General features: G+C 33.2%; 96 protein-coding genes, 2 tRNA genes, 1 pseudogene and 1 riboswitch (2 of these 100 running past the window's edge). Of the genes and pseudogenes, 62 read left to right on the forward strand and 37 right to left on the reverse strand.

Features of this window, described 5'->3' with window-relative positions; genetic code table 11:
- From thiC to rplM, 8 genes are all read right to left on the reverse strand, one after another.
- Positions 1-1,112 carry the 5' portion of a phosphomethylpyrimidine synthase ThiC gene (thiC, locus tag ACVEGE_RS09500; protein ID WP_192501361.1) on the reverse strand. It extends 712 nt beyond the left edge of the window, so 1,112 of the gene's 1,824 nt are visible here — the first part of the coding sequence; the start codon lies at positions 1,110-1,112; its stop codon lies off the left edge, out of view.
- 317 nt (positions 1,113-1,429) lie between these two features.
- The gene (gene thiS / locus ACVEGE_RS09505; protein WP_173837645.1) at positions 1,430-1,636 is read right to left on the reverse strand and encodes a sulfur carrier protein ThiS; all 207 of its coding nucleotides are present in this window, start codon (positions 1,634-1,636) and stop codon (positions 1,430-1,432) included.
- Positions 1,637-1,723: 87 nt separating this feature from the next.
- A riboswitch (TPP riboswitch) is annotated at positions 1,724-1,820 on the reverse strand.
- 65 nt (positions 1,821-1,885) lie between these two features.
- On the reverse strand, positions 1,886-2,461 hold the full coding sequence (locus ACVEGE_RS09510) for a DNA-3-methyladenine glycosylase I (RefSeq protein WP_192501354.1): 576 nt from the start codon (positions 2,459-2,461) through the stop codon (positions 1,886-1,888).
- A 61-nt stretch (positions 2,462-2,522) separates the two neighbouring features.
- The gene (locus ACVEGE_RS09515) at positions 2,523-2,951 is read right to left on the reverse strand and encodes a lipocalin-like domain-containing protein (protein WP_173854862.1); all 429 of its coding nucleotides are present in this window, start codon (positions 2,949-2,951) and stop codon (positions 2,523-2,525) included.
- Between the two features lie 413 nt (positions 2,952-3,364).
- Entirely contained in the window at positions 3,365-4,189 is an 825-nt protein-coding gene (gene tsf / locus ACVEGE_RS09520) for a translation elongation factor Ts (protein ID WP_173850668.1), read from the reverse strand.
- Positions 4,190-4,301: 112 nt separating this feature from the next.
- On the reverse strand, positions 4,302-5,120 hold the full coding sequence (gene rpsB / locus ACVEGE_RS09525; RefSeq protein ID WP_173850666.1) for a 30S ribosomal protein S2: 819 nt from the start codon (positions 5,118-5,120) through the stop codon (positions 4,302-4,304).
- Between the two features lie 171 nt (positions 5,121-5,291).
- On the reverse strand, positions 5,292-5,678 hold the full coding sequence (gene rpsI, locus ACVEGE_RS09530; protein ID WP_173850664.1) for a 30S ribosomal protein S9: 387 nt from the start codon (positions 5,676-5,678) through the stop codon (positions 5,292-5,294).
- Positions 5,678-6,133 carry a 50S ribosomal protein L13 gene (gene rplM / locus ACVEGE_RS09535; protein WP_173850662.1) on the reverse strand — a complete coding sequence of 152 codons (456 nt, stop codon included), beginning with the start codon at positions 6,131-6,133 and terminating at the stop codon, positions 5,678-5,680. Before rplM ends, rpsI begins: the two co-directional genes overlap by 1 nt.
- Positions 6,134-6,478: 345 nt before the next feature.
- Here rplM and ACVEGE_RS09540 point away from each other — a divergent pair, with 345 nt between their 5' ends.
- Complete coding sequence (locus ACVEGE_RS09540) at positions 6,479-7,504, forward strand: LacI family DNA-binding transcriptional regulator (protein WP_173854863.1); 1,026 nt, start codon at positions 6,479-6,481, stop codon at positions 7,502-7,504.
- Positions 7,505-7,801: 297 nt separating this feature from the next.
- On the opposite strand, the gene ACVEGE_RS09545 is transcribed toward ACVEGE_RS09540, so the two are convergent.
- Both ACVEGE_RS09545 and polA read right to left on the reverse strand, forming a co-directional pair.
- On the reverse strand, positions 7,802-8,923 hold the full coding sequence (locus ACVEGE_RS09545) for a hypothetical protein (RefSeq protein ID WP_192501353.1): 1,122 nt from the start codon (positions 8,921-8,923) through the stop codon (positions 7,802-7,804).
- A gap of 44 nt (positions 8,924-8,967) precedes the next feature.
- On the reverse strand, positions 8,968-11,805 hold the full coding sequence (gene polA / locus ACVEGE_RS09550; RefSeq protein ID WP_192501352.1) for a DNA polymerase I: 2,838 nt from the start codon (positions 11,803-11,805) through the stop codon (positions 8,968-8,970).
- Positions 11,806-12,159: 354 nt separating this feature from the next.
- Between polA and ACVEGE_RS09555 the strand changes: the two genes are divergently transcribed.
- From ACVEGE_RS09555 to ACVEGE_RS09565, 3 genes are all read left to right on the forward strand, one after another.
- Positions 12,160-13,671, forward strand: a complete 1,512-nt coding sequence (locus ACVEGE_RS09555) for a hypothetical protein (protein ID WP_225738153.1) — start codon at positions 12,160-12,162, stop codon at positions 13,669-13,671.
- A 295-nt stretch (positions 13,672-13,966) separates the two neighbouring features.
- Positions 13,967-15,199, forward strand: coding sequence for a metallophosphoesterase (locus ACVEGE_RS09560; protein ID WP_192501351.1), 1,233 nt, complete (start codon positions 13,967-13,969; stop codon positions 15,197-15,199).
- 73 nt (positions 15,200-15,272) lie between these two features.
- The gene (locus ACVEGE_RS09565) at positions 15,273-15,569 is read left to right on the forward strand and encodes a thioredoxin family protein (protein ID WP_173850651.1); all 297 of its coding nucleotides are present in this window, start codon (positions 15,273-15,275) and stop codon (positions 15,567-15,569) included.
- Here the strand turns inward: ACVEGE_RS09565 and ACVEGE_RS09570 are convergent.
- Both ACVEGE_RS09570 and ACVEGE_RS09575 read right to left on the reverse strand, forming a co-directional pair.
- Positions 15,564-16,241, reverse strand: a complete 678-nt coding sequence (locus ACVEGE_RS09570) for a polysaccharide deacetylase family protein (RefSeq protein WP_192501350.1) — start codon at positions 16,239-16,241, stop codon at positions 15,564-15,566. The two genes, ACVEGE_RS09565 and ACVEGE_RS09570, sit on opposite strands and share 6 nt — an antisense overlap.
- Positions 16,242-16,334: 93 nt before the next feature.
- Positions 16,335-19,616: a glycosyltransferase family 117 protein gene (locus ACVEGE_RS09575; RefSeq protein ID WP_192501349.1), complete on the reverse strand. Its 3,282-nt coding sequence runs from the start codon at positions 19,614-19,616 to the stop codon at positions 16,335-16,337.
- 244 nt (positions 19,617-19,860) lie between these two features.
- Between ACVEGE_RS09575 and ACVEGE_RS09580 the strand changes: the two genes are divergently transcribed.
- The 4 genes from ACVEGE_RS09580 (at position 19,861) to infB (ending at position 24,974) form a co-directional block, all read left to right on the forward strand.
- Positions 19,861-19,931: transfer RNA gene (locus ACVEGE_RS09580), tRNA-Gln, on the forward strand.
- A gap of 326 nt (positions 19,932-20,257) precedes the next feature.
- Positions 20,258-20,722, forward strand: a complete 465-nt coding sequence (gene rimP, locus ACVEGE_RS09585) for a ribosome assembly cofactor RimP (RefSeq protein WP_173851020.1) — start codon at positions 20,258-20,260, stop codon at positions 20,720-20,722.
- A gap of 13 nt (positions 20,723-20,735) precedes the next feature.
- A complete protein-coding gene (nusA, locus tag ACVEGE_RS09590) occupies positions 20,736-21,989 on the forward strand; it encodes a transcription termination factor NusA (RefSeq protein WP_173850645.1) in 1,254 nt (417 codons plus the stop codon).
- A gap of 48 nt (positions 21,990-22,037) precedes the next feature.
- Positions 22,038-24,974: a translation initiation factor IF-2 gene (gene infB, locus ACVEGE_RS09595; RefSeq protein WP_173850643.1), complete on the forward strand. Its 2,937-nt coding sequence runs from the start codon at positions 22,038-22,040 to the stop codon at positions 24,972-24,974.
- Positions 24,975-26,280: 1,306 nt separating this feature from the next.
- Here the strand turns inward: infB and ACVEGE_RS09600 are convergent.
- The 3 genes from ACVEGE_RS09600 to ACVEGE_RS09610 all read right to left on the reverse strand — a co-directional run bounded on the left by ACVEGE_RS09600 (position 26,281) and on the right by ACVEGE_RS09610 (position 28,378).
- On the reverse strand, positions 26,281-26,817 hold the full coding sequence (locus ACVEGE_RS09600) for an IS630 family transposase (protein WP_458008641.1): 537 nt from the start codon (positions 26,815-26,817) through the stop codon (positions 26,281-26,283).
- Positions 26,818-26,828: 11 nt separating this feature from the next.
- Positions 26,829-27,344 carry a helix-turn-helix domain-containing protein gene (locus ACVEGE_RS09605; RefSeq protein ID WP_458008637.1) on the reverse strand — a complete coding sequence of 172 codons (516 nt, stop codon included), beginning with the start codon at positions 27,342-27,344 and terminating at the stop codon, positions 26,829-26,831.
- A 644-nt stretch (positions 27,345-27,988) separates the two neighbouring features.
- Positions 27,989-28,378, reverse strand: coding sequence for an SPOR domain-containing protein (locus ACVEGE_RS09610; protein ID WP_173850641.1), 390 nt, complete (start codon positions 28,376-28,378; stop codon positions 27,989-27,991).
- A 217-nt stretch (positions 28,379-28,595) separates the two neighbouring features.
- Here ACVEGE_RS09610 and ACVEGE_RS09615 point away from each other — a divergent pair, with 217 nt between their 5' ends.
- The 18 genes from ACVEGE_RS09615 (at position 28,596) to ACVEGE_RS09700 (ending at position 56,762) form a co-directional block, all read left to right on the forward strand.
- Positions 28,596-29,915, forward strand: a complete 1,320-nt coding sequence (locus ACVEGE_RS09615; RefSeq protein ID WP_173850639.1) for a cytochrome c3 family protein — start codon at positions 28,596-28,598, stop codon at positions 29,913-29,915.
- A 32-nt stretch (positions 29,916-29,947) separates the two neighbouring features.
- Entirely contained in the window at positions 29,948-33,001 is a 3,054-nt protein-coding gene (locus ACVEGE_RS09620) for a TAT-variant-translocated molybdopterin oxidoreductase (protein WP_192500542.1), read from the forward strand.
- A 37-nt stretch (positions 33,002-33,038) separates the two neighbouring features.
- Positions 33,039-34,442 (forward strand): NrfD/PsrC family molybdoenzyme membrane anchor subunit, encoded by a 1,404-nt coding sequence (nrfD, locus tag ACVEGE_RS09625; RefSeq protein ID WP_173850635.1) that lies wholly within the window; start codon positions 33,039-33,041, stop codon positions 34,440-34,442.
- Positions 34,435-34,959, forward strand: coding sequence for a DUF3341 domain-containing protein (locus ACVEGE_RS09630; RefSeq protein ID WP_173850633.1), 525 nt, complete (start codon positions 34,435-34,437; stop codon positions 34,957-34,959). Before nrfD ends, ACVEGE_RS09630 begins: the two co-directional genes overlap by 8 nt.
- A 7-nt stretch (positions 34,960-34,966) precedes the next feature.
- Positions 34,967-35,512 (forward strand): c-type cytochrome, encoded by a 546-nt coding sequence (locus tag ACVEGE_RS09635; protein WP_192500543.1) that lies wholly within the window; start codon positions 34,967-34,969, stop codon positions 35,510-35,512.
- A gap of 27 nt (positions 35,513-35,539) precedes the next feature.
- Entirely contained in the window at positions 35,540-36,910 is a 1,371-nt protein-coding gene (locus tag ACVEGE_RS09640) for a quinol:cytochrome C oxidoreductase (protein ID WP_173854871.1), read from the forward strand.
- Positions 36,911-36,929: 19 nt separating this feature from the next.
- A complete protein-coding gene (locus ACVEGE_RS09645; protein WP_173850627.1) occupies positions 36,930-38,090 on the forward strand; it encodes a cytochrome c oxidase subunit II in 1,161 nt (386 codons plus the stop codon).
- Between the two features lie 28 nt (positions 38,091-38,118).
- Positions 38,119-39,915: a cytochrome c oxidase subunit I gene (locus ACVEGE_RS09650; protein ID WP_192500544.1), complete on the forward strand. Its 1,797-nt coding sequence runs from the start codon at positions 38,119-38,121 to the stop codon at positions 39,913-39,915.
- Positions 39,916-39,995: 80 nt separating this feature from the next.
- Positions 39,996-41,018, forward strand: coding sequence for a Holliday junction branch migration DNA helicase RuvB (gene ruvB, locus ACVEGE_RS09655; protein ID WP_173854872.1), 1,023 nt, complete (start codon positions 39,996-39,998; stop codon positions 41,016-41,018).
- A gap of 107 nt (positions 41,019-41,125) precedes the next feature.
- Positions 41,126-42,052 carry a tRNA epoxyqueuosine(34) reductase QueG gene (gene queG / locus ACVEGE_RS09660; RefSeq protein ID WP_192500581.1) on the forward strand — a complete coding sequence of 309 codons (927 nt, stop codon included), beginning with the start codon at positions 41,126-41,128 and terminating at the stop codon, positions 42,050-42,052.
- A gap of 112 nt (positions 42,053-42,164) precedes the next feature.
- Positions 42,165-42,599 carry a CBS domain-containing protein gene (locus ACVEGE_RS09665; protein WP_192500545.1) on the forward strand — a complete coding sequence of 145 codons (435 nt, stop codon included), beginning with the start codon at positions 42,165-42,167 and terminating at the stop codon, positions 42,597-42,599.
- A 150-nt stretch (positions 42,600-42,749) separates the two neighbouring features.
- A complete protein-coding gene (locus tag ACVEGE_RS09670) occupies positions 42,750-45,035 on the forward strand; it encodes an NADP-dependent malic enzyme (RefSeq protein WP_173850619.1) in 2,286 nt (761 codons plus the stop codon).
- Between the two features lie 76 nt (positions 45,036-45,111).
- Positions 45,112-45,693 carry a Holliday junction branch migration protein RuvA gene (ruvA, locus tag ACVEGE_RS09675; RefSeq protein ID WP_173850616.1) on the forward strand — a complete coding sequence of 194 codons (582 nt, stop codon included), beginning with the start codon at positions 45,112-45,114 and terminating at the stop codon, positions 45,691-45,693.
- 24 nt (positions 45,694-45,717) lie between these two features.
- The gene (gene sov / locus ACVEGE_RS09680) at positions 45,718-52,881 is read left to right on the forward strand and encodes a T9SS outer membrane translocon Sov/SprA (protein WP_192500546.1); all 7,164 of its coding nucleotides are present in this window, start codon (positions 45,718-45,720) and stop codon (positions 52,879-52,881) included.
- A gap of 84 nt (positions 52,882-52,965) precedes the next feature.
- Positions 52,966-53,346: a glycine cleavage system protein GcvH gene (gcvH, locus tag ACVEGE_RS09685; protein ID WP_173850612.1), complete on the forward strand. Its 381-nt coding sequence runs from the start codon at positions 52,966-52,968 to the stop codon at positions 53,344-53,346.
- The gene (locus ACVEGE_RS09690) at positions 53,339-53,728 is read left to right on the forward strand and encodes a VanZ family protein (protein WP_370566965.1); all 390 of its coding nucleotides are present in this window, start codon (positions 53,339-53,341) and stop codon (positions 53,726-53,728) included. The genes gcvH and ACVEGE_RS09690 overlap by 8 nt, the downstream gene beginning before the upstream one ends.
- Before the next feature lie 153 nt (positions 53,729-53,881).
- Positions 53,882-54,625, forward strand: a complete 744-nt coding sequence (gene deoC / locus ACVEGE_RS09695; RefSeq protein WP_192500547.1) for a deoxyribose-phosphate aldolase — start codon at positions 53,882-53,884, stop codon at positions 54,623-54,625.
- A 19-nt stretch (positions 54,626-54,644) separates the two neighbouring features.
- Positions 54,645-56,762, forward strand: a complete 2,118-nt coding sequence (locus tag ACVEGE_RS09700; RefSeq protein ID WP_192500548.1) for a gliding motility protein RemB — start codon at positions 54,645-54,647, stop codon at positions 56,760-56,762.
- Between the two features lie 11 nt (positions 56,763-56,773).
- Here ACVEGE_RS09700 and ACVEGE_RS09705 read toward each other — a convergent pair whose 3' ends face one another.
- The 3 genes from ACVEGE_RS09705 to ACVEGE_RS09715 form a co-directional block, all read right to left on the reverse strand.
- Complete coding sequence (locus ACVEGE_RS09705; protein WP_458008642.1) at positions 56,774-57,241, reverse strand: hypothetical protein; 468 nt, start codon at positions 57,239-57,241, stop codon at positions 56,774-56,776.
- Positions 57,242-57,361: 120 nt separating this feature from the next.
- Positions 57,362-58,345, reverse strand: coding sequence for an IS30 family transposase (locus tag ACVEGE_RS09710; RefSeq protein WP_192500582.1), 984 nt, complete (start codon positions 58,343-58,345; stop codon positions 57,362-57,364).
- A 137-nt stretch (positions 58,346-58,482) separates the two neighbouring features.
- Positions 58,483-59,208, reverse strand: a complete 726-nt coding sequence (locus ACVEGE_RS09715) for a hypothetical protein (protein ID WP_458008643.1) — start codon at positions 59,206-59,208, stop codon at positions 58,483-58,485.
- Between the two features lie 246 nt (positions 59,209-59,454).
- Here ACVEGE_RS09715 and cyoE point away from each other — a divergent pair, with 246 nt between their 5' ends.
- The 8 genes from cyoE (at position 59,455) to ACVEGE_RS09755 (ending at position 64,572) form a co-directional block, all read left to right on the forward strand.
- Positions 59,455-60,357 (forward strand): heme o synthase, encoded by a 903-nt coding sequence (gene cyoE, locus ACVEGE_RS09720; protein ID WP_173850603.1) that lies wholly within the window; start codon positions 59,455-59,457, stop codon positions 60,355-60,357.
- A 2-nt stretch (positions 60,358-60,359) separates the two neighbouring features.
- On the forward strand, positions 60,360-60,947 hold the full coding sequence (locus tag ACVEGE_RS09725; protein WP_192500549.1) for a cytochrome c oxidase subunit 3: 588 nt from the start codon (positions 60,360-60,362) through the stop codon (positions 60,945-60,947).
- A gap of 42 nt (positions 60,948-60,989) precedes the next feature.
- A complete protein-coding gene (locus ACVEGE_RS09730; protein WP_173850598.1) occupies positions 60,990-62,018 on the forward strand; it encodes a cytochrome c oxidase subunit 3 in 1,029 nt (342 codons plus the stop codon).
- A gap of 18 nt (positions 62,019-62,036) precedes the next feature.
- Positions 62,037-62,387 (forward strand): cytochrome C oxidase subunit IV family protein, encoded by a 351-nt coding sequence (locus ACVEGE_RS09735; RefSeq protein ID WP_173850596.1) that lies wholly within the window; start codon positions 62,037-62,039, stop codon positions 62,385-62,387.
- A 75-nt stretch (positions 62,388-62,462) separates the two neighbouring features.
- The gene (locus tag ACVEGE_RS09740) at positions 62,463-63,113 is read left to right on the forward strand and encodes a hypothetical protein (protein WP_173850594.1); all 651 of its coding nucleotides are present in this window, start codon (positions 62,463-62,465) and stop codon (positions 63,111-63,113) included.
- Position 63,114: 1 nt separating this feature from the next.
- Positions 63,115-63,801: an SCO family protein gene (locus ACVEGE_RS09745; protein WP_173850592.1), complete on the forward strand. Its 687-nt coding sequence runs from the start codon at positions 63,115-63,117 to the stop codon at positions 63,799-63,801.
- Between the two features lie 5 nt (positions 63,802-63,806).
- Complete coding sequence (locus tag ACVEGE_RS09750; RefSeq protein ID WP_173850590.1) at positions 63,807-64,346, forward strand: DUF420 domain-containing protein; 540 nt, start codon at positions 63,807-63,809, stop codon at positions 64,344-64,346.
- Positions 64,339-64,572, forward strand: a complete 234-nt coding sequence (locus ACVEGE_RS09755; RefSeq protein ID WP_192500550.1) for a hypothetical protein — start codon at positions 64,339-64,341, stop codon at positions 64,570-64,572. The genes ACVEGE_RS09750 and ACVEGE_RS09755 overlap by 8 nt, the downstream gene beginning before the upstream one ends.
- A gap of 9 nt (positions 64,573-64,581) precedes the next feature.
- Here ACVEGE_RS09755 and ACVEGE_RS09760 read toward each other — a convergent pair whose 3' ends face one another.
- The gene (locus ACVEGE_RS09760) at positions 64,582-65,985 is read right to left on the reverse strand and encodes a DUF4403 family protein (RefSeq protein ID WP_192500551.1); all 1,404 of its coding nucleotides are present in this window, start codon (positions 65,983-65,985) and stop codon (positions 64,582-64,584) included.
- Positions 65,986-66,158: 173 nt separating this feature from the next.
- On the opposite strand from ACVEGE_RS09760, the gene ACVEGE_RS09765 reads away from it, so the two are divergent.
- The 7 genes from ACVEGE_RS09765 (at position 66,159) to tsaB (ending at position 74,153) form a co-directional block, all read left to right on the forward strand.
- Positions 66,159-66,860 (forward strand): ABC transporter ATP-binding protein, encoded by a 702-nt coding sequence (locus tag ACVEGE_RS09765; protein WP_192500552.1) that lies wholly within the window; start codon positions 66,159-66,161, stop codon positions 66,858-66,860.
- A complete protein-coding gene (locus ACVEGE_RS09770) occupies positions 66,853-68,097 on the forward strand; it encodes an ABC transporter permease (RefSeq protein ID WP_192500553.1) in 1,245 nt (414 codons plus the stop codon). Before ACVEGE_RS09765 ends, ACVEGE_RS09770 begins: the two co-directional genes overlap by 8 nt.
- A gap of 2 nt (positions 68,098-68,099) precedes the next feature.
- Positions 68,100-69,368 (forward strand): ABC transporter permease, encoded by a 1,269-nt coding sequence (locus ACVEGE_RS09775; protein WP_173850580.1) that lies wholly within the window; start codon positions 68,100-68,102, stop codon positions 69,366-69,368.
- Positions 69,369-69,406: 38 nt separating this feature from the next.
- Positions 69,407-70,522 (forward strand): efflux RND transporter periplasmic adaptor subunit, encoded by a 1,116-nt coding sequence (locus ACVEGE_RS09780; protein ID WP_192500554.1) that lies wholly within the window; start codon positions 69,407-69,409, stop codon positions 70,520-70,522.
- 79 nt (positions 70,523-70,601) lie between these two features.
- Entirely contained in the window at positions 70,602-72,038 is a 1,437-nt protein-coding gene (locus ACVEGE_RS09785) for a TolC family protein (RefSeq protein WP_173854885.1), read from the forward strand.
- 6 nt (positions 72,039-72,044) lie between these two features.
- Positions 72,045-73,340 carry an efflux RND transporter periplasmic adaptor subunit gene (locus tag ACVEGE_RS09790; protein WP_173850574.1) on the forward strand — a complete coding sequence of 432 codons (1,296 nt, stop codon included), beginning with the start codon at positions 72,045-72,047 and terminating at the stop codon, positions 73,338-73,340.
- Positions 73,341-73,484: 144 nt separating this feature from the next.
- Positions 73,485-74,153: a tRNA (adenosine(37)-N6)-threonylcarbamoyltransferase complex dimerization subunit type 1 TsaB gene (gene tsaB / locus ACVEGE_RS09795; RefSeq protein ID WP_192500555.1), complete on the forward strand. Its 669-nt coding sequence runs from the start codon at positions 73,485-73,487 to the stop codon at positions 74,151-74,153.
- A gap of 3 nt (positions 74,154-74,156) precedes the next feature.
- Here tsaB and ACVEGE_RS09800 read toward each other — a convergent pair whose 3' ends face one another.
- From ACVEGE_RS09800 to ACVEGE_RS09815, 4 genes are all read right to left on the reverse strand, one after another.
- Positions 74,157-74,972, reverse strand: a complete 816-nt coding sequence (locus ACVEGE_RS09800) for a mechanosensitive ion channel family protein (protein ID WP_225738095.1) — start codon at positions 74,970-74,972, stop codon at positions 74,157-74,159.
- Between the two features lie 119 nt (positions 74,973-75,091).
- Entirely contained in the window at positions 75,092-75,505 is a 414-nt protein-coding gene (locus ACVEGE_RS09805) for a YtxH domain-containing protein (RefSeq protein ID WP_192500557.1), read from the reverse strand.
- A 199-nt stretch (positions 75,506-75,704) separates the two neighbouring features.
- Entirely contained in the window at positions 75,705-75,905 is a 201-nt protein-coding gene (locus tag ACVEGE_RS09810; protein ID WP_173850566.1) for a dodecin family protein, read from the reverse strand.
- Positions 75,906-76,025: 120 nt separating this feature from the next.
- Positions 76,026-76,925, reverse strand: a complete 900-nt coding sequence (locus ACVEGE_RS09815) for a NifU family protein (protein WP_192500558.1) — start codon at positions 76,923-76,925, stop codon at positions 76,026-76,028.
- A gap of 161 nt (positions 76,926-77,086) precedes the next feature.
- On the opposite strand from ACVEGE_RS09815, the pseudogene ACVEGE_RS09820 reads away from it, so the two are divergent.
- Together ACVEGE_RS09820 and ACVEGE_RS09825 are read left to right on the forward strand one after the other, a co-directional pair.
- Positions 77,087-77,452: pseudogene (locus ACVEGE_RS09820) on the forward strand (PorP/SprF family type IX secretion system membrane protein); the annotation flags it as partial.
- A 56-nt stretch (positions 77,453-77,508) separates the two neighbouring features.
- The gene (locus ACVEGE_RS09825) at positions 77,509-78,027 is read left to right on the forward strand and encodes a gamma carbonic anhydrase family protein (RefSeq protein ID WP_192500559.1); all 519 of its coding nucleotides are present in this window, start codon (positions 77,509-77,511) and stop codon (positions 78,025-78,027) included.
- 15 nt (positions 78,028-78,042) lie between these two features.
- Here ACVEGE_RS09825 and ACVEGE_RS09830 read toward each other — a convergent pair whose 3' ends face one another.
- From ACVEGE_RS09830 to ACVEGE_RS09850, 5 genes are read right to left on the reverse strand one after another with little or no spacing between them, the layout of a single operon-like run.
- Positions 78,043-78,759 (reverse strand): LytR/AlgR family response regulator transcription factor, encoded by a 717-nt coding sequence (locus ACVEGE_RS09830; RefSeq protein WP_173850559.1) that lies wholly within the window; start codon positions 78,757-78,759, stop codon positions 78,043-78,045.
- A 39-nt stretch (positions 78,760-78,798) separates the two neighbouring features.
- Positions 78,799-79,887 carry a sensor histidine kinase gene (locus ACVEGE_RS09835; protein ID WP_192500560.1) on the reverse strand — a complete coding sequence of 363 codons (1,089 nt, stop codon included), beginning with the start codon at positions 79,885-79,887 and terminating at the stop codon, positions 78,799-78,801.
- Positions 79,888-80,250 (reverse strand): DUF4907 domain-containing protein, encoded by a 363-nt coding sequence (locus ACVEGE_RS09840; protein WP_225738092.1) that lies wholly within the window; start codon positions 80,248-80,250, stop codon positions 79,888-79,890. It lies immediately after the preceding gene.
- Positions 80,237-81,229: a Kelch repeat-containing protein gene (locus ACVEGE_RS09845; protein WP_192500561.1), complete on the reverse strand. Its 993-nt coding sequence runs from the start codon at positions 81,227-81,229 to the stop codon at positions 80,237-80,239. The genes ACVEGE_RS09840 and ACVEGE_RS09845 overlap by 14 nt, the downstream gene beginning before the upstream one ends.
- 14 nt (positions 81,230-81,243) lie before the next feature.
- Positions 81,244-82,092 (reverse strand): DUF6268 family outer membrane beta-barrel protein, encoded by an 849-nt coding sequence (locus tag ACVEGE_RS09850; RefSeq protein WP_192500562.1) that lies wholly within the window; start codon positions 82,090-82,092, stop codon positions 81,244-81,246.
- Between the two features lie 229 nt (positions 82,093-82,321).
- On the opposite strand from ACVEGE_RS09850, the gene ACVEGE_RS09855 reads away from it, so the two are divergent.
- The gene (locus ACVEGE_RS09855) at positions 82,322-83,644 is read left to right on the forward strand and encodes a DUF4270 family protein (RefSeq protein ID WP_173854894.1); all 1,323 of its coding nucleotides are present in this window, start codon (positions 82,322-82,324) and stop codon (positions 83,642-83,644) included.
- Positions 83,645-84,877 (forward strand): aromatic hydrocarbon degradation protein, encoded by a 1,233-nt coding sequence (locus ACVEGE_RS09860; protein WP_192500563.1) that lies wholly within the window; start codon positions 83,645-83,647, stop codon positions 84,875-84,877.
- 1 nt (position 84,878) lies between these two features.
- On the opposite strand, the gene murI is transcribed toward ACVEGE_RS09860, so the two are convergent.
- The 8 genes from murI to ACVEGE_RS09900 all read right to left on the reverse strand — a co-directional run bounded on the left by murI (position 84,879) and on the right by ACVEGE_RS09900 (position 93,183).
- Positions 84,879-85,655: a glutamate racemase gene (gene murI, locus ACVEGE_RS09865; RefSeq protein WP_173850546.1), complete on the reverse strand. Its 777-nt coding sequence runs from the start codon at positions 85,653-85,655 to the stop codon at positions 84,879-84,881.
- A gap of 115 nt (positions 85,656-85,770) precedes the next feature.
- Positions 85,771-86,271 (reverse strand): OmpH/Skp family outer membrane protein, encoded by a 501-nt coding sequence (locus tag ACVEGE_RS09870; RefSeq protein ID WP_173850544.1) that lies wholly within the window; start codon positions 86,269-86,271, stop codon positions 85,771-85,773.
- A 34-nt stretch (positions 86,272-86,305) separates the two neighbouring features.
- Complete coding sequence (locus tag ACVEGE_RS09875; RefSeq protein WP_192500564.1) at positions 86,306-87,274, reverse strand: OmpH/Skp family outer membrane protein; 969 nt, start codon at positions 87,272-87,274, stop codon at positions 86,306-86,308.
- A 34-nt stretch (positions 87,275-87,308) separates the two neighbouring features.
- Positions 87,309-90,035, reverse strand: coding sequence for a BamA/OMP85 family outer membrane protein (locus tag ACVEGE_RS09880; RefSeq protein WP_192500565.1), 2,727 nt, complete (start codon positions 90,033-90,035; stop codon positions 87,309-87,311).
- Positions 89,968-90,708, reverse strand: a complete 741-nt coding sequence (locus ACVEGE_RS09885; RefSeq protein ID WP_173854897.1) for an isoprenyl transferase — start codon at positions 90,706-90,708, stop codon at positions 89,968-89,970. The genes ACVEGE_RS09880 and ACVEGE_RS09885 overlap by 68 nt, the downstream gene beginning before the upstream one ends.
- Before the next feature lie 4 nt (positions 90,709-90,712).
- The gene (gene porG, locus ACVEGE_RS09890; protein WP_192500566.1) at positions 90,713-91,396 is read right to left on the reverse strand and encodes a type IX secretion system protein PorG; all 684 of its coding nucleotides are present in this window, start codon (positions 91,394-91,396) and stop codon (positions 90,713-90,715) included.
- Positions 91,397-91,569: 173 nt separating this feature from the next.
- Positions 91,570-92,454 (reverse strand): NAD kinase, encoded by an 885-nt coding sequence (locus ACVEGE_RS09895; protein WP_192500567.1) that lies wholly within the window; start codon positions 92,452-92,454, stop codon positions 91,570-91,572.
- A gap of 72 nt (positions 92,455-92,526) precedes the next feature.
- On the reverse strand, positions 92,527-93,183 hold the full coding sequence (locus ACVEGE_RS09900) for a CBS domain-containing protein (RefSeq protein WP_173850533.1): 657 nt from the start codon (positions 93,181-93,183) through the stop codon (positions 92,527-92,529).
- 115 nt (positions 93,184-93,298) lie between these two features.
- On the opposite strand from ACVEGE_RS09900, the gene ACVEGE_RS09905 reads away from it, so the two are divergent.
- The 3 genes from ACVEGE_RS09905 to ACVEGE_RS09915 all read left to right on the forward strand — a co-directional run bounded on the left by ACVEGE_RS09905 (position 93,299) and on the right by ACVEGE_RS09915 (position 97,418).
- Positions 93,299-94,012: a pyridoxine 5'-phosphate synthase gene (locus tag ACVEGE_RS09905; RefSeq protein ID WP_192500568.1), complete on the forward strand. Its 714-nt coding sequence runs from the start codon at positions 93,299-93,301 to the stop codon at positions 94,010-94,012.
- Between the two features lie 253 nt (positions 94,013-94,265).
- The gene (locus ACVEGE_RS09910; protein WP_225738093.1) at positions 94,266-96,557 is read left to right on the forward strand and encodes a TonB-dependent receptor; all 2,292 of its coding nucleotides are present in this window, start codon (positions 94,266-94,268) and stop codon (positions 96,555-96,557) included.
- Between the two features lie 6 nt (positions 96,558-96,563).
- Positions 96,564-97,418 (forward strand): DUF4249 domain-containing protein, encoded by an 855-nt coding sequence (locus tag ACVEGE_RS09915; protein ID WP_173854902.1) that lies wholly within the window; start codon positions 96,564-96,566, stop codon positions 97,416-97,418.
- Positions 97,419-97,470: 52 nt separating this feature from the next.
- On the opposite strand, the gene ACVEGE_RS09920 is transcribed toward ACVEGE_RS09915, so the two are convergent.
- Complete coding sequence (locus tag ACVEGE_RS09920; protein ID WP_192500569.1) at positions 97,471-98,835, reverse strand: hypothetical protein; 1,365 nt, start codon at positions 98,833-98,835, stop codon at positions 97,471-97,473.
- Positions 98,836-99,036: 201 nt separating this feature from the next.
- Between ACVEGE_RS09920 and ACVEGE_RS09925 the strand changes: the two genes are divergently transcribed.
- From ACVEGE_RS09925 to ACVEGE_RS09990, 14 genes are all read left to right on the forward strand, one after another.
- Positions 99,037-99,801, forward strand: coding sequence for an alpha/beta fold hydrolase (locus ACVEGE_RS09925; protein ID WP_192500570.1), 765 nt, complete (start codon positions 99,037-99,039; stop codon positions 99,799-99,801).
- A gap of 30 nt (positions 99,802-99,831) precedes the next feature.
- Positions 99,832-100,176, forward strand: a complete 345-nt coding sequence (locus ACVEGE_RS09930) for a phage holin family protein (RefSeq protein ID WP_192500571.1) — start codon at positions 99,832-99,834, stop codon at positions 100,174-100,176.
- Positions 100,177-100,272: 96 nt separating this feature from the next.
- Positions 100,273-100,638: a hypothetical protein gene (locus tag ACVEGE_RS09935; RefSeq protein WP_192500572.1), complete on the forward strand. Its 366-nt coding sequence runs from the start codon at positions 100,273-100,275 to the stop codon at positions 100,636-100,638.
- A 419-nt stretch (positions 100,639-101,057) separates the two neighbouring features.
- The gene (locus ACVEGE_RS09940; RefSeq protein ID WP_173854907.1) at positions 101,058-101,747 is read left to right on the forward strand and encodes a DUF3347 domain-containing protein; all 690 of its coding nucleotides are present in this window, start codon (positions 101,058-101,060) and stop codon (positions 101,745-101,747) included.
- Positions 101,748-101,798: 51 nt separating this feature from the next.
- Positions 101,799-103,079, forward strand: coding sequence for an efflux RND transporter permease subunit (locus ACVEGE_RS09945; protein ID WP_192500573.1), 1,281 nt, complete (start codon positions 101,799-101,801; stop codon positions 103,077-103,079).
- A gap of 7 nt (positions 103,080-103,086) precedes the next feature.
- On the forward strand, positions 103,087-105,024 hold the full coding sequence (locus ACVEGE_RS09950; RefSeq protein ID WP_192500574.1) for an efflux RND transporter permease subunit: 1,938 nt from the start codon (positions 103,087-103,089) through the stop codon (positions 105,022-105,024).
- Positions 105,011-106,264 (forward strand): TolC family protein, encoded by a 1,254-nt coding sequence (locus ACVEGE_RS09955; RefSeq protein WP_192500575.1) that lies wholly within the window; start codon positions 105,011-105,013, stop codon positions 106,262-106,264. Before ACVEGE_RS09950 ends, ACVEGE_RS09955 begins: the two co-directional genes overlap by 14 nt.
- The gene (locus ACVEGE_RS09960) at positions 106,264-107,508 is read left to right on the forward strand and encodes an efflux RND transporter periplasmic adaptor subunit (RefSeq protein ID WP_225738094.1); all 1,245 of its coding nucleotides are present in this window, start codon (positions 106,264-106,266) and stop codon (positions 107,506-107,508) included. Before ACVEGE_RS09955 ends, ACVEGE_RS09960 begins: the two co-directional genes overlap by 1 nt.
- 2 nt (positions 107,509-107,510) lie before the next feature.
- Positions 107,511-108,725, forward strand: coding sequence for an efflux RND transporter periplasmic adaptor subunit (locus ACVEGE_RS09965; RefSeq protein WP_192500576.1), 1,215 nt, complete (start codon positions 107,511-107,513; stop codon positions 108,723-108,725).
- A 55-nt stretch (positions 108,726-108,780) separates the two neighbouring features.
- Positions 108,781-109,341, forward strand: a complete 561-nt coding sequence (locus ACVEGE_RS09970; protein ID WP_192500577.1) for an AraC family transcriptional regulator — start codon at positions 108,781-108,783, stop codon at positions 109,339-109,341.
- Positions 109,342-109,425: 84 nt separating this feature from the next.
- Entirely contained in the window at positions 109,426-111,912 is a 2,487-nt protein-coding gene (locus tag ACVEGE_RS09975) for a heavy metal translocating P-type ATPase (protein ID WP_192500578.1), read from the forward strand.
- Between the two features lie 459 nt (positions 111,913-112,371).
- Positions 112,372-112,443 (forward strand) — tRNA-Glu (locus ACVEGE_RS09980).
- A gap of 151 nt (positions 112,444-112,594) precedes the next feature.
- Positions 112,595-113,407 (forward strand): MOSC domain-containing protein, encoded by an 813-nt coding sequence (locus ACVEGE_RS09985; protein ID WP_192500579.1) that lies wholly within the window; start codon positions 112,595-112,597, stop codon positions 113,405-113,407.
- A gap of 167 nt (positions 113,408-113,574) precedes the next feature.
- Positions 113,575-115,343, forward strand: the 5' portion of a protein-coding gene (locus ACVEGE_RS09990) for a cellulase family glycosylhydrolase (protein ID WP_458008535.1). 655 nt of this gene lie beyond the right edge of the window; the window shows 1,769 of its 2,424 coding nt (coding positions 1-1,769); the start codon lies at positions 113,575-113,577; its stop codon lies off the right edge, out of view.

Genomic DNA, 115,343 nt, shown 5'->3' on the forward strand with positions numbered 1-115,343 from the left:
TCGTATTGCTTCATGATTTCGCAAATGTCTTCGAAGTGCGTGTAAAGAAAGTTTTCTTTGTGGTGAAACAAGCACCATTTTGCCATTATCGAACCTCCACGAGATACAATTCCCGTAACACGCTCCGCAGTTAAATGAATGTAACGCAATAGTACGCCTGCGTGAATGGTAAAATAAGAAACACCTTGTTCTGCTTGTTCGATTAATGTATCTCTAAAAACCTCCCAAGTTAAATCCTCGGCAATTCCGTTTACTTTTTCTAAAGCTTGGTAGATAGGCACGGTTCCAATAGGCACGGGAGAGTTACGGATGATCCATTCTCTAGTTTCGTGAATGTTTTTTCCGGTCGATAAATCCATAATCGTATCGGCTCCCCAACGGCAAGCCCAAACTGATTTTTCTACTTCTTCTTCGATGGTTGAGGTTACAGCACTATTCCCAATATTGGCGTTTATTTTTACCAAGAAATTGCGCCCTACAATCATAGGTTCGCTTTCAGGGTGGTTGATGTTGTTTGGAATTATAGCGCGACCAATGGCTACTTCATTACGAACAAATTCGGGTGTGATTTTGCTTTTAGGTGTGTTGGCTCCCCAGCTGTGTCCAGGATGTTGACACTGCATCGCTTTAGTTTGGGTATCTAATTGCTCGATACGTTGATTTTCACGAATCGCAATGTATTCCATTTCTGGAGTGATGATACCTTGCTTAGCGTAATACAATTGTGAAACGTTAGCTCCTTTTTTGGCACGCATTGGTTTGTGTAAATACTCGAAACGAAGGTGATTTAATTTTTCATCGTGTAATCTTTGCTTTCCGTAATCAGAGCTAATTTCTGTTAGTTCTTCCACATCATTACGGTCTATAATCCATTGCTCACGAATGCGAGGCAATCCTTTTCGAATATCGATTTCGATATTGGGATCAGTGAAAGGTCCTGATGTATCGTATATAGTAACCGGTGGATTTTTTTCGATACGACCGTTCGACATTTTGGTATCAGCTAGTGTGATTTCGCGCATCGCCACTTTGATAGGGTGGATGTCACCGTCGATATATACTTTTCTTGAATTGGGAAATGGTGTTCTTGAAATTTTTTCTTCGTTTGTCATTTTAGTATGTCTTAAAGTTAGTTTAGGCGTAAATGGCATGCGGACTGATGCGAACTGCATCGTATACAATTTTTATATTTATTGGGCACAGATCGCACGCGGATTCAACGGATTTACAAAAGTAAAAACGCGGATTGACGCGGATTTTATTTTTATTACAGCTTAATAATTGGAATTTGTTCGTCAAAGTTTGATTGGATGCAAATAGCTCGCAGATTTTTAATTCTAGTAATTAATTCTTACTTAGCTGTTTTCAACTCTTTAATCTGTCCCTTAAACTATTAACTAATCACTAGTTACTAATCACTATTTACCAATTACCCTCCTTGGGTTGCGGAAATAATTAAAACGGTGTCGGTTTCTTTTAGGGGATGGGAATTCCAATTGGATTTAGGAATTACGGTGTCGTTGATGGCTATGGCAATTCCGTTTTGTTTTTCGGGAATTTCCAAGTCAAGAAGTGCCTGAACAGTTAAGTTACTGCTGGCAAAATGTTTGTTTTGATTGTTGATTTTAAGTTCCATTCCTTTTGAATTTAGTTGATTTAGCGCCGTATTAAAACGCGGCTCAACTTTAGGAATGGCTACAAGTTGTCCCAAAAAAGGGACCATGGAAGTCATCGTACTTTTCCCTACGCTAGTATGAACTAGATCAGGTTCAGAGGGTAATTCTCAGCCTACAAAGTTGTAGACACCCCTAAAGTGTGAAGCAAATGTAATAAAAAATTAGTTTGAAAGTTTATAATTTTAGATTTAAAGTTGTTGATTTTGCAACTACTTCTTCAAAGATTGGGGGAATTTCCAGCAACTTTCCACGTGATCATTGACCATTCCGGTGGCTTGCATAAAGGCGTAAATAACCGTAGAACCGACAAATTTAAAGCCTCTTTTTTTTAAATCTTTGCTAATTTTATCAGAAAGCGGGGTAGTAGCAGGAACGTCTTTTAGCGTTTTTGGGTTATTGATGAGTGGTTTTCCTTCTGTGAACTCCCAAATATATTTCGAAAAAGAACCAAATTCTTCTTGAATCTTAATGAAGTTTTGCGCGTTAATTACAGCCGAATATACTTTGAGTTTGTTGCGAATTATGCCGGCATCTTGTAATAAATCGAGGTTTTTGTCATCGTTGTATGCTGCTATTTTTTTATAATCAAATTGGTCAAAAGCAGCACGGAAATTTTCTCTTTTGTTGAGAATGGTAATCCAACTCAAGCCTGCTTGAAAAGTTTCGAGTAATAAAAATTCAAATAATGTAGCATCGTCATAAACAGGTGTTCCCCATTCTTGATCGTGGTAGTTTTTGTAAAGTTCGCTGGATAGACACCAAGTGCATCGTGGTTTGTCTTGCATTTTTTTTGATTAAAGATAAAAAAAAACCTCAAATTATTAGTTTGAGGTTAGTTTAAAGAAATTATTTACGTTTATAAAGTAAGATTTGATATTGTTCATCTTCATTAATTTCTTTAATCTTTAGTGTAGAGTTGGTTAACTCTAAAATATCATAATCTGCACCAAATTCACTTGCATATGTGATGTTTAATTTGTTATCAGTTTTTGTCCAAACACCTGTTTCGGTTGGTTTTGTACAATCTGAATCTGAATCTCCAAAAGAGAAATCATTCAATACGCCACCTTTCACAAATTCTAAATAGTCTTTTCCACAAGGAGTGACGTTTGAAGGGATTTCTACTAAGATTTCTTGGCCAGCGATAGTTCCACCTACTTTATAGAGCTCCCATTTTCCTTCAATTGATCCAGAATCATTATCATCATTACTACAACTTGAAACAGATAATCCTAGAGAAATTACTGATAAAAAAAGAATGCTTAATTTTTTCATTTTGTTTGTTTTTTATTTGTTAAAATTTTGGCAAATGTAAATTAAAATTTACAAATAAAAAATTTTAATTTAACTATTTAGTAGTCATTTCTAATAGTGAATAAATGCTATTTGCATGTGTTTTTTATTTGCTAATCATAGGCTATGTTTAGATGTAAATCTTTCTAATGTTTGTGGATGCTGGTTTTGTTTAGCAATTAGAAAAGCTGTTATGAAACTTATACTATAATTTAGTAAAATATAGTTTAGCCTAATTTTATAATATTGAGCACAGCCCAGATGTAATATTAGTTTATGGCCGCGCTAAACTGACAATTTGTATAATAATGAAACATATTTTTGAGATATATGGCACAAAAAAAGAGCGATTTGAATTTCAAATCGCTCTTTAATATTTTAGAACTTGTTTTAGATTAACCTAAAGCAGCTCTTTTAAATCCTGTAACAATAAGATCTTTATCTAAAGATTTAACATAAGCGGCAACGCTTAATTTGTTATCTTTAATGTAATCTTGGTTTACTAAAGTATTATCTTTAAAGAAACGAGCTAGTTTACCTTTAGCGATGTTATCTAACATAGCTTCTGGTTTTCCTTCTTGACGAAGTAAGTCTTTAGCGATTTCAATTTCTTTTTCGATAGTTGCAGCGTCTACACCTTCCTCGTTTAATGCGATAGGAGACATAGCAGCAGCTTGCATAGCAACGTTTCTAGAAACTTCTTCTGCACCAGCTGGAGCAGCAGATAAAGCTACTAAAGTAGCGATTTTGTTTCCAGAGTGAATGTAAGATCCTACAAATGCACCTTCTAATTTCTCAAAAGTTCTAATTTCTAATTTCTCACCGATAACTCCTGTTTGCTCGATTAATTTATCAGCAATAGTAATTCCGTTAAAATCAGAAGCTAAAAATGCTTCTTTAGAATCGTAGTTCAATGCTTGGTTAGCCATTTCAGTAGCCATTTTCACAAAGCTTTCGTTCATACCTACGAAGTCAGTTTCACAGTTTAGAGTGATTACTACACCAGCAGTTTTGTCAGCATTTACAACAGCAATTGCAGCTCCTTCAGTAGATTCTCTATCTGAACGATTTGCAGCTACTTTTTGTCCTTTTTTACGAAGGTTTTCGATCGCTAAATCAAAATCTCCTTCTGCTTCAACTAATGCTTTTTTGCAGTCCATCATCCCTGCACCAGTAGCTGTTCTTAATTTATTTACGTCTGCAGCAGTTATTGTTGCCATGTTTTTTTTATTTAAAGATTAAAAGATTGAAGAATTTAAAGATTAAAAATAGCGTTAATTTTACATTGACACTTTAAGTAATCTTTAAATCTTTCAATCTTCAAATTTATTTTTATTTTTCTTCAGTTGCTGGAGCAGCTGGTTCAGCAGCAGGAGCTACTGTTTCAGTTGCAGCCGGAGCTACTTTTTCTGTAGTTGCAGCAGGAGCCGCTTTTTCAGAAGTTTCAGCATCTTTGTCAGCCCCTCTATCAGAAAGACCTTCAGTGATTGCGTTAGTTACTAAAGTTAAAATTTTATCAATAGATTTAGAAGCATCATCATTTGATGGAATTACAAACTCTACTTCACGAGGATCAGAGTTAGTATCTACCATTGCAAAAACTGGAATGTTTAATTTTTGAGCTTCTTTTATTGCGATGTGTTCCGCTTTGATATCTACTACGAATAATGCAGCAGGTAATCTTGACATATCTGAAATGGAACCTAAATTTTTCTCTAATTTAGCACGAAGACGATCAACTTGTAGACGCTCTTTCTTTGAAAGGGTCATGAAAGTACCATCTTTCTTCATTTTATCAATAGTAGCCATTTTTTTAACAGCTTTACGGATAGTTACGAAGTTAGTTAGCATTCCACCAGGCCATCTTTCAGTGATGTAAGGCATGTTTGCAGCTTTTGCTTTTTCAGCAACGATGTCTTTTGCTTGTTTTTTGGTAGCAACAAATAATATTTTTCTACCTGATGCAGCAATTTTTTTCAAAGCTTCATTAGCTTCTTCAATTTTTGCTGCAGTTTTATATAGATTGATAATGTGTATACCATTACGCTCCATATAAATGTAAGGAGCCATGTTTGGATCCCATTTTCTAGTCATGTGTCCAAAGTGAACACCTGCTTCTAGTAATTCTTTTACTTCTACTTTGTTTGACATTTTTTTGTACTAGTTTACGTTCTGTTGATTAGCAATGTATAAATGGCGATTTCTCGGCTAAATACATTTAGATGCTAAACTAATTTCTCACCTCAATGAGACAACAACAACATTGTTTTAAATTCAATAAATTCAATAAGTCTTGAATAAAGGTACTCAAGACAGGCAATATTAACGTTTCGAGAATTGAAATTTCTTACGAGCTTTCTTCTGACCGAATTTCTTACGTTCAACCATTCTTGGATCTCTTGTCAATAAACCTTCTGGTTTCAAGATCAATCTGTTTTCAGCATTGATTTCACACATAACACGTGCTAATGCCATTCTTACAGCCTCTGCTTGTCCAGTTGAACCACCTCCGTAAACATTTACTTTTACATCATAGTTAGTTGCATTTTCTGTCATAGACATTGGTTGCATAACTTTGTACTGTAAAGTAGCTGTTGGGAAGTAAGTCGCGAATTCTTTTTTGTTTACAGTGATTACTCCTGTTCCTTCCGAAACATAAACACGTGCAACAGCGGTTTTTCTTCTACCGATTTTGTGAATAACTCCCATTACTTAAGATCGTTTAGGTTAACTGTTCTTGGTTTTTGAGCTCCTTGTTTGTGCTCAGATCCAACAACAACATTTAAATTTCTAAAAAGTTCAGCACCAATTTTGTTCTTTGGTAACATTCCTTTTATCGCTTTTTCTACTAGTAATGCAGGGTTTTTTGATTGCAATACTTTAGCAGTTAAAGTTCTTTGTCCTCCTGGGTAACCTGTATGACGCATGTAAATCTTTTCGTCCATTTTGTTACCTGTAAGGTTGATTTTTTCTGAGTTGATAACGATAACGTTATCTCCACAGTCCACGTGTGGTGTATAACTTGGCTTGTACTTACCTCTTAAAATCATAGCGACTTTTGAAGCAAGACGACCTAAGTTATGACCGTCAGCATCTACAACGATCCACTCTTTTGTAGAGTTGGCTTTTGTTGCTGAAATTGTCTTGTAGCTTAATGCGTTCACAATAATAAATTTTAATTAAACATTCCGTCCCCTATAAAGGGGATGCAAAAGTACAATTAATTATTTTAAATACAAATACCTTAAATGATTATTTTTATTGTCTGTTTTGCCTGATTATCAATTATATATTTAAGATTGCCATTATTACAACTGTTTTCTAAATGATGTTATCAGTGTGTTTCATTTTTTGACTTACATTTGTTATCAATAATAAAATTTTTATCTTGCAATCTTGGAATACAATTTTCAACTTAAAATGTTGTTTTTTATCGAAAGAAAAACTCTCGAAAGCAAAGGTGATTTTAGAAGCGCTATTGGATTACCAAATTTAATAAATATATAATTATGAAAGTTAAAGCAACCCTTAAGCAAATTGCAAAAGAACTTAACGTATCGGTTTCCACTGTTTCAAAGGCACTTAATGACAGTCCTGAAATAAGTGATCAAACTAAGATCAAGATTAAGGAGTATGCTAAACTTAAAAATTACAAGCCTAATGTTATTGGTTTAAACCTTAAGAATAGAAAAACAAAGACTATTGGTGTTATTATTCCAAATATCTTAAATTCTTTTTTTGCGAAAGTATTTAGCGGAATTGAAAAAGTTGCTGATGAAAAAGGTTACAATGTGATTACCTGTATCTCGAATGAATCGATCGTAAAAGAAATCAATACGCTTGAGATGTTGAGTAATGGTACTATTGATGGTTTTATATTATCAGTATCTGAGGAAGCGCAAAAACTTCAAGATTATTCTCATTTTACCGAAATCATTAATGACGGTACTCCTATAGTTATGTTTGACCGTATTGCTGATGAAGTCGAATGTGATAAGGTGGTAGTTGATGATTATAATTCAGCGCTACATGTTACACAACGTTTGATTGATTTGGGTTGTAAAAATATTGCGTTACTTTCATCTGTTGATAATTTGAGTGTTGGAAAATTAAGAGCTAACGGCTATTTGCAAGCTTTGGAGAACAATAACATTCCTATAAATGATAAGATAATTCTTCGTGCAGATTCTGAAGCTGACTTAAAAGAAAGAATAGATGCTGTTTTTGAAAATAATACCATAGATGCCGTTTTTGCTTTAGATGAAAACGATTCTGTTGCTGCTTTAAAAATGGGATTAAAAAAAGGATATAAAATACCTGAAGAACTTTCAATAATAGGTTTTGCAGATGGAATTCTTGCTTCACGCAGATTAACGCCTAGTTTGTCCACGGTAAGTCAACACGGTGTAGAAATAGGGGAGGTTGCTGCTAAGCTGCTTATTGATCGCTTAGAATCTACTGAAGAAAATATTCCTTATGAGACAGTTGTGATTAAAACAAAATTAAAAGAAAGAGAATCTTCTAGAAAAAAATAATGATTAAAGATATTTAAAATAAAAAACTCCATCTGCTAGTTGCAGATGGAGTTTTTTTATAGGTATTTTACTGATTAATAAACTCCTAGGCAGTCTTTAATCATTCCGAAATCAACAATTAGAGTAACCTCAAGTTTAAAGGACTTTTCTATTTCGTATTTAATCAACGGGTGAATTTTTCTGGTTTTCAGTATACATATCAAAAACACAAGTTCATCCTGAAGCTGTGCTGTTATTTTAATTGATCTACCTTTTAAGTTGTGAGTTTACTGTTAATTAGTTATGATTGTTAGGGAATTATTTTTTATTTTTAATGAGGTATAAGTTATGTTCATCGTCTGAAATAAAAGCAAATTTCAAATTAGCGTGAGTGTAAAAAGAATATTTTTTTTTGGCATCAGTTTCCATTTTTATTCTCTTGTCTTCTATCTTGTCATAAATCGATGGCTCTTTGGTATCATAATCATCTAATGATATATCTTCTTGTTTCACTTTAAGAGTTTCTCCATTAAATATAATATCTAAATAGGCATTTCCATTCCAGTAATAATAAGTATAGGGACTGTTAGATTGAGTTTTGCCTGCCATGTTAGAGCAATATTCTAATTTATGAAAGTACTTAAATACTATATTTTTACTAGGTATATCAGTAAATAAATTTTCATATTTTATTTTTTTATCATCGTCTACACTTCGTTTTCTGATAGCATCAGTTATTTCATTACTAACTCCATAAAGGATATACCATTTATTATCTAATAAAAATAAAACGGATTGTCTTTTAGTGTAATGAATTGTGCTATCTCTCCATACAGAAAAATGCTCTAGATACGCACTATTAGGTACTATTGTGTTGTAATAATATTTAGATATTTCCTCAGTGTTCCAGCTAAAATCTTTGTTTAACGGAATAAAATCTTTTTTAACTTTGTCACCATCAGTCGGCCAAGTTTGATAGTAAAGTAACTCTTTATTGACTATTTGTTTATTAAGCAAAACAGTATTTCCAAATTCAGATTGATTTGAAGAGGAGGTTTTGTAGTTAATAGTATCTAAAATATTTCCGAACGTATCAAATTTGAAAACAGTATTCGAAAAATTGTCACCACTATTACCTCCGCCATTATCAAAACGTTCTGTTTTCGTGATAGCTTTAAGTATTGTATTTTCTTTTGAGATTTCAATTATTTGAACATAGCGGGTCAGATAATCTTTTTCGTCTTTAGCAAATAGACTTATAGCATAATTACCTAAATCGTTAATTTCTGATAAATTTTTGTAATCATCAAATTCATGTGGTAGTTCTTTTCTAGGAAAAAGATTGATTGCATAAGTGTCAATGCCTAGAGCTAAATACACATTTATTTTATATATGAAATATAAAATTGCTGCAATTGCTAAGCAATAGATTAAAATCATTTTTCTCATTTTATTTAGTGATTAGATAAAAATATATGAATATTTTAATGCGCCTCTAACCAATCTTTACCCATTCCTAAATCAACAATTAAAGGAACGTCAAGTTTAAAGGCATTTTCCATTTCATATTTAATCATTGTTTGGATTTTTTCTAATTCACTGTTGTGAACATCAAACACCAATTCATCATGAACCTGAAGCAACATTTTGCTTTTCCAGTTTTCAGTACTTAATTTATTATGGATATTGATCATGGCGATTTTGATAATATCAGCAGCACTCCCTTGTATAGGTGCATTTACGGCATTACGTTCAGCGCCACCACGAACCATGGCGTTTTGTGAATTGATATCTTTTAAATAGCGACGGCGTCCTAAAACGGTTTGCACGTAGCCATTGTCCCTAGCAAAATCAATTTGTTCTTGAATGTAGGTTTTTAACCTTGGGTAGGTTTTGTAATAGGCCTCAATTAAAGCAGCACTTTCTGAACGGGAAAGTGACGTTTGATTGCTTAATCCAAAAGCTGAAACGCCATATATAATTCCAAAATTTACCGTTTTAGCATGACTACGTTGCTCTCTCGTTACTTCTTCTAGTGGAACTTCGAATACTTTTGAAGCGGTAGATTTATGAATATCTTCGTTGTTTAAAAACGCCTTAATCATGTTTTCTTCTCCACTTAAAGCTGCAATAATACGCAATTCAATTTGAGAATAATCGGCAGAGACTAAAGTGTAATTCTCGTCTCTTGCTACAAATGCTTTCCTGATTTGGCGTCCTCTTTCGGTACGAATAGGAATGTTTTGTAAGTTGGGATTATTTGAGCTTAGTCTTCCTGTTGCAGCCACGGTTTGCATATAATCAGTATGCACTCTTAAGGTTACTGGGTCTACTTGATTTGGCAAAGCATCTACATAAGTGGTTTTAAGTTTATTTAATTGGCGCCATTCCAGGATGTCTTTTACGATCTGGTTTTCATTAGCTAAATAACTTAAAACTTCCTCTCCAGTGGCGTATTGTCCTGTTTTGGTTTTCTTTTGTTTTGTACCTCCAATTTTTAATTTATCGAATAAAATATCGCCAAGCTGTTTGGGCGAAGCCAAGTTAAAATGTTCTCCAGCTACTTCATATATTGTTGCCTCTAATTTTATAATATCGTTATCTAGGTCGTGTGATAAGGAGTGGAGGAAGTCAGTGTCTAAACGGATTCCTTCTTTTTCCATATCAGCTAAAACCTTTACTAACGGAATCTCGATGTCTTCGAATAATTTTTTAGTTTCTGTTTTGTCAAGCTCGATAGCAAATAATTCTTTTAACTGAAATGTTATATCAGCATCTTCGGCGGCATATTCTTTGATTTCTTCTAAGGCTACATCACGCATTGATTTTTGGTTTTTACCTTTTTTACCAATAAGTGTTTCAATAGATTTTGGAGAATATTTTAAATAAGTTTCGGATAAAATATCCATATTGTGACGCATATCAGGATTGATTAGATAATGCGCTATCATGGTGTCAAATAGTTTTCCTTGGACGGTAATGTTGTAATTTGATAAAATTTTCAAATCGTATTTTAAATTCTGACCTATTTTTTCGATGGTTTCATTTTCGAAAAACGGAAGGAATTTTTGTGCAAGGATGTTAGCTTCTTCTTGGCTTTCTGGAAAAGGAACATAATACCCTTTCCCTTTTTCGTAAGAAAATGAGATTCCTACCAGTTCAGCATGCAAAGCGTCTAGTCCAGTGGTTTCGGTGTCAAAACAAACAGCATTTTGTTTTAGTAAATTTTGCAACAGCAATTTAATGCCTAGATCCCCTTGAACTATTTGGTACGAATGGGTTGTGTTTTCTAAAGTGTTGTAAAACTGCTGGTGTTCATTAGTGGTGTTATCAGTAGGAATTGCACTTGCAAAAAGGTCAAATTGATCTTCATTTTTTGGTTGCGGTTTTTTGTAAAGTTTTGCTTCATCGGTAGCTGCGCCTGCATCTGAATTTCCTTTTTTGAAAATGGCGTCAAATTGTTCGGCCATCCTTCTAAACTCTAATTCATTGAATAAAGCATCTGTTTTTTCTACATCAGGCTTAGATAATTCGTAATCACTTTCATTAAATGTTACGGGACAATCTAATAATATAGTAGCTAATCTTTTTGAGAGTAGTCCCAACTCTTTATTGGCTTCTATTTTAGTCTTTATCGCTCCTTTTAATTCATGGGTATTGGCTAAAAGATTTTCCATTGATCCATATTCAGCTAGAAATTTCTTTGCGGTTTTCTCACCCACACCAGGTAATCCAGGGATGTTATCGGCAGAATCGCCCATCATTCCTAGGTAATCAATTACTTGTTCAGGTCTTTCAATCTCAAACTTTGCTAATACTTCAGGAATTCCCCATATTTCGATTCCGTTACCCATGCGGGCAGGTTTGTACATGAAAATATTTTCTGAAACCAACTGAGCAAAATCCTTGTCAGGAGTTACCATAAAAACCTTGTAATTTTCTTTCTCAGCTTGTTTAGCAATGGTTCCTATTAAATCATCGGCTTCAAAACCTGCGACCTCTATAATAGGAATGTGCATGGCGTTTAATAAAGCTTGAATATAGGGAACGGCAATTTTTATGGCTTCAGGAGTGGCGTCTCGATTGGCTTTGTATTCAGGAAAAAGTTCATTTCTTAAAGCGCTACCTCCTTTATCAAAAGCGACTGCTAAGTGATCCGGTTTTTCTCTTTTAATAACATCCATCAAGGAATTCATGAATCCCATTATGGCAGAGGTGTCCATTCCTTTTGAATTTATTCGAGGATTTTTTATGAAGGCATAGTAGCCACGAAAAATTAAAGCGTAGGCATCTAATAGAAAAAGTCTTTTTTGTTGTGACATGGTTATAATTTTGTAAAGATTTCAAAAGTACAAAACTTAAAAGATAATGTGTTGTACGAAGTTAAATTTATAAGGAATTGGTTTTTGATCGTTTATTTCTTTTTTAGATCGTTTTATTTTACTCATAAACGGTTTTTATTAGTTTTTTTTTGATAAATTAGGTTAGTTATTTACTATAAAGCCTTTTGTTTTTTGTAGTAAATAAGCTATTTTAATAGCAAATAATATTGTAATAGTTAAAATAAGATGTATTTAATCGGAATAATACGCTTTTAATCGGATTAAGTTGTATGTTTGATCTAATATATTCTGCTGAGAGAGAAAATATTTTTTAATTTTTTAATATCAATTATTATGAATAAAACTACATTTTATAAGTCGCTGATTACTAGTTTGTTTTTATTTTTCTTGTTTTTTGCGAATTTGACTGTCGCACAAGTAGGAATAGGTACTGTTACACCTGATGCAACTGCTGTTCTTGATGTAAGCTCTACAACTAAGGGTATGCTGACACCTAGAATGACTACGACGCAAAGAAATGCTATTACGACTCCTGCAAACGGATTAATGGTTTATGATACTACGTTAAAATCATTTTATTATTATGACACTACAATTACAGCCTGGGTTAGTATGAGCGCTGCAACTAGTTATGGAAGACTGAACTTTAAACGTATTAAATCTACTGATGTTTTAGCAACTGTGCTTGCAGCGGAAAAAACAGCTGGTGGAGGTTCAGCATATAAGTTAGACACGAATACTTTATATGAAATAAACGGGACAATTAATGTTGATTTACCTATAGATCTTAATAATGCATATATTGCGGGTTTAGATACTAATGAGGATAAATTAATAGCAGCTGGGAACTTGTTTGAAGGGGCTAAAGGCGGTAGTATTAGAAGCCTTACTCTTCAGGCTGGAGGTTTAGTATTCAACTTATTATGTACTACCTCTGACTCATTTATATTTAGAGATTCACTTGTACTTTCATCTGGAAGTGTAGGTAAAATATCAGGTTTTGGTTTGGTTTTTTCTAGTATTGTTCAATATGCTGGTAATGGTGCAGGTGTTACTTACTCAAATATTAGTAAGTTGTTATTAAGTAATATAGGGTGGTTCGCTGGTAATTCAGGAACTTATGAGAAATTGACCGGAACTTTTGGTTTAGTGCAAAAGCAAGGTGGATTTACTGAAGTTAATGGTACGGCTATAGGTTTTGATGTATCTTCTAATCCAGTTATTTCAGGAGATGCAGTTATGGAAGCTGTTGTATTTACTGGATCTAATATTGCTGGATTTGTAAAAGCATATACGGGAACTGGTACATATAGTGGTTACAATTTTACTAATAAATGGACTGTAAATTGTCCTGGGATAGCTTTAGAAGGAGATAGGTTCGCTACTGGCACATTGTATCTAGACAGATCAACAACAACGCAAAATAGCGTGTCAAATTTAGCTGTGGGGACTGCTGTTAGACTGAATGGGACAACTATTTCATCAAGATTATTCCGAATGGCAGATGGTGATCCTACATCGGAAAATAATAAGTTAGTATATAAAGGAAGAGCGAAGCGAGTTTTTACAGTTTCAGCTTCAATTTCTATGCAAGCAAGTGGTACCAATGGAACACAAGATTATTTATTTTCATTTGTTAAATTTTCTGGTGGTAGTGGTAGTTTCATAAGCGATTCAGATACGTTTATTGATTCGAATTCAGGTTTTGTGCAAAGTTTTTCGGTTACTGGAACAGTTGAATTGTCAGATGGTGATTATGTTTCATTATACGTTCGTAAAGCTAGTGGTAATACTGCCAATGGTGGTATAATAACTTTTAATTCTTATAATATGTCATTGAGGTAATTAATGAAAGAAAAGGTTTTGAGTATGAGGTTTAAAATTAATATTAGCAATTGCCAACATTAATTTTGAATCTCATATATTTTTATCTTATTATCATTTTTATATTAATTTACTTTATGTCTTTTAGTGATTAAATATTGCTATGTCGTTAATGGTTGTTGAAATTAATTAAATCAAGAACTTATGTGTTTTTTAAGTTAGTCAATTTATATTCCATTTTTTTAGTTAAATATTGATTAATATCAATGCGTAGTCCCTTCATAATTTGTTATTTTGTCTCAAAAAAATAATTATAATGGTTTTTCGTGTTTTCTTGCTGAGTCTTTTTTTATTTATAGTAGAGCTTTATGCTTTTCAAGCGTTGAAAACTTTGATAAAGCTAAAGTGGGTTCTTACCGCTTATCAAATTCTTAGTGCTATTGCCTTGGTCTTTATTGTTTATTCTTTTACGCAATTTGATCGTTCTATTGGACAAACTAAGCAAACCATGTTTACCATGGGTATGTTGCTAGTGATTTATGTTCCAAAAATAATTTTATGCCTAATAATGTTAGGAGAAGATATTTTTAGGATTGGTTCAGGTTCAGCTCGCTATTTTATCAATAATGAAAACTTTGAATTCTTAAATTCTAGACGAAAATTTGTGAGCCAAATAGGGCTTGGATTGGCTGCCATTCCTTTTGCTTCTTTGATTTACGGTATCACCGTGGGGAAATACAATTATAAGGTAATTAAGCAACGCATTTATTTCCCGGATTTACCTGAGGAGTTTGATGGGTTTAAGATCACACAAATATCTGATGTGCATAGTGGGAGTTTTGATAATCCAGAAAAGATTAGTTATGCTATTGATTTGGTAAACGAACAAGACTCAGACATGATTCTTTTTACAGGAGATATTGTTAATACACACGCTAAAGAAATGTATCCTTGGATTGAAACTTTCAATAAAATTAAGGAGCATAAGTACGGTAAGTATGCAGTATTAGGGAACCACGATTATGGTGAGTATGTTACTTGGGCTACTGAAGCAGATAAAGAGGCTAATTTTAAAGCGATAAAAAGTTTATACGGTCAAATAGGATTTCAATTAATGCTAAATGAGCATACCTATATTGAAAAAGGGAAAGATAAGTTGGCATTAATTGGAGTAGAAAATTGGGGGCATAATTTTAAGAAGGCCGGAGACATAAACAAAGCTGCTGCCGGAGTAAATCAGGAAGATTTTAAAATCTTGATGAGTCACGATCCTAGCCATTGGGATTACGAAATTAAAAATCACGAAAAGCACTTTCATTTAACACTAGCAGGTCATACGCATGGCATGCAATTTGGTATTGAAATACCAGGTTATTTTAAATGGAGTTTAGCACAATATATTTACGCACAATGGGCAGGTTTATATGAAAATCTTGGCCGTTATGTATATGTAAATAGAGGTTTTGGTTTTCATGCGTACCCAGGTAGGGTAGGAATTATGCCTGAAATAACAGTGATTGAGCTAAAAAAAGGGGATAATGTAGCATAATGCGTTAAAATCGCTACATTTGTAAATTAATAGCTATTTATTAGGTAGATTTAAATATTAAATTTTTGGTTATATGTCAAAATTCGGAGAACTTATTAGTGCACAAGTGCCTGTCTTAATTGATTTTTACACAGATTGGAACGAATCCTCAGTTTCTATGGATCCTGTTATGAAAGACGTAGCTGCGGCTCTTGGTGACAAGGCTAAAGTAATAAAAATTGACGTGGATAAAAACCATGAACTTGCTATTGCTTTGCGTATAAAAGGATTACCTACTTTAATGATTTATAAAGCGGGAGAGATGATCTGGAGGCAATCAGGTGAGTTAGATGCAAATACTTTAATTAGTATTCTTCAAGGGAAATTATAATTTACTGTTTGTAAAACTCTCAGCAGTAATTCTTGCATAGCTAAAGTTATTGTTGTTTAAATAATCCAATACTTTTGGTAACGCATATTTAAGATTTTTAGACGCTTTAACGCTGTCATGAAAGACAATTATACTTCCAGGTTCAATATTTTGAATCAAATTATCTAAGCATTTTTCTTTTGCTATTTTTTGATCGAAATCGCCGCTTAAAACATCCCACATAATAATTTTATATCCCAAACTTTTTATTCTTTTTGTTTGTCCCGTTTTTATTTTGCCGTAAGGCGGACGGAAAAGTTGTGGAGTACTTCTTTTAAAATCACAAGCGGATTTAATTATTGTATTTTCGCATTTCTCAATGTCAGCTAGATAGTTTTCAGTGGATGTTTTCCATCCGTTTAAGTGGTTGTAGGTGTGGTTTCCTATGCTGTGTCCATCATTAATAATTTTCTTAAATATATCCGGATTCGCTTCGATATTTTTCCCAATACAAAAGAAACTTGCTTTAGCATTGTTTTTCTTTAATTCAGCTAAAACCCACTCAGTTACTTCTGGAATTGGGCCGTCATCAAATGTAAGATAGATTTTCTTCTCATTATTTGGCAATAGCCAAATGTAATTAGAGAATAGCTTTCTAATAATTGCGTTTGTTTTTACCCAGTAAAAGCTCATTTTGATCTTTATTTAGAGATTTAAAGTTAAAAAAAATGTAGCAATATCTAAGCGATATTGCTACATTTTTATAGTCTAAATTGGGATATTTACTTATTCTTTTTCTCTACCAAAACGATGAAACATTTCGATATATGTATTAAAGGTAGCTTTGTTTTTATTGTAATAATCTAAGTCTCCATTTTTACCCATTACCTGAATCAGTCCTCTATAGCGTTCAATATCAGTTATGATATCTATAGCAAGACTACTTTGATCAGATGCATCTAAAGTTTTGTAATAGTTTAGATTCTCTTTGTATTTTTGCGTCAATTTATTAAGTAACTCGTGCGCTTTTGCTTTTTCGCCTACTTTGTAATATCCATCAGCAAATGGCTCTAGTAATGAATAATAGTCAAATTTATCAACTGGCATTTTAGTCATCGCCATATTAATAACTTCTTTCGCTTTATCAATTTTACCTTCTTCGATTAATTTTTCCATTAATCGTGCTAGATTAGTTCTATAATTAATAGACTCTCTTCTTGTTTCAGGATCGTGGTAAATGTGGTCGCTATCACTATTTCCCCATTCCCATTTTCTAACAATCTGTAGCATTTTGTCAGTATCAATTCCGCCCAAATCAAGTGGACTTCCGTCTTTAGGTATTGGTGTTTTTACTGGAACTAATTTGTAAATTAATCCTTCAAGTTGTAAATAATTTTTCATCCACAAGTAATCTTCATCGTCAAATGAGCCTGGGCTGAAATAAATAGGTCTTTTCCAGTTGTTATTTGCAACAATATCTAACATCATTATTCTGTTTTTATACAATGCTCTTCCTTTGATATCGATATCAATGTAAGGAACAATAGAATCATTGTATTTTGCAGCAACAACTTTGTTTTTAATTATTTCATTTTTATCAACAGGAATTCTAATTTTATTTGTCGGGAAAAAATGTACCGTTTGTCCGTTTTGCATTCCTATCGTTGATTTAGGATTTTTTATAAAGGCCATAAGGTCTTTTGCATCCCATCTACTTTCTGTTTTAGGAACATAAACTACGTAGTCTAATTTGTCACCTACATATTCATCATGTGTAAAAGAAATAGGCAAGGCTTCTGATTGATAGCTTTTTCGTTTCATTTGGTCAATATACCAGTCGGTCATGAAAAGGCTGGTATTTACCAGTTTTACATCTGTACGTACACCTTCAATTTCTTGAGCATACCAGAGAGGGAAGGTGTCATTGTCACCTATGGTAAATAAGATTGCGTTAGGGTCACAAGATTCTAAATAGGCCTTTGCCATTGCAGTTGCAGTATATTTTCCAGAACGATCGTGGTCATCCCAGTTTTGATACCCCATTAATACGGGTGCAGCAAGTAAACTAGCAGTTATAATGACAGGTCCGGCAATTTTAGGAGCTAAATACTCTTTTAAGGTTTCATAAAGTGAATATACACCAAAACCAATCCATATTGCAAAAACATAAAAGGAACCTACAAGAGCATAATCTCTTTCTCTAGGCTCAAAGGGTCTTTCATTTAAGTATATTTTTAAGGCAATACCTGTGAATAAAAACAAGGATAATAAGACATAAAAGCTTTTTCTATCTCTACTTGCGTGAAACATTATTCCTATTAGTCCAAGAATAAAAGGTAAGAAAAAATAGACGTTACGACCTTTATTGTTTAAAACATCTGCAGGGAGGTTTTCTTGAGATCCAAGATGTAAATTATCTATATAGTTGATTCCGCTAAGCCAGTTTCCATCTTGGTTGCTGTACCTTCCTTGAATGTCATTTTGACGTCCCACAAAGTTCCACATTAAATACCTCCAGTACATGTATCCAAATTGGTATTCAACCATAAAACTTAAATTATCTGCAGTAGTAGGCTTTTCTATAATTAAATATTCATTATAGCTTTTTAGGAACTTCATGTAGCCTTCGTTGTCAATTTGTTTTTGAGCGTAAGCGGTTCTAAATTCATTAACCGTTTTTACGACTTCATTTTTTAATTGCGCAATGGCTTTGTTATAATCCTCTTCAGATAATGAATTAACATCAACTCCATATTGTCCAAGATCACTCTCGTAATCATGATTAGGATCAATTCTAAAAAGAGGTGCGTTAGTAAAATTCATATAGTTTTCTATATGATCAGCACTCCACATCCTAGGTAGAATTGTTTTTTGGTCATCGTCACTGTTTTGCTCCGCATTTTTAAAGTTGTTTACAATAACATATTTGCCTGTTTTGTAATCTCTCTCGAAATTAGGTGCTTTGTCTAAATAAGGATTATTTTTGTCTAAGCCTGCAAATGTTTCAGTGTATTGTGGTCCGTAAAAAAGCGGATTTACACCATATTGCTCTCTGTTATAATACGCAAGAACTTCGGCAGCATCTGATGGTTTATTTTCGTTAATTACTGTATTTGCATTGGCTCTAATAGGAAGCATCATCCAAGTCGAAAATCCTATTAAGATAAATAAAACACAAAGTAACAGTGTGTTGTATTGAATCATTCCCTTGCTACGAGTATACTTTAATCCAAAATAAAAGAAAGCAATTATTGCAATGGTAACAAAGATAGTTCCAGAGTTAAATGGCATTCCGAAGCTATTAACCATAAAGATTTCTGTCTTACCAAAGAAGGCCATCGTTAAAGGTAGTAATAGCTTGAATATAAATAATAATATAGAAACAACCACCACATTTGCGATGATAAAATTCTTTACAGTAACTGTTTTGTAGTTTTTGAAAAAATATAAAAACCCAATAGCAGGAATGGTAAGTAATGCCATAAAGTGAACTCCAAATGAAAGTCCCACAACTAAAGAAATGATTAGCAACCAGCGATCTCCTCTGGGTGTATTCATCTCTTGTTCCCATCTAAGACCCAGCCATAATAGTAAAGCAATAAGTAGAGAAGCCATAGCGTAAACTTCGGCTTCAACAGCATTAAACCAAAAGCTATCAGAATATGTAAATGCTAGTGCGCCAACAAATGAACTTCCTAAAACAACAATTTCGTTATTTTTATTAGGCTCAGAAATTCTAGCAGCTAGTTTTCTTAATATCATTGAGGAAGACCAAAATAAAAACAGAATGGTGAAGGCACTCGAAAAAACAGATGTCATATTAACCATTAAGGCAATATGCTGATTATCGGCAGCAAACATGGCAAAGAAAGCACCAATCATTTGGAATAAAGGAGCTCCAGGAGGATGGCCTACTTGTAATTTAGCTGCGGTTGCAATATATTCTCCACAGTCCCAGAAGCTCATTGTAGGTTCAACGGTGAGTGTGTAAGTTATTAATGCGATTCCAAATGTAATCCAGCCGAGGATAGTATTCCATTTATTGAAATTAAATGTCTCCTTGTTCATGTATAAAAATTTAGTTTTATTTTGAGATACAAAGAAAATGTTTTTTTTATTAATGCAAAGTGCATTAACAAAAAATTCTATCAAACAATCTTGTTTTAGTAACTTATTGGTTCTTAGTATTTTTCTAGTTTCAGAAAATTTTTTTTCATTTTTTTTGAATAAAAGTGCTAAAAAAGTTTGCGCAAACTAAAATTTAGTATAAATTTGCACTCGCTAAGCAACAATGCTGCTACAGTAATTAAGCTGGTCTATGGTGTAATGGTAACACAACTGTTTTTGGTGCAGTCGTTCAAGGTTCGAGTCCTTGTAGACCAACGAAAGCCTTTCAAGAAATTGAGAGGCTTTTTTTTGTTCGAAAGTTTTTGATGGAGTTGATTTTTTTTGAAAGCAACTCTTTTGATGCTATTTTTTTTAGAATAGTGACATTGAAGAGTTGTTAAAGTGGTATAAAAACAAAATAGAGCTGTATTTTTCTTGATTATTTTATAAGAAAAATCTTTGTTTTGTAGTTTTAGATAGCTCAGGGATTATTTTAACAACAATCAATTATTTCCGTTAATAAAAAAAACACTATATTTGCACCGTTATTTATTAAAAACTAGATAATGAGGGGACTAATTGTCCCCTCTTTTTATAAAAATATGACATTTAAAGAAAAAGTAAATACATTGTTGACAGAAGGTCTTTCAGATAAGCCATCGCTTTTCTTGATAGATCTTACTATAACAGAGGCTTTTAAAGTAATCGTAACAATAGACGGAGATAATGGCGTTGCCTTGCAGGACTGTATCGATCTTAGTCGCGTTGTTGAGAATAATTTAGATAGAGAAGAGCAAGATTTTTCTCTAGAAGTAGCTTCGGTAGGAGTAGGATCACCCTTAAAACTGGTCAGACAATACAAGAAAAATGTAGGTAGAACACTGATTGTGAAAACAGCTACAGAAAATTTAGAGGCAGAATTAGTAGAAGCTAATGATGATTTTGTAATTTTGTCATGGAAAGCTAGAGAACCGAAGAAGATTGGTAAAGGAAAAGAAACAGTTCAAAAGAGACTTGAAGTTCCTTACGCAGATATAAAAGAAGCAATTGTTACAGTAACATTTTAATTAAAGAATTCGCATGGAAAATTTAGCATTAATCGATTCATTCTCAGAGTTTAAAGATGATAAACTTATTGATCGTGTAACGCTTATGGCAATTTTGGAAGATGTATTTAGAAATGCATTGAAGAAAAAATACGGTTCAGACGATAATTTCGATATCATTATCAATCCTGATAAAGGGGATATGGAGATTTGGAGAAGAAGAGTAATTGTTGCGGACGAAGATTTAGATTTTGAAAACGAAGAAATTACGTTAACAGAGGCAAGAAAAATTGAAGCGGATTTTGAAATTGGTGAAGAAGTTTCTGAAGAAGTTAAATTAATTGATTTAGGAAGAAGAGCAATTTTGGCTTTACGCCAAAACCTTATTTCTAAAATTCATGAACATGATAATACAAATCTTTACAAACAATTTAAAGATTTAATTGGAGAGATATATACAGCCGAAGTGCATCACGTAAGACCAAGAGTGGTTATATTAGTTGATGACGAAGGAAATGAAATTGTTTTACCAAAAGAAAAACAAATACCTTCTGACTTTTTCCGTAAAGGAGATAATGTTAGAGGAATTATTGAAAGCGTTGAATTAAAAGGGAACAAACCTCAAATTATTATGTCTAGAACTTCTGAGAAGTTTTTAGAGAAATTATTTGAACAAGAAATTCCTGAAGTTTTTGACGGTTTAATTATGGTTAAAAATGTAGTAAGAATTCCAGGTGAAAAAGCAAAAGTAGCTGTAGAAACTTATGACGATAGAATTGATCCTGTAGGTGCTTGTGTAGGTATGAAAGGATCACGTATTCACGGTATTGTACGTGAATTAGGAAATGAAAATATAGATGTTATTAATTATACTAGTAACATTCAATTGTTTATCACAAGAGCTTTAAGCCCTGCAAAAGTTTCTTCGATTAAAATTAACGAAGAAGCAAAAAGAGCAGATGTTTTCTTGAAATTAGAAGAGGTTTCTAAAGCAATTGGTAGAGGAGGTCACAACATTAGATTAGCTGGTCTATTGACAGGTTATGAACTTGATGTAATTCGTGAAGGTGATGTTGCCGGTGCTACTGCAGATGAAGATGATGTTGAGTTGACAGAATTTTCAGATGAGATAGAAGAATGGGTTATAGATGAATTTGCAAAAATTGGTTTAGATACTGCAAAAAGTATCCTAAAACAAGATGTAGAAGATTTAGTAAGAAGAACGGACCTAGAAGAGGAAACTATTCTAGATGTAATGAGAATATTGAAGGAAGAATTTGATAGTTAATCTATGCTTCTAACAACACAACGAAAAAGGTAATAATAAAAAGGTTTTATGTCTGAAGAGAGAATTATTAGAATAAACAAAGTTTTAAGGGAATTGAATATTTCTTTGGAAAGAGCTGTGGATTATCTAAAAGATAAAGGAATTGCTATTGAAGCAAATCCAAACACAAAAATTTCTGATGATGTATACAATGTTCTGTGCGGTCAATTTGCAGGTGACAGAGGGAAAAAAGAAGCTTCAAAAGAAGTAGGAGAAGAGAAAAGAAAAGAGAAAGAAGCTTTGCGTGTGGAGCGAGAAAAAGAGATAGAGGATAAACGCAAGCATGATGAAGAGGTTCTTAAACAACAACAAGAAGTTATCAAAGCGAGAGCGGTAGTAACAGGTCCTGTTCAAGTTGGTAAGATTGATCTTAATCCAAAAAAAGCAGCGCCGGTAAAAGCTAATGTAGAGAAATCTGCAGAAGCTACTAAAGCGCCAGCTCCTGTTGAAAAACCAGCTCCAAAAGAGCCAGTACAAGACAAACCTGTTTCAGATAAAAAAGAAGTAAAACCTACTGTTGAAGTTAAAGAAGCTAAGAAAGAGGAAAAAGTAGCAACTCCAAAAGCAGCCCCTGTTGCAAAAGAGACTGTGAAAAAAGAAGCTCCTGAAGTTAAAGCAACTCCAAAAGCAGAGGTAACTGAAAAAGTAGTAGCAGCCCCAGCAGCAGATGCAACGCCAAAAGGTGAAGAAACTCCTGCAGAAGAAGCAATTGCTACACAGTATCAAAAATTATCAGGAACTAAACTTACTGGTCAAACTATTGACTTGTCTCAGTTTAATAAACCTAAAAAGAAAAAAGAAGAGCCTAAAATTACTCCTAATAAGCCAGGTGCTGCAGGAGCTAATAATGCTAATAAAAATAAACGTAAAAGAATTGCTCCTAAACCGGGCACGCCAAGACCTCCTGGAGTTCCTGGTGCACCTAATCCTAACAAGATTACTCCTAATACTGGAGGTGGTGGTTATAATGCTAATAGAAGTTCTAGACCTGGATTCGTTAAAGGAAACAGACCTGCTATTGTTGCAAAAGTAGAGCCAACGGAAGAGGAAGTTAAAAACCAAATTCGTGAGACTTTAGAAAAATTACAAGGTAAAAAAGGTGGTAAATCTAAAGCGGCAAAATACAGAAGAGACAAAAGAGATACGCACCGTCAAAAATCGGATGAGGAGCAAAGAGCAATAGACGAAGGAAGTAAAACTATTAAGGTTACTGAGTTTGTTACTGTTGGTGAAATAGCTATCATGATGGATGTGCCAATTACTAAAGTTATTGGAACTTGTATGTCTCTAGGAATCATGGTTACCATGAACCAACGTCTTGATGCAGAAACATTGACAATTGTTGCTGATGAGTTTGGTTATGAAGTTGAATTCATTACCGTAGATATTGAAGAAGCAATTACTGTTGTTGAAGATAAAGAAGAAGATTTAGTATTTAGAGCGCCTATTGTTACTGTGATGGGTCACGTTGATCACGGTAAAACATCTTTACTAGATTACATTCGTAAAGAAAATGTTATTGCAGGGGAATCTGGAGGAATTACACAACATATTGGTGCCTACGGAGTAACTTTAGATAACGGACAAAAAATTGCATTCCTTGATACACCTGGTCACGAGGCGTTTACCGCTATGCGTGCTCGTGGAGCTCAAGTTACAGATATCGCTATTATTGTGATTGCAGCTGATGATGACATCATGCCACAAACAAAAGAAGCTATCAGTCATGCGCAAGCAGCTGGAGTTCCTATTATTTTCGCAATCAATAAGGTAGATAAACCTAATGCAAATCCAGAGAAAATTAAAGAAAGGTTAGCAAGTATGAATTTACTTGTTGAAGACTGGGGTGGGAAATTCCAATCTCATGATATTTCTGCAAAAGTTGGAACTGGAGTAAAAGAATTATTAGAAAAAGTATTACTTGAAGCAGAGGTTTTAGATTTAAAATCTAATCCAGATAAATTTGCTCAAGGAACTGTAGTTGAAGCTTTCCTTGATAAAGGTAAAGGATACGTATCTACAATATTAGTACAACATGGTACGCTTAAAATTGGTGACTATATGTTAGCAGGTAAGCATCATGGTAAGATTAAAGCAATGCATGATGAAAGAGGGAATTCTGTTCTAGTAGCAGGTCCATCTACACCAGTATCAGTTTTAGGTCTTGATGGTGCAGCTACTGCAGGTGATAAGTTCAATATTTTTGAAGACGAAAAAGAGGCTAAACAAATTGCTGCTAAACGTTCTCAATTAATGCGTGAACAATCCGTACGTACACAACGTCATATTACACTAGATGAAATTGGTCGTCGTATTGCATTAGGTCAGTTTAAAGAATTAAATGTGATCCTTAAAGGAGATGTTGATGGTTCTGTTGAAGCATTATCTGATTCATTCTCTAAATTGTCTACTGAAGAAATCCAAATTAACATCATACATAAAGGTGTTGGAGCGATTACTGAAACTGACGTTATGTTGGCTTCTGCTTCTGATGCTATTATTATTGGATTTAATGTTCGTCCTGCTGGAAATGCGAGACAACTTGCTGATAAGGAAGAAATCGATATCCGTTACTATTCTATTATCTATGCAGCAATCGATGACTTGAAAGATGCAATGGAAGGAATGTTAGCTCCTGAAATGAAAGAAGAAATTCTTGGAACTGCAGAAATTAGAGAGATATTCAAAATCTCTAAAGTGGGTTCTATCGCAGGTTGTATGGTTACTGATGGTAAAATTACTCGTAACGCTAAGATCAGAGTTATTAGAGACGGTGTTGTTGTTCACGCAGGTGAGTTAGTAGCATTAAAACGTTTCAAAGACGATGTGAAAGAAGTTGCAAAAGGATATGATTGTGGTATCCAAATTAAAGGATACAACGACATCGAAGAAAGAGATGTTATTGAATCATACCATGAAGTTGCTATTAAAAAGAAATTGAAATAAAATTTAATTCTTTATATATTTGAAAAATCCCGATTCGTCGGGATTTTTTGCGTTTAAAGTGTAATTTGTAGCTTTTTTTTATCCTTTAAATGATTATGACGTATTGCTGGTATTTCAGTAATAAATAAAAAATAGTAAAACAGCAGATGAATTTATAAATATGCTTATTAATAACGTATGACAGTTTATCTAAGTTTTTTTTAAATTGAGTTTTTATAGCTTTTAAGTAAGAATTATAAAATGCTCTTGCTATTGTCCTTAATGTAACTATATTGCTATTTAAGATGGTTTGGGTTATCATGCATAGACTATTTATAATACAGTCTAATTATCAGTTTGAGTGGAGTAGAGTGTTTTTATTGTAAATCGACTGTATTATGTTTATGTATGTATAAAAGGTGCGTAGTCTTCAAAAATTTCAACTGAATAGTTATGACGAATCTATTTAAATCTTCAAATCTGTGTGCAAATTTTTCATTACTCAATGCGGACAATCATATGTTTCTATTCAATTAGAATATGAGGGCAAATTATTATTGCTTGTGGTTGCTGTTGTTTATCTTTTAATTGTTTAAAGAAATTGATTCCCCTGCTTTTATAGGAAAGAATAAAAATGATATTTTTTAAATATTATATCGATGTGATTAAAAAGGGGGTATTGAATAACAAAAGCACTTGTTTATTTCGAAATAATATTAGGAGTTAGTGATGGGAATATTATGTAATTGTAAAACACATAAACATTATTAATCATCTGTTAGTGTCTATAATAGGTCGTGAGGGACTAATTTAATTCGTTTTTAATAGTGTTCGTTATACAATTGTAGCGGTAATTTAAATTTGATACGCAAGCTGTTTACAAAGGAGACTAACTGCAAGGTTTAGTGTGTTTGATTTTAATTATTACTTCTTGACTGCACACAATGTTATAGCCTTAGTTTGTCAAAGATTGTGCTGCTTTTGTTGTAAATAAACTATAATTAATATCGTAGTTTTTAAGAATATTTTCTTAACCCGTTATTACGGCTAGATAGTTTTTGGGTGTATCTTTTGTATTTAAAATAGTTAATTAGATTCTTTATATACTTTCAGGATGTAGGTGAAAATATAGGAATATATTTATTTTATCGGAGCTCTAAATATGTGATGAAATTAGAATTTTGCTTCTGTGTTTAGTAGTTTATTTTCTTAACACGTTTGTAAAATAATCCTATTCAATTTTTTTATGATAAGTTAGCGTGTCTTCAGAGTAATGATTATTCATTGCTCCGATCTCCTAATGAGAGTGTTATACCAAACACACATATTATATAGTCCAAATTTTATCTAAACACACATAGCTATACCCGCAGATACTCATTACCTCTTTTTTAGTTGTATTTTTCACCACATCAGTAATAAAATCTTCAACATCCTCTAATGATTTGTAAAATTTATTAGAGAACTGTCGTTTATATTTTGCCCACATTTTTTCAGCGGGATTAAGTTCTGGACTATATGGTGGTAAAAAAACAAGAACAATATTTTCAGGAATGATTAATTTTTTAGCCTTATGAAATCTTCCATTATCCAGCACGACTATTTTAAGTTCCTTGGGTTTTTCTTTTGTGAAGTTATTTAGAAAAACTTGAAAATTATCAGCATTACAATGCGGGAGTATTAGTTGAAAATGGTCTCCTGTTATGGGAGAAAATGCTCCAGAAAGCCAAGTTGATTTGAAGACTTGTTGGAAAGTGCAAATTGGTTTCACACCAATAGCAGTAACTGATTTGCCATTGCGTGTAAATAAACCATAACGCGATTCGTCTTGAAAAAATAGATTTATAGATTCAAAATTCCCCACAGCATTCAGTGCTATTTCTTGGCAGATTCTTCCGAAGTCTTTTTAAAAGAGATTCCTTGGTTTTCATCTTTTTTAACGTGACTTTTTCGGGCTACTTTTACGCTTGATTTAAAATTTCTAATGCAGTAATAAAGTAAGGTGTTGTAATTGAAAGTTTTCCCTGTTTCTTTTTCAATCCAATCTTGAAGCTCAACATAACCTTGAAGGCCATTTTGAGAATCATTGAGTTTTGTTTCCAACATATTGTGTTCAGTAACAGAGAAAACCGAAGGTTTGAAGCCTGTTTTTTGATGTTTCATCAAACCCTCAATTCCTTCGTTAATATATAATGTTCTCCATTTATGAACGCTATTTGGATCGACCACAGCTAATTTGGCAACCTCTCGTTTGGAAATCCCTGTTTTTTCGTTTTGCTTTAAAATCAGTAGAACTCTTAAACGTTGTCCAATGAATGGGATAGATTGTTTAAGTAGACTTTTAATTTCTATTTCGGTTTCCTTGATAATCAAAATTTTTGAATATGCCATAATACCACTGTTATAATATAGTCCAAATATAACATTAAAAAACCAATTATAAAAATTGGTCTATAATATATTTTCGTTTGGTATTAGTTTTGAAATTTATTATATTGATTTTGTAAATAAAAAGATTAGTTTAAATATAATCAACTTTCTAGATTTGGATTAACACAAAAGGAAATAGGTCAATATTGCTCTAATGAAATAGGTAGCTTTTTCAATGCTAGAGAATATGAAAGTTAGTTACCTAATTTAGGCTGTTGAAATTATGATCAAGAGATACTCCCTTTTTATATCAGTGACGAATTAGTTGTTATTGGTGAATTCGATTTAATTGTAATTAGTTTTTTAAATAAACTTAAAGCCAATCGAAAAGATATATTTAAGGGTAAATCATTTAAATCAACGCTATTTATTTAAATGAAGAATGTTTAGTTTTTACAAATAGCAGTGCTTTCTATGTCATTCGTAAGTTTTTTCTTTTTTAAAGTAAAATCGAGATATCAATTTTAATGTTGTTTCTTTTAGTCGTAAGTAAAGGTTATAATTAATCGATATTTTGTTGATTTTAGAAATTTCAAATAATTTATAGACCAAAAAAAAGCCACTATCATGATGAAGTAGCTTTTTTTTGGATTTAAGTTATAAATTTATTTTTGTGGCTTAATTATAAAAGCATTAGAGTATTTGTCTTTAATTTCTTCTAGATTTCTTTCGGCTTCAATTCTAGTTCTAAAGTTACCAATCCATACTTTATAATTAGGTGTATTGAAAACAATTGTGCCGTCTAGCTCTTTAAATTGCTGTTTACAATCATATAAAGCTCTTTTAGACTTTTCACTATCACCGCTAAATACTTGGATTTTATAGCGATCATTGATAGAAACAGAGGAATTTATTTTTCTTTTTTCACTTAATAATTGTTCAAAGCGGGCATCTTGCTTAATGTTAATATTTTGGACCTGAGCTTGTAATGTTCCAGCGGTAATACAAATTAGAAAAGATACAAATAAGGTTGTTTTAATGGGTATGATTCTCATAACGTGATGGTTTTTAAGCAAAAATAGTATTTAATGAATGAATCTAAAAGCAAATTATTATTTAGAATTAATATAAATTGAAATTAAGACTATTTTAAGGTTTTGAGAATAGTTCATAAGTCGTATTTTTGTCGAAGTTTAAAATAAAGGAACGGTTTAACTGTAATTATTTATAGAGAAAACTGTGCCAATTTTTAGTAGATAATCATTATATTTTATGAAAAAGGTGGGTAACCATAATTCGATCTCAAGGAAACTATTGTTCAGCTTTACTTTAATGCTGGCATTTTCCTTTACTTCATTTGCACAAGATGCTGCTCCTGCAGCTGCAACTGAGGCTCCTGCGGCTGCGCCAAGTGCTGACCCTGTTAAAGGAAAGGAACTTTTTAATTCAAACTGTGCTGCATGTCACAAGTTAGACGCTAAGTCTACTGGACCGGCTCTTAGGGGTATTGCAGAGAAACATGAAATGGCATGGATCTATAAGTGGGTTCATAATAGCTCTGACATGATTAAGTCAGGTGATGCTGCTGCTGTTAAGGTTTTTGAAGAAAACAATAAAGCAGTAATGACTCCATTTCCTCAATTATCAGAAGGCGATATAGACAATATTATTGCTTACACATCAGAAGTAAAGGCTGAAGCTCCTGCTCCACTACCTGGAACTGCTGTTGCTGGTACTGCTGATCAAAGTGGTGTTTCTAATAGTATTATTTTAGGTGCTTTAGCTCTTGTTATGTTGATGTTAGTTGTTATGTTATTCCTTGTGAATAATGTCTTAACTAAAGTAGCAAAATCAAACGGAATTGAAGTAACTTCAAAAACACCAACAACACCAATATGGAAAGCTTTTGCTAAAAATCAATTTTTGGTTTTAGTTACTGCTATTTTCTTATTGCTTGCAAGTGCGTACTTCGTGTATGGCTTCTTAATGCAAGTAGGTGTAGATCAAAACTACGAGCCAATTCAGCCAATTCATTATTCTCACAGGATTCATGCTGGTGATAATGAAATCAACTGTAAGTATTGTCACTCTGCGGCTAGAGTTAGTAAAAACGCTGGTATTCCTTCTTTAAATGTTTGTATGAATTGTCATAAGAATATTGCTGAAGTTGCTGAAACAACTGCTACTCCTGAGTACAGTAAAGCTTTTTACGATGAACAAATCCAAAAATTATATACTGCTGTAGGTTGGGATAAAACTACACAGTCTTATACTGGAAAAACACAACCTGTAAAATGGGTTCGTATTCATAACTTGCCTGATTTTGTTTATTTCAATCACTCACAACACGTAACTGTTGCAGGAGTTGAATGTCAAACTTGTCACGGTCCTGTTGAAACTTACGAGATTCAAAAACAGTTTGCTCCTTTAACAATGGGATGGTGTATTAATTGCCATAGAAAAACCGATGTTAAAATGGAAGGAAACGAATATTATACTAAAATTCACGAAGAGCTTTCTAAGAAATACGGTGTAGACAAATTGACTGCAGCGCAAATGGGAGGTTTAGAATGCGGTAAATGCCACTATTAATCAAATTATTAAGATTTTAATATTTATATACAATGTCATCAAACAAAAAATACTGGAAAAGTGTTGAGGAACTTGAAAATGGTTCTATTGTTGAGGCGCTTAGAAATAACGAATTTGTTGAAGCAATTCCTACTGATGAGTTTTTAGGAAATGATGATGCTATGTCATCTTCTTCAACATCACGTCGTGATTTTTTAAAGTACGTAGGGTTTAGTACTGCTGCAGCTACACTTGCAGCATGCGAAGGTCCTGTGAACAAGTCGATACCTTATGTATTACAGCCAGAACAAATCATTCCTGGAGTAGCTGATTATTATGCTACTTCTGTTTTTGATGGTTTTGATTTTGCAAATCTTCTTGTTAAAACACGTGAAGGGCGTCCTATTAAAATAGATAATAATACTATTTCAGGAGCGAAATTTGCAGCTAATGCAAGAATTCATGCGTCTATATTATCATTATATGATAATATGCGTTTGAAGGAACCTAAAATTGACGGGAAAAATGCAACTTGGTCAGCAGTTGATGCTAAAGTTAAATCAAGTTTAGCAGATGCTAAGTCAAAAGGTGGTCAAGTTGTGTTATTAACAAATACATTAGCAAGTCCTTCTACTGAAAAATTAATTGGCGAATTTATAGCTTTGAATCCTACAGCTAAACATGTAGTTTATGATGCTGTTTCTTCTTCTGAAGCTTTAGATGCTTTTGAAACTGTTTACGGTGAAAGAGCTTTAGTTGATTACGATTTTTCAAAAGCTTCTTTAATCGTTTCTGTTGGTGCTGACTTCTTAGGAGACTGGCAAGGTGGTGGATATGATTCAGGATATGCTAAGGGTAGGATTCCACAAAACGGAAAGATGTCACGTCATTTTCAGTTAGAAGCAAACATGACTTTGTCAGGAGCTGCTGCTGATAAACGTTTAGCGATGTCTGTTGCCAATCAAAAGCAAGCTTTAGTTCAAATATATAATATAGTTATTGGAGCAGCTGTTCCAGTAACATTAGATGCTAAGTTTAAAACTGAAGTTGTAAAAGCGGCTCAACAGTTAAAAGCTGCTGGTGCAAATGGAGTTTTAGTCTCAGGTATTCAAGATAAAAATGCACAATTATTAGTTTTGGCTATTAATCAAGCATTAGGAAGTACTGCTTATAGCACTTCTGGTACAAGACAAATTAGAAAAGGATCTAACGAAAAAGTGGCTCAATTGATAAATGATATGAAAGCCGGAAGCGTTCATACATTAATTATGAGTGGTGTTAATCCTGTATATACTTTAGCTGATTCAGCATCATTTGTTGCAGGGCTTAAAAAAGTCAAAACATCAGTAGCTTTTTCTTTAAAAGAAGATGAAACTGCTTTAGTGAGTACAGTTGCTGCAGCTGTGCCACATTATTTAGAATCGTGGGGTGATTTAAGTCTTACTAGAGGTACTTATAGTTTAACACAACCTACAATTCGTCCATTGTTCGATACTAAGCAATTTCAAGACGTTTTAATGTCTTTGAATGGTATGTCGGGTACTTTTTATGACTATGTAAAAGCAAATGCTTCAGGAACGGTTACTGGTACTACATGGAATAAAGTATTACATGATGGTGTTTTTGTATCTGAATCTCAAGTTTTATCTGGAGGAAACGCTGATTATACTACTGCTGCAAATGCTTTAGCAAAATCAAAAGCTTCTCAAGGATTTGAATTAGTTTTATATACTAAAACAGGAATGGGTGATGGTCAACAAGCAAACAATCCTTGGTTGCAAGAGTTTCCAGATCCAATTACTAGAGTTTCATGGGATAATTATATAACTGTTTCTAATGCTGATGCAAAAGAGATGGGAATGACAAATGAAATTGTTGCTAATGGTGGTTTGAATGGTAGTTATGCTACAGTAACAACTGCTGATGGTATTAAGTTAGAAAACGTTCCGGTAATTGTTCAACCAGGACAAGCGGTAGGAACTGTTGGATTAGCTTTAGGGTATGGTCGCAAGGCTGCTCTTAAAGAAGAAATGATGGTAGGTATAAATGCTTACTCTTTATATAAAGATTTCAATGATGTACAAGCGATTACTTTAGAAAAAGCTTCTGGAGATCATGAATTTGCTTGTGTTCAAGGACAAAAAACATTAATGGGTAGAGGAGATATCATCAAAGAAACTACTTTGGAGATATTTAATACTAAAGATGCTAAAGTTTGGAATGAAGTTCCAATGGTATCTTTGAACCATGAAGAAGTAGAAGCTACTACAGTTGATTTATGGGATACATTTGATCGTTCAATAGGACATCATTTTAATCTTTCAATTGACTTAAATGCTTGTACAGGTTGTGGTGCTTGTGTTATCGCGTGTCACGCCGAAAATAATGTGCCTGTTGTAGGTAAGTCAGAGATTAGAAGAAGTCGCGATATGCACTGGTTGCGTATTGATAGATACTACTCTTCTGAAAGCACTTTTGCAGGAGATAATGAAAGAAAAGAGAATATTAAAGGATTGTCTAGTTCATTGTCTACTTTTAATGAAATGGAAAAAGCGGGAGATAATCCTCAAGTTTCTTTTCAACCAGTAATGTGTCAACATTGTAATCATGCTCCTTGTGAGACTGTTTGTCCTGTTGCAGCAACATCTCATAGTCGCCAAGGTCAAAACCACATGGCATACAATAGATGTGTTGGTACGCGTTACTGTGCAAATAACTGCCCTTACAAAGTGCGTCGTTTTAACTGGTTCTTGTATAACAAAAACAGTGAATTCGATTATCACATGAATGATGATTTAGGACGTATGGTATTAAATCCAGATGTAAACGTTCGTTCTCGTGGTGTTATGGAAAAATGTTCAATGTGTATTCAAATGACACAGGCAACTATTCTTAAGGCTAAAAGAGAAGGTAGATCAATTGTTGATGGAGAATTTCAAACTGCATGTTCAAATGCTTGTTCTACTGGAGCAATGGTTTTTGGAGATGTTAATGATACCAAAAGTCAAGTGACAAAATTGGCTGCAGATGATAGAATGTATCATTTGTTGGAACATGTTGGAACTAAGCCTAATGTGATTTATCATGTTAAAGTTAGAAATACCTAGTAAAAAAAATTATTAATAAGAAACAATATAAAGGATTATGTCGTCTCACTACGAAGCAACCATTAGAAAACCTTTAGTTATAGGTGATAAAACTTATCACGACGTAACAGTAGATATTGCTGCACCTGTTGAAGGTAAAGCAAATAAACATTGGTGGATTGTATTTTCAATTGCACTAACTGCTTTCCTTTGGGGAATAGGTTGTATTATTTACACAGTATCTACAGGTATTGGAACATGGGGATTAAATAAAACTGTTGGATGGGCCTGGGATATCACTAACTTCGTTTGGTGGGTAGGTATTGGTCACGCAGGAACACTGATTTCCGCCGTTCTATTATTATTCCGTCAGCGATGGAGAATGGCAATTAACCGTTCTGCAGAAGCAATGACAATTTTCTCTGTTGTGCAAGCGGGTTTATTCCCAATTATACATATGGGTCGTCCATGGTTAGCGTATTGGGTTCTCCCAATTCCAAATCAATTTGGATCCCTTTGGGTTAACTTTAACTCCCCATTACTTTGGGATGTATTTGCAATTTCAACTTATTTATCGGTATCATTAGTTTTCTGGTGGACTGGATTATTACCTGATTTCGCTATGCTTAGAGATAGAGCAATTACGCCTTTTAATAAGAGAGTTTACTCTATACTAAGTTTTGGATGGAGTGGTAGAGCTAAAGATTGGCAACGTTTTGAAGAAGTATCTTTGGTTCTTGCGGGTTTAGCAACACCTCTTGTACTTTCTGTACATACGATTGTATCGATGGATTTTGCTACTTCTGTTATACCAGGATGGCATACAACAATCTTCCCTCCATACTTTGTTGCTGGTGCAGTATTCTCTGGTTTTGCAATGGTAAATACTTTACTTATTATTATGAGAAAAGTGTCTAATCTTGAATCGTATATTACAGTACAGCATATTGAACTAATGAACATTGTAATTATGATTACAGGTTCTATTGTGGGAGTTGCTTATATCACTGAGTTGTTTGTAGCATGGTATTCTGGAGTTGAATATGAGCAATATGCTTTCTTAAATAGAGCGACTGGACCATACTGGTGGGCATATTTATTAATGATGTCATGTAATGTTTTGTCTCCACAATTTATGTGGTTCAAAAAACTTAGAACTAGTATAATCTTTTCTTTTGTATTATCTATTGTGGTAAACATCGGAATGTGGTTTGAGCGTTTTGTAATTATTGTTACTTCATTACATAGAGATTATTTACCGTCTTCTTGGACAATGTTTTCACCAACATTTGTTGATATTGGTATTTTTATTGGAACAATTGGTTTCTTCTTTGTGTTGTTTTTGTTATACTCTAGAACTTTCCCAGTGATTGCTCAAGCAGAGGTTAAAACAATTTTGAAAGGAACAGGAGATAATTACAAAAGAGAAAGAGAAGCAAATAAAGATAGACATCATGAATAATAAAGTAATATACGCCATTTATAATGACGATGATATATTGATGGATGCGGTTAAGAAAACTAGAGCAGCTCATCATCATATTGAAGAAGTTTTTACACCATTTCCAGTTCATGGGTTGGACAAAGCGATGGGACTTGCTCCTTCTAGATTGGCTATTTGTTCATTCATCTATGGATGTATTGGAATTACATTTGCTACATTGATGATGAATTTTATTATGATTCAAGACTGGCCACAAGATATTGGCGGAAAGCCGAGTTTCAGTTTTATTCAAAATATGCCAGCTTTCGTTCCAATTATGTTTGAAATGACTGTATTTTTTGCAGCGCATTTAATGGTACTTACTTTTTATATGAGAAGTAAATTATGGCCATTTAAGCAAGCAGAAAATCCTGATGTAAGAACTACAGATGATCACTTTTTAATGGAAATTTCCATTAATAATAATGAAGAAGAGTTAGTTTCTTTTTTCCAAAATACAGGAGCTGTAGAAGTTAAAGTAATAGAAAAGAATTAATTTAGATATGAAAACCGTATATAAAATAACACTATTATTTGGTATTACTATTTTAGTAGCATCATGCCACAATAATAAAGCGCCAAATTACCAATACTTTCCTAACATGTATGAGTCGATAGGTTACGAAACCTATTCAGAGTCAAGTGCATTTAAGAATGGAAAAGAAGGGCAACTTCCTGCTCCAGGTACGATAAATAGAGGTTTTGAACCTTTCGAATATGAAAACACTACTGCGGGTTATGAGTTAGCTAAAGCTAATCTTGTTTCTCCTTTAGATTCATTAGATAGAAATTCTGATAAAGGAAAAGAGCTATTTGATATTTATTGTATTAGTTGTCATGGTGCAGCTGGTAATGGAAAAGGAAAATTAGTAGAGAGAGAAAAATTTCTTGGAGTACCTAGTTATAAAGATAGGGTAATTACTGAAGGAAGTGTTTTCTTTGTAGTGACTTATGGTTTAAACTCAATGGGTTCACATGCAAATCAATTAAGTGCACATGAGCGTTGGTTAGTTGCTGACTATGTCCTTAAACTAAAAAGCCAATTATAATTGTTGAACAAACTGATCGTAATAGATATGTATACATTTTCAAGTAAATTAAAAACTCTTTCTTTCATCTTAATGGCCGTAGGTCTATTAGGTATAGGTTATGGTTTTTATAGTTCGCCAAAAGATATTCACGAAGTTGAAATTCTTTTAGCAGCAGAGAGTCATGGTGCTCATGGAGAAGCAGAGGCTCATGGAGAAACAGAAGCACATGGAGAAGCTAAGTCATCTGATGAAGCACACATGGAAACACCTACTCATGGTGGTACTGAAGCTAAGGCTTCGGCAGAACATGAGGAGCATTTAACACACGTTTTACACGAATTACAAAATAAACCTTGGGCTGCATTATATGTTGCTTGTATTTTCTTCTTGCTTATTGCAATGGGTGTACTTGCATTTTATGCAATTCAACAAGTAGCGCAAGCTGGTTGGTCTCCTGTATTGTTTAGAGTAATGCAAGGAATTACGGCTTATTTGCCATGGGGTTCTGTATTGTTCTTCATATTATTAATATTATGTGGATTGCATTTTAACCATTTATTTATTTGGTTGGATCCTGAAGTTGTCGCTCATGATAAACTTATTGCACAAAAATCAGGTTATTTAAATTTTCCTTTTTGGATAGTTAGAGCAGCTATATTTTTAATTGGTTGGAATCTTTACAGGTATTATTCAGCTAAAAACTGTTTAGCTCAAGATGCAGCTTCTGATGATCTTTACTACAAAAAGAATTTCAAAATGTCTGCAGGTTTTCTTGTATTCTTTATTGTAACTGAATCAATAATGTCTTGGGATTGGATTATGTCTGTAGATCCTCACTGGTTTAGTACACTTTTTGGATGGTATGTATTTGCAAGTTTCTTCGTAAGCGGAATCACAATGATTGCATTAGTAACGGTATATTTAAAATCGAGAGGTTTCTTAGAATATGTTAATACAAGTCACATACATGATTTAGCTAAATTTATGTTTGGTATCAGTGTTTTTTGGACTTATTTATGGTTCTCTCAATTCATGTTAATTTGGTATGCAAATATTCCTGAAGAGATTACTTATTTTATTACAAGAATTCAATTATATAACTTACCTTTCTTTGGAGCTGTAGTTATGAATTTTGTTTTCCCTTTATTGATTTTAATAAATACTGATTTCAAAAGAATTACTTGGGTAATTGTGATGGCTGGTGTTGTTATTTTGGCAGGACATTATATTGATTTTTTCAATATGATTATGCCAGGTACAGTAGGAGATAAATGGTTTATTGGAGTTCCAGAAATTGCATCAGTTCTTTTCTTCCTTGGATTGTTTATTTTTACAGTGTTTACTGCATTAACTAAAGCTCCTTTGTTGCCAAAAAGAAATCCATTTATAGAAGAGAGTAAACATTTTCATTATTAATATTTAAAGAAAAAAACAGATGACAAGTTTGTTGGTAATTATAGTTTTAGTTTTATTAGCCGTTGCATTATGGCAATTGACGAAGATATTTGATCTTACTCAGGTAGGATCTCATTCGGACAGTTCAGAAGTAGCGAATGATAATGATAATAATGTTCAGGGATATTTAATGTTTGGCTTTCTTGCTTTCATTTATATTTTCTCAATATATGGTCTATTTGCTTGGGGAGGTTTAGTTTTACATACTCCTGCATCTGCACATGGTGTACTTGTAGATAGTTTAATGAATATCTCTTGGGTTCTTTTATTTATTGTTCAAGCAATAACACAAGTTTTATTACACTATTTTGCTTTTAAATATAGAGGTAAAAAGGGTCAAAAAGCTTTATATTTTGCTGACAACAATAAGTTAGAAGCTGTTTGGAGTATTATTCCAGCGGTAGTATTAGCGGGTCTTATATTGTACGGTCTTTATGCTTGGACAAATATTATGTTCATCGATGAAGAAGATGATACAATTGTTGTTGAGTTATATGCTCAACAATTTAAATGGACTGCAAGATATGCTGGTGAAGACAATGTTTTAGGTAAAGCTAATGTTAGGTACATTGAAGGTATCAATACTTTAGGTGTAGATTTATCTGATCCTTATGCTCAAGATGATATTGTTGTTTCTGAGTTACACATACCTAAAGGAAAAAAGATACATTTCAAAATGAGATCTCAAGATGTTTTGCATTCAGCTTACATGCCTTACTTTAGAGCTCAAATGAACTGTGTTCCTGGAATGGTTACTGAATTTGCTTTTGAGCCTACTTATACAACTTCTGAATATAGAGAGTTGCCATATATGGTTGAAAAAGTAGCACATATTAATGAATTAAGAGCTAAGAAAAGTATTGATTTAGTTGCTAAAGGTGGAACTGCTTTAGACCCTTATACTTTTGATTATTTACTTCTTTGTAATAAAATATGTGGGGCTTCTCATTACAACATGCAAATGAAGATTATTGTTGATACACCAGAGGATTATAAAAAATGGGTTGCTGAACAAGCTATCTTAGTTCAACAAGTTAAAGAATCTAATACTCCAGCTCCTGCAATAGCAGCAGTAGTTGCAACTAATGATTCTGTGAAAATAAAAGATACGATTGCTGTTTCTGTAATAGCAAAAAAATAATTATTAAGAAAATTTAAAGTATACATATATGTCAGCAGAAGCTCACGATCACGAACACGATCACGAACACGAACACCATCATAAAGAAACGTTCATTACTAAGTATATCTTTAGTATTGATCATAAGATGATTGCAAAACAGTACCTTATTACAGGTATTATTATGGGAATCATTGGTGTTGGTATGTCTATGCTTTTTAGAATGCAATTGGCATGGCCTGAGGAATCTTTTAAAATATTCAATATTTTACTTGGTGATAAATGGGCTCCTAACGGAGTTATGGCTAATGATATTTATTTATCTTTAGTAACAATACATGGTACTATAATGGTATTCTTTGTGTTAACAGCCGGTTTAAGTGGTACTTTTAGTAACTTACTTATTCCACTTCAAATTGGTGCACGCGATATGGCATCTGGTTTTATGAACATGATTTCTTATTGGTTATTCTTTTTATCAAGTGTAATCATGGTTGCATCCTTGTTCGTTGAATCAGGACCTGCAAATTCAGGTTGGACAATATATCCTCCTTTAAGTGCATTACCACAAGCTATTTCTGGTTCTGGATTAGGAATGACTTTATGGTTAGTTTCATTAGCTATTTTTATTGCATCTTCTTTAATGGGATCATTAAATTATATTGTTACTGTTATTAACTTAAGAACAAAAGGAATGTCTATGACAAGATTGCCTCTTACAATTTGGGCTTTCTTCGTTACTGCGATTATTGGTGTTGTTTCTTTTCCAGTTTTATTATCTGCAGCTTTATTGTTGATATTTGATAGAAGTTTTGGAACATCATTTTTCCTTTCTGATATCTATATTGCTGGTGAAGTTTTACATTACCAAGGTGGTTCTCCAGTTTTGTTTGAACACTTATTTTGGTTCTTAGGACATCCTGAAGTTTATATTGTATTATTACCTGCATTAGGTATAACATCTGAAGTTATCGCAACAAACTCTCGTAAACCAATTTTTGGTTACAGAGCGATGATTATGTCAATTCTTGCAATTGCATTCTTATCTACAATTGTTTGGGGTCACCATATGTTTGTATCAGGTATGAATCCATTTTTAGGTTCTGTTTTTACATTCACAACATTATTAATTGCAATTCCTTCTGCAGTAAAAGCATTTAATTATATCACAACATTATGGAAAGGTAACCTACAGTTAAATCCTGCTATGTTGTTTTCAATAGGTTTAGTTTCTACTTTCATCACTGGAGGTTTAACAGGAATTATTCTTGGAGATAGTACACTAGATATTAACGTTCACGATACGTATTTCGTAGTTGCTCACTTCCACTTAGTAATGGGTATATCTGCTCTTTACGGAATGTTTGCTGGTATTTACCACTGGTTCCCAAAAATGTTTGGAAGAATGTTGAATAAAAACTTAGGTTATGTTCACTTTTGGGTAACTGCAGTATGTGCTTACGGAGTTTTCTTCCCAATGCACTTTATTGGATTAGCTGGTTTACCAAGACGTTATTATACAAATACAAACTTTCCATTATTTGATGATTTGCAAAATGTAAATGTATTAATTACAACATTTGCTTTAATTGGTGGAGCGTTCCAATTGGTTTTCTTGTACAACTTCTTTAGCAGTATTTTTTACGGTAAAAAAGCAGTTCAAAATCCATGGAGATCTAATACATTAGAGTGGACTACTCCAGTAGAACATATTCATGGTAACTGGCCAGGAGAAATTCCAGAAGTGCACAGATGGCCTTATGACTACAGTAATCCAGCACATGAAGAAGACTTTGTTCCTCAAACTGTGCCAATGAAACCTGGTGAAGAAGTATTACACCACTAGATTTTAAATATATTTAAAAATGCCTCTCTATTTTAGAGAGGCATTTTTATTTGCACACAACTTTATAGTATCTTTGTTATATGAATGAAAATTTAGACCCTACAACAAACGGATACAATTCGGAAGAATTAGATCTTGAAAAAAAACTAAGACCCTTATCATTTGATGATTTTGCGGGTCAAGATCAGATATTAGAAAATCTAAAAGTTTTTGTAGCCGCAGCAAATCAAAGAAATGAAGCGCTTGATCATACCCTTTTTCATGGTCCTCCAGGTTTAGGTAAGACTACTTTAGCTAATATTCTTGCTAACGAATTAAATGTAGGAATTAAGATAACTTCGGGTCCCGTTTTAGATAAGCCTGGCGATTTAGCTGGACTTTTGACAAATCTTGAAGAAAGAGATGTTTTGTTTATTGATGAAATTCATAGACTAAGCCCTATTGTAGAAGAGTATTTGTACTCTGCCATGGAAGATTTTAAAATCGATATCATGATAGAATCAGGTCCTAATGCACGTACGGTACAAATAAATTTAAATCCATTTACATTAATTGGAGCAACAACGCGTTCAGGTTTATTAACGGCTCCTATGAGGGCGCGTTTTGGAATCGCTTCTCGTTTACAATATTATACCACCGAATTATTAACATCTATCGTAGAGCGAAGCGCAAGTATTTTTAAAATGCCCATTTCTATGGAAGCAGCAGTAGAAATAGCTGGTAGAAGCCGAGGAACTCCACGTATTGCTAATGCTTTATTACGTCGTGTGCGTGATTTTGCTCAAATAAAAGGAAACGGGACCATCGATATTGAAATCGCAAGATACGCATTAAAAGCGCTTAATGTTGATGCGCATGGTTTAGATGAAATGGACAATAAAATCCTGAATACAATTATAGATAAATTCAAAGGAGGCCCTGTGGGTTTGACTACTTTAGCGACTGCAGTTTCTGAAAGTAGCGAAACTATCGAAGAGGTTTATGAGCCTTTCTTAATTCAAGAAGGTTTCCTTATGAGAACCCCAAGAGGTAGAGAAGTCACTGATAAAGCTTATCGTCACCTCGGTAAGATAAAAGCAAATGTTCAAGGCGGATTATTTTAATTAGAAGCTATTTCCTGCTGTACACTATATCTTTTATACTTCCCCAAAAAAAGGGTAAGTATAAAAGGATGCCGTTCCCATCAGGGCTAAAAACTGACAAACTAACGATGCAAAATTCGTCAGCCATAACATATTCACAATTAATCAAATCCGAAGCAAAACGTCTCGGATTTCTTTCTTGTGGTATATCGAAAGCTGGTTTCCTAGAACAAGAAGCGCCTAGATTAGAAAATTGGTTGAATAACAATCATAACGGTCAAATGTCTTATATGGAAAACCATTTTGACAAACGACTAGATCCTACCTTGTTAGTTGATGATGCTAAAAGCGTGGTGTCACTATTGCTGAATTATTACCCAGCTGATTTGCAAAGTTCGGATTCCTATAAAATTTCAAAATACGCCTACGGTCAAGATTACCACTTTGTAATCAAAGAAAAACTGAAAGAACTTTTATTTTCTATTCAAGAAAACATTGGAGACGTTTCTGGTCGTGCTTTTGTTGATTCGGCTCCTGTTTTAGACAAAGCATGGGCTGCTAAAAGTGGATTGGGGTGGATAGGAAAGAATAGCAATTTAATTACTCAAAAAGTAGGCTCTTTTTATTTTATAGCCGAATTAATTTTAGACTTAAACTTAGATTATGATAACGCTACCACGGATCATTGTGGTAGTTGTACCGCTTGCATAGATGCTTGTCCCACACAAGCAATTGCAGAACCGTATGTGGTTGATGGAAGTAAATGTATTTCTTATTATACCATTGAGCTTAAGGAAAATATTCCTTTTGAAATGAAAGGAAAGTTTGATGAATGGGCTTTTGGTTGTGATGTATGTCAGGATGTTTGTCCTTGGAATCGTTTTTCTAAATCGCACAACGAACCTTTATTTAATCCTAATCCAGAGCTGTTGTCTATGTCTAAAAAAGACTGGGAGGAAATCACCGAAGAAACTTTTAGAGTTGTTTTTAAAGACTCCCCTATAAAAAGAACTAAATTCAAGGGTTTGATGCGTAATATTGATTTCCTGAAATAACATTTCTCGCTTTTATGTGTTGATTTTTAAACAGTTAAATTTAGAATTATTGAAAAACACTTCTTTTTATTAAAAATATTTTTAACTTTATAGTCAACTTAAATTTTTGGATATGACTGTGAATCAAATATTAAACATCAAAGGAAATGACGTACATTCTATAATTTCAACTATTACAGTGTATGATGCGCTGAAAGTTTTGGGGGAGAAAAATGTAGGCGCAGTGTTAGTTATTGAAGATAATTTACTCAAAGGTATTTTATCTGAAAGAGATTATGCAAGAAAAATAGTATTGAAAAACAAAGCTTCTAAAGATACTTTTGTACATGAAATTATGGAGCGTAATCTAATTACTGTAAAATTAACTGATGATCTTGATTATTGCATGGAGCTTATGAGTACAAAACGTATTCGACACCTTCCAGTAGTAGAAAACGGTGCTGTTTTAGGTGTAATTTCTATAGGAGATGTTGTAAAATCGATTATCGAAGTGCAAAAAGAAACCATTCAGCATTTAGATTCCTACATCAGCGGCAGCAGTTCTTAAGCTTTGAATCATACTATTAATTGTCAACCCACTATTATAGTAGCTTTTTTAGGTTCTAAATAAGAGCCTTTTAAGAAAACAATGTGATTAAACCTTACTTTTTAACCCAAGTCTTCTATCTTTGTACGCTAGATAAAAATCTAAATTAAGATGAATAAAGATAGTAAAAGAAGAGAAGCATTATTATATCATGCTAAACCCACTCCAGGTAAGATTCAAGTAGTCCCTACTAAAAAATACGCAACCCAAAGAGATTTATCATTGGCTTATTCGCCAGGTGTTGCTGAACCTTGTTTAGAAATCGCAAAAGATGTAAATAACGTTTATAAGTATACAGCAAAAGGAAATTTAGTAGCAGTTATTACAAATGGTACTGCAGTTTTAGGACTTGGTGATATAGGACCTGAAGCTTCAAAACCAGTAATGGAAGGAAAAGGATTGTTATTCAAAATTTTTGCTGATATTGATGTTTTTGATATCGAAATTGGTACTAAAGATATTGAGGAGTTCATTCAAACGGTTAAAAATATTGCTCCTACTTTTGGAGGAATAAATTTAGAAGATATAAAAGCTCCAGAATCTTTTGAAATTGAACGTAGGTTGGTTGAAGAATTGAACATCCCGGTGATGCATGATGATCAACACGGTACGGCAATTATCTCGTCAGCAGCACTTTTAAATGCACTTGAGCTTGCGGGAAAACATATTGAAACAGCTAAAATTGTTGTTTCAGGTGCAGGATCGGCAGCTTTGGCTTGTGCTAATTTATATGTTTTATTGGGTATAAACCCAGAAAATATTATCATGTTTGATAAAGATGGTGTCCTTTCTAGTGAAAGAACTGATTTGTCAGCCTTGCAAAGAAAATATTCTAAAGCTAAACCTGGGATAAAATTAGGAGAAGCTCTTAAAGGAGCCGATGTGTTTTTAGGTGTCTCAGCTGGAAATATTCTTACTCCTGAAATGTTGTTAGGAATGGCAAATGATCCTATTGTTTTTGCTATGGCAAACCCTGATCCTGAGATTGATTATAACCTAGCTATTGGTACAAGATCTGACTTAATAATGGCTACTGGAAGATCTGATTATCCTAACCAAGTGAATAACGTGCTTGGTTTTCCTTATATTTTTAGAGGCGCACTAGATGTTAGAGCAACTAAAATTAATGAAGCTATGAAGATGGCTGCTGTTAAGGCGCTGGCTTCATTGGCAAAAGAATCTGTTCCGGAGCAAGTTAATATTGCATATGGAGAGGTTAAATTAAACTTTGGTAGAGAGTATATTATTCCTAAACCTTTTGATCCTAGATTGATTAGTATTGTTGCGCCTGCTGTTGCAAGAGCTGCAATGGAATCAGGAGTGGCTTTAAACCCGATAACAGACTGGGGTAAATATGAAGAGGAACTTTTAGATCGTTTAGGAAACGATAATAAAATGGTTCGTTTGATTACCAACAGAGCTAAAATAAACCCGAAACGAATTGTTTTTGCGGAAGCAGACCATTTAGACGTTTTAAAAGCAGCTCAAATTGCTTTAGAAGAAGGGATTTGCCATCCAATTTTATTAGGGAATAAAGAGATAATTTTAGAATTAAAACAGGAACTAGGTTTCTTTGCTGATCTTGAAATTATTGATCCTAAAATAAAAGAAGAAGATGCAAGACGAAATAAATTTGCAAATAGGTATTGGGAATCAAGAAAAAGGAAAGGGATTTCATTGTATGATGCTCAAAAATTAATGCGCGAAAGAAACTATTTTGCTGCCATGATGGTGAATGAAGGGGATGCTGACGGTTTAGTAACTGGACACTCTAGAAGCTATTCTTCGGTGGTTAAACCAATGTTGCAATTGGTAGATAAAGCGCCTGGAGCATCTATTATTGCAACAACAAATATGATGATGACGGCTCGTGGGCCAATGTTTTTGTCAGATACCGCTATTAACATCGATCCTTCGGCAGATGATTTAGCTAAAATTGCGATTATGACTGCCAAGACAGCTAGAATGTTTGGTGTTGAGCCTGTAATGGCAATGGTTTCATTCTCTAATTTTGGTTCATCACAAGATCCAGATGCAACAAAAGTAAGGCAAGCAGTTGCTTATTTGCATGAGCACCACCCAGATTTAATAATTGATGGAGAAGTACAAGCTGATTTTGCTCTAAATCAAGAAATGCTAAAAGAAAAATTCCCGTTTTCTAAGCTTGCAGGAAAGAAAGTAAATACGTTAATTTTTCCTAATCTTGACTCAGCAAATATTACTTATAAATTGTTAAAAGAGTTGAATAAAGTAGATTCTATTGGGCCTATTATGTTAGGTATGAGTAAGCCTATTCATATTCTTCAATTAGGAGCAAGTGTAGAGGAAATGGTAAATATGACGGCAATTGCTGTTATTGATGCTCAAGAAAAACAAAAGAAAAAACCGATTAAATAAAATAAAATACTATATTGCTTACTACGGTTTTTTAATTGTGGTAAGCAATTTTTTTTGGTATAAATTTAAGAAGACTATGATTGGACATTTGCAAGGTAAATTAGTAGAAAAAACACCAACTCAAGTAGTAATTGATTGTGGAGGTGTGGGTTATGAGGTGAATATTTCATTGCATACGTACTCTTTACTCCCTACAACTGATTTTATAAAACTTTTTACACATCTTCAAATTAAGGAAGATGCGCATACTTTGTTTGGTTTTGTAGAAAAATCAGAAAGAGAGATTTTTAAAATGCTTTTATCAGTTTCAGGGATTGGCGCGAGTATCGCTAGAACAATGCTTTCATCATTAGAACCAAAACAAATTATAAATGCGATAGGTTCTTCAGATGTGGTTACAATTCAATCCATAAAAGGCATTGGAAGTAAAACAGCGCAAAGAGTGATTCTAGATTTAAAAGAAAAAATGTTAAAGCTGTATGATTTAGATGAAGTTTCTATGTCTCAAAGCAATACAAATAGAGATGAAGCGTTATCAGCACTAGAGGTTTTAGGTTTTGTTCGCAAAGCTTCTGAAAAAATTATTGAAAGAATTGTCAAAGAAGATCCGGAAGCTTCTGTTGAGTCAATTATTAAAAAAGCATTAAAAGCCTTGTAAGAGGTTTGCAAAACGAATATTTATATGCAAAAAATTTGTATTTTTTTGTTGGTTTTATTTAGTAGTTTCATAGCTAATTCCCAAGTTAAAGATGAAGCTCAAGATACAACCAAAACGGGTTATTCTAAAGGTAAAATCCAAATAAAAGATCCCCAGAGCATTGTTGCTGCTTATACTTATGATCCCGTTACTGATAGCTATATTTATACTAATTCAGTAGACGGTTTTTCTATTAATAACCCTATAGTGTTGACGCCTAAAGAATATGAAAGGTTAGTCTTGAAAGAGTCTATGCGTGATTATTTTAAGAAAAAAGCAGATGCTATTGAAGGAAAGAAAGAAGGTAGTGAGGAAGCAAAAAAAGATTTATTACCTAAATATTATATTAATTCCGGACTTTTTGAATCTATTTTTGGTAGTAATACTATTGATGTAAAGCCTACAGGGTCTGTAGAGATGGATTTAGGTGCTCGTTTTACAAAACAAGACAATCCAGCATTTTCCCCACGTAACCGTTCTAATTTAGCGTTTGATTTTGATCAAAGAATTAGCATGAGCTTAACAGGGAAAGTTGGGACGCGTTTGAATGTAAATGCTAATTATGATACCCAATCTACATTTGCATTTCAAAATTTAATTAAATTAGAATATACACCAACCGAAGACGATATCATTCAAAAGATTGAAGTAGGTAATGTTAGTATGCCTTTGAATAGTTCATTAATAAGAGGTGCACAAAGTTTGTTTGGTGTAAAAGCACAATTACAATTTGGTAAAACTACAGTTACGGGAGTGTACTCTGAACAGAAATCACAAACAAAAAGTTTAGTTGCTGAAGGTGGTGGAACGGTTCAGGACTATGATATTTTCGCTTTGGATTATGATAATGATAGACACTTTTTCTTATCACAATATTTCAGAAACAAGTATGACGAGTCGCTTAAAAATTATCCATTTATAGATAGTAGAGTACAAATTACTAGAATTGAAGTTTGGGTGACAAATAAACAAACTAGAGTTAGCACTAACTCTAATAATTTGCGTAATGTTATTGCATTACAGGATTTAGGAGAAAGTCAGTTAACTGGTTTAGCAGATAATGAAGTTGTAGTTATAGACCCATCTACTGGGATTTTTAACAGTCCTTTCAATTCACCTACTGACAATAGTAATAATGATTATGATCCTGCGCAAATTGCAAACGGCACAGGGTTGTTAAATACTAATATTAGGGAAATTGTTACGGCAAGTTCGGGATTTAATGTAACAGTAAATGAAGGTCAAGATTATTCGAAATTAGAAAATGCAAGAAAATTAACCTCTAATGAGTTTACTTATAATGCACAATTAGGTTACATCTCTTTGCAACAAAGATTAAATAACGATGAAATCCTTGCAGTAGCTTACGAATATACTGTGGGTGATAAAGTTTATCAAGTAGGGGAGTTTGGTAATGACGGGATTGATGCTACAGTGGTGACGGGAACAAGTTCTTCTCAAGCAATTGTCACGCAAAGTTTGATCCTAAAAATGCTGAAAAGTAACTTAACAAATGTTAAGAATCCAGTTTGGAATTTAATGATGAAAAATATTTATCAAATTCCAGGTGCCTATCAAATTAAACAAGAGGATTTTAGATTTAATATTCTTTATAGTGATCCTTCACCATTAAATTATATCAAAGAGGCAAATGATATTGCTGGTAACCCTTATAGTTTTCCTTCAAATCCTTCAGCTGAGAATAAAGTAAAAGAAACCCCATTATTAAAAGTATTTAATTTAGATAAATTAAATTATAATAATGATCCACAAACAGGTGGTGATGGTTTTTTTGACTTTTTATCTGGAGTTACAATTGATTCGCAAAATGGTCGAATTATTTTTACAACTAAAGAACCTTTTGGAGAGTTATTGTTTTCGAAATTATCAAATTCGGGTTCAACAGAAAATTACGATGATGCTTCTACCTACAACACTAACCAGAAAAAATATGTGTTTAAAAGCATGTATAGCAACACACAGTCTGGCGCTTTGCAAGATAGTGATAAAAATAAATTCCTTTTAAGAGGAAAGTACAAATCTACTGGAGGGGACGGAATTCCTATTGGTGCTTTTAATGTGCCTCAAGGGTCTGTTGTGGTTACCGCTGCGGGTCGTGTGTTAATTGAAGGGGTTGATTATAGTGTGAACTATCAATTAGGGCGTGTGCAAATTCTTGATGCTTCTTTACAAGCTTCAAATACACCAATTGAAATTTCGCTTGAAAATAATTCAATTTTTGGACAACAAACCCGACGTTTTATGGGAGTGAATGTTGAGCATAAAATTTCAGATAAATTTTTAATTGGGGCCACTTTATTAAAAATGACCGAGAAGCCTTTTACCCAAAAATCGTCTTATGGTCAAGAATCAGTAAACAATACTATTTTTGGTTTCAATACGAATTTTGCTACTGAAGTACCTTTCTTTACTCGATTAGTAAATAAATTACCAAATGTTGATACCGATGTTCCTTCTAATCTTTCTGTAAGAGGAGAAGTAGCATTTTTGAAACCAGATTCGCCTAAAGCATCTGATTTTGAAGGGGAGTCTACAATTTATGTAGATGATTTTGAAGGGTCTCAATCTACCATTGATATGCGTTCAGCTTATGCGTGGAGTTTGTCCTCTACACCTGATAGAAATGTAAAAAGTAGTTATAACTTTAATGCTACAGCCACTGACTTAAGTTATGGTTTTAAAAGAGCAAAGTTAGCTTGGTACTCTATTGATCCAATATTTTATACTTCAAAACCTTCGGGCATAAGTAACGATGATTTATCGTTAAATACAACTAGAAGAATTTATAGTGAAGAGCTGTATCCTTTGACAGATATTGCTCAAGGGCAAACACAGGTTGTGAGCACATTGAATTTAAGTTACTATCCTTCTAATAGAGGACCTTATAATAATAATGCTGGTTTTGGAACTAGCCCTCAAGATAATTTTGGAGGGATTACTAGAGCAATTAACTCTACAAATTTTGAACAATCTAATGTTGAGTATATTCAGTTTTGGATATTAGATCCGTATGTAGGTGCTGGAAATGCACCCTCTACTAATACAGGGAAAATCTATTTCAATTTAGGAGAGGTTTCTGAGGATATTTTAAAAGATGGTAGGAAACAATATGAAAACGGATTAGGACCAGATCAAATATTAGTTAATCCAAGACCTTTATGGGGAGATGTTCCAGCATCACAATCTTTAATTTATGCTTTTGATACAAATGTAGATAATCGTAAAAACCAAGATATAGGATTAGATGGATTGAATAATAATGCCGAAGCTGCAGTGTATACTAACTATGCTTCAGAACTTGATCCTGCGGCAGATGATTATACCTATTATTTAAACACAACAGGTGGAGTTGTTGAAAGATATAAAAACTATAATGGTCTTGAAGGAAATTCAGCTGTAGATATTAATGATGCTAATAGAGCTGCAACTACTATTCCAGATGTAGAAGATATTAATAAAGACAATACCATGAATACAATTAATGCGTATTATGAATACAGTATTGATGTACAACCTAATATGGCTATTGGCCAAAATAATATTACTGATATAAGGAATACACAAGTTACTTTGCCTAACGGTCAAGTTACTGATGCGCGATGGCTGCAGTTTAAAATTCCAGTATCGCAACCGCAAAACACCATCGGAACCATATCTGACTTTAGGTCAATTAGATTCATGAGGATGTTTATGACTGGTTTTACTGATGAAGTAACTGTTCGTTTTGGTTCATTAGATTTAGTAAGAGGGGATTGGAGAAGGTACACAAATACTTTAGACTTTAACGATACAAATATTGCTGATGATGGAACGGATCTAGATGTTTTAACAGTAAATGTTCAAGAAAATAATGAGCGTTGTCCTGTAAATTACATTGTGCCTCCAGGAGTTGTTAGAGAGCAATTGTACAACAACAATACAATTATTAATCAAAATGAGCAATCACTTTCGTTGCGAGTTTCTGGTGATGGACTAGAGAAAAATGACTCTAGAGCGGTGTTTAAAAACGTAAGTATTGATATGCGTCAGTTCAAAAAACTGAAAATGTTTTTACATGCTGAATCATTGCAAAATGAAGTAACTTTAAGTGATGATCAAATGGTTGGTTTTATTCGTTTTGGAAATGACTTTACAGATAATTTTTACCAAATCGAAATACCATTAAAAGTAACTGTTCCGAATAGATCAGGTGCTGCTAATTGTTCTCCTTTGAGTGCAGAAAGTGTGTGGCCAGAAGCCAATCAAATTGATTTATCATTAGCCTTATTGACTCAGTTAAAAATACAGGCAATGAGTATCGATTTAAGTACTTTGCCATTAGACGGAATTTACTACCAAGATGAAGATCAACTAGACGGTTCTGCATCTAGTAAGAGTAATAAATTGAGAATAGGGATTAAGGGAAATCCTAATTTTGGAATGGTACGTACATTAATGGTTGGGGTTAAAAACGCTGATGATGTTCAAAAAATTAAAGGAGAGGTTTGGTTTAATGAGCTTCGATTAGCTGACATGGATAATCAAGGTGGTATGGCTGCCGTTTTAAATGTTGATACCAATTTTGCTGATTTTGCAACGGTATCTGCTACGGGAAGAAAAAGCACTATTGGCTTTGGAGCTTTAGAGCAAGGTCCTAATGAAAGAAGCCGTGAGGATATTCAGCAATATAATATTGTAACAAATATTAACCTTGGTAAACTATTACCTGTAAAATGGGGCGTTAACTTGCCTTTTAATTATGCTGTAGGTGAAGAGATAATTACACCGCAATATGATCCGTTTAATCAAGATATTAAACTGCAACAATTATTAGATGAAACTGCTGATGCTGATACTAGAGCTAATTTTAAAAATAGGGCGATTGATTATACAAAGAGAAGTAGTATTAACTTTATTGGAGTAAGAAAACAAAGAAATCCTGAAGCAAAACCTCATGTTTATGATGTAGAGAATTTTACTTTCTCTCAATCTTACAATGAAGTAGAGCGCCATGATTTTGAAATTGAAAACTATCAAGATCAACAAACAAATTCATCTGTGGATTATGCTTATACTTTTCAGTCAAAACCTGTTGAGCCATTCAAGAATACTAAATTCATGAAGAAAAGTTCGTATTGGAAGATGTTGAGTGATTTTAATTTTAACTATTTACCTTCTAATATTACTTTTAATTCAAATATTAATAGGCAGTTTAATAAGCAACAATTTAGACAAGTAGAAAATGTTGAAGGAATTGGTTTAGATCCTTTATATAGAAGAAACTTCTCGTTTAATTACCAATACGGATTTAATTTTAACTTAACTAAATCGCTTAAATTAGGTTACACTGCTTCTTCAAGCAATATTGTAAAAAATTATTTGAACGAAGATAATGAGCCTATTGATAGTTTTACTATTTGGGATAGCTATTGGAATATTGGAGATCCTAATCAGCACATGCAGCAGTTGGTTTTGAATTATGAAATTCCAATTAATAAAATTCCATTGTTAAGTTTTGTAAAAGCAAACTATAGTTATACAGGTGATTATAGCTGGCAACGTACTTCTAATGCTTTATCAGATATTAATATTGATGGTGTAGATTATGATTTGGGAAATACGATTCAAAATGCACGTTCAAATAATTTGAATGCTACTTTTAATATGGATATGTTGTATAAATATATCGGACTTTCAAAAAGTGACAAAAAACAAGGAAGCAAACCTAAAGTAGTAATACCTAAGCCAGGTGAGAAAATTGTGAATACTAACAATCAGCCAGCGCCAAGTAGTCCGTTTGTTGATGGTTTAAGAGGGATACTAACTAGTGTAAAAAACATTCAGTTAAATTACACTGAAAACAGTGGAACGGTATTGCCAGGGTATACACCTAGTGTAGGTTTCTTAGGTTCTTCTAGACCGTCATTAGGATTTATTTTTGGTAGTCAAGAGGATGTGCGTTATGAAGCTGCAAAAAAAGGATGGTTGACATTCTATGATAATTTCAATCAAAATTATACACAGGTAACTAATAAAGAGTTTAAAGCTACAGCAAATGTTGATTTGTTCCCAGATCTAAAAATTGATTTGAATGCAGATAGATCGTATTCTGAGAATTATTCTGAGCAGTACGATGTTTCGGCAAACGGAACTTACAACTCGCTTTCACCTTACACTTATGGTTTGTTTTCAATATCGACTGTTTTAATTAAAACTGCTTTTTCTGCAAGTGATGAAAATGCTTCAATAGCATTTAGCGATTTTAGAGAAAACAGGTTAATTGTAGCAAATAGATTAGCTACTGAAAGAGGGATAGATATCAATAACCCAGCTAATATAGACGAAGATGGGTACCCAAAAGGATATGGTAAAAGTAATCAAGCAGTTTTATTACCCGCTTTCTTAGCTGCTTACTCAGGAAGTGATGCGTCAAAGGCTTCTACGGGAATTTTTAGAAGTGTTCCAATACCTAACTGGTCTGTGAAATACAATGGATTGATGCGTTATGAAATGTTTAAACGTAATTTTAAACGTTTCTCTTTGCAGCATAGTTATAGAGCATCTTATACAATTAATCAATACCGATCTAATTTTAATTATGATAATGATCCAAATGGTTTTGATGATAATGGGAATTTTTATAACAAAACGATCCTTTCTAATATTAACTTAGTAGAACAATTTAGTCCATTAATTCGCATGGATTTCGAATTGAAGAGTTCTCTGAAAATTTTAACAGAAGTAAAGAAAGACAGAGCGCTATCTATGAGTTTTGATAATAACTTATTGACAGAGGTTAAGGGGATAGAGTACGTTGTAGGATTAGGATACCGTTTTAAAGATGTGATTTTCTCATCAAAATTAGCTGATAGTCCTACTGGGATAATCAAAGGAGATATCAACATGAAAGCTGATTTCTCTTATAGAAACAATCAAACGATCGTACGTTATTTAGATTATGATAACAATCAATTAGCAGGTGGGCAAAATATATGGTCTTTAAAAATAACAGCTGACTATTCTTTCAGTAAGAACTTGACTGCAATATTTTACTATGATCATTCTTTTTCTAAAGCTGTAATTTCAACCTCTTTCCCATTGACTAATATTCGTTCAGGATTTACGTTGCGTTATAATTTTGGAAATTAATTTAGGAAATCTAAACAAGATTTGAACATAAGATTGTTACATTTGCGTAACAAATAAATAATCAATCATTAATAGCATATTATTATGAGTATACCAGCAAATTTAAAGTACACTAAAGATCACGAATGGGTTAGTTTAGATGGCGATGTAGCTACTGTAGGAATTACACATTTTGCTCAAAAAGAATTAGGTGACATCGTTTATGTTGAAGTAGAAACTTTAGATCAAACTCTTGAAAAAGACGAGGTTTTTGGTACTGTTGAAGCAGTAAAAACGGTTTCGGATTTGTTTCTTCCTCTTGCGGGTGAAATTATCGAATTCAATGACGCTTTAGAGAGCACTCCAGAAACAGTAAATTCTGATCCATACGGAGCAGGATGGATGATCAAAATTAAAGTAGCAAATACTGCAGATTTTGACTCATTATTGTCTAGCGAAGCTTACAAAGATTTGATTGGTGCGTAAACTATTTTTTCTTTTTTCTGCACTATTATGGACGGTTATTGTTTTGTTTTTATGTTTAACTAAAGCAAATAATCTACCTGTAATTTCAATTGCAAACCTAGATAAATACATCCATGCATTTTTTCATTTTGTGTTTACGTTATTGTGGATTTTATTTTTTAGAACCCAAATAAACAATGCCAATAGATTCAAGCCGTTGTTTGTGTCGTTTATGCTTTCCGTATTTTTTGGGGTTTTAATCGAGTTTTTACAACAGCAGTTAACTACAACGAGAAGTGCTGATAAGTTTGATGTTCTAGCAAATATTGCTGGGGCTACAATCGCAACTTTTTTAGTGTTGTTTTATGATAAAGTAAAGTCGTCAAACACAAATAATAAATAAATTTAAATCCCGTTTCGACGGGATTTTTTTATGTTCTCTTTAATTTTATCTAGTGTCTCGTTTGTCAAAACTAATTGTGTATATCTAACTATTTTTGAATTTAAAACGTATTTTTGTGGCAGTCTTTAATAACCATTTTAGAAATCTCTTATTATGAATATCAAGAACTACTTAGATTCAACCTATTTGAAAACAGCGCATCAAGCTGGTCTTGACGAAAAGGAAAATAATAAAGTTGTAACCAAATTTATTGCCGAAGCTATTACTGAAAATTTCAAGTTAATAATGATTAGGCCTGAAATGGTTGCGCTTGCGCAAAAGATGATTACTGATGCTAAATCTACTGTTTTAGTAGGTACGGTAATTGATTTTCCAGAAGGAAGCTCAACAGTAGAAAATAAGCTTGAGGAAGCAAAACAAGCGATTGAAGATGGTGCCGATGATTTAGATTTTGTGTGTAATTATGAAGCTTTTAAAGAGGGTGATATTGACTTAGTGAAAAATGAAGTGCTTCAATGTACTCAGTTAGGATTAGATCATAATAAAGTAGTGAAATGGATTATTGAAGTTGCGGCTTTAAACGATAAAGAAATAATTCAGTTGTCTTCATTGATAAAAAATGTCGTGATTTCAAATTTTAAAGAAGAAGAGTATAATAACGTATTTGTGAAATCATCAACTGGTTTCTATAAAACAGAAGATGGTTTGCCAAATGGAGCTACCGTTGAAACTATTATTATGATGTTAGAAAATGCATCTCCATTGCCCATAAAAGCCGCAGGAGGAGTGCGTACTTACGACGAAGCGGTCAATATGATTCGTTTAGGTGTAAAAAGAATTGGAACTTCAGGTGCTAAAGCAATTGCAGATGACGAAGATTCGCAACAAGAATACTAAAAAAACAACCAAAACCAATATGAAAAAGGCGTTCTTAACTTTTTGTCTATCATTCATTTCTTTTTTTACTTTTTCTCAAAATACTATTTCTGAGTCTAATTTATCTGTAGATCGTTTTCCTGTTTTTCCAAATTGTAAAAACAGTGAAGGAACGGAGTTAGAGCGTTGCTTTTATGATAATGTACAAGACTTTGTTTTTGATAATTTTGTTGTACCTGAAAATCTTGTAAAAAATAATTTCAAGGGAATTATAAAAGTGCTTTTTGAGGTTGATGCAAATGGTATTTTTAAAGTGATTTACGTAAATGCGGTTGATGAGAATCTAATAGCCGAATCGAAGCGTGTTTTTGCAAAGTTTCCTAAAGTTATTCCGCCTACGCATAACGGAATTCCAGTCTATTCTAAATATAATATTACGTTATCTATTCCGCTAAAAAGTACTAAAGAAATAGCTTCTGAGGAAATGGCTTATGCCGCTATTTTACATGATACAGAAAATAAACAATTAACGGAGTTAGATAGCATTGTTTATTATAAATACACCAATCCTGAACTAGAAAGTCATTTGAATATTCCTTTTTCTCATAGTTACTATGCGCAGTTTGATGGCGCTTTAAATAAAGTAGGAAGCAATAATCACACTGCTTCTAAGCCGTATACTTATCAAGAGGTTTCTAAATATTATAATATTAAAGAAGCGAATAATAAATTAAAAAAAGAGGCGTCAGGATGGTGGGCAAGAAAACTTTGGAATGAAAATATGGTTCAAATTCAAGGAGAAGGATATTGGTTAACTTTAAATCCTATTGTCGATTTGCAATTGGGTAAAGCGTCAGATTCTGATGCGTCGTATACTTATGTGAATACACGTGCGGTAAATTTTAGAGGAGGTTTAGGTAAAAACTTAACTTTTACAACTACAGTTTTTGAGAGTCAGGGTAGGTTTGCAGCTTATTTCAATAATTATGCTGAGTCAATTAAACCTGATGGCGGCGATCCTGCAATTATCCCAGGAGTAGGAATTGCTAAAGAGTTTAAAACAGACTCGTATGATTTTCCTATGGCTGAAGCTAATATTACTTTTGCGCCAAGCAAACATATTGACTTGCAATTAGGATATGGAAGGAATTTTATTGGGGATGGTTACCGTTCTTTATTAGAAAGTGATGGTGCAAGTCCGTATCCTTATTTTAAAATAAATACCACTTTTTGGAAACTAAAATATACAAATACATACATGTGGCTTAAAGATGTGCGTCCAGAGGTTACGCTTGAAAGAACATATGCTACTAAATTTATTGCTAACCACTATTTGAGTTGGAATGTGTCTAACCGATTGAATTTAGGGTTCTTTGAATCTGTTGTTTGGACTAATACAAACGATAGGGGATTTGATGCTAGTTTTATAAACCCGATAATTTTTTATCGTGCCGTTGAATTTGAGTCTTCAGCTAGAACAGGAAATGCGCTTTTAGGACTTACTTTTAAATACAAATGGAGTAATCAGATTAATCTATACGGGCAGCTATTGATTGATGAGTTTTCACTTGGTGATGTACGTGGTGCAGATAACAGTTGGAAAAACAAATTTGCCTACCAGCTAGGTGTGAAGTATTATAATGCTTTTAATGTAGATAATTTATTATTACAATTAGAATATAATCAAGCGCGTCCTTATGTGTATTCGCACAGTAATCCTATTACTAATTATGCGCATAATAACCAGAGTTTAGGTCATCAATGGGGCGGTAACTTTAGAGAGTTTCTTGCTATTGCTAGGTATCATAAAGGAAGGTATTTTGCTGATGCAAAAATTACTATTGGAACCCGAGGTTTTGATTTTGACACTGTCGAAGATAGTTTTAACTACGGTGGGAATATATATAAAGACTATGACGTAGATAGGCCTTATGATACAGGTGTTAAAGTAGGTCAAGGGAATAAAATGGCTGTTTTTATAACTGATTTACAAATGGGATATTTGGTGAATCCAGCAACCAATCTAAAATTATTTGGTAGTTATATTTATAGAAGTTATGATCCTTCCAAAAATACAGCAACTACTTTTACTCAAAGTACAAATTGGTTTACATTAGGATTAAGAGCTGATATTTTTAACTGGTATTTTGATTATTAGTGCGTGTTGATTCAATATACTTGCTCTATAATTGCTAATATTATTCTTGCTCTTTCTAATTTAAGAGTAAAGATTAATTGATAAACTCTTTTGAGTATAATTTGTAATCTAGGATTGTTTTTATGTTTTTGCCTTAAGTTGTACAGTTTATAGGGGAGTTCTAAATCCTCTTTGGTGAAAGAGACCCCAGTGTAAATTTGTATTTTTTCTAATGGTGTAAAACCAAATTCTAATGTGGGTTCTACCATTGTTCCTTCGCCAAAATCGTTCCAAGTGATCAATTGTATGAAGGCTACGGGGTAACGATCTGTTAGGTCTAATGTTTCTTGTAATGTTTGGTTATTATTATGAGGGATTTTCCAGTCTAAAATTGTGTCAGTTCGCCATCCGCCTTCATAATAGTAATCATTGAAGCCAGGATATATTCCGCCAATGGTCGCAATGTTATTTTGTACTGTATAATCATAATAATTAGACAAAGTATTGGTGTGATTTTTATCTATCCAGCTAAATTCTCCGCTGGAGTGGCTTCCTAATCTATTGCTTGCTTTCCATAAAGTTATGAGTTTAGGTTTCGATTGTAATTTTAGGTGGCGGATTCAAGTCATAAATGCAACTTGACCGTTATTATTTAATGAATGTATAAAAACTTCGTTTGGGGTTTTATACCCAAATCTTTTCCTAGGTCTGTTGTTTAATTTGTCTTCCGCATTTTGTACTTGTTTGGCTGTTATGTTTTCGAAATTCATCCCCTTTGGGAAATACTGTCTTATCAATCCATTCATGTTTTCATTTGAACCTCTTTCCCAACTATGATATGGTTTTGCAAAATAATAATCTATTTCTAAGATTTCAGATACCTTTTGATGGTGTGCAAATTCTTTTCCATTGTCAGATGTAATTGTCTTTATAAATGGTGTCCAATCTTGGAGTGCATCTATTATTGCTTGATTTACTTCTGTTGCTTCTTTTGATTTTAATATACGTATTTTAGCAACTCCTGTTGCTCTGTCGTTGATTGTCAACAAAGCTCCTTTGTGCTCAGCTCCAATCATTAAGTCTATTTCTAAATCACCTATTGTCTTTCTGTCTTCTACGCTTTTGGGTCTTTGGTCAATATCAACACGACCCATTATCAGTCCTCGCTTATCTTTTGAGGCACCTCTTTTTCTATAAACCTTCCCTTGGGAACGCAAATAAAGATGTAAGTCGCCCCCTTGTTTTTTATCTTTCCAAATGTATTGATAAATTCTTTCATGAGATACACAATTGAGTCCTTGCTCTTTTGCTCTTCCCATTATTTGCTCTGGACTATATTCTTGCTTAATCCAGTGCTCAACAAAATCTTTAACTTCAGTGGTAAATCGAATTCTCTTCTTTTTATCGAAATGCCTTTCTTCACACCTACGGTGAGCTAAGACAGCTCTGTACTTGTTGTTTCGCTTATCGCAATTCCTTTTTATTTCTCTATAAATTGTGGAAACATCTTTTTTTAATCGCTCAGCTATTTCGAGTTTTGAATAATTCTCATTCAATAATGTTTCTATTATGTATCTTTGCTCTTGTGTAATTTGGCTCATAATTTGCAATTTTTGGTCGAGGAGCAAGTAAGGCAAAATTTACCATTCAGATAAAGAGGAAAAGAATTAATTTTCTTTTCTCTTTTCTGAAAAAATTTATCCAAACCGCAACTTCCAAATGTTGCATTTATTAATTGAATCTAAGGGTCTATTTGATCCCAGTCTAAAGAATCTTTGATATAATTAGGTCCAAAAAGAAACAACATCTCGGTATTGTCTTTTCTTAAGTAATTTGCACTTGTAAAATAGGCGTTTTCAATGTATTGTAAGTCAGCTATTGCTGCAGTAAGATTTACGGTTGGAATTCTTTGCGTTTTTAAATTTTCGGCTACTTTGTCTTCATACATAATAGAAAACTGCAGTCCCACATCTTCAATTTTTTCTATAAAGGATTCGGTGCTTTTTTTAATTGAATTGTAATCGTAAACATCTCTACTGCCGTACCAATCAAATATTACTCCATCAATACCTGATAATTTCATGAGTAGTAAATGATATTCCTGTAAATTTCGATCATTAGAAGAATATGGGCCTATTAACGGGTAATAGTGTGATGCTATTTCTCTTTTGCCTTGAGCGTTTATGTTGTTTGGGTTTTTGTTAGTCATTGTCCAATGTTGTCCCCAGTAACCATCTTGTTCGAGAGTATGGAACCAAGGCATGTAGTGGACATATATTTTTTTGGGATTTTTCTTTATTACTTCGGTAGGATTAGGGGTGTTTTTTTGAGTTAACATTTCTTGGTAGGCCTGTTCTAGAATGTCATTATGAACTGTTTTTTCTAATTCTATAGCTGTAGTTTCATTTGTGCAGCTTAGAAGAAGTGAGAATATGCTTAAGCAAATGATAGGAGTAATTATTTTCATTTTATTTGATTTTGCAAGTTGCTGTTAAATTTAAGTCAATGAACATTAGTTTTTCTTTCTTTTTCGCCTATTTGAGTAGTTTTATCCGATGAAATGATTGTTTTTGTCGTTGTAATACGTTTTTAATGATAAATTAATGATTTATTGCAGTTTGTATTTTAGATTTAAAAAATAAGATGCCTTATTATTAAATACCAATCTAATTTGTACCTTTGCAGAAGTTTTAAAAAACCTAATGAAATCCCATTGAGTACAACACAAAATACATTTTCCCTTAAAACGGTTTTTTTAGATTTTAAAGAAATCACTAAAGCAGGTCTTGCAATTAGTGTCTTATTTTCTTCTATTGCTGGATATTTTTTAGGAGTAGATGATGCAAATCCTTTTAAATGGTCTGTGTTGTTGATGCTTATTTTTGGTGGTTACTGCATGGTTGGAGCATCAAATGCTTACAATCAGGTTATTGAAAAAGACATTGATCTTTTAATGGATCGTACTAAAAATCGTCCCGTTCCTGCAGGAAGAATGTCGCCTAGAGTCGCTTTAATTGTAGCTAGTTTACTTACTATTATCGGTATCACATTGCTTTATATGATTAATCCTAAGTCGGCCATGTTTGGTGCGATTTCTATATTTTTATATACGAGTGTTTATACACCTTTAAAAACGGTGACCTCATTGTCTGTTTTTGTGGGTGCTTTTCCAGGAGCGATTCCGTTTATGTTAGGATGGGTAGCAGCTACAGGTAATTTTGGTATAGAAGCGGGTACTTTATTTTTGATTCAGTTTTTTTGGCAATTCCCTCATTTTTGGGCTATTGGTTGGTTTTTGTATGAAGACTATGAAAAAGCGGGGATCTTTATGTTGCCTACTAAGAAAAAAGACAAAGGAACTGCGTTGCAGATTATTTTATATACCGTTTGGTTAATTATAGCTTCTTTATTGCCTGCGTTAGGTTTTACAGGAAAGCTTTATTTAACTCCAGTAGCGGCAGTTTTAGTGTTTTTATTAGGGATTTGGATGCTTTTTTATGCGGTTAAATTGTATAAAACACGAACTCCAAAAGCGGCTAGGACATTAATGTTAGTTAGTGTTTCTTACATTACCTTACTTCAATTAGTGTATATATTTGATAAATTTTTAAGATAGTTATGGAAATGACAATGACAAAAGATGAGCATAAGTTAAGAACGGCAAGATCCTATAAGTTGATTTTGTTGTTTGCTATGGTCAGTATGATTATGATGTTTGCGGGACTTACTAGTGCTTTTGTAGTTAGTAAGGCAAGAGTAGATTGGTTGAAAGACTTTGAGCTACCTACAGCGTTTTATTACAGTACGATTGTGATAATAGCGAGTAGTGTTACGATCCATTTAGCAAAAAAAGCTATTCAAAAAGACAATAAAAGTAGGACTACTATCTTTCTTTTGTCTACTTTAGCGCTCGGAATATTATTTGTTGTTTTGCAGTTTGCAGGATTCAGACAAATAGTAGAAAACGGTTATTATTTTACAGGAAGTGAGAGTTCAATTACGACTACATTTCTATATATAGTGACAGTTGTGCACTTGATTCACCTTGCGGGAGGGTTGATTTCACTACTAATAATAATTTATAATCATTTTAAACAAAAATACAATTCGAGTCAAACTCTTGGAATAGAACTAGGTGCGATGTACTGGCACTTTTTAGATTTCTTGTGGATTTATTTATTTGTATTTTTATATTTCTTTAAATAAGAAAAAAACGTAAATTTGGGAACTTTTTAACGAATAACTTTTATGGAAGCGACAGTTACTACTGCAAATAGTGAAGAAAAAACTTGGGGAGGCGGCAATGAGCCAATGGGAGCAAGTTATGGTAAATTAATGATGTGGTTTTTTATCATGTCTGATGCCTTAACGTTCTCTGGATTTTTAGCAGCTTACGGTTTTTCTAGATTTAAATTTATTGAGACATGGCCATTGGCCGATGAAGTGTTTACACACTTTCCATTTATGCATGGTGTATCTGCACCTATGTATTATGTAGCATTAATGACTTTTATTTTGATTTTTTCATCTGTAACAATGGTTTTAGCCGTTGATGCAGGTCATCAAATGAAAAAAAACAAAGTCATTGTTTATATGTTTTTAACCATTGTTGGTGGTTTGATTTTCGTAGGATCTCAAGCTTGGGAATGGAAAAATTTCATAAAAGGGGAGTATGGTGCTGTTGAGACAAAAGGAGGTAGTTTACTTCAGTTTGTTGATAAAGACGGGAATCGTGTTGCTTTAGCTGATTTTGCAGCTAATTTACATGAAGAGCGTGTTCAGCATACAGGAAATACGGGAAGTTGGTTTGTTAGCGAAGGCGCTTTACCTACTTACTCTGTTGCCGAAGTACAAGCTGGATTTGAAGCACATCCTGATCTTTTAGTAAGAACAGAATCGATTTATGAAGCAACACCAGAAACGGTTAAAGATGCTAAGATAAATCATGATTTAAGTAAATTCAAGCACAAAACAGTTTTAACTAGAGAAGAATCTTTAGTAAGATTGTCTCAAGCACATTATGTGGTTGAAGGAGCTAACTTGATTAGAAATGAATACGGTAATAAATTATTTGCTGATTTCTTTTTCTTCATTACAGGATTTCACGGATTTCACGTATTCTCAGGTGTTATTATTAATATCATTATTTTCTTTAATGTACTTTTAGGTACTTATGAAAAAAGAAAAAACTACGAAATGGTAGAGAAAGTTGGTTTATACTGGCACTTTGTCGATTTAGTATGGGTATTTGTATTTACCGTTTTCTATCTAGTTTAATTTTAAAAAATTATTATTATGTCACACGAACATGTATCTAATACCAGCGGAATCTGGAAGGTTTTCGCAATATTATCTGCTGTAACTATTATAGAGGTGTTTTTAGGAATACTTAAACCAGATTTCTTGCACTTAAATCATTTCCTAGGAATGAACTTGCTTAACTGGGTATTTTATATTCTGACTGTTTTTAAAGCCTATTACATTGTATGGGAATTCATGCACTTAGGTGGTGAAAAAGGGAGTCTTAGATGGGCAGTGGTTATACCTACAGTTTTTCTAATTTTATATATACTTTTCATATTTTTAACTGAAGGGCATTATATTTATGGGGTTTTTAAAGATTCGACCATTAAATGGAATTTTTAACATATATTAATTCAAAAAAAGAGGTACGCATTGCGTACCTTTTTTTATTTTTGCAATTAAAATAGTAGTGTCGTAATGAAAAAAAATATTGTCCTTTTCGTTCTTTTCATTTTACCAATCGTTGCATATCTTTTTTTTGCATCTGGGGTAAATAGTTTTACAAAATTACCCACCGTTACACCTAAAATTCCTGATTTAGGAAATTGGGAGTCTTTGGATAAAGAAAAAGTATCTTTAGATAATAAAATTACCATTTTAGGCTTTTCAGGAACTGATGTTTTAAAAAACAGGGGTAACCTTTTTAATCTTAATGAAAAGATCTACCAGCGTTACCATACCTTCAAGGATTTACAATTTGTGATGGTTTGTCCATTAGGAACTGAGAATGATATTAAAAGTATTATGGATGCTCTAGATGAGTTTACTGATGTATCGCAATGGCATTTTGTGTTTACCACTCCAGAGAATATTAAAACCTATTACGAGCAATTGCACTTAAAAGGGAAACTAGATGAATTTACTGGAACGCCTAATGTTTACATAGTAGATAAAGAACGTAACTTGAGAGGTAGAAAAGATCAAGAAGAATATAAAGAGGGCTACAATACTTTTCATCCATCTGAATTGAGTAATGAGATGCTTGATGATTTTAAAATTATTCTTTATGAATATCGTGCTGCGCTTAAGAAAAATCACAATGCTACAAAACAACTTTTAAAAGAATAATATGTTTAAGAATAAATCATACATCGGTATATCATTCATTATTTTGGTATTTGGAATCTATGCAATTCCTAAAATTATTAGTCGCATTCAAAACGGTGATGTTGTTCAAGCAGATCGTTTAGACAATGTTGCTACTGCTTCTAAAAAAGATGAGAAACTAGTTGAAATTGGGCCTGCGCCAAAATTTGAATTAGTCAATCAAAACAACGAGAAGATTACTAATGAATCTTATAAAGGAAAAGTTTACGTTTTAGAATTTTTCTTTACAACATGTCCTTCAATTTGTCCTAAGATGAATCAAAGCATGTTGCTTATCGAAAAGAAATTCTTTGGGAATCCTAATTTCGGAATCGCATCTATAACCATAGATCCTAATCATGATACTTCAAAAGTTTTGAAAGAACATGCTGAACTATTAGGTGTAAAGTCTGCTAATTGGAATTTTTTAACGGGTGATCGTGATTATATATTTGGATTAGCGAATAAGGGATTTAATCTTTATGCTGCTGCCAATGATAAAGTTGCTGGTGGATTTGAACATTCTGGATTGTTTGCGTTGATTGATAAGGAAGGGAATATCCGTTGTAGAAAAGACAATTTTGGTAATCCGATTCTTTATTACGACGGTTTAGAGAAAAAAGGAGTTAGAGATATTCAACAAGACATTAGCATGTTATTAGAAGAATAGAAATTATGAGTGAGCAAAATTTAGAACAAAAATATAAAAAGTGGATTGTCCTTTTATCAGTGGCAATTCCGTTAGTTGTTGTGTTGCTTTTTAGTGTGAATTTAAGGAAATTAGGTTTTGATGTGGCTCCGCTCACGTTTTTACCACCTATTTATGCTACAATAAATGCAATTACAGCAGTTTTATTAGTTTCTGCAGTTGTTGCCATTAAAAATGGTAATAAAAAATTGCATGAAAATTTAATGAAAGGGGCAATTGGCTGTTCAATTGCTTTTTTAGGAATGTACGTTGCGTACCACATGACCTCTGATTCGACTAAATTTGGTGGAGAAGGAATCATTAAATATGTTTATTATTTTATCTTATTTACGCACATCGTTTTATCGGTTATAATTATTCCGCTTGTGTTAATTACTTACGTTAGAGCATTGGCTCAAGTATTTGATAAACATAAAAAAATTGCAAAAATCACATTTCCTATTTGGTTGTACGTTGCGGTAACTGGTGTTGTAGTTTATTTAATGATTTCTCCTTATTATGTTTAAAAAAATCAAATTTCAATTTATAGCTCTATCGTTTTTAATCCTTTCTTCAGCAGCAGTACAAGCACAATGTGCAATGTGTAGAGCCGCTTTAGGAGGTGAGTCTAATGTTGCTCAAGCACAAGCCGTCAATGACGGAATCGTTTATTTAATGGCTATACCGTATATTTTAGTAGGTGGTATAGGTTATGCGGTTTATAGGTTATATAAAAAGAAAAAAACAACTTAGCAGTAGCGATTATTTTAATCCGTCTACCGCTATGTTTATTTGTCCGTTGACTTTTATGAATGCAATAATTGCGTTTTTAGTCAACTGTATTTTGTCAAACTCAATGTCATCCATTTTACCATTTACATAAACACCCGGAATAGGCGAGTAATTTTTTAAGTAAGTCATCATAGTTTCTTTACCTTCATCTAGATTTGCTTGAATAGAGTAACGGCAGCTTTCCTGAATTTTTCTTAATACAATTCCTTGTGCTAGCCAGTTTGCGGTACGCATCAATTTACTTTTAGTATCCAAAACATAGTCCAAGTGATCAAAATAAATCTCTCTTGTTTTGTTATCATATTGAGGATAACCTGCAAGGTAAATTTTTCCGTTTACAGAACCTGTCATTTCTAAGGCAATAACCATTTTGCCATCTTTATGCCAGATAGCTACATCTTGAACTTTTACTTTTTTTGAACCAGATTCAAATTCTTGACCTGAAAAATTCTTTCGTATTATTTTAGAAGCATCTTGATACGTAGATACTGCAACAATATTTGCGGTGATTTGATTTGGGATTTTAATAACGGGTTTCAATACTATTTTATTTGCATCAAATTTACTTTCTGGCTTTTGGCCAATGAGTGTTTCCATAGTACATTTCATTCCCATTTGAAGGAGAAATGAATCATTTTTTAATTTAGCGGCTGTACTATAAATTTCGACAGGTACTATGCGAAGCCAACTCTCATAGGCTTCGTTCATTTGAAAAGGCATGCATACTTTTTCTAAAGCTGCTAGAACATTTGGTTTAAAATCCATTGATTTTTCTATAGCTGAGTCAATAGATTTTTCAAGTTTTGATTTAAAAATTTGTACGGCAGGATTCATTAAATAGGTTACAGGGACATTTTTCCCAAAAACAACCATCGTTGGGCTTTCGTTCCATTCTAAGGATTTCAATTGTGTTTTTGTAATTAGTTTCCAGTTATTCAATGCTACATCGCTACTCAGTGTAATGACACCATTTAAATTAAATTCCTGAGTATTGTATAAGGACACGCCCAATGTCTTTGTTCCTATTCTATATTTTACAGTAGCTTTTAAGGGTAAAATAGTTTTAATTCTTTCTCCTGAAGATGCGTTTTCATTTTGTATCGTAATTGGAGCAAGTTTCCATATTTTCATTTCAATATCATCATCTGTAATGTCATTATCTTCATAAATTAATCCATTTAACAAAGCATTGGTTTGATTCTCGATATCCTTGAGTTTTACGCTAATTGGTATGTTTATAAAGGAAGTCTTGTTTTCATATACCAGCGGAGTTGCGTCATCTGGTTCAGGTTTTAATGTATCTATTTTTTGAGTTGTTGAGCAACTAATTGCTAATAGACATAATAGACTTAAAGCGAAGATATGTTTCGGCATTATTTTAATTTTTAAGTCGTAAAATTACTAAAAGAAATATATTTTAAGATAAAACTGTAACATTTATATCATAATTAAGTCTTATGAATTAAGATGTTGATTAGCGCTTTTTAGATAATAAGCATTAGGAATTCTTTTATTAGATAAAAACTATTGTTTACAAAACGATACTTATGATAGAAATTAAAGATTTACATAAATCCTATAAAATGGGAAACTCAGAATTACATGTCTTAAAAGGCATTAATTTTAGTATCAAAGAAGGGGAGCTAGTTGCTATAATGGGTTCTTCAGGTTCTGGTAAATCTACATTGCTGAATATTTTGGGAATTTTAGATGAGGCAGATACAGGAAGTTATACTTTAGATAATGTGCCTATTAAAAAATTAAATGAAACGATTGCTTCACGTTACCGCAATAAATTTTTAGGTTTTGTTTTTCAATCATTTAATTTAATCAATTATAAAAGTGCTTTAGACAATGTAGCTATGCCTTTATATTATCAAGGTGTTAAAAGAAAAGAGCGTTATGAAATTGCGATGACTTATTTACAAAAAGTAGGTTTAGGAACGCATTCTCATCATTTACCATCAGAACTTTCTGGAGGACAAAAACAACGTGTAGCTATTGCAAGAGCATTGGCATCAAATCCTAAAGTTTTATTAGCCGATGAGCCTACGGGAGCATTAGATACCAAGACCTCTTATGAAGTAATGGAACTAATACAAGGGATTAATGATGAGGGGAAAACAATACTCATTGTAACGCACGAGCCAGATATTGCGGCAATGTGCAAGAGAAATGTAGTGCTGAAAGATGGACTAATCATAGACGATAAAATGGTAGAACAAGTAAGAGCTTCTGCATATGTTTAATACGGAACGCTGGCAGGAAATATTTGAGGCTATTGCCAAAAACAAACTGAGAACGTTTCTTACCGGAATCTCTGTGGCTTCGGGTATTTTTATTTTAGTGATATTGTTAGGAGTTGGGAAAGGACTTCAAAACGGAATAGAAAAGAAATTTGAGAATGATGCTTCGGGATTGATTTCCTTTTGGTCCGGAACAACAACTAAAGAATATAAAGGATTGAATCCAGGAAGGCAAATTCAATTTAGAAACAGCGATTATGATGTTGCTCTTCAAAAATACGGTGATCAATTAGTGATAAAATCAGCGAACTATATTTTTTGGAGTGGTATTATGTCTCACGGAAAAGAATCGGGTAACTATCGTTTCATTGGAGTAAATCCAGACTATTTAGCAGTTGAAAATGCCTCTATTGTTGAAGGAAGGTTCATCAATCAAAATGACCTGAACAATAGCGAGAAAGTTACTGTTATTGGACAAAAAGTAAAACTAGACATGTTCAAGGACAAAAGTCCGATAGGAGAATTGCTAGTTATTAACGGTATTAATTTTAAAATAGTAGGTGTTTTTACTGATCCTGCAGGGGAAAGAGAGGAAACACGTGTATATATTCCCATTACAACCACTCAGCAAGCTTATGGAGTAGGTGATAAAATAAGTAATCTTGATTTTACCTTACCCAAAAAAGATACTTATGAGGAAGCTTTAGCTGAATCTGAGAAATTTACAGAAGGCTTAGGGCAGCTATTGCGAAGTAAAAATAGTATTGCACCTGATGATGAAGGAGCGATTGGGGTAGGTAACACGGTTGAAGATGCCAAGCAATTTTATGACTTAAACCTTTACATTCGATTGTTTTTTTGGTGGGTTGGAATTTGTACTATAATTGCAGGAGTAGTTGGTGTGAGTAACATCATGCTGATTATTGTGAAAGAAAGGACTAAAGAAATTGGAATTAGAAAAGCTCTAGGTGCTTCGCCTTTTTCTATTGTAGTAATGATATTGCATGAATCTATTTTTATAACCACAATTTCTGGTTTTGTAGGGCTTTTATCTAGTCTTTTATTGCTAGAGATTGTAGGGCCTATGGTCAAAAGTGATTATTTTTTAAATCCAGAAGTAGATTTTAGTGTCGCTATGAGCACATTAATTTTACTAGTATTAGCAGGGGCAATAGCTGGATTTTTTCCAGCATATAGAGCAGCCAGCATTAAACCTATTGTAGCACTAAGAGACGAATAATTATGTTTGATAGAGATAAATGGATTGAAGTTTTAGAGGCGCTAACGGCAAATACGTTCCGAACTATCTTGACGGCTTTTGGGGTTTTCTGGGGAATATTTATTCTGGTGATTTTGCTTGCTGCCGGAAAAGGACTAGAAAACGGAGTGAAGAAAGGATTTGACGGGATAGCTACAAATACTATGTTTATGTGGAGTCAAACTACTTCAAAGCCATTTAAAGGGCTTCCTAAAGTAAGAAGGTATGATTTTAAAAATGGAGACATAACGGCTTTAAAAGAAAAGTTTCCGGATCTATTGTATGTTTCTCCTCGTAATCAACTAGGAGGTAATGATAGTGAATCTAGTAATGTGGTTAGAGGGACAAAAACAGGGTCGTACACTATTTTTGGCGATTATCCTGAGTTGGTAAAACAAGAACAAATGGAAATTGTTAATGGACGTTTTATTAACTATCAAGATATCAAATTAAAAAGAAAAGTAGCCATAATTGGTAGCGGTGTAATTACAGATTTATACGGTAGAACAGAAGATGTTATTGGAACTTATGTAAAAGTAAGCGGGATTAATTTTTTAGTCGTAGGGATTTACAAATCTAAATCTAGAGGTGGTGGTAATGCTGAAAGAGAACAGAAAAAGATATTTATTCCTTTTACCACATTTCAGCAAGCTTATAATTATGGAGATGTAGTAGGATGGATGGCTTTAACAGCAAATGATAACGCATCAATCACTACGCTAAAACCTCAGATTTTAGAATTTATGAAATCGCGACATTCTATAAATCCTACGGATGATAGAGCGATTGGAAATTTTGATTTATATGCCGAGTTCAGTAAAATTCAAGGGCTATTTTTAATATTGAAATTCATCGCTTATTTTGTAGGGACGCTAGTTTTACTTTCTGGAGTAATAGGTATTTCAAATATCATGCTAATTGTGGTAAAAGAACGAACCAAAGAAATTGGAATAAGAAGGGCTTTAGGAGCAACCCCAGGAGCGATACGTTCTCAAATATTGTTAGAGTCCATTTTTTTGACCATTGTCGCCGGTATGTTTGGTATTGCAATGGCCACGGGAGTAGTTGCTATTATTAATGTAATCCTCGATAGCATGCCTAGCGAAGGAATGATGTTTGCCAATCCAAGCGTAGATCTTACTGTTGTTTTTGTAGCGTTATTAATATTAGTAGGTTCTGGTCTATTGGCAGGATATATCCCAGCGCAAACAGCAATTAATGTTAAACCCGTAGACGCTTTAAGAGCCGAATAAATAATCAATCAAAAAATAATCGATTAAATCATAACACGATGAAAAAAGGAGTAACCATTACTATTTTAATTTTTATAGCTTTCGCTTTCTTTGGCGCCTTGTATTATTTATATGCTAAAAATCAGGAGTCGCCTATAGTTTACGCTACGGATAAAGCGGAGACTAAAACGATTGTGAAAAACACAATTGCCACAGGAAATATCGTTCCAGACGAAGAGGTGTTGATCAAGCCAAATATTTCAGGTATTATTGAAGCGGTTTACATCAAAGCAGGACAAAATATTAAAGCTGGAGATTTAATTGCTAAGATTAAAGTAGTTGCAAATGTATCTAATTTAAGTAGTTCTCAAAACCAATTGCAATCAGCTAAAATTGAACTTGATAATCAGGAGATTTTGCATAAAAGACAAAAAACATTATTTGATAAAGGTGTGATTTCAGCTAATGATTATGATGCTGCTCAGTTATCTTACAATTCAGCTAAACAAAATTATAATGCGGCTAGACGTGGTTTAGATATTGTTAAAACAGGAACAACATCTGGCTTAGGGAATTACGCGAACACCTTAATACGCTCTACTGTAAACGGAATGGTGCTTGATGTTCCTGTGAAAGTAGGGAATCAAGTGATTGAAAGTAATAATTTTAATGAAGGAACAACTATTGCGAGTGTTGCTGATGTAGGCAGAATGATTTTTGTAGGTAAAATTGATGAGTCGGAAGTAGGTAAGATAAAAGAGAAATTGCCTATCGAAATAACTGTTGGAGCTATCGAAAATAAAAAATTTGATGCTGTTTTACAATATATCGCACCTAAAGGTGTTGCAGAAAATGGGGCTATTCAATTCGAAATTAAAGCTTCTTTAGAAAATAAAGCGGATACTTTTATTCGAGCTGGTCTAAGTGCCAATGCTTCTATTATATTAGAAAAAGCCGATAAAGTTTTGGCTATAAAAGAAGGTTTAGTACAATTTGATAAAAAAACACAATTACCGTATGTAGAAATAGAAACGGAATCGCAAAAGTTTGCTAGAAAAGATCTTGTTCTAGGCGTTAGCGACGGAATTTATGTTGAAGTAAAAAGCGGAATAAAAGCATCGGATAAAATAAAAATTTGGAATCAAGGAGTTAAAGAACCAGATTCAGAAGAATAAAAACCTATTAAAAGAATTTTAGTTTAGAGATAAATGTTAAATTTGTGTAATACCTTTGTTACACTTCCATACAAAAAATATGAAAAAGAATCGTTGGATACCCTTAGTTTTGCTCTTTGCTTTTAGCTTAGCGTCAAACGCGCAAGATAAAAAATGGACACTTGAGGAATGTGTGAAATATGCTGTAGAGCATAATATTTCGATAAAACAAACTGCTCTAGATACGCAATCAGCTCAGATCGATAAAAAAGGAGCGCTTGGTAGTTTCTTACCCTCATTAAATGCTTCGGCATCGCATTCTTGGAACATTGGTTTGAACCAAGACATTACTACGGGTTTGTTACAAAATCAAACCACTCAATTTACCTCTGCAGGTGCTAATGTGGGTATTGATATTTATAAAGGTTTACAAAACCAAAACACCTATAGAAGAGCAAAATTATCGATTATAGCTGCACAATATAAATTGACAAAAATGCAAGAAGATGTTGCATTGAATGTTGCTAATGCTTTTTTGCAAGTACTTTTTAATAAAGAATTTTTAAAAGTACAACACGAACAAATGGGAATTAATGAAAAGCAGTTGGCTCGTTCGCAAGAACTCGTTAACGCAGGAACAATTCCTCGTGGAGATTTATTAGATGTTAAAGCAACGCTTGCCACTAATAATCAAAATGTAATTGCTGCCGAAAATGCTTTGTTGATTTCTAAATTAAGTTTAGCGCAATTATTGCAATTAGATGATTTTACAAAGTTTGATGTTGTTGATAATACTATTTTAGGGGATGATAATAATGTCTTAGCACAAGATGTGAATGTTATTTATGTTAAGGCTAAACAAGAAAGAACCGGGTTAAAAATAGCACAAACAAACTTAGAAATTGCTCAAAAAAGTCTTGCTATTGCTAAAGGAGGATTGATGCCTACTTTACAAGGTTTCTACAGTTTTAGTTCTAGGGTAGCTTATAGCGATAGAGTTACTGGAGTTGTGCCTGATGCATTAAATCCTACAACAAGTGTTGGGTTTGTAGAAGGGACAAATCAAAATGTATTGACACCTAATTTTACAAGAACATTAGGAGGGCCACTACCGTTTTTTGATCAGTTTAGTAATAATAAAGGACAGTCTTTTGGAGTGCAATTAAGTATTCCTATTTTTAATGGTTTCTCTGCACGAAATAATATTGAGCGATCTAAAGTAACTTTGGAGAAATCTAAAATAGCATTAGAACAAGAAAGTCTTGATTTACAAAGAAATGTTTATACCGCTTTCGCAGATGCTAAAGGTGCTTTGAAATCGTATGACTCAGCACTAAGCGCTTTAGAAGCAAGAAAAGGATCGTATGATTATGCTAAAGAAAAATTTGATGTAGGTTTGATGAATTCATTTGACTTGAACCAGTCACAAACTTTGCTTGCTAATGCTGAATCAGAAGTGTTAAGAACAAAATACGATTATATATTCAAAATTAAAATATTAGAATTCTATTTTGGAATTCCTATCATTAAAAACTAATTCATTATGTCAAAGAAAACAATTTATTATATTGTTGGAGGAGCAGTTCTTCTTATTGTTGTATTAATCGCACTTTCTAAAGCAGGAGTTATTGGAAATAAAGATAACGGAACTGAAGTAGAAATTGCTACGGTAAATACTGCTACTATTGTAGAAACAGTTTCGGCAACAGGAAAAATTCAACCAGAAATTGAGGTAAAAATAGCTTCTATGGTTTCTGGAGAAATTATTTCATTGCCTGTTAAAGAAGGACAAGTCGTTAAAAAAGGAGATTTATTGGTAAAAATAAACCCTGATTTATATACTTCAAGTTTAAATAGAACTATTGCAGGATTATCAGGATCAAAAGCAGGTTTAACACAAGCAGATGCGCAATTTAAAGAAGCGAAATCAAGCTATGATAGAAACAAAACGCTTTTTCAAAAAGGAATTATATCTAAATCTGATTGGGATAAAGCAGTAGCGTCATTTGAGGTAGCTCAAGCAACAAAACAAACGGCTTATTTTAATGTGCAAAGTGCTTCGGCATCTGTGAGTGAAGCTAAAGATAATTTAGGACGTACAGTTATTTACGCACCAGCAGATGGAACAATATCTATGTTAAATGTTGAGCTTGGAGAACGTGTGCTAGGTACGCAACAAATGACAGGAACTGAAATCTTAAGAGTAGCTAACTTGAATAACATGGAAGTAGAGGTTGATGTTAATGAAAATGATATCGTGAAAATCAAAGTTGGCGATGAGGCAAATGTTGAAGTAGATGCTTATCTAAAAAAGAAATTTAAAGGTGTAGTAACGAGTATTTCTAACTCAGCGAGCAGTACATTAACATCTGATCAAGTTACTAATTTTAAAGTAAAAGTTAGAATTGTAAAAGAATCATACCAAGATTTATTAGAAGGAAAACCTGCAGCTTACTCTCCTTTTAGACCAGGAATGACGGCTACAGTAGATATTATTACTAAGACAAAAGCTAATGTGGTGAATGTGCCTATTAGTTCAATCGTAATCAAATCAGATACAACATCTACTAAAGGAATCCAATTAGTGGAAACTGCAGAAGACAAGGAAGCAGTTGTGAAAAGCGATAAAAAATTTGAATGTGTATTTGTAAAAGTAGGAGATAAAGCTAAAATTCGTATTATCAAAACAGGAATTCAAGATGATACTAATATTGAAATTTTATCAGGACTTAAAAAAGGAGATGTAGTGGTTACAGGACCTTATACTACCGTAACAAAAGAATTAAATTCAGGAGATAAAATTAGCATCAAAAAAGAAGGTGTTGATGCTAAAAAGTAAAAGAATACATTAAATAGTTCTCAAAGTCGCTTAGTGTAAAACTAAGCGACTTTTTGTTTTAAGATTAGGATTGTTTTTTTACTACGTTTTAACGTCCTTTGTACAATAATAAATTGCACTAAATAAAAGATATACTAAACCATAATGGCTTACATTTTAAATATTGAAACGGCTACAAAAAACTGTTCTGTTGCTATTGCAAAAGATGGCGAAATGCTAATTTGTAATGAAATTGCAGAAGAAGGATATTCACACGCAGAACGTTTGCATGTTTTTATTGAAGAAAGCTTGGCAGAAGTAGGAATCACTTATAAAGATTTAACTGCTGTAGCGGTGAGTCAAGGCCCAGGATCATATACAGGGCTTCGAATAGGGGTTTCTGCAGCAAAAGGGCTTTGTTATGCGTTATCGATTCCGTTGATAGCTGTAGATACTTTGCAAGCATTAGCAGCGCAAGTAAAAATTACTGAGGGTTTAGTTGTACCTATGATTGATGCGCGTAGAATGGAAGTCTATAGTGCAATTTTTACTAAAGATTTAGTGTCTCAACGTACAACTCTGGCGGAGGTTTTAACTGAAGATTCTTTTAATGATTTACAACAGCCTATTTATTTTGTGGGCGATTGTGCCGATAAAGCTAAAACGGTACTAAATAAAGCTAATTTTAATTTCTTAGAAGGGGTAAAATACCCGTCAGCAAGAGAAATGTGCGCGCTTAGTTATGCTAAGTATAAAAAAAGCGACACTGTAGATGTCGCTTATTTTGAACCTTTTTATTTAAAAGATTTTATGATTACTGCACCTAAAAAGTAGTTGCTATGTTGCTGAATTACTTTGCGACACTTCTTTAACAAAAGGTTGGATGATAATTCCGGCTGCGTCAAAAGCATTTTTGCAATTTTCTAACGTGTCCGTAAATACTGCACCAAAATCTTCGTTGTTTGCCCATGGTCGTACCGCTAATTGAATAGCGCTATCTGTTAGGTTTTTGACAAAAACATCTGGTTTGGGTGTTTGCAATACTTTTGGGTTGTTATTTAATATTTCCATAATGAGATCTTTTGCCTTTTTAATGTCAGAATCATAAGATATTGAAAAGGTCAAATCAGCTCTTCTGCTTTTTTGTAGTGAATAATTTGTAATTGTACCATTAGACAAAATCCCATTCGGAATAAAAACGGTTTGATTGTTTGCCGTAATTAATTTAGTTACAAAAATTTGTATTTCGCTAACCGTTGCAATCACTCCTTGTGCTTCTATAGTATGGCCTACTTTAAAAGGTTTAAATAGTATTATAAGCATTCCTCCAGCAAAATTAGACAATGATCCTTGTAGTGATAAGCCTATTGCAAGTCCCATTGCTCCTAATATCGCTACAAATGAAGAGGTCTCAATACCTAACTTTGCTATAAAAGTCACGAATAGTAATATTCTAAGTCCCCATAATAAAATATCGGCTAGAAACTTAGTTAATGTAGGATCTAAATCCCTTTTAATCATGATTCTTCTAATGAATCTATTGATTAATCGGATAGCATATAGACCAATGAAAAGTACTACAAGAGCAGAGATCAATTTGGGAGTGTAAGCTAAAAACTCTTTAAAATAAATGTTGGCATAGTGTGTTGCCATATTAATATCTGTAGCCATTTTTTTTAATAAAAAACCCTCTCTAAAGAGAAGGTTTGTGTTTGCTTTGCAAAAATACAAATTAATATTTTTAGCACACTATTAAAAATGTTCTTTGGATCTTATTTAGTAGGTTTTGCTTTCTCTAGTTCGGTTTTTTTATCTGTAAGTGCATCAATTTTGTCTTCAATAGCTTCCTTTGCATTGTCAGTAAAATCTTCTAATTTGTCCATGGCAACTTTCGTTTTTTCTTTAACAGTATCCATTGTCTGTTCAAGAGTTTCAGCTGTTTTATCTGAGTATTCACTAAAGGTTTCTTTGGCCTTATCAGCATAGTCATTTGCTTTATCAAGCAAGGGAGCTGCAGATTCCTTGGCATCTTCAAATGCAGTTTCTGCTTTATCAGCAACTTCACTTATCGTTTCTTTTGCTCTAGCGATCGCGTCATCAGTAAAAGTTTCGGCTTTATCTGTTAGCGTTGCTGTAGTTTCTTTGGCTGAGCCAAATAAATTTGTAAAAAATGATGTAACTCCCATGTTGTTTTTTATTTGATTAGAGTACAATGATAAGCTTTTTTTAAATAAGTTGTTTTATTTTATTGTTAATCAGTATTTTATGATTTTTGATGTAAATTGTTGTTTTGAAAAGTTGGAAATGAAAAGTCAAGTTTTATAAAAAAAAACAGGCACAAAAAAAACGTTTCAATTGAAACGTTTTTTTTTATTTTGAATAAAATTACTCTAATTCAAATGTGATTTTTAGATTAACTCTAAACTCAGCAACTTTCCCATCTTTTACAGTTGCACTTTGCTCTTGCACATAAACTGATTTGATATTTTTTACAGATTTAGACGCTTTAGTTACGGCTTGCTGTGTAGCATCTTCCCAACTTGTACTTGAACCTGATAATACTTCGATAACTTTTAATACTGACATAATTTTTTAGTTTGTTTGGTTAAAAACTAAAATTAACAAATTTTTTCTTGTTTTCATAAAAAACAGCTCGTTATTTTTTGTTTAAAACAATATGAATCAGTAGTATGGGTATTTTATTGTTTATGCGTTTATTGCTTCAACATTAATTTTTTCATCATTAAGCATGCTTTTTAACATGTTTTCAATACCACTTTTTAAAGTGAATGTTGATGAAGGGCATCCGCTACAAGCACCTTGTAAAATTACTTTTACTGTTTTTGTACTTTCTTCGAATGAATCAAATGCAATATTACCACCATCTGCAGCAACAGCTGGCTTAACATATTCTTCAAGTATGTTGATGATTTTTTGAGAAGTTTCATCTAAAGAATCAAAGCTAGCATCTTTATTTTTTTCGTCTTTTTCGATAGTTTGAATTAAGCTTTCGTCAAGAACTGTCCCTCCGTTCTCAATGTATTGCTTGATAAAGCTTCTTAGTTCAAGAGTGATTTCTTCCCAGCTAATTACTTCGTATTTAGTAACAGAGATATAGTTCTCATCAATAAAGATTTCTTTTACATAAGAGAAATTAAAAAGCTCTCTCGCAAGTGGTGATGGGCCTGTTTGATCAATGTTTTTAAATTCTATAGCATTTTTAGTCAACATACGACTTACAACAAATTTTAATGCTGACGGGTTGGGTGTAGTCTCTCCATAAACAGTAATTGGTTGTTTTTTAGTTTTATTTTCCTGTACGGCAATAATTACTCCTCCGTCATTTACAAATGCTTCTATTTGTTCAGCAACTGCGTCTTTAACATCTTCCCATTCTACAATGCTGTATTTTTCAACGGCAACAAAATTACCAGAGATGTACACTGTTTTTACAAATGGTAAATGAAATAATTTTTGTGCCAATGGTGATGCTTTTGCGTCATCAATATTTTTAAATTCGTAACTTTCATTTTGGGCGATGAAATCTTCAAATTCAAATTTTAATATCGTTGGATTTTGAGTTTCTTTTATGGTGATCTTTGTCATGACTTTGTGTAAGTTTTTACAAATTTAGTGAAGTTATTTTCGATGAATAACTATATTTGAAATATAAATGAATAAATTAACTTTATTTTAAATTATTAAAGAGAATTTCACTTCATTATCCAGTTGTTTCAATACTATTTTCACCAGGTAAAAATGTTTTCATGTTTTTAAAGTTTAGCGTATCCATTTGTTTCTTGTTTGTTACCTGTTTCACTTACTCGCAGGAAGGTATTGCAGTATATTCTGACTATTTATCGGATAACTATTATCTAATCCACCCGTCTATGGCTGGTGCTGCAAATTGTGCTAAAGTAAGACTGACATCACGCAAACAATGGTTTAGTCAGGACGATGCGCCAGCAATGCAAACATTGAGTTTTAATGGAAAAATAGGAGATAAGTCGGGTGCAGGAATTATTCTTTTTAATGACAAAAATGGGTATCACTCGCAAAAAGGAGTTAAACTGACTTATGCCTATCATTTAATGTTTTCAAGGGATGAAGTTGATTTAAATCAATTGTATTTTGTAAAAAGGAGAAGTATAATTGCAATTGTCCAACAATTAATTAAAATAAAAAAAAGATGTTAATAAAAACAGTAAACGGAAAAACGCCAATTATACCAGATGATTGTTATGTTGCTGAAAATGCAACTATAATAGGAGAGGTGAGTTTTGGTAAATCTTGTAGTGTGTGGTTTAATGCCGTTATTAGAGGGGATGTTAATTTTATAAAATTTGGTGATAAAGTAAACATTCAAGATGGAGCAGTGATTCATTGTACGTATAAAAAACATCCTACAATTATAGGTAACAACGTTTCAATAGGGCATAATGCAATTGTTCATGGGTGTACAATTCAGGATAATGTATTGATAGGAATGGGAGCAATAGTTATGGATAATTGTGTTGTAGAAAGCAATTCTATTATTGCTGCAGGCGCGGTGATTACTCAAAATACAGTTGTTAGCTCAGGGACTATTTGGGCGGGTGTTCCTGCCACAAAAGTAAAAGATATTAACCAATCAGATTTTGCGGGTGAAATAGGACGTATAGCTAATAATTATGTAATGTATTCTAGTTGGTTTAAAGAAGAAGAGTAGTGTTTGTAATTCAAATTATAAATTAATTTTTTCAAAAAAGCTGTTCTTATAGCTTTCGCTAATTGGAATTCTTTTTTCAGCAATGATCACTTTGTTTTTTTGAATAGATTTCACATGTTTTATATTTATGATATAAGACCTGTGAATTCTAGCAAATCCTTTGTTACTCAATTGTGTCTCTAGTTTTATAAGACTAATTAATGTTAAAATGTATTTGTTGTCTACAGTGTATATTTTGACATAGTCTTTTAAGCCTTCAATATATAAAATATCAGCAAAATTTAATTTTACATTCTCATATTCGGCTCTAACAAACATAAAATCGTGTTCAATTTCTGGAGGTGTAAGTTTAGAATTATATGTTGCGGGAATATTTTGAGGATTTAATAGTTGTTGCGCGCGCGTTACCGACTTTAGAAATCGATTAAAAGGTATTGGTTTAACCAAATAATCAACGGCGCCTAAGTTAAATCCTTCAACTGCATAGTTTTCATAAGCAGTAGTAAAAATTATTAGTGGTTTTTTATCAATTGCATTTAAGAAATCAATTCCTGAAAAATGAGGCATTTCGATGTCTAAAAAAATCAAGTCAACATTTGATTGATTAACTACTGATATTGCGTCAATAGCGTTGTTGAAAGTATTTACTAGCTCAAGAGTTTCTACTTTGCTAACAAATTCTTTTATTAAATCAACTGCTAAAGGTTCGTCATCAATAATTACACATTTCATTTTTGGTTTCTTTAAGTTAGGACTAAAATACTGTTTTAATTAAGTGTTTGTTTTTTTTAATTGATCTAATTTTAATTTTAGATGTGCAGTGTAAGTACCGTCAGTTTCTAGAATAGTAAGTTGATGCGAGTTTGGATACAGTAAATCCAGTCTGTTTTCTATGTTATTCATCCCTATTCCGGAGTTATCTGGATCTTTAGTATAATCTTGGATTTTGTTTTCGATCCAGAAATCTAAATTATCATTCTCAATACTTATTTTTATTTTAACATAAGCAGCGCCTTTATAATCAGTTCCATATTTAAAAGCATTTTCTACAAATGAGATTAATAGTAAAGGCTCAATGTACTTTTCTCTAGTTTCGCCGTGAATATTGATGTAAATATTTTCAATGTTATTGAGTCTTAGTTTCTGTAATTCTAAGTAATTTTTAATGTAATTGATTTCTTTTTCAAGAAATACGGTTTGATTATCTGTTTCATAGAGCATGTAACGCATCATTTCTGATAAGGTAACAATAGCGTCAGGAACCAAATCGGATTTTTTATAAGCTAAAGAATAGATGCTATTAAGAGCATTAAATAAAAAATGTGGGTTAGTCTGTTTCCTTAAGTAATTTAGTTCGCTAGCAGTTCTATTAGATTCCATAATTAACTTGTTTTGCTCATTATTATGGTATTCTGTTAAGGTTCTTATAACCGTACTTGCAGCAATGATGAAAATGTAAAATAAAGTAGGGATTATTTTAAAAAACAAAGGAGGTTTTCCTTGATGTGGTCCTCTTTGTAGTTGATTATTCGCTGCAGTATTCATTAATCTAGTCACCATTGGATTTCTAACTTCAGGCATAAAATAAAGAAAGCGTATTGTCATTAATATCAAAAGAATAACAACAACAATAGTGATATAAAGTCCTGCTTTTTTGTGTAATAATAGATTAGGAACTAAGTAATAATAATTCAAGTAGAATAATGCTATTCCGGTTACCCATTGTACAAAGAAGTCAGCATTAATATCAGTACTGTTTTCATAAAATGGTATTAGTGCCATAGACATGAAAAGACCCCAGATAATCACATGGATTAATACGGTACTTGAAATGTTATTTTTTAGTTTTTCTATATTCATTTAAATTTTTATTGCTAATGAAGTCAAATCATTTTTTGATAGTGTAGGAGAGGTATTGTCTTTTAATTTTTGCAATACAACTGCGCCTACTTTTAAAGCATCTTCTTCAGTTTCAAAACTACGATTATTTGCAATAACAGGAATTATTGATTGCTTAATAATGATTTTGTCATTTTCTTTAATGGTGTATCCCCATCCATTAGTTGTTTTTATGGATTCAAGTTTTAGATTATTAGCTCGATTACATGAAGTATTTAAAAAAATAAAAAGTAATACTAAGCTAATTTTTAATAGATTCAGTAATGAAAAAAACTTCTGGCTTGAATACCAGAAGTTTTTTATGTTTTTATTAATTGTCATCATCGTTTTGTTCTTCTAAAGGTTTAAATTCCCATGAGTCATCATAGTAAGCTGATCCTGATCTTCCTAATACAATAAAGCCTCTTTGGTTTATAGCAAAACCAGTAGCATCTGTTCTAGCAGATCCTTCTAAAGCTGTTTTCTCATTCCACAGGTCAGTCGATGGATTGTATTCCCAAATTGATTTAGAATTTTCGCCACAAGCAATATAACCTAAACCGTTCATTGAGAAGCTCACTGCATTAGATCGAGTAATTAAGTATGTATCATGATCATCTTCATCGTCATCAAGATCTCTTTTCTTAGTCCATACATCAGTGCTTGGGTCAAATTCCCAAAAGTCAACTTGGTAACTACCATTATTAATTCCAGTTCCTAAATATGCCTTGTCATCTATAACAAACACAGTAGCATTTCTTCTTTTGTTTCCACCAAAACCAGTTACTAGTGTCCAGTTGTCTAGTGCATCATCATACTGATAAAAATCTTTAAGATAATTTCCGTCATAACCAGTTCCAAAATATGCTTTTCCGCTTACTTGAAATCCCACAGCCGAATATCTTCCTGTTCCAGCAAAATCTGTTTTTTGTGTCCATTGATTAGTAGCAGGGTCATATTGATAAAAATCACGTAATTTATTAGTACCATCATAACCTAAGCCTACGTAACCTTTGTCATTTAATTCAAATGCAGAACTAGCACTTCTTGCAACACCTATGAAATCAGCTTTTTGTTCCCAAGAATCCCCGTCAGAGTTGTAAGCCCAAAGGTCGGTTAAATATTCATCGCCTGTATATCCTGTAGCTATATAGGCAAAACTACCTATTACAAAACTGCTAGCACTTGATCTTGCAGGGCCATCAAAGGTGGATTTTTTTATCCAGTTTCCTAATACGTCTTCATCTTCATCTTTACTACAGCCTACAAAGGCGATGTTGATAATAAGTGTTGTAAACAGTAAACCTTTTTTTAATATATTCATAATTATTGTTTTTGTTAGTATTTGTATTTTATTCCAATAGTAAAAATGTATGCTTTATTATTATCGTCGCTAAATGTTGTATTGTTATTTGCGTCTTCTAAGGTGAATTTTTTATTGAATTCATATCCAGCTTTAAAATTTAAAAACCAGTTAGTGTCTACATTTCGATCATACTCAATTGATGAGGTCATGTTCGAAAAACGTGCTGTAGTGGCTAGAATTGTATTGTTAATGAGTACGGGCTTATCAAGATTATAATAGCTTCCGTTGAAATTATTTGTTAATTTAAATTCGTTTCTAATATTGTTTGTAAATGATACTGTAGTATTCGGAAATCCCAAATCAATAGCTAACTTTTCGTTTAATTTATGGTAGAAAGAAATTGTAGGTAATAGGGCAATTGACCCAAAATAGGTTTCTCTTGTTACTCCTATATTCAAACTTGTTTTTGTATTAAATTGGTACTCAATTCCCATTCCTCCTAAAAGTGCGATGTCTTTAAAGTCAATATTTTTTTCAAAAGTTGCTATAGGTTTTGCAGCTATAATTAACTTGGTTTTAGAATTTAATAAATGGGAAAATTCAAGGATGTTCTCTATTTTGTTAAATTGATTTAAACTTTCAGGAAGTTCATGACTTGTTAAGGAATAGTTGATGCTTTTGTTTTTGTAACCAACTGTATTTGTTAAGGCGCTTTTCTCGTTTAATTTTTTATAGAATGTCCCGTTAATTTCTGTTTCGTTTTGCGTATAATCATTAGTTGATAGCGTGTTTGTATTTAAGTCTACTACAACCTTATTTTGTGCAGATAAATTAAAGAGAGAAAACATAAATAGTAGGATTGTAAATTTCTTTTGGATCATTGCCTTAATTATTGGTTCAAAAGTAGGAGCATTATCTATTTTAAAAAAAGAAGATATATAGATGCTACTTTTTCATAGATAAATTAGCGTTTTAATTAGATGAATGCCTCAGTGATTATTGATGGTCAATTGTAGATTGTAAACAACTCTTTATAGATAGAAAGGGACAGTTGGTATAACTTATTATTCGTTTAGCATGACGCTCTTCTATATTTGTTCAAAAACATTTATGTACAAGCTATTCTTTTTGCTGTTTTTTGCGGCTTTAATAACTTCATGTAATACAGATACAGATACTGGTAATTTTGTCGTTGGTTCTGATTATTTAGCCCTTAACAATAATGTATTATTAATTGATACTTTAAGTGTTGATGTTGCCACAATACAATTAGACTCATTAGTCACCTCAGGTCAAAGTAGGGTTTTAGTAGGTTATTATGTAGATCCCATCTTTGGTAAAATACAATCGGATAGTTATTTTCAACTTTATGGTACGAGTTATTCGTTATACTCTGATTATTCTGACACTGAAAGTTTAAATTATGTTTTTGACTCCATTAGAATGGTCATGAAATTAGACAAGTACTATTATGGAGATACTACAAAATCATATTCTTTTAGTATTCACCGTTTAAACGAAAAAGTAAAAGCTACTCTTGAAGATGGTACTTTTCATAATGATTCTAAGTTAAGTTATGATAGTAATAGTTTAGGAAACATTGTTTTTAAACCAAAACCGAATAGTCAAGATTCTGTAAATGTTGTTTTAGATGATGTATTTGGTGAAGCGCTTTTTCAGAAAATTAAAAAGAAAGAAATAACAAGCTCAGATGAATTTACAGAATATTTAAAAGGTTTTGTGATTAAAGCCAGTACAGATAATTCTTCAAGCGTTATGGGATTCAACTTATCTAGTGAGTTGCGCATGTATTATTCTAAATATTTATCAACAAGTGAAACATCTTACGTGATGAATTTTGGAATTTTAAGCGCAAGCAATCAGTTTAATAATATTTTTTCGGATAAGTCCAATACGCTACTTCAAAACTTACCTACAGGTACAGCAAAGTTGTCCAGTACAAGTACCGCTAATAAAGCATTTATTCAATCAGGTAGTGGTGTTGCCTGCAGAATCGATTTTCCTAATATAAAACAGTTAAAATACTTGTACGATAAAAATGCAATTGTAGATGCTGAGTTAACGATTAAGCCTGTGAATACTACTTATTCAAATGCGTATCCGCTTCCTGATTCTTTGCAGGTTTACATTGGTGACAACTTAAATAGAATAAAAGGAACTTTAACTACGGCTGCTGGTACTCCTATTTACGCAATTTTAAATAATAGTAATGATGAGTTTAATGAAACTACAGCTTATAAAATATCGATTGGAGCTTTTTTACAGTCTGAAATGATTAAAGAATCCGACTCTAAATATTCTTTAATTCTGGCAATACCAAATGTTTCAAAAGCGGTGAATAGAGTTGTCCTAGCTGATCAAAAAACGAAAAGCAATACGCTTAAATTGAAAATTTATTATATTTCTTATTAAATGAAAAATAAAACACTTTTAGGATTTTTTTTCCTACTTACATTACAATCCTTTTCGCAAAGTATTTCAAGCTCTCCTTATTCCTTATATGGTTTAGGAAGTACTTATGATGCTGATTTTGGTTCCAACGCATCCATAGGTTCTTCTGGTATTGCTTTGCCGTCAAATCAGTATATTAATAATCTAAATCCAGCTTCATTGGGTTCAATGTATCTAAATCATTTTATGTTTGATATAGGAGGTAAAGCTATTTTGACTAGTTATGAAAATAGCGCCAATAAAGAAAACCGAAATAACGTACAGTTTTCGCATATAGCGGTTGCTTTTCCTGTGACTAAAAAGTCTGGTTTTAGTTTTGCTTTAAAACCCTATTCAAGTAGCACATATAAAATTTCTAATTTGGCTTTGCCAATATACAATAGTAGCGATTATTATACTTTAGACGCAACAGGAACAGGAGGTTTGAACGATGTAGATTTTTCTTATGGATATAAAATAAGTAAAAAGCTGTCATTAGGGGCTTCTATGTCTTATTTATTTGGTAGCACCAGTGATGATAAAACTTATACTATTGAGAACTCAATAACTAGTATCTATAAAAATACAACGTATAATGGAGCCCGATTTTCATTGGGTACGCAATTTGCTTTAGATTCTACCCTCACAATAGGTTCTACGATAAAATTACCAACTAGGATTAACGCCTCTAAGGTAGAATCAGTGACCGCAATTAACAATTCGGGAACAACAACAGTTGAGTCTGAGGAAGCTTCTGATGTAGATAATTATTACATGCCTTTAGAAGTTGGTTTTGGAGTAAGTAAACGCTTCAAAAACAATTTAAACTTAACGGTTGATTATGGAAGAAGTTTTTGGAACGGAACGAATCAATCTGATTTGTATGGTGATTTTACAAACCAGGATAAATTTGCTATAGGATTTTCATATAGTAAGCCAAAAACAATTAGAAGTTATTTTGATCGAATAAAATACTCAACAGGTTTTAATTACGATACAGGTTATCTAGAAGTAGATAATAATAAAGTAAAAAACATGTCTTTATCTTTAGGGGTTTCTTTACCACTTGAAAATACTTTTTCAGCTTTGAATATTTCGTATTCTTATGGTCAAAAAGGAAGTGTTGGTAACGGATTAATCAAGGAGAACTACCATAAAATTAGTTTAAATCTAAGTCTAGACGGAATATGGTTTATTAAACGAAAGATTGATTAGATTAAAAATCTTTTTTGATAATAGTATAATTGTGTCCTAATATTTCATTTAGAACAGTAGCGTCTGTATTCGTATAAAAAACAGCTTCGTTGTGATTTTCTGAAGTAAAACCTATACTGTCTTTTAAAAGGTTTTTGGTTTGTTTTGCAACAGCTTCTCCAGAATCAATTATCTCAATATTATCAGGAAGTATTGCTCTTATTTGCGGAATCAAATAGGGGTAATGACTACATCCTAGTACCAAGTAATCAATATTTGCAGCAATCATCGGAGTAAGGTAGGATAAGAGTAATTCTTTCATCTCAGGCGAATTAATAGCACCGCTTTCAATCAATTGTACCAGTCCGTGTCCCACTTGTTCTACAATTTTAGTGCTTTGAAATTTTTGGGCAGTAGTATAAAATAATTCGCTACTAAGTGTTCCTTGTGTTGCAAGTATTCCTATAGTTTGTGTTTTTGAGTTTGTTGCAGCTGGTTTTATAGCTGGTTCAATACCTATAAAAGGAACATCGTATTTATCCCGAAGTTCTTTAATTGCATTTGTTGTTGCTGTATTACAGGCAACAACAATAAGCTTACACTCCATTTCAAGTAATATTTCGGTATTTTTAATGCTCAGGGCAATAATCTCTTCTTTTGATTTTTGACCGTAAGGGGCATTTTTACTATCTGCTAGATAGATGGTTTTCTCATTTGGTAGTAAATGATTTATTTCCTTCCAAATTGAAGTGCCTCCTATTCCTGAATCGAAAATTCCTATGGGATGATTGTTGTTCATTAAAACAAAGTTAAGTGCTATGAAGTTAAAATCCTAAAAAAAATAATGGACTAAAAAAAGAAAACCACTCGATCAAATTATGAAAGAATGGTTTGCATTTGAGTTTTAGTATTTCTTAGAATCCTAAGTCTTTTTTAACATCTGCTGTTAAATTAGTACCGTCAGCAAGTAAAAGAGTAGAACCGTCTAATACATATTGGAAACCTTTAGCTTTTCCAACTTTTTGGATAGAAGCTCTTACTTTTTCCATTAAAGGTTTAACGATATCAGATTCTTTTTGTTGTAATTCTTTTTGAGCATTATCTCTAAAGTCAACAATTCTTTTTTGCATGTCTTGTACTTCTTTAGAACGATCTCCGTTCACAGCATCAGTAACAGTCGCAGATTCAGTTTCGTATTTTTTTAATTTTGCTTGGTATTCTTCTACCATTTTCTTGTAATCAGCATCATATGTAGAACTCAATTTTTCTAATTGTTTTTGCGCATCTAGCATTGCTGGCATTTTTGACATAATTTCACTTACATCAACATGAGCTGTTTTTGCTTGAGCGTTACTAGTTTGACTTGCTCCTAAAATGAATAATGCAGCAATTACTAAAGTTTTGATTTGTTTCATCGTTTTTAAAATATTAAGTATTAATTTTTGGTTTTTATTCTCTCGACTTTTTAATAGAGTCTCTCTCTTGAAGAATTTTCATTCTTCGTTCTTCTAAAGCTTTCTTACGATCTTCAAGAATTTTTTTACGTTCTTCTAGTTTTTGAGCTTTCGCTTCATCTAGTTTTTGTTGTGCAGCTTCGTCTGATAATTTTGTGGTGTCTTCTGCACTAGTACTAGTTGTGGTAGTGTTCGCAGAAACCGTGCCATTTTTTTTATCTTCTCGATCTGCTAGAATTTGAGCCTTACGATCTTCATATTCTTTCTTCTTAAGTTCTTGTGCTGCTCTTCTTTCTTCAAGAGCTTTATCACGTGCTGCTTTTTTCTCGTCTAATGCTTTTTGACGCTCTGATAAAAACTCATTATCGTCAATTGCATCTTCTTTATTGTCTTTTGCTTCTTGAGCTTCAAGTTGTTTTTTAGTCAATTGTTCTCTTTTATCAGCTCTATTAATAACACGTAAAACTTGATCGCTTATGTCAAACCTATTAGCTGCAAAAAGCATGGTTAAGTTTGAAGATTTATCAAATATAAAATCATATTTTTTAGCTTCTGCAATATCTTGTACTGCAGTAAAAACTTGATCTTGTATTGGTTTAGCCATTTGTGACTTCTGAATCATTAAATCGCCGTTTGTCCCAAAACGTTTTTGCTGATAATCTAGCATTTGTGTCTCCAGAAATTTAATCTCTGTTTCACGTTCTTCTATTAATGCTTTGGTTAATAAAACCTTTTCAGCATTTAGAGCATCTTTTACTTTGTTTATTTCAATTTTCTTAGCCTCAATTTCTTGTTTCCATTTTTGAGCTTTTATTTCTAATTGAGAGGTAGCCTCAGTGTAGTTAGGTACATTTTGTAAAATGTACTCCATATCTATATAGCCAACTCTTGTACCTCTCGACTGCGAATATATCGTATTACCTACAATTGTCGCTAAAAATAAAAATAAAATTTGTTTTCTCATAACTTTTTGACATTAGAAAATTGTTAATCCTTATCTAGAACTGTTGTCCAATTATAAAATGTGTTTCCCATGCTTTAGGCTGTGTTTGACCAGCTGGAAGCGCATCAAATGCATGTCCAAAATCAATTCCTAATAATCCAAATGCAGGCATAAATACACGTAAACCAACACCAGCTGAACGGCTTAATGCAAATGGGTTGTAACTTTTGAAATTTTCATATGAAGATCCTGCTTCTAAGAATGCTAGTGCATATATAGATGCTGATGACTTCAAGGTAATTGGGTAACGTAATTCTAATGAGAATTTATTGTAAACGGTAGCTCCAATTTGCTCTCCTACGCTATTTACTGGCGTCAATGAGTTATTAGGATATCCTCTTAACTGAATTGTTTCTCTACCATCCATAGAATAGTTAGCTAAACCATCTCCACCAACATAAAATCTCTCAAACGGTACTAAACCTCTATCTTGGTTGTAAGCTCCTAAGAAACCAAATTCAGTTAATGTTCTTAAAACTAATTTACCATATAATTTAGTGTACCAATCAGCTTTGAACTTAACTTTATAATATTCTAACCAATCAAATTTCTTTTGATCCACAATCGCTGCATCAGGAGCTGCCTCTTGATAAGTAGATACTTTATTTCCAGAAGCATCCAAATAAGATCCTTTTGCAATGGTGATATTTCCAGCAGAATCAAAAACATCTGCTGTACTTTTTAATTTATATGCCTCTTTGTCTCCTAATGTAGCATAATCAGTTCCGTTAAATAAACTATACGGAGGGGTGAATTTTGCCGAGATACTAAACTCAGAACCATATGTTGGAAATATTGGGTTGACCCCTTTACTATTTCTAGTTAATCCTATGGTATAAGCAAGATTTCGAGAGTTTCCGTTTCCAAAAGTAAACAGCCCAGTGTTGTAGTTGTTTAAGCTATAATGTTGGTAACTAACGGACTGAGATAATACAAAAAAGTCATCAGGAACAGTTAATCTTTTTGCTAATCCTACAGATAAAGTTAGGATGTTAAAACTTTTACTTTTATCGGCTTTTTGTGTATTATAATCGCTTAAATATTGTGTACTATATGAAATAGATGAGCTGAATTGTACTGGTTTCTTTTGTCCAAACCATGGTTCAGAGAATGAAACACTATATGTTTGAAAATAAGTACTTCCTTGTAAACGTAAGGATACTTTTTGACCATCTCCCATAGGAAGTGGTTTGTAGGCTTCTTTCTTGCCTAAGTTCCTTGCAGAAAAGTTATTAAATGAAAGTCCTAAGGTTCCTATGAAACCACCTCCACCGTATCCACCTTGTAGTTCAATTTGGCTAGACCCTTTTTCAACAAGTTGGTATTCAATGTCCACTGTTCCGGCAGCTGCATCTACATTTTTAAAAGCTGGGTTAATTGCTTCAGGATCGAAAAATCCTAATTGTCCAATTTCACGAATCGTCCTTACAAGTTCTTCCTTACTGTATTTTTGACCTGGTTTTGTTCTTAATTCTCTATAAATTACACGGTCATTTGTTTTATCATTTCCTGTTACCGTGATTTTATTGAAATATGCTAATGGGCCTTCAGTTACTCTAATTTCAAAATCAATGGTGTCATTAGCAGTTTTTACCTCTACAGCATTAATGTTTGAAAATAAATAACCGTTGTTTTGATATAAATTAGTAAGGTCTTCACCATCAGGCTTTGTATTGTCAGCAATTCTTTTTTGTAATAATACGCCATTGTAAACTTCTCCTTTTTTAACTCCTATTATTCGAGATAAAAACTGATCAGAATATACTGTGTTCCCTAAGAATTTAATGTCTCCAAAGTAATATTTATTACCTTCTTCAAGATTGATTTTTACATCAAGTGCTTTCTTATTTTTATTATAAACAACAGAGTCCGAAGTTATTCTAGCATCTCTATATCCTTTTTCTTTATATTTAGCGATAACTTTTTCTAAATCAGTCTTGTATTTTTCTTTGATGAATTTTGAAGTTTTCCAAAATCGTCCTAATCTCTTCTCCTTGGTGTCCTTCATTGCCTTGCGTAAAGCCTTGTCAGACATTTTTCCATTACCAACAAAATCTATGCTTTGCACTTTTACTTTTTGACCTTTATCAACACTAACAAGCATATTTACCTCGTTTACTGTAGCGGTATCTTTGCTAATGTTGATGTTTACTTTAGTATTGTAGTAACCATCTTTTTTGTATTTATTTTCGATGTAGTTTTTAGTGGTAGTAATTAAATTTTCATTAACTACTTTGTTTTTGGTTAAGCCGTTGTCTTTAATTAAAGCTTCGGTTTTGTTTTTCTTAACACCAACAAATTTCACTTCCTTTAATTTAGGAAGTTCTTTAATATCTAAGTCAAGGTATATACTATCATTCTCGATGTGATTGATATAAAATGAAATTTCATCAAAAAGGCCTAGTTTTCCTAGCTTTTTGATGGCACTGCTGATCTCTTCTCCTGGTACAGTGATTTCTTGTCCTTTTTGTAGACCTGCAAAGGTTACTACAGTTTGCTCGTTAAAACTTATTTTACTTGTTACAGAAACATCGGCTAGAATGTATTTTTTTCCTTGATCAAATGGAACACGTTCTTGGGCTTTAACTTGTGAAAAACTACCTAATAAGACTAAGGTAAGGACTGCTTTTATACTTTTATTCAACACTAAAAATTTATTTAATTTGTTCACTTGTTTTTCCAAATCTACGTTCTCTTTTTTGATAACTAATAATAGCCTCATATAAATCTTGTTCTTTAAAGTCAGGCCACAAAACATCGGTAAAATATAATTCTGCATAAGCTATTTGCCATAGCAGGAAATTACTGATCCTATGTTCTCCACTTGTACGTATTAATAAATCTACATCGGGTAAATTTTGCGTGTAAAGATGCTGATTTATAATTGAATCGTCAATAGCGTCTATTGAAATTATATTATTTTTAACTTTATCACTGATGTTCTTTACAGCGTTTACAAGTTCCTCTCTAGCCCCATAACTTAAAGCAAGAGTTAACGTCATTCGAGTATTATTTTTTGTTTTTTCTATTACATCAAGCAATTCTTTTTGAGCCGATGCGGGCATTTTCTCAAGATTACCTATCGTATTTAAGCGTATGTTGTTTTCAATTAGGGTAGGGAGCTCTTTTTTTAATGATTTGATTAATATTTTCATTAAAGTATCCACTTCTAATTTAGGTCTGTTCCAGTTTTCAGTTGAAAAAGCGTAAAGCGTTAGGTTTTCTATTCCTAATTTGGCGCAAGCCTTAATAATTACCTTTACTGATTTAGTACCACTTTCATGGCCAAAAGCCCTTAGGAGCCCCTGTTTTTTAGCCCAGCGTCCATTTCCATCCATGATAATGGCTAGATGTCTTGGTAGGTTGTTTTGATCTATATTCTCTAGTAAGTTCATTTTTTTAGTATGCGCAATAACATGGTTTTTGTCCAAAGGTATACGTTAATGTAAACCCTGAGAACACGTACCAATCGTTATTATTTATATTTCCAAATTTTAAATTCTGTAAATTGTCATTTGTGGGATTACTTCCGTCAATATCATCGGCAAAAGTGTATCTCGTGCCAATTTCGAAACCTAACACAAAACGATTATTTAAAGTTTTTTTAATTCCTATAGCTATAGGTATAGCGATAGTACCATGATTAGAATCGTATTTTGTATCCCCGCTTACATAAAATAGACCGTTATACTGTGTGTAATTTAATCCGCTGTATATATAAGGTGTGAATTGACTATCTAATTCATGCAAATTAAACTCAAAAAAATTGAATTCAAGCCCTAAAGATAATTCTTTTATATTATTGTCAAAGCGATAACCCCTTTGGTTTCGGCTAGGTTCCTTAGAATCGATGTCATTTGAAGTTATTTCTGACTGGCTGTAAGAAACGCGGTAAGAGTGTCTCGTACTTTTGTTCCATTTGTACAATAAGCCGTAAGCCATCTTATTAGGAGCAACATAGGTCGTTGGACCTATCTCTCCAATGTAGTTACTACCACCAACGAAAACCCCAAGTTCATGAATTTGTGAATACATAGACATGCTTAGAAATAAGCTTAATAAAAGAGCAGAAAATTTATTCATTTATTTAAAAATTGCGTGCAAATATAATAATTATCGATACTAAACAATGCTCAATGTACTAAATGTGCTTATTATTTCGTGAATAAGCACTTTAATTAATTGGATTTGCTAGTTTGTTAGTTCAAAACGGAAAAAAACGAGATAATCGTATAGTTGAGGGTTAAAATAAATATTTAATTTCGTTTGTCTTCGCCCCATAGTAATTTACTGCGGAGTGTTTTTAAGAATGTTTCGTCTGGAATTTCAACCATATTTATTTTAAAAGGGGTCTTTTTAATTGTCAATATTGATTCATTACCTACAGATGTAATTCTGGAATCAAGTGAAACCAAATAGTTTTCCTCTCTACCTGAAACTCGCAATTCAATTTCTGTTTCATCAGGAATAACCAGCGGTCTCGCATTTAAATTATGAGGTGCGATAGGGGTGATAACTAAGCTTCTTACATCTGGAGTCAATATTGGGCCTCCGCAACTAAGGGAATAACCTGTAGATCCAGTAGGAGTTGATATAATCAAGCCATCTGCCCAGTAAGAATTCAAAAATTCACCGTTTAAATATGTGTCAATAGTAATCATTGAAGTGGTGTCTTTGCGACTTACCGAAATCTCATTCATAGCAAAATTAATGTCTTGAAGTGCTTGATTGGGCGGAGTACAAGATAAACTAAGTAGGGTTCTCTTTGATAGCGTGTATTTTTTATCAATTACAATTTGTAAAAAAGCGGCAATATTCTCTTTTTGAACAGTTGCTAGAAATCCCAGCCTTCCTGCATTGATTCCTAAAATAGGAACTCCAGAGTCTCTAACTAATGTTGCTGCTCTTAATATAGTTCCATCTCCACCTATGCTTACTAGCATGTCAAAACTGCTGTCTAGTTCAGTATGTGACGAAAAAGTGTTGTATTCTCTTTGTACAATCTCCTTGTCATGTAACATTTCAAGAAAATTTGACTCGATCACTAATTCGATATTGTTTCTATTAAAAAAAACAAAAATATCCTTAATGATAGGTTCGGTACTGTTTTGATAATATTGACCGTAAATAGCTATTTTCATTGTCTTGCTTACTCTTTTTTGATTTGTATTATTGTGCTAAAATGTATAAATGATTAGTCAAATAGACAATAATTATATATTAAGATACCGGTCTAAATAATCTGATCGTTCTTTTAAATTATTAATATAATCATCCTCATGATGTTCAGAAGTGATTTCGTAATTATACCTTCTAAAAGTTTGTATGATTTCATTAATTGCACCCATGCTAATTTTTAAAGTCACTTCAATCGTAGCTGCATCCGACTCTGATATAAATAAACCCAACAGTTTACCGTTGTTGCTTTCTACAATTTGTGTGATTTGACTCATAGAATAATCAATAATACCTTTCTTTACTTTTATAATTCTACCAGGCTCTTTTAAAAAAGTTGTTTGGTGAAAGAATGTCATGATGTCATCAATCTCGTAATAACCAATATAATTATTGTTTTCGTCTAGAACCGGAATCAAATTAGCATGATTTTTAGCAAAAACCTCTAAAACTTCCAGCCATACTGAGTCTGTTCTTGTAAAAAAAGACTCTAGCGTATATTTGTAATCTATAATTTTTTTATTTTCATCAAAAGTTTCAATGTCCTCAGCCGATAAATTCCCTATGAAAACTCCTTCCTCAACAACAGGGAAGTGAGAAATATTTACTTCGTCAAAAAAGTCCTTCACAGTCGCAATACTATCTTGGCTGTCAATGGCTTTAAAGTCAGTAGTTATGTAGTTTGTAATATCCATCTTTTGTAAATCCTCAATTTTTATGCAAAATAATCAAAAAAAGGCAAAATCTCCTACCTTTTACTTTGTATTTTTGTGCTCATTAAACATAGAGTTATAATCAAAAAGTATTCCAATGACAAAGTTAAGTGTAAACATCAATAAAATAGCTACATTACGTAATGCTCGTGGAGGCAATGTTCCCGACTTATTAAAAGTAGCTGCCGATATTCAAAAATTTGGAGCTCAAGGAATCACTATACACCCACGTCCAGATGAACGTCACATTCGCTATCAAGACGCACGCGACTTAAAGCCTATTGTCTACACTGAATTCAATATTGAGGGAAATCCACAACATAATTTCATCGATTTGGTTTTAGAGTGTAAACCCGAGCAGGTGACTTTAGTGCCAGATGCGATAGGTGCAATCACTTCTTCTGCAGGTTGGGATACGGTAAAAAATCAAGCTTATCTTACGGAGATGATTCAAGAATTTCAACGCAATGGTATACGTACCTCGATTTTTGTTGATCCGCAACTCGATATGATTGAAGGTGCAAAGCAAACAGGTACAGAGCGAATAGAATTGTACACTGAAGCTTTTGCACATGAGTATGGATTAGGAAATAATAAAGGAATAGATCCTTATGTGAAAGCAGCTCTTTTAGCTAACGAATTAGGCTTAGGAATCAATGCTGGTCACGATTTAAGTTTGGATAATATTCATTTTTTTAAACAAAATATTCCAGGATTATTAGAGGTTTCTATAGGACATGCGTTAATTGCAGAATCACTATATTTAGGTCTCGAAAACGTAGTAAATATGTATTTACAAAAATTAAAATAAAATAATTGGGGCGTGACCCGCATAATCCCGATAGCTATCGGGACGGGTAGGGTTTTCAGCTATATCTTTTTTGGACTGGCAAAAAAAAGCCAACCTAAAAAGGATATCGCTTCAATCTTTCACGTAAAAAGACTGCAGGAAAGAGTGTTTTTTAGTGCAACTTTATATCTCGCTTTTGATTTTATCTAGTAGGTAAATATAGGCTGGTTTATGGCGAAAATGTTTACTTTAGCGTTTTCTTAAAAATGAGCTATTGAAAGCATTTATACTCTCTTCTTTTTTGTTGTTATTTTGTCTGAAATCCCAGGCTCAATCTAAGATTACTTTAAAGGGTTTTGTAAAAGATAAAGAACAACAAGCTATTGTAGGCGCTAACCTAGTTTTTGTTTCTGATACAAACAGCTACACAGCGGTTTCTGATGAGGCTGGAGAATATGCAATTAAATTACCTGTTGGTTTTTATACTATTGATATTAGCTTTATAGGTTTTATTATGCAGAATTTGAACAATGATCTTCAAATTAACACTTCACTTAATTTTATTTTAGAAAAAGAAAGTAGCTCGTTAAAAGAAGTTGTGATCTTGTCAAATTCTAAAAAAATGCTCTCTATTTCGTCAGGAAATAGTTTAACCTTCATTCCTGAGAAGCTTACGTCAGTTCCTTCAATTATGGGGGTTCCTGATATTATTAAATTATTACAACTTACACCTGGTGTGCAAAATTCTGGGGATGCAAATGGATATTTGTATGTAAGAGGTAGTGATCCAGGACATAATTTAATGCTTTATGCCGCCACCCCTGTATATGGAATGGCACATTTATTAGGTGTTTTCCCATTTTATAATGCAGATCACGTTCAGGAAGTGCAATTTGATAAATCGAATTCTAATGCTAGAAACGGAGGAAGATTAAGCGCTACAGTTGCGGTATCACCTACTAATAAAATACCTACTGATTTTTTGGTAAAAGGGAGTTTAGGCCTCTTGGCTTCTCAGGCTACTATAGCAATTCCTATAAATACTAAAATGGGTTTGTATCTGTCAGGAAGAAAAACATACATTGATGAAATCATTGCGCCGCTATTTGACTCTTCAAGAAAAAATAAAAACAGTGATACTAAAGATTTGAAATATAGTTTTGGGGATGGTAATTTAACTTTTATTGCCGCAATTTCTAAAAAACATCTTTTTACTGTTGATGCTTTTGTGAGTGGTGATGTTTTAGGAATAGCAGATTCAAATTTAGCGCTAAATGCTAATTTAAAATGGAGTAATATGGCCGTTTCGCCTACTTGGAAATATCAGTTTTCTAAAGGAGCGGTAATGACTAATTCAGTTTACTTTACACAGTATGAAAATAACTTGAGTATGGAACAAGCAAGTGCACAACTCAATATTAGTTCCTATGTTAAAGATTTTGGATTCTCTAGTGCTGTTAAATATACGATAAATAATATCCTTTTTGAAACAGGTTTACAGTATAGTACTTATGAATTGCAACCTCAAAAAATTGATGTAAGCAACCTAAGTGCTAGTACGATTAAGCAACAACCAATAATTAATAAAGCAAATAATTTAGCGATCTATACCGCAGCTAAACCGCAATTGTCAAATAAGTGGTTTGCAGAACTGGGTTTGCGTATTAATTATTATTCTTCTAATCAAGGAAAAGCTACTTATTTGCGCGCAGAACCTAGATTACTTTTAAATTATATTCCTCATCTAAACAGCTCTTTTTTTGCATCCTATACACGTCAAAATCAATATTTGAACCTGATTACAACTTCTAGTGTTGGTATTCCAACTGATTTTTGGATAGCTACTTCTGATGGTATACCAGCTCAGTCTTCTAATGAATTTTCTGTAGGGTACAATCAAAAAATAAAAAAACAGTTTGACTTTTCGTTAAATACCTTTTATCGCACTATGAATAATCTAATTGAATATCCGTATGGTGTAACACAGTTTAACGAAATAACAACTTTTAAAAATGATGTTTTAGTAGGGAAAGGGGAGTCTTATGGTTTAGAGTGGATGTTAAAAAAGGACAGCGGTAAATTTAAAGGATGGTTGAGTTATACTTTGAGTTGGTCAAATAGACAGTTTGACCAAATTAATGATGGAGAACGTTATTTTGCTAAGTACGATCGAAGACACAACTTAGCCATCGTAGGGACTTATGATTTAAATTTAAAATGGAATTTTGGAATCACACAAATCTATAGTTCAGGAAATCGTTTCACAACACCTACATCATGGTATTTCATAAATAATAATCCCGTGAAAGAATATGGTAAATATAATAATGCACAAATGCCAAATTATATTCGTACAGATTTATCGGTGAATTATTATTTCATAAAAACTAGAGATAAGGAAAGTGCACTTAATTTTTCTGTTTTCAATACGTTTAATATAGAAAATCCCATATATACTGTTTTGAATGTTGCCATTGATGAAGACAAGCAAAAGATAGAGGTTACCCCCGAAAGAAAAACATTATATTCCATTTTGCCCTCTATTAGTTGGAGGTTTAAATTTTAAATAATTATGAAATACTTTATTTTAGTTTTTTTAGCAGTGTTTTTTACGAGATGTAATCAAGACGATTTCGATAAAAGTACACAGTCAGAATCAGAAATTGTTGTAGAAGGCTGGATTGAGTCGGGTGATTATGCACAAGTGATTTTATCCACAAGCATTCCAATTGCCGCACAGATAGATTCTACAACTATTTTAAGCCATGTTATAAGGTCTGCTAAAGTCACCATTTCTGACGGCGAAAATGAAGAAGTTTTAAGGTTAAAAAGAAACAATGATCGAATCCCTCCCTTTGTTTATTACGGAAGTGAATTGATTGGAGAATCTGGAAAAGAGTATTCTTTGAAAATTGAATATTTAGATAGAATAATTGAGGCTAAAACTGCTATTCCTAAAACTGTTCCTTTAAAAACCGCGACTTATATAAAGGAGAGTGTACAAGATACCACTGGCTATGTTTTTATAACATTTGACGATCCTGTTCTCGAAAAGAACTATTACCAAGTCACTACAAGAATAGACAAAGAGGAGCCTATTTTTGTTCCTGCATTTTATGGAAATTTAAATGATGAAAACTTTAATTCAAGTTCAGTCTCGATGCAAATCAATAGAGGGATTTTGATTTTTCCAAAAACAAAATTCCAACCTTACTTTACTGATGGGGATTTGATTTATGTGAAATTAAAAACTTTAAATAAGGAAGCTTTTGATTTTTGGAATAGTTGGCAAAACGAAATTGTTAATGGTAGAAACCCTATTTATCCATCAAATACAAGTTTGAAATCAAATATTAGGGGTGGTTTAGGATTGTGGACAGGTTATGGGCAAAGTACGATTATTGTGAAAACACCTTCAAAAAAATAAAGCCGAACTGAATAGGTTTTCAGTTCGGCTTTAAATCAGTTTTTGGATTTACCTATCTTTCAAAAGATTTTAAAAAATCTTCAAATTTCTTTTCTAAATCATCAAATCCCGTAGAGAAATAAGCACTCATTTCAACCTGTGTATTGTCGTTGAACTTCAAATAAAGGACTTCGTCATATTGTTGAACAAGAGTTCCAGTATTGTTGTTGCTGTTCCAGTTCCAATATCCACCTTCAGTACTGTTGTCATTTACCCACACAGAATAATTAGTATAGCTATATCCTTCTTCTGATCTTTGAACTAAATCAGCAATTTTTGTTCCATCTTTTTTAGAAACTAAAATCATTTTAGTGTTTTTAGCTTGTAGTTTTACTATAGCTTCAGAATAAGCTTTATTGTATGCGTTTATTTGTGCATAATAAGTACTGCTGTTGTATGCTGGTTGAACTAAAGTTTTTTCTAAATCGGCTTCGTCATTTGCTAATCCTGCAATGTCAGTATCTACTACAATAACAAAATTGTCCATTAACTCAACAAGTCCATTTGCTGTTCCTCTGTAAGAAACTAATGCGTCATCTTCTAATAAAGCATCAATTTTAGCTGTACTTCCAGCTGTAAATTTTACTAAGTTTTTATCATTGTAAGTAAAAGATGATTGTGCTGAGTTTGACTCTCCTTTTATACCGCTCATTTCAAACGTATAACCGTCATTTAAGATCATTTTAAAACTAGATTCATTTGGAACTTCTTTTCCATTTGAGTAACTAGCTTTTGTTGCAAACGTTGCTGCTTGTATATTGTCAATTGTTAAAACTGCATCTACAGATGTTGGTAAGTAAAATTCATCATTTATAGATGGATTTTGAGTGTATTCATCGGTACTAGGGTTATAAGTCCATTCTCCATAAGTGTCTATAAGTTTTACTTTAATATCAGATGAAACTGCTTTTGAAGATAAAGTTGCGTTATTTGTAATACTTGATATTTTTGCTGGAAAAACAAATTTCAACTCAGTCGTTGATGCCGTTTTAACCCAAATTTTGTTTGTACTGTTCCATGTGTAAATACCATACACGCCAGAAACGTTAAGGATTTCAGCTATTTCATTGTCATTTTTACCGTCAAAAATATCAACTGAGTTTATGTCTAATAATTTTCCTAAGTTTTGAATAGCTTCAACGGCGCCAGAAGTTTTAGACTTATCCATTTGAGTAAGCATGGCGTTTGCTTCAGCTTCCAATTTTACTTTTTGCTCTGCAGGCGATAGTTCAGAATAAGGTTTCTTAATCAATTCTGCAATTTGATCACTTAAAGTTTCGGATTTTACTTCAACTTCAACTTCATCAGCATTGTCACTACTACATGAAGTAGTAAGTTGTGCTACAACAAGTCCTAATAAGAGGAATTTTCTAATCATAATTTTATTTTTAAATGGTGGATTGTTGATTGTTTTGGATAACATTTTATTATTCAAAAAACCGCTGCAAAATTACATAATTAATAATTCCTTACAATACCCACTTTTAGTGATATTTGTTTAAATTACTAAAAAAAATTATTATCATCCAATGAGATTTCATTTCTTATCTTTGTATATCAATTTTACTAAAACAAAAAAATGCTATATTCAAAAATAGAAGGTTCAGGAAAACCGCTTTTAATCCTACATGGATTCCTAGGAATGCTAGATAACTGGAAAACAATCGGAACACAATTCAGTACCGAAGGTTTTGAGGTACACATGCTCGACATGCGCAACCACGGGCGTAGTATGCAATCAGACGATTTTAATTATGAGATCATGGCCAAAGATATTTATGATTATTGTGTGGGGCATAATTTAGAACAAGTAGACGTCATCGGTCACTCTATGGGAGGCAAAACCGCTATGCTGTTTGCTTGTACTTATCCAGAAAAAACCCATAAATTAATCGTTGCTGATATTGGTCCAAAATTCTATCCGCAGCATCATCAAATGATTTTAGCAGGATTAAATGCGGTAGATTTTGCTAAAAAACCAAGCCGATCTGAAGTAGAAGACACACTTTCAGAATACATAACTGATTTTGGCACCAGACAGTTTTTAATGAAAAGTTTGTTTTGGCAAGAGCCTGGACAATTGGCTTTTCGTTTTAATCTAGCGGTTTTCAATAAAAAATTAGACGAAATAGGGGTGGCGCTTCCTATTGATGCTATTTACAATAAACCAACACTTTTTATTCGTGGCGGTAATTCGGGTTATATTAAGGACAGTGATTTTGAAGCTATAAAAAAACATTTTCCAAAAGCCGTTTCTGAAACCATTCCAAATGCAGGACATTGGCTTCATGCCGAAAATCCTAAATTATTTCATCAATTTGCTAAAGAATTTTTAGACAACTAATAAATTGTATTAATACGTAAATTTAAAACTATGAAACTTCTTTTAAGAATGTTAATTACCTCAGCATTAGTGCTGCTTATCTCTAATTTAATGACGGGTGTTCACGTCGCTAATTTTACAACGGCTTTAATTGTAGCGGTTGTTTTAGGATTGTTAAACATATTTATCAAACCTATTTTGGTGATCTTGACATTACCAATTACATTTATAACATTGGGTTTGTTTTTACTAATTATCAATGCACTTATTATTATTTTATGCGATAATATAGTGGGCGGTTTTAGTGTAGATACTTTTTTTACGGCTTTATTGTTCAGTATTATTTTATCTGTTTCTCAGTCGCTTATGTATGCGATTTTTGGGGAGACTAAATAAATTAGTATAAAAGTAGGGATTGGTAAAACGATATTAACAATATATTTTGATTGAAACTAGTATTGTTTTACTAATTTTGTACCTAATTACAAGAAAATGAAAAAAATCCACTTTATATTAATCGTTTTGATTGGCGCACTCTTGATGCCAGCCAGTACGTTTGCCTGTGGAAATAATTCTAAAAATTCTTGTTCTAAAGAAATGGCTGCAAAGTCAGGGATGAAAGATTGTTGCAGTAAGAACGCTAGTTCAAAGAGCAAAGACCAACATGGTTGTACTGGGAAATGCGGTAATGCTTTATGTAGCTCTTCTTCCATAAACTTAGGGGTTGTTTTTTCTTCACCAATAGAAAATCAAGACAATGTCTTTAATTTTGCTACAAAAAAGCAAAAATTTTACTCATCAATATCGTTTACTTCTGAAGGATATTCTTCTATCTGGCTTATTCCTAAAATAGGCTAAATTCTTTTTTGACAGCCATCAGTGTGTCAAATTCAAACAAATTACCTGCTTAAATCCATTATTTATCAATTTTACTAAGGAACAAATCCGAGTAAAATCAATTTTTTTATTCTGAAAACCCATCTTTTTTTTTACAACCGTTTGTCAAATTATACTATAAACGTAACAATTTCAGTCCATTCAACGGGTTGTTAACTTGTTTTTGAACATTTAGATTTGGACAACAAAGAAAGAAAATTACAAGATTCAAACAATGATATTTGATAATAATCTAAAAAGCAATAACTACTAAGTAAGCAACTTAATTTTAAAGAAAGACTAAATAACAGTTTGGTCTATCTATTCTTGGTTTAGTAGTTTTCTAAAACAAATCAGAATTAAATAACGCAATATAATTATAACCTTTAAAAAATAATAACATGAAAAACATTGTAAAAATCAGTCTTTTATCAGCAGTATTTGCTCTAGCATCTTGTAAAGACAACAAATCAGAAACGACAGATAAAGCAACCACGGAAACAGCAGACAGCCAACAATATTCTTGTGAAATGCATCCTGAAGTACACGGTAAAAAAGGAGAAGAATGTTCTAAATGCGGAATGGCCTTAACGGTGCCTGTAGCCCATGAAGAAGTGATTGAAGAAGTGAAAGAAATGGACGTTACAAAAAGCAAATCGGCATTTTCAATCGATATGATTTTAAATGATTATCTAAAGTTAAAAAATGCTTTAGCTAGCGATGACGCCACATTAGCGACTGCATCAAGTAAAGCTTTAGAAATAACTTTACAAAAAACAACCACTGACAAAATTGAAGCTGATTTATTGACTCAATATAACACCATTGCTGACGCTGCTAAACAACACACCGCAACAATTACTGAGAATGCAGGTAAAATTGCTGCACAAAGAAATGCGTTTGCTTTATTAAGTGCTGACATGCATAACTTTATTAAAATGTTTAATACAGATAAAAAACTGTACCAAGACTATTGCCCAATGTACAATCAAGGAAAAAATGGGTACTGGATTAGTGAAATTAAAGACATTAAAAATCCATATTACGGAGCTGAAATGTTGACTTGTGGCGGAATTACAAAAGAATTGTAATACACAGTTTCAACCTTTAAAATGAAAAACATTTTCATTAATTAAACTATTATGGTCGAAAAACTAATATCATTCTCCTTAAAAAATCGGGCAATAGTCTTGATCGTTTCTGGCTGCTTGTTTGCTTGGGGAATTTATAGTGTGCAACAGAATCCTATTGATGCCATTCCGGACTTATCTGATAATCAGGTAATTGTTTTTACGGAATGGATGGGGAGAAGCCCGCAGGTAATTGAGGATCAGGTGACGTATCCTTTGGTGTCAAACTTACAAGGAATCCCTAAAATTAAGAATATTCGTGCTTCCTCTATGTTTGGGATGAGTTTTGTTTACATCATTTTTGACGATGATGTAGACCCGTATTGGGCAAGAACGAGGGTTTTAGAACGCTTAAATTTTGCACAAAGATTGTTGCCAGAAAATGTAGTTCCCACGCTTGGTCCTGACGGAACAGGCGTAGGCCATATTTTTTGGTACCATTTAGAAACTGACAAAATGGACCTAGGAGAGCAAAGAGCGTTGCAAGATTGGTATGTAAAATTTGCTTTGCAAACCGTTCCAGGTGTTGCTGAGGTCGCTTCTTTTGGTGGTTTTGAGAAACAATACCAATTGGTTTTGGATCCACTTAAAATGCAATACTATAATGTGAGTATGATGGAAGTCATGAAAGCGGTCAAGACTAGTAATAATGATGTTGGTGGTCGGAAATTTGAAATGAGTGATCGCTCTTATGTCGTTAGAGGTTTGGGTTATATAAAAAACATAAAAGATATCGAAGACATTGCTATCAAGAATTACAATTCGGTTCCTGTGAAAGTTAGCGATATTGGTTCGGTGCAAATGGGTGGCGATTTACGATTAGGAGTTTTTGATGCTAATGGCGAAGGTGAGGTTGTAGGCGGAATTGTAGTGATGCGCTACGGCGAAAATGCCGATAAAGTTATAAAAGCAGTTAAAGAAAAAATGAAGGAAGTCCAAAAAGGCTTGCCTGATGGAGTAACTTTTAAAACCTCTTATGATAGAAGCGAATTGATAGAACAAGCGATTGAATCTGTCAAAGGAACTTTAATTGAGGAGATGATTGCAGTTTCGGTCGTGATTTTATTATTCCTTTTTCATTGGCGTAGTGCCTTGATTATTTTGATCCAGTTACCCATTTCAGTAGCGATTGGATTTATTTTATTACAAGCTTTTGGGATCTCGTCTAATATTATGTCACTCACCGGAATAGCCCTAGCAATAGGTGTGGTAGTTGATGACGGAATCGTGATGGTCGAAAATGCCTATCGTAGTATTTCGGAAAGACAAGAAGAATTAGATAATAATCAATAGTAGGGCAATGAAAAATTTATTAAAAAAAATATTTAAAAAAGAACACGACCCTTTGTCTTCGGAAGAAAGAATGAAGCTTATTTCAGATTCTTCAAAGTTAGTTGGTCCAGGAGTTTTCTATTCGACATTAATTGTCATTGCCTCTTTCTTGCCTGTCTTTTTGTTAACAGGAATGGAAGGTAAATTATTTAGCCCTTTGGCATGGACCAAGTCCTTTATTCTAATAGTAGATGCGTTTTTAGCAATTACCTTAACCCCCGTTTTAATTAGTTATTTGCTAAAAGGAAAATTACGGCCAGAATCTAAAAACCCTATTAATAGAAAACTAGAAACACTGTATACGCCAGTTTTAATTTTTTGTTTAAAGTGGCGAAAAACAGTTTTGGCCGTCAATATTGTTGCTCTGCTAATTGGCGGATTGATGTTTACGCAATTGGGATCAGAGTTTATGCCGCCTTTAGATGAGGGATCGATTTTGTTTATGCCAGTCACTTTGCCAGATGTTTCTAATTCAGAAATCAAACGAATATTACAGGTTCAGGATAAATTGATAAAATCAATTCCAGAGGTGACACATGTTTTAGGAAAAGCCGGAAGAGCCAATACTGCTACAGATAATAGTCCGATTAGTATGATTGAAACTATTGTGCTACTAAAGCCTCATAATGAATGGCGAGCTGGCATCACAAAAAGTGAAATTATTACTGAAATTAATAATAAACTCCAAATTCCGGGTGTGACCAATGGATTTACACAACCTATTATTAATCGAATCAATATGCTTTCTACTGGTATCAGGACAGATGTGGGAATCAAAGTCTATGGTGCTAATCTGGATACAATTGATGCTTTGTCTCAAAAAATTAAACGAGCATTAGTAGGGACAGAAGGCGTTAAAGATTTGTTTGCGGAACCTATTACAGGCGGGAAGTACATTGATATTTCAGCCAAAAGAGAAGTGATTGGCCGTTATGGTCTCAGTGTTGACGATATTAATACTGTAGTCGAAGCGGCGATTGGAGGAATGACTTTGACAACTACAATTGAAGGGCGACAACGTTTTTCAGTCAATGCGCGTTACGCTCAAGAGTATAGAAGTAGTCTTAACGGATTAAAGAAATTGCAGATTCAAACAATGGATTTTGGTCCTATTCCGCTAGAAACCGTCGCTGATATTAAAATTTCGGACGGTCCTCCTATGATCAATAGCGAGAATGCTATGCTTAGAGGGAGCGTGCTATTTAATGTTAGGGATCGTGATTTAGGTAGTACCGTAAAAGAAGCGCAAGATAAATTGAATGCAATGATGACCAAAATGCCCAAAGGCTACTATGTAGAATGGAGTGGACAATGGGAAAACCAACTTCGGGCAAATAAAACCTTGAGTTTGATTTTACCGATTGTAATTTGTATCATTTTCTTGATTTTATACTTTACATACAATTCGATGAAAGAAGCAATGATAACCATGATTACTGTTCCGTTTGCATTGATTGGCGGCGTTTTTATGGTGTATTTCTACGGTATAAATTTATCAGTTGCCGTTGCAGTAGGTTTTATTGCTTTATTCGGGATGGCGATAGAAACAGCAATGTTGATGACTATTTATCTTAATGAAGCCATGATGAAGATGGTTGCGAAACACGGGAATACTGCTGAGACAATCAATGAAGATGTTATTAGAGAATATGTTATTGAAGGTTCTGCTAAGCGATTGCGTCCCAAATTAATGACTGTATTTGTTGCTCTTTTTGGATTAATTCCTATTCTATGGTCCACGGGAACAGGTGCAGATGTGATGATTCCTATTACCGTTCCGTTAATTGGTGGTACGATCACATCCATTATTTATGTATTATTAGTAACGCCAGTTGTTTTTGAAATGTCAAAATTACACGAGCTAAAAACAAAAGGCAAAATAGATCTTATCGATGCAAAACATTAAAAAATATATCCTTATAAGTTGTTTGATTTTGTCTTCTGCTTTTGCAAAAGCACAAACGATGTCATTAGAGCAGGTTTTGGAAATAATAAAAACAAACAATCCACAACTGAAAATGTATGATGCCGAAATTCAGAGTATGGATGCCTCCGCAAAAGGTGCTAGAAGTTGGTCTGCTCCACAGCTTAGTACGGGTTTGTTCATGACGCCTTATGCTACTAGTATGTGGAAAGCAGACGGCATGAATCCTGGAATGGGTGCCTATATGGTTGGAGTTACACAGATGATTCCGAATGCTTCCAAGCTAAAAGCCGATGCAGATTATGCAAATGCGTTGTCTTCGGTTGAGGTAGAAAATAAAAATTATACCATTAATGAATTGAATGCTTTGGCTAAAACCAATTATTACCAATGGGGAGTTTTAGATAAAAAAATAAAAATCGCCAACGAGAATTTATTGCTTTTAGAATACATGATTAAAAGTATCGAAATACGCTATAAATACAACAGTGATAAACTCGCAACTTATTACAAAGCAAAGTCACAATACAGCAGTTTACAAAGCGAAATAGTTACGTTGCAAAATGAGATTGCTCAAAGAAGGTTTCTGCTCAATACATTGATGGCAAGTGATAAAAACACTGTTTTCGAAATTGATTTAGAAGTAGATTTAAAAGATTTTAATGCTGCGCTGATTGATACAATCTTACTTTCTGAGAGCCGTAGCGATATAAAAGCTATTGAAAAAACAAAGGAGCTAAACGGACTAAAAATTGCGATCGAAAAGTCAAAAATGAAACCTGAATTTGGTGTTAAATACGATCATATGTTTGCTTTTGGTGACAGGCCACAACAATTTTCTTTGATGGGGATGGTTTCTATTCCGATGCCTTGGTCTACCAAATCTAATAAAGCAACCATCAATAGCATCCAGATAAAAAACGAAAGTTTAGAATGGCAAAAGCAAATGATTTTAAATGAAGCAACCGGAATGCTTTTGGGTTTGCAAAGGGCATTGGTCAACTTGCACAAACAATATGATATTAGTGATAAAAGCATCATTCCTGCTTTAAAAAGAAACTATGATACTGCAATTTTAGCTTGGCAAAATAATACAGGAGAATTATTCGTAGCCTTAGATTCTTGGGAAGCGTTGAATATGGCGCAACTGGATAAGTTAGATAAATTACAAGCTATTTTAAGCACACAAGTCGCAATAGAAAAACAATTAGAAACAAAATAATGAAAAATAAATATTTTAAATATAGTTTGTTGATTGTACTAATTGCGTTGGTTGGTTTTGGCGTGTATTATTTTGTTTCAAACTCAAATGAGCATAGAACTCACAGTCATAACGAAGAAATATATACCTGCTCGATGCACCCTCAAATTATAAAACATGAACCAGGGGAATGTCCTATTTGCGGAATGGATTTAATTCAGAAAGTTATTGAGGATCAGCCAGTAGATAGCAATGCTATTGCTGCTTTGTTACAGCCTGCCAATGGTTTTGTTGTTGGCGATTTTGAAACAACAACCGTCAAAGATACCGTTATCGCAAGTGCTATAAGTTTACCTGGAACGGTGACTTATAACCCAAATTCAAGTGTGAATGTCGCCGCGAGAATTAGTGGGAGAATCGAGAAAATGTATGTACATCGTAAATTTCAACGGGTTACAAAAGGACAAAAACTATTTGATTTGTACAGTCCTGAGTTGCAAACAGAACAGCAAAATTTTATTTATTTGATTGCAAATGATGCGCAAAACGCTACTATAATTAAGGCAGTAAAACAAAAATTGTTGCTTTACGGAATGAGTACTAGTCAAGTAAATGCTTTGGCTACAGCCAAAAAATTAAATCCAGTAGTTTCAATTTATAGTCCTGCAAACGGAATTGTAGATGGTACTGAAAATGGTGATTTGCAAAATCAAACCAGTCAACAAAACAGCACTACGGAAGTGTTGCGTTTAAAAGAAGGCGATTATGTAACTAAGGGTGCTGTAGTGTTTAAATTAGTAAATACTGATAGAGTTTGGGCTGTTTTTAATGTTATCCAAGGTTACAATAGTCTTGTAAAGATCAATCAGTCGATCCAGATTGAGTCAGAATTAGACGCTAATGAAGTGGTGAATGCAAAAGTGAATTTTGTGGAAACACAATTAGATCCAAAAGAAAAAACGAACCGAATTAGAGTGTATCTCGATAATGAAAAACTAAAATATCCTATTGGTTTACGTCTTGAAGGATCGATGGAGACCAACCCAAAAAAAGGGTTGTGGTTGCAAAAAGAATCATTGGTTAGTTTAGGAAATAAAAAAGTAATCTTTGTAAAAAAAGGCGAAGGTTTTCAGGCTACTAAAATAACGACGGGATTAGAGATAAATGGTTTTGTACAAGTGCTAGACGGAGTTGTAGTAGGAGATCGTTTAGCGCAAAACGCACAGTATTTAATTGATAGCGGAAGCTTTATAAAAACGAAATAACGATGAAAGAGCTACGTAAAATTGGTTTTTTAATAATTGGTTTTATATTCGTTTTGGGATGTAATTCTAAAAATGAAGAAAAACACGAAACCCATGAGTTCAAAGAAAGTATCTATTATACTTGTTCGATGGATCCTCAAATTAAAGAAGATAAGCCAGGGAAATGCCCTATTTGCCACATGGAATTAACACCTATGAAAAAAGACAATGGGGCTTATAATTCGATTTCGTTAAGTGACCAACAAATTAAATTGGGGAATATCAGCACAGCTTTAATTGGAACGTCACAACAAAGTCAACAAGGAAATTATACTGGAGTTTTGACGGTTAATCCAGAAGCAATAAAAAGTATTTCGGCAAGAGCAGTGGGGCGAATCGAAAAATTATATTTTAAAACCGAAGGTGATTTTATTCAAAAAGGACAAGCAGTTTATCAATTGTATAGTGAGCCGATAGCAATAGCGAAACAAGATTATGTTTCGGCTTATAGTCAACTCGCTATGCCGGGAGATTTTGGAAAAAATGCCAAAACGATGGTAGCGGCAGCCAAGCAAAAGCTTTTGTTTTACGGATTATCAAATACACAAATTGAGGCAGTTAAAAAAAGCAAAGAAGTGTCTCCGTACACCACTTTTTACAGCAGCTACAGCGGAACAATATCCGAAATCACGGCTACTGAAGGAAGTTATGTCATGGAAGGTGCTCCAATCATTAAAGTTGCTAACCTTAGTACTCTTTGGTTGGAAACCCAAGTAAATGTCAACTATGCCAAAAGTTTGCGATTGGGGCAAACGGCAACGATTTCATTTGTAGATTTTCCGTCCAAGTCGGTACAAGCGACAATTTCTTTTATCAATCCAGAGATTAATCCAGATACACGATTGCTATTGATTCAGTTAGAAGTAGCCAATCCAGGCTTGCTGTTAAAACCCGGAATGCAGGCAAATGTTCAAGTAACACAATCCAATCAAAAAGGGATTTTTGTTCCTATTGATGCTGTTGTTCGAGATGAAAAAGTTACTTTTATATGGGTCGAAAAAAGTCATGGTGTTTTTGAAAACTTAAAGGTAACTACAGGATTGGAGTCTAATGGCATGATCGAAATTACATCAACAATAGATACCAATAAAAAGATTGTTATTACCGGTGTTTATGCTGTTAATAGCGAATACGAATTCCGAAAAGGAAAAGATCCTATGGCGGGAATGAAAATGTAGCTTGGTATTTATAGTGATTTTCGATTTCAATATTTTCTTAAATAATAAAGTTTAAATGAAATTATATATAAAAAATATGGTTTGCGGTCGTTGTGAGGCCGCTGTAAAGACAGTCTTAGAAAAAATGGAGCTTCCTGTTGTTTCGATAGATTTAGGTGAAGTAATCCTTTCTCGGGAATTAATCAGCGAAGAAAAACAATCGTTAGCAGTGGCTCTTAAGGAACTTGGTTTTGAATTGTTAGAAGATAAAACTAGTAAAACTATTGAGAAAATAAAAAATCTCATCATTGATTTAGTGCACTATGAAAATGAAAAATTAAAAGTTAATTTCTCTGAGTTTTTAGCAAATGAGTTACACCAAGATTACAGTGCATTGAGTAAGCTTTTTTCAGAAGTGGAAGGCGTTACTATCGAACATTATTTTATAGCTCAAAAAATCGAAAAAGCCAAAGAGTTGTTGGTCTATGACGAACTGAGTTTAAGCCAAATTGCATTGCAGTTAAACTACAGCAATGTGGCTCATTTGAGTAATCAATTTAAGAAAGTCACGGGAATGACTCCAACTTATTTTAAAAAGATAAAAGAAAAAAATCGCAAACAAATTGACGCTTTATAAATGATACAAATCTCTTCCTGAATTGTGTAATGACTAAACAGAATTTCATTCGGATATTTGTAGTATAATTTTTAATAGAGAAACATGGTACATACATATACAATTACGGGAATGTCTTGTGACGGTTGTCGTAAAAAAGTAGAAAAAACGCTGAATACCATTGAAGGAGTAAAAGCTGAAGTTAGTTTGTCTCCTGGTCAAGCAGTAATTACAATGCAAAAACCAATTCAATTAGCACAGTTTCAGGAAGTATTGAAAGGAGCGGGGAACTATACCATTTCAGTCTACAATCCAAATGATGTTAAATTACAAGTCGTTGAGGTAAAAGAAAATGTGCCTAATGTTGCCGAGGGGAAATATTATTGTCCAATGTTTTGTGAAGGCGATATGGTCCACGATAATCCAGGTGATTGCTCGGTTTGTGGAATGGATTTAGTTCAAGAAGCGGTTGTTAATCAAAAAGTACAATATACTTGTCCGATGCATCCTGAAATCATCAAAGACGGTCCTGGGGATTGTCCTATTTGCGGAATGGATTTAGTACCAATGGAACCAGACGAAAGCGATGACAATAAAACCTACAATGAGTTATGGCGTAAAATGAAAATAGCACTATTTTTCACCTTGCCTATTTTTATCATTGCCATGTCAGATATGATTCCGAATAATCCTTTGATGAAAGTCATGAGCATGGAAAGTTGGAATTGGGTTCAATTTGCCTTATCGCTTCCCGTAGTATTTTATGCCTGTAGTATGTTTTTTGTACGTGCCTATAAATCGGTTTTAACGTGGAATCTAAATATGTTTACCCTGATCGGAATTGGTTCTGGTGTAGCCTTTTTATTTAGTGTTTTCGGATTGTTTTTTCCATCGCTGTTTCCAGCAGAATTTAAAACGGAAACGGGCAGCGTTCATTTGTATTTTGAAGCAGCTACAGTTATTTTGACTTTAGTACTATTAGGGCAATTGCTGGAAGCAAAAGCACATAGTAAAACTAGTGGAGCAATAAAAGAATTATTAAAATTAGCGCCTACACAAGCTACATTAGTGGTTGATGGCGTAGACAAAGTGATTTCGATTCATGATATTAAAAAAGGCGATTTATTACGCGTTAAGCCCGGAGATAAAATTCCGGTAGATGGAAAAATTACTCAGGGCGAAAGCACGATTGATGAATCGATGATTTCGGGAGAGCCTATTCCAGTTGATAAAGCGGTTGATGATGAGGTGATCTCTGGAACAATCAACGGAACAAAATCGTTTGTAATGGTGGCAGAAAAAGTAGGTTCAGAAACCTTGCTAGCTCAAATTGTACAAATGGTTACTGATGCAAGTCGTTCTAGAGCGCCTATCCAAAAACTAGCGGATAGCATCGCGAAGTACTTTGTGCCTATCGTTGTTAGTGTTGCTATTGTTACCTTTTTTGTTTGGGCAATTTATGGTCCAGAACCGGCATTAGTGTACGGTTTTATCAATGCCATTGCGGTGTTGATTATTGCTTGTCCTTGTGCTTTGGGATTAGCGACTCCCATGTCTGTTATGGTAGGAGTTGGTAAAGGAGCGCAGTCAGGTGTTTTGATAAAAAATGCCGAAGCCTTAGAGGTAATGAACAAAGTAAATGTATTGATTACAGATAAAACAGGAACAATTACAGAAGGGAAACCTTCAGTAGAAAAAGTGGTGGCTGTACATAATAATGAGCAGGATTTGCTCCAATTGATTGCTTCACTAAATCAATATAGCGAACACCCTTTGGCGCAAGCCGTAGTCAATTTTGCGAAAGCGAAAAATAGCAGCTTAACCGAAGTTAACGATTTTGATTCCGTAACAGGAAAAGGAGTGGTAGGAACTGTAGCGGGTAAAAAAGTGGCATTAGGAAATAAAAAACTAATGGAACACGTAAAAGCGACTATCGCTAATGATTTAGAAAACACCGTTATTGCAGAGCAAAAGTTGGGAAAAACTGTCTCTTATATTGCAGTTGACGCAGTTGCAGTAGGTTTCGTAGCCATTACAGATGCTATTAAAACCACCAGTGCAAACGCTATTAAAGAGTTAATGTCTCAAGGTGTTGAGGTGATTATGTTAACGGGTGATAATGAAAATACGGCTAAGGCTGTGGCCGATGAACTGCATTTGACTTCGTTTATAGCTGGTTGTTTGCCACAGGATAAACTCAACGAAATTAAACGTTTGCAAGCCGAAGATAAAATTGTAGCGATGGCAGGTGACGGAATTAACGATGCACCAGCTTTGGCTCAAGCCAATGTAGGAATAGCAATGGGAACGGGAACAGATGCGGCAATTGAAAGCGCCAAAATCACCTTGGTAAAAGGAGATTTACAAGGAATTGTAAAAGCTAAAAAACTAAGTCATGCCGTGATGAAAAACATCAATCAAAATTTGTTTTTCGCGTTCTTTTATAACGTAATCGGAATCCCAATTGCGGCAGGAGTGTTGTATCCTTTCTTCGGATTGTTGCTTTCGCCAATGATTGCTGCTTTGGCCATGAGTTTTAGTTCGGTTTCTGTGATTGCAAATGCACTTAGATTGCGAAATTTAAAATTGTAGAATGTATTAAAATAGAGTTGCTTGAACTATTCAAATGATCTTCTTTTTTTGTTATTCAAAAATGGAAGGAAAAGATGTTTATGGAGAGGAAATCTTAGTTTTAGGAGTGATAACAACACTATTTATAAAACAGTTTAATTGTCAATTCGAGCGGAGTAGAGAATCGCTATTTTAATTTGCTTGTGCTCGATGTGACTGGTATTAGTTTATGCTATATTATATTAGGTTGGTGCATAACTAGTGATTTTCTAGAATCATCAGTTTGCTTTAGTAGCTTATATCTTAAAATAAATAGTTATGATTAAAATTTTTTAATTTTTGTTAATTGCGGTAAGTGCTAGTTATGAATTAATTATAAATTGTGTAGAACAAAAATGTAAATTAATTACAATGGATTTACGATTAGTCTTTGCACATCTCGAAAAAAGTGGTATTTTTGCACCCGCAACAGAAAATTAAGGCCCGTTCGTCTATCGGTTAGGACGCATGGTTTTCATCCATGTAAGAGCGGTTCGATTCCGCTACGGGCTACAATATTCCAAATGCTATTATTCAGATTTATTATTTGAATTTTGCCTATTAGAAATACAAAGTAAGCCTCGAAAACTAATCCTTTTCGAGGCTTTTTTTTTGGTTTGTGTTGGTGATCCTTTTTTGTAGATTTGAAAAAAATAAAGTCATTATGCTTCAACTTTCAGAAATCTGGATTTATCCCGTTAAATCACTAAGCGGAATCAGTTTAAAACAGTCTAATGTTACTCATCGTGGTTTAGAACATGATCGCCGCTGGATGTTAGTTGATGAGCAAGGGGTTTTCATATCTCAAAGAGAGAATCCTGAATTAGCACTTTTTAAAACTGAAATATTTGAAGGTTCTCTAGTGATTAGTTACAAAGAAGACCTATTTGATATAATAAAAGTTCCGCTAGAGTATTCGCCTAAAGTTGTTAAGGAAAATCTAGAAACAGTTATTTGGGAGGATACTGTTGATGCTTTTGAGGTGGGTGATGAATTTTCAGCTTGGTTTTCTAAAATTTTAAAACGTGTAGTTCGTTTGGTTTATATGCCAGAAGATAGTAATAGAAAAGTGGATCCTGATTATGCGGTCACAACGGGCGATATTACTTCTTTTTCGGATGGTTTTCCTTTTTTAATTATTGGTCAATCTTCTCTAGATGATTTGAATTCTCGTTTGAAAGAAACGGTTTCTATGAAACGATTTCGCCCTAATTTTGTATTCAATGGTGGAAAAGCATACGAAGAAGAAACTTGGAGAAATTTCACGATTGGCAACCTCTCTTTTTATGGCGTAAAGCCTTGTGGAAGATGTGTAGTGGTTACAATAGACCCCAAAAAAGGAATTTTAGCAGGAAAAGAACCTTTGCGTACTTTGTCTAAATATAAAAATGTTGGGAATAGTGTGATTTTTGGACAAAATTTAATTGTCCAAAAAGAAGGAAGTGTTGCTATTAGTGATGTTCTAACAATTATATGAAAAATCTTAAAAATTAATGATAAAAGAGTCATAATTTACTGATTTTTTTTGCGTTGTATTTAATGAATTTTAAATGGTAGGTCTTGATTTTGTGATTTATGCTATAAAAGCAATAAATTTGATAAGGAAAGGATCCTATTTTGATTAATTTATTAAATACCATAGTTATGAAAAAAAAATACCACCTAAAAAAGGTAATAAACGTATGTTTATTTGCAGGTGCTTTGATTCTTAGTTCGTCTGTTTTAAAAGCCCAAAATTATTGTAGTTCAACGCCTGTTGCTGTTCATGGTAACTTGAGTGTAAAAGGAACTAAGATTGTTGATAAGAATAATAAGCCAGTAAGCTTTGCTGGAAATAGTTATTTTTGGTCGAATACTGGTTGGGGAGCAGAGAAGTACTACAATGCTGATGTTGTGAAATTTTTAAATGACAATTGGGGCACAACAATAATTCGTGCAGCAATGGGCGTTGAAGATTCAGGAGGGTATATCAGTAACCCTACTGAAAATAAAAACAGAGTCAAAACAGTTGTAAATGCTGCAATTGCTGAGGGGATGTATGTAATTATTGATTGGCATTCTCATCATGCCGAAGACAATCAAGCGGCAGCAATTGCCTTTTTTAAAGAGATGGCGCAAACGTATGGTAACAATCCAAATGTTATTTACGAAATATACAATGAGCCGTTGCAGGTGTCTTGGTCTAATACGATCAAACCTTATGCAGAAGCTGTTATCGCCGAAATTAGGAAAATAGACCCTGATAATTTAATCATTGTAGGGACACCAACGTGGTCACAAGATGTTGATGTTGCGGCAAATGATCCCATTACTAGTTCAACAAATATTGCTTATACCTTGCATTTTTATGCCGCAACGCATAAAGAAAGTCTAAGGCAAAAAGCGCAAACGGCACTAAATAAAGGTATTGCTCTTATGGTAACTGAATGGGGAACTGTAGAGGCGAGCGGAAATGGAAATGTAGATGTTGCGTCTACAGATGCTTGGATGTCTTTTCTAGCGACGAATGACATATCACATGCAAACTGGTCTATTACAGATAAAAGTGAGGGTGCGTCACTTGTAAATCCTGGAGCAAGTGCAACAGGAGGTTGGTCGGCAAGTAACTTGACCGCTTCAGGAGCAAAGGTAAAAAGTATTATTCAAAACTGGAAACAGTATTGTACTGCTGGTACTACGCCAACAAATGCAGTACCTACGGTTGTATTAACAAGTCCTTTAAATAATACTAGTTTAGTTTCAGGAACTGCTGTACAGCTAAAAGCTACAGCTAGTGATAGTGATGGAACAGTAAGTCAGGTTGAGTTTTTTGTTAATGGTACCAGCATTGGTAAAGACATCTCAAGTCCTTACGCAATTAACTGGACTCCTACTACAGGTTCGTATACTTTAACTGCAAAAGCTACTGATAATGCTGGCTCAAGTACAACTTCAACAGCAATTGTAGTAACAGCAAATGTTACAGGAGCTGCTAATAATATTATAATTAGAGCCAAAGGGGTTGTTGGTGATGAAACAATGGATATTGTAGTAGGTGGTGTAGTTCTAGGAACTTTTAAATTAACTACTAATTATGCTGATTATGCTGTTTACGGTTCAGGAACAGTAAGAGCTGCTTTTACAAATGATCAAGGAACTAGGGATGTACAAGTAGATTATGCTAAAATTGATGGTATTACTTATCAAGCAGAAAATCAAACTATAAATACTGGAGTATGGCAAAATAGTACTTGTGGTGGTTCTAAAAGCGAATGGTTAAACTGTTCAGGATATATTGAGTTTGCAACTACTGTAGTTACACCAATAAATCAGGCTCCTACAGTTTCGATTACTAGCCCTATTAATAATAGTAGTGTAGTTACGGGAAGTGCTATTCAAATTAATGCTTTAGCTAGTGATAGTGATGGAACAAT

This window comes from Flavobacterium sp. PL002 (genome assembly GCF_054165825.1).

Bases quoted from the DNA above. Each gene is read 5' to 3' on its own strand.
- thiS (WP_173837645.1), bottom strand. From the start codon at position 1,636: ATGGAACTTAAAATCAACAATCAAAACAAACATTTTGCCAGCAGTAAC.
- ACVEGE_RS09510 (WP_192501354.1), bottom strand. From the start codon at position 2,461: ATGCAAGACAAACCACGATGCACTTGGTGTCTATCCAGCGAACTTTAC.
- ACVEGE_RS09515 (WP_173854862.1), bottom strand. From the start codon at position 2,951: ATGAAAAAATTAAGCATTCTTTTTTTATCAGTAATTTCTCTAGGATTA.
- tsf (WP_173850668.1), bottom strand. From the start codon at position 4,189: ATGGCAACAATAACTGCTGCAGACGTAAATAAATTAAGAACAGCTACT.
- rpsB (WP_173850666.1), bottom strand. From the start codon at position 5,120: ATGTCAAACAAAGTAGAAGTAAAAGAATTACTAGAAGCAGGTGTTCAC.
- rpsI (WP_173850664.1), bottom strand. From the start codon at position 5,678: ATGGGAGTTATTCACAAAATCGGTAGAAGAAAAACCGCTGTTGCACGT.
- ACVEGE_RS09540 (WP_173854863.1), top strand. From the start codon at position 6,479: ATGAAAGTTAAAGCAACCCTTAAGCAAATTGCAAAAGAACTTAACGTA.
- ACVEGE_RS09545 (WP_192501353.1), bottom strand. From the start codon at position 8,923: ATGATTTTAATCTATTGCTTAGCAATTGCAGCAATTTTATATTTCATA.
- polA (WP_192501352.1), bottom strand. From the start codon at position 11,805: ATGTCACAACAAAAAAGACTTTTTCTATTAGATGCCTACGCTTTAATT.
- ACVEGE_RS09555 (WP_225738153.1), top strand. From the start codon at position 12,160: ATGAATAAAACTACATTTTATAAGTCGCTGATTACTAGTTTGTTTTTA.
- ACVEGE_RS09560 (WP_192501351.1), top strand. From the start codon at position 13,967: ATGGTTTTTCGTGTTTTCTTGCTGAGTCTTTTTTTATTTATAGTAGAG.
- ACVEGE_RS09565 (WP_173850651.1), top strand. From the start codon at position 15,273: ATGTCAAAATTCGGAGAACTTATTAGTGCACAAGTGCCTGTCTTAATT.
- ACVEGE_RS09570 (WP_192501350.1), bottom strand. From the start codon at position 16,241: ATGAGCTTTTACTGGGTAAAAACAAACGCAATTATTAGAAAGCTATTC.
- ACVEGE_RS09575 (WP_192501349.1), bottom strand. From the start codon at position 19,616: ATGAACAAGGAGACATTTAATTTCAATAAATGGAATACTATCCTCGGC.
- rimP (WP_173851020.1), top strand. From the start codon at position 20,258: ATGACATTTAAAGAAAAAGTAAATACATTGTTGACAGAAGGTCTTTCA.
- nusA (WP_173850645.1), top strand. From the start codon at position 20,736: ATGGAAAATTTAGCATTAATCGATTCATTCTCAGAGTTTAAAGATGAT.
- infB (WP_173850643.1), top strand. From the start codon at position 22,038: ATGTCTGAAGAGAGAATTATTAGAATAAACAAAGTTTTAAGGGAATTG.
- ACVEGE_RS09605 (WP_458008637.1), bottom strand. From the start codon at position 27,344: ATGGCATATTCAAAAATTTTGATTATCAAGGAAACCGAAATAGAAATT.
- ACVEGE_RS09610 (WP_173850641.1), bottom strand. From the start codon at position 28,378: ATGAGAATCATACCCATTAAAACAACCTTATTTGTATCTTTTCTAATT.
- ACVEGE_RS09615 (WP_173850639.1), top strand. From the start codon at position 28,596: ATGAAAAAGGTGGGTAACCATAATTCGATCTCAAGGAAACTATTGTTC.
- ACVEGE_RS09620 (WP_192500542.1), top strand. From the start codon at position 29,948: ATGTCATCAAACAAAAAATACTGGAAAAGTGTTGAGGAACTTGAAAAT.
- nrfD (WP_173850635.1), top strand. From the start codon at position 33,039: ATGTCGTCTCACTACGAAGCAACCATTAGAAAACCTTTAGTTATAGGT.
- ACVEGE_RS09630 (WP_173850633.1), top strand. From the start codon at position 34,435: ATGAATAATAAAGTAATATACGCCATTTATAATGACGATGATATATTG.
- ACVEGE_RS09635 (WP_192500543.1), top strand. From the start codon at position 34,967: ATGAAAACCGTATATAAAATAACACTATTATTTGGTATTACTATTTTA.
- ACVEGE_RS09640 (WP_173854871.1), top strand. From the start codon at position 35,540: ATGTATACATTTTCAAGTAAATTAAAAACTCTTTCTTTCATCTTAATG.
- ACVEGE_RS09645 (WP_173850627.1), top strand. From the start codon at position 36,930: ATGACAAGTTTGTTGGTAATTATAGTTTTAGTTTTATTAGCCGTTGCA.
- ACVEGE_RS09650 (WP_192500544.1), top strand. From the start codon at position 38,119: ATGTCAGCAGAAGCTCACGATCACGAACACGATCACGAACACGAACAC.
- ruvB (WP_173854872.1), top strand. From the start codon at position 39,996: ATGAATGAAAATTTAGACCCTACAACAAACGGATACAATTCGGAAGAA.
- queG (WP_192500581.1), top strand. From the start codon at position 41,126: ATGCAAAATTCGTCAGCCATAACATATTCACAATTAATCAAATCCGAA.
- ACVEGE_RS09665 (WP_192500545.1), top strand. From the start codon at position 42,165: ATGACTGTGAATCAAATATTAAACATCAAAGGAAATGACGTACATTCT.
- ACVEGE_RS09670 (WP_173850619.1), top strand. From the start codon at position 42,750: ATGAATAAAGATAGTAAAAGAAGAGAAGCATTATTATATCATGCTAAA.
- ruvA (WP_173850616.1), top strand. From the start codon at position 45,112: ATGATTGGACATTTGCAAGGTAAATTAGTAGAAAAAACACCAACTCAA.
- sov (WP_192500546.1), top strand. From the start codon at position 45,718: ATGCAAAAAATTTGTATTTTTTTGTTGGTTTTATTTAGTAGTTTCATA.
- gcvH (WP_173850612.1), top strand. From the start codon at position 52,966: ATGAGTATACCAGCAAATTTAAAGTACACTAAAGATCACGAATGGGTT.
- deoC (WP_192500547.1), top strand. From the start codon at position 53,882: ATGAATATCAAGAACTACTTAGATTCAACCTATTTGAAAACAGCGCAT.
- ACVEGE_RS09700 (WP_192500548.1), top strand. From the start codon at position 54,645: ATGAAAAAGGCGTTCTTAACTTTTTGTCTATCATTCATTTCTTTTTTT.
- ACVEGE_RS09715 (WP_458008643.1), bottom strand. From the start codon at position 59,208: ATGAAAATAATTACTCCTATCATTTGCTTAAGCATATTCTCACTTCTT.
- ACVEGE_RS09725 (WP_192500549.1), top strand. From the start codon at position 60,360: ATGGAAATGACAATGACAAAAGATGAGCATAAGTTAAGAACGGCAAGA.
- ACVEGE_RS09730 (WP_173850598.1), top strand. From the start codon at position 60,990: ATGGAAGCGACAGTTACTACTGCAAATAGTGAAGAAAAAACTTGGGGA.
- ACVEGE_RS09735 (WP_173850596.1), top strand. From the start codon at position 62,037: ATGTCACACGAACATGTATCTAATACCAGCGGAATCTGGAAGGTTTTC.
- ACVEGE_RS09740 (WP_173850594.1), top strand. From the start codon at position 62,463: ATGAAAAAAAATATTGTCCTTTTCGTTCTTTTCATTTTACCAATCGTT.
- ACVEGE_RS09745 (WP_173850592.1), top strand. From the start codon at position 63,115: ATGTTTAAGAATAAATCATACATCGGTATATCATTCATTATTTTGGTA.
- ACVEGE_RS09750 (WP_173850590.1), top strand. From the start codon at position 63,807: ATGAGTGAGCAAAATTTAGAACAAAAATATAAAAAGTGGATTGTCCTT.
- ACVEGE_RS09755 (WP_192500550.1), top strand. From the start codon at position 64,339: ATGTTTAAAAAAATCAAATTTCAATTTATAGCTCTATCGTTTTTAATC.
- ACVEGE_RS09760 (WP_192500551.1), bottom strand. From the start codon at position 65,985: ATGCCGAAACATATCTTCGCTTTAAGTCTATTATGTCTATTAGCAATT.
- ACVEGE_RS09765 (WP_192500552.1), top strand. From the start codon at position 66,159: ATGATAGAAATTAAAGATTTACATAAATCCTATAAAATGGGAAACTCA.
- ACVEGE_RS09770 (WP_192500553.1), top strand. From the start codon at position 66,853: ATGTTTAATACGGAACGCTGGCAGGAAATATTTGAGGCTATTGCCAAA.
- ACVEGE_RS09775 (WP_173850580.1), top strand. From the start codon at position 68,100: ATGTTTGATAGAGATAAATGGATTGAAGTTTTAGAGGCGCTAACGGCA.
- ACVEGE_RS09780 (WP_192500554.1), top strand. From the start codon at position 69,407: ATGAAAAAAGGAGTAACCATTACTATTTTAATTTTTATAGCTTTCGCT.
- ACVEGE_RS09785 (WP_173854885.1), top strand. From the start codon at position 70,602: ATGAAAAAGAATCGTTGGATACCCTTAGTTTTGCTCTTTGCTTTTAGC.
- ACVEGE_RS09790 (WP_173850574.1), top strand. From the start codon at position 72,045: ATGTCAAAGAAAACAATTTATTATATTGTTGGAGGAGCAGTTCTTCTT.
- tsaB (WP_192500555.1), top strand. From the start codon at position 73,485: ATGGCTTACATTTTAAATATTGAAACGGCTACAAAAAACTGTTCTGTT.
- ACVEGE_RS09800 (WP_225738095.1), bottom strand. From the start codon at position 74,972: ATGGCAACACACTATGCCAACATTTATTTTAAAGAGTTTTTAGCTTAC.
- ACVEGE_RS09805 (WP_192500557.1), bottom strand. From the start codon at position 75,505: ATGGGAGTTACATCATTTTTTACAAATTTATTTGGCTCAGCCAAAGAA.
- ACVEGE_RS09810 (WP_173850566.1), bottom strand. From the start codon at position 75,905: ATGTCAGTATTAAAAGTTATCGAAGTATTATCAGGTTCAAGTACAAGT.
- ACVEGE_RS09815 (WP_192500558.1), bottom strand. From the start codon at position 76,925: ATGACAAAGATCACCATAAAAGAAACTCAAAATCCAACGATATTAAAA.
- ACVEGE_RS09825 (WP_192500559.1), top strand. From the start codon at position 77,509: ATGTTAATAAAAACAGTAAACGGAAAAACGCCAATTATACCAGATGAT.
- ACVEGE_RS09830 (WP_173850559.1), bottom strand. From the start codon at position 78,759: ATGAAATGTGTAATTATTGATGACGAACCTTTAGCAGTTGATTTAATA.
- ACVEGE_RS09835 (WP_192500560.1), bottom strand. From the start codon at position 79,887: ATGAATATAGAAAAACTAAAAAATAACATTTCAAGTACCGTATTAATC.
- ACVEGE_RS09840 (WP_225738092.1), bottom strand. From the start codon at position 80,250: ATGATGACAATTAATAAAAACATAAAAAACTTCTGGTATTCAAGCCAG.
- ACVEGE_RS09845 (WP_192500561.1), bottom strand. From the start codon at position 81,229: ATGAATATATTAAAAAAAGGTTTACTGTTTACAACACTTATTATCAAC.
- ACVEGE_RS09850 (WP_192500562.1), bottom strand. From the start codon at position 82,092: ATGATCCAAAAGAAATTTACAATCCTACTATTTATGTTTTCTCTCTTT.
- ACVEGE_RS09855 (WP_173854894.1), top strand. From the start codon at position 82,322: ATGTACAAGCTATTCTTTTTGCTGTTTTTTGCGGCTTTAATAACTTCA.
- ACVEGE_RS09860 (WP_192500563.1), top strand. From the start codon at position 83,645: ATGAAAAATAAAACACTTTTAGGATTTTTTTTCCTACTTACATTACAA.
- murI (WP_173850546.1), bottom strand. From the start codon at position 85,655: ATGAACAACAATCATCCCATAGGAATTTTCGATTCAGGAATAGGAGGC.
- ACVEGE_RS09870 (WP_173850544.1), bottom strand. From the start codon at position 86,271: ATGAAACAAATCAAAACTTTAGTAATTGCTGCATTATTCATTTTAGGA.
- ACVEGE_RS09875 (WP_192500564.1), bottom strand. From the start codon at position 87,274: ATGAGAAAACAAATTTTATTTTTATTTTTAGCGACAATTGTAGGTAAT.
- ACVEGE_RS09880 (WP_192500565.1), bottom strand. From the start codon at position 90,035: ATGAGGCTATTATTAGTTATCAAAAAAGAGAACGTAGATTTGGAAAAA.
- ACVEGE_RS09885 (WP_173854897.1), bottom strand. From the start codon at position 90,708: ATGAACTTACTAGAGAATATAGATCAAAACAACCTACCAAGACATCTA.
- porG (WP_192500566.1), bottom strand. From the start codon at position 91,396: ATGAATAAATTTTCTGCTCTTTTATTAAGCTTATTTCTAAGCATGTCT.
- ACVEGE_RS09895 (WP_192500567.1), bottom strand. From the start codon at position 92,454: ATGAAAATAGCTATTTACGGTCAATATTATCAAAACAGTACCGAACCT.
- ACVEGE_RS09900 (WP_173850533.1), bottom strand. From the start codon at position 93,183: ATGGATATTACAAACTACATAACTACTGACTTTAAAGCCATTGACAGC.
- ACVEGE_RS09905 (WP_192500568.1), top strand. From the start codon at position 93,299: ATGACAAAGTTAAGTGTAAACATCAATAAAATAGCTACATTACGTAAT.
- ACVEGE_RS09915 (WP_173854902.1), top strand. From the start codon at position 96,564: ATGAAATACTTTATTTTAGTTTTTTTAGCAGTGTTTTTTACGAGATGT.
- ACVEGE_RS09920 (WP_192500569.1), bottom strand. From the start codon at position 98,835: ATGATTAGAAAATTCCTCTTATTAGGACTTGTTGTAGCACAACTTACT.
- ACVEGE_RS09925 (WP_192500570.1), top strand. From the start codon at position 99,037: ATGCTATATTCAAAAATAGAAGGTTCAGGAAAACCGCTTTTAATCCTA.
- ACVEGE_RS09930 (WP_192500571.1), top strand. From the start codon at position 99,832: ATGAAACTTCTTTTAAGAATGTTAATTACCTCAGCATTAGTGCTGCTT.
- ACVEGE_RS09935 (WP_192500572.1), top strand. From the start codon at position 100,273: ATGAAAAAAATCCACTTTATATTAATCGTTTTGATTGGCGCACTCTTG.
- ACVEGE_RS09940 (WP_173854907.1), top strand. From the start codon at position 101,058: ATGAAAAACATTGTAAAAATCAGTCTTTTATCAGCAGTATTTGCTCTA.
- ACVEGE_RS09945 (WP_192500573.1), top strand. From the start codon at position 101,799: ATGGTCGAAAAACTAATATCATTCTCCTTAAAAAATCGGGCAATAGTC.
- ACVEGE_RS09950 (WP_192500574.1), top strand. From the start codon at position 103,087: ATGAAAAATTTATTAAAAAAAATATTTAAAAAAGAACACGACCCTTTG.
- ACVEGE_RS09955 (WP_192500575.1), top strand. From the start codon at position 105,011: ATGCAAAACATTAAAAAATATATCCTTATAAGTTGTTTGATTTTGTCT.
- ACVEGE_RS09960 (WP_225738094.1), top strand. From the start codon at position 106,264: ATGAAAAATAAATATTTTAAATATAGTTTGTTGATTGTACTAATTGCG.
- ACVEGE_RS09965 (WP_192500576.1), top strand. From the start codon at position 107,511: ATGAAAGAGCTACGTAAAATTGGTTTTTTAATAATTGGTTTTATATTC.
- ACVEGE_RS09970 (WP_192500577.1), top strand. From the start codon at position 108,781: ATGAAATTATATATAAAAAATATGGTTTGCGGTCGTTGTGAGGCCGCT.
- ACVEGE_RS09975 (WP_192500578.1), top strand. From the start codon at position 109,426: ATGGTACATACATATACAATTACGGGAATGTCTTGTGACGGTTGTCGT.
- ACVEGE_RS09985 (WP_192500579.1), top strand. From the start codon at position 112,595: ATGCTTCAACTTTCAGAAATCTGGATTTATCCCGTTAAATCACTAAGC.